The 89,561-nt window shown below is 68.9% G+C and carries 77 protein-coding genes, 4 tRNA genes, 1 other RNA gene and 1 pseudogene; 45 read left to right on the plus strand and 38 right to left on the minus strand.

The features are described 5' to 3' along the window. Window positions 1-11: 11 nt before the first annotated feature. Together nrdD and EBL85_RS04165 are read left to right on the plus strand one after the other, a co-directional pair. Window positions 12-197 carry an anaerobic ribonucleoside-triphosphate reductase gene (gene nrdD / locus EBL85_RS04160; protein WP_123139442.1) on the plus strand — a complete coding sequence of 62 codons (186 nt, stop codon included), beginning with the start codon at window positions 12-14 and terminating at the stop codon, window positions 195-197. Window positions 198-204: 7 nt separating this feature from the next. Beyond that, complete coding sequence (locus EBL85_RS04165; protein ID WP_123142248.1) at window positions 205-927, plus strand: anaerobic ribonucleoside-triphosphate reductase activating protein; 723 nt, start codon at window positions 205-207, stop codon at window positions 925-927. Window positions 928-973: 46 nt separating this feature from the next. Here EBL85_RS04165 and EBL85_RS04170 read toward each other — a convergent pair whose 3' ends face one another. From EBL85_RS04170 to zwf, 7 genes are all read right to left on the minus strand, one after another. Then, window positions 974-1,375: a septal ring lytic transglycosylase RlpA family protein gene (locus EBL85_RS04170; protein ID WP_223806060.1), complete on the minus strand. Its 402-nt coding sequence runs from the start codon at window positions 1,373-1,375 to the stop codon at window positions 974-976. A 213-nt stretch (window positions 1,376-1,588) separates the two neighbouring features. After that, a complete protein-coding gene (locus EBL85_RS04175; RefSeq protein ID WP_123142250.1) occupies window positions 1,589-3,214 on the minus strand; it encodes a murein L,D-transpeptidase in 1,626 nt (541 codons plus the stop codon). Window positions 3,215-3,289: 75 nt separating this feature from the next. Continuing rightward, window positions 3,290-4,783, minus strand: coding sequence for a SpoVR family protein (locus EBL85_RS04180; RefSeq protein WP_123142251.1), 1,494 nt, complete (start codon window positions 4,781-4,783; stop codon window positions 3,290-3,292). Further along, entirely contained in the window at window positions 4,780-6,051 is a 1,272-nt protein-coding gene (locus EBL85_RS04185) for a YeaH/YhbH family protein (RefSeq protein WP_123139447.1), read from the minus strand. The genes EBL85_RS04180 and EBL85_RS04185 overlap by 4 nt, the downstream gene beginning before the upstream one ends. 103 nt (window positions 6,052-6,154) lie before the next feature. Beyond that, window positions 6,155-8,077, minus strand: coding sequence for a PrkA family serine protein kinase (locus EBL85_RS04190; protein WP_123139448.1), 1,923 nt, complete (start codon window positions 8,075-8,077; stop codon window positions 6,155-6,157). A gap of 469 nt (window positions 8,078-8,546) precedes the next feature. After that, entirely contained in the window at window positions 8,547-10,208 is a 1,662-nt protein-coding gene (gene pgi / locus EBL85_RS04195; protein WP_123142252.1) for a glucose-6-phosphate isomerase, read from the minus strand. A 391-nt stretch (window positions 10,209-10,599) separates the two neighbouring features. Then, a complete protein-coding gene (zwf, locus tag EBL85_RS04200; RefSeq protein ID WP_123142253.1) occupies window positions 10,600-12,069 on the minus strand; it encodes a glucose-6-phosphate dehydrogenase in 1,470 nt (489 codons plus the stop codon). A 110-nt stretch (window positions 12,070-12,179) separates the two neighbouring features. On the opposite strand from zwf, the gene glgA reads away from it, so the two are divergent. Then, a complete protein-coding gene (glgA, locus tag EBL85_RS04205) occupies window positions 12,180-13,715 on the plus strand; it encodes a glycogen synthase GlgA (protein ID WP_123139451.1) in 1,536 nt (511 codons plus the stop codon). A gap of 15 nt (window positions 13,716-13,730) precedes the next feature. Here the strand turns inward: glgA and panD are convergent, their stop codons facing one another. The 4 genes from panD to pcnB all read right to left on the minus strand — a co-directional run bounded on the left by panD (window position 13,731) and on the right by pcnB (window position 17,675). Then, window positions 13,731-14,111 carry an aspartate 1-decarboxylase gene (panD, locus tag EBL85_RS04210; protein ID WP_062275550.1) on the minus strand — a complete coding sequence of 127 codons (381 nt, stop codon included), beginning with the start codon at window positions 14,109-14,111 and terminating at the stop codon, window positions 13,731-13,733. Between the two features lie 166 nt (window positions 14,112-14,277). Then, window positions 14,278-15,123, minus strand: coding sequence for a pantoate--beta-alanine ligase (gene panC / locus EBL85_RS04215; RefSeq protein ID WP_123139452.1), 846 nt, complete (start codon window positions 15,121-15,123; stop codon window positions 14,278-14,280). Window positions 15,124-15,440: 317 nt separating this feature from the next. After that, window positions 15,441-16,244, minus strand: a complete 804-nt coding sequence (gene panB, locus EBL85_RS04220) for a 3-methyl-2-oxobutanoate hydroxymethyltransferase (RefSeq protein ID WP_123142254.1) — start codon at window positions 16,242-16,244, stop codon at window positions 15,441-15,443. A gap of 54 nt (window positions 16,245-16,298) precedes the next feature. Continuing rightward, a complete protein-coding gene (pcnB, locus tag EBL85_RS04225; protein ID WP_123139454.1) occupies window positions 16,299-17,675 on the minus strand; it encodes a polynucleotide adenylyltransferase PcnB in 1,377 nt (458 codons plus the stop codon). 156 nt (window positions 17,676-17,831) lie between these two features. Between pcnB and EBL85_RS04230 the strand changes: the two genes are divergently transcribed. Further along, a tRNA-Glu gene (locus tag EBL85_RS04230) sits at window positions 17,832-17,906 on the plus strand. A 99-nt stretch (window positions 17,907-18,005) separates the two neighbouring features. Here EBL85_RS04230 and ffh read toward each other — a convergent pair. After that, window positions 18,006-19,418: a signal recognition particle protein gene (ffh, locus tag EBL85_RS04235; protein ID WP_123139455.1), complete on the minus strand. Its 1,413-nt coding sequence runs from the start codon at window positions 19,416-19,418 to the stop codon at window positions 18,006-18,008. A 466-nt stretch (window positions 19,419-19,884) separates the two neighbouring features. Between ffh and EBL85_RS04240 the strand changes: the two genes are divergently transcribed. The 7 genes from EBL85_RS04240 (at window position 19,885) to EBL85_RS04270 (ending at window position 28,131) form a co-directional block, all read left to right on the plus strand. After that, window positions 19,885-20,697, plus strand: coding sequence for an inner membrane protein YpjD (locus EBL85_RS04240; RefSeq protein WP_062275559.1), 813 nt, complete (start codon window positions 19,885-19,887; stop codon window positions 20,695-20,697). 116 nt (window positions 20,698-20,813) lie between these two features. Continuing rightward, a tRNA-Ala gene (locus EBL85_RS04245) sits at window positions 20,814-20,889 on the plus strand. Between the two features lie 306 nt (window positions 20,890-21,195). Then, the gene (locus tag EBL85_RS04250) at window positions 21,196-22,653 is read left to right on the plus strand and encodes a diguanylate cyclase (RefSeq protein ID WP_190288034.1); all 1,458 of its coding nucleotides are present in this window, start codon (window positions 21,196-21,198) and stop codon (window positions 22,651-22,653) included. Next, on the plus strand, window positions 22,650-24,146 hold the full coding sequence (locus EBL85_RS04255) for an avidin/streptavidin family protein (protein ID WP_123142256.1): 1,497 nt from the start codon (window positions 22,650-22,652) through the stop codon (window positions 24,144-24,146). The genes EBL85_RS04250 and EBL85_RS04255 overlap by 4 nt, the downstream gene beginning before the upstream one ends. 1,040 nt (window positions 24,147-25,186) lie before the next feature. After that, the gene (locus EBL85_RS04260) at window positions 25,187-26,665 is read left to right on the plus strand and encodes a SulP family inorganic anion transporter (protein ID WP_223806061.1); all 1,479 of its coding nucleotides are present in this window, start codon (window positions 25,187-25,189) and stop codon (window positions 26,663-26,665) included. 17 nt (window positions 26,666-26,682) lie between these two features. Next, window positions 26,683-27,546: a universal stress protein gene (locus EBL85_RS04265; RefSeq protein ID WP_062275565.1), complete on the plus strand. Its 864-nt coding sequence runs from the start codon at window positions 26,683-26,685 to the stop codon at window positions 27,544-27,546. 147 nt (window positions 27,547-27,693) lie between these two features. Then, window positions 27,694-28,131 carry a CoA-binding protein gene (locus tag EBL85_RS04270; RefSeq protein WP_123139458.1) on the plus strand — a complete coding sequence of 146 codons (438 nt, stop codon included), beginning with the start codon at window positions 27,694-27,696 and terminating at the stop codon, window positions 28,129-28,131. A 79-nt stretch (window positions 28,132-28,210) separates the two neighbouring features. Here EBL85_RS04270 and EBL85_RS04275 read toward each other — a convergent pair. The 8 genes from EBL85_RS04275 to pncC all read right to left on the minus strand — a co-directional run bounded on the left by EBL85_RS04275 (window position 28,211) and on the right by pncC (window position 35,823). Next, window positions 28,211-28,303, minus strand: a tRNA-Ser gene (locus EBL85_RS04275). Between the two features lie 156 nt (window positions 28,304-28,459). After that, a complete protein-coding gene (gene csrA, locus EBL85_RS04280; protein ID WP_005224038.1) occupies window positions 28,460-28,678 on the minus strand; it encodes a carbon storage regulator CsrA in 219 nt (72 codons plus the stop codon). A 471-nt stretch (window positions 28,679-29,149) separates the two neighbouring features. Then, the gene (locus EBL85_RS04285; protein ID WP_123142257.1) at window positions 29,150-30,379 is read right to left on the minus strand and encodes an aspartate kinase; all 1,230 of its coding nucleotides are present in this window, start codon (window positions 30,377-30,379) and stop codon (window positions 29,150-29,152) included. Window positions 30,380-30,500: 121 nt separating this feature from the next. After that, the gene (gene alaS, locus EBL85_RS04290) at window positions 30,501-33,110 is read right to left on the minus strand and encodes an alanine--tRNA ligase (protein ID WP_123139460.1); all 2,610 of its coding nucleotides are present in this window, start codon (window positions 33,108-33,110) and stop codon (window positions 30,501-30,503) included. A 36-nt stretch (window positions 33,111-33,146) separates the two neighbouring features. Further along, the gene (locus EBL85_RS04295; RefSeq protein WP_123139461.1) at window positions 33,147-33,545 is read right to left on the minus strand and encodes a regulatory protein RecX; all 399 of its coding nucleotides are present in this window, start codon (window positions 33,543-33,545) and stop codon (window positions 33,147-33,149) included. An 83-nt stretch (window positions 33,546-33,628) separates the two neighbouring features. Continuing rightward, the gene (recA, locus tag EBL85_RS04300; protein WP_062275572.1) at window positions 33,629-34,663 is read right to left on the minus strand and encodes a recombinase RecA; all 1,035 of its coding nucleotides are present in this window, start codon (window positions 34,661-34,663) and stop codon (window positions 33,629-33,631) included. 115 nt (window positions 34,664-34,778) lie between these two features. Beyond that, a complete protein-coding gene (thpR, locus tag EBL85_RS04305; protein WP_123142258.1) occupies window positions 34,779-35,321 on the minus strand; it encodes an RNA 2',3'-cyclic phosphodiesterase in 543 nt (180 codons plus the stop codon). Further along, window positions 35,314-35,823 (minus strand): nicotinamide-nucleotide amidase, encoded by a 510-nt coding sequence (gene pncC, locus EBL85_RS04310; RefSeq protein WP_123139463.1) that lies wholly within the window; start codon window positions 35,821-35,823, stop codon window positions 35,314-35,316. The genes thpR and pncC overlap by 8 nt, the downstream gene beginning before the upstream one ends. A 115-nt stretch (window positions 35,824-35,938) precedes the next feature. On the opposite strand from pncC, the gene EBL85_RS04315 reads away from it, so the two are divergent. Further along, on the plus strand, window positions 35,939-36,217 hold the full coding sequence (locus tag EBL85_RS04315) for a cupin domain-containing protein (protein WP_123139464.1): 279 nt from the start codon (window positions 35,939-35,941) through the stop codon (window positions 36,215-36,217). Window positions 36,218-36,244: 27 nt separating this feature from the next. Next, entirely contained in the window at window positions 36,245-37,705 is a 1,461-nt protein-coding gene (locus EBL85_RS04320) for a 2Fe-2S iron-sulfur cluster-binding protein (protein ID WP_123142259.1), read from the plus strand. Between the two features lie 2 nt (window positions 37,706-37,707). Here the strand turns inward: EBL85_RS04320 and EBL85_RS04325 are convergent, their stop codons facing one another. The 5 genes from EBL85_RS04325 to EBL85_RS04345 form a co-directional block, all read right to left on the minus strand. After that, the gene (locus EBL85_RS04325) at window positions 37,708-37,899 is read right to left on the minus strand and encodes a hypothetical protein (RefSeq protein WP_123139466.1); all 192 of its coding nucleotides are present in this window, start codon (window positions 37,897-37,899) and stop codon (window positions 37,708-37,710) included. 109 nt (window positions 37,900-38,008) lie between these two features. Beyond that, window positions 38,009-38,755: a bifunctional 2-polyprenyl-6-hydroxyphenol methylase/3-demethylubiquinol 3-O-methyltransferase UbiG gene (gene ubiG, locus EBL85_RS04330; protein WP_123142260.1), complete on the minus strand. Its 747-nt coding sequence runs from the start codon at window positions 38,753-38,755 to the stop codon at window positions 38,009-38,011. Between the two features lie 321 nt (window positions 38,756-39,076). Next, complete coding sequence (gene zapE / locus EBL85_RS04335) at window positions 39,077-40,192, minus strand: cell division protein ZapE (protein WP_123139468.1); 1,116 nt, start codon at window positions 40,190-40,192, stop codon at window positions 39,077-39,079. A gap of 72 nt (window positions 40,193-40,264) precedes the next feature. Then, window positions 40,265-41,455, minus strand: coding sequence for an aminotransferase class I/II-fold pyridoxal phosphate-dependent enzyme (locus tag EBL85_RS04340; RefSeq protein ID WP_123142261.1), 1,191 nt, complete (start codon window positions 41,453-41,455; stop codon window positions 40,265-40,267). 6 nt (window positions 41,456-41,461) lie between these two features. Beyond that, window positions 41,462-42,244, minus strand: a complete 783-nt coding sequence (locus tag EBL85_RS04345; protein ID WP_123142262.1) for an HAD-IA family hydrolase — start codon at window positions 42,242-42,244, stop codon at window positions 41,462-41,464. Between the two features lie 209 nt (window positions 42,245-42,453). On the opposite strand from EBL85_RS04345, the gene dksA reads away from it, so the two are divergent. Then, window positions 42,454-42,888: an RNA polymerase-binding protein DksA gene (dksA, locus tag EBL85_RS04350; RefSeq protein WP_005224024.1), complete on the plus strand. Its 435-nt coding sequence runs from the start codon at window positions 42,454-42,456 to the stop codon at window positions 42,886-42,888. Window positions 42,889-42,932: 44 nt separating this feature from the next. Next, entirely contained in the window at window positions 42,933-43,784 is an 852-nt protein-coding gene (gluQRS, locus tag EBL85_RS04355; RefSeq protein ID WP_369964115.1) for a tRNA glutamyl-Q(34) synthetase GluQRS, read from the plus strand. A 298-nt stretch (window positions 43,785-44,082) separates the two neighbouring features. On the opposite strand, the gene galU is transcribed toward gluQRS, so the two are convergent. From galU to lapB, 3 genes are all read right to left on the minus strand, one after another. Continuing rightward, window positions 44,083-44,961, minus strand: coding sequence for a UTP--glucose-1-phosphate uridylyltransferase GalU (gene galU, locus EBL85_RS04360; RefSeq protein WP_123139472.1), 879 nt, complete (start codon window positions 44,959-44,961; stop codon window positions 44,083-44,085). 125 nt (window positions 44,962-45,086) lie between these two features. Further along, the gene (pyrF, locus tag EBL85_RS04365) at window positions 45,087-45,785 is read right to left on the minus strand and encodes an orotidine-5'-phosphate decarboxylase (RefSeq protein ID WP_123139473.1); all 699 of its coding nucleotides are present in this window, start codon (window positions 45,783-45,785) and stop codon (window positions 45,087-45,089) included. Window positions 45,786-45,821: 36 nt separating this feature from the next. Next, window positions 45,822-47,018 carry a lipopolysaccharide assembly protein LapB gene (gene lapB, locus EBL85_RS04370; protein WP_123142264.1) on the minus strand — a complete coding sequence of 399 codons (1,197 nt, stop codon included), beginning with the start codon at window positions 47,016-47,018 and terminating at the stop codon, window positions 45,822-45,824. A 290-nt stretch (window positions 47,019-47,308) separates the two neighbouring features. On the opposite strand from lapB, the gene EBL85_RS04375 reads away from it, so the two are divergent. From EBL85_RS04375 to EBL85_RS04385, 3 genes are all read left to right on the plus strand, one after another. Beyond that, entirely contained in the window at window positions 47,309-48,025 is a 717-nt protein-coding gene (locus tag EBL85_RS04375; protein ID WP_123139475.1) for an SDR family NAD(P)-dependent oxidoreductase, read from the plus strand. A gap of 447 nt (window positions 48,026-48,472) precedes the next feature. Then, window positions 48,473-50,347, plus strand: a complete 1,875-nt coding sequence (locus EBL85_RS04380; RefSeq protein ID WP_123142284.1) for a methyl-accepting chemotaxis protein — start codon at window positions 48,473-48,475, stop codon at window positions 50,345-50,347. Further along, a complete protein-coding gene (locus EBL85_RS04385; RefSeq protein ID WP_123142265.1) occupies window positions 50,344-52,212 on the plus strand; it encodes a GGDEF domain-containing protein in 1,869 nt (622 codons plus the stop codon). Before EBL85_RS04380 ends, EBL85_RS04385 begins: the two co-directional genes overlap by 4 nt. Here EBL85_RS04385 and EBL85_RS04390 read toward each other — a convergent pair. After that, window positions 52,205-53,623: a HAMP domain-containing protein gene (locus EBL85_RS04390; protein WP_123142266.1), complete on the minus strand. Its 1,419-nt coding sequence runs from the start codon at window positions 53,621-53,623 to the stop codon at window positions 52,205-52,207. The two genes, EBL85_RS04385 and EBL85_RS04390, sit on opposite strands and share 8 nt — an antisense overlap. A gap of 306 nt (window positions 53,624-53,929) precedes the next feature. Between EBL85_RS04390 and EBL85_RS04395 the strand changes: the two genes are divergently transcribed. The 6 genes from EBL85_RS04395 (at window position 53,930) to EBL85_RS04420 (ending at window position 60,461) form a co-directional block, all read left to right on the plus strand. Continuing rightward, a complete protein-coding gene (locus EBL85_RS04395) occupies window positions 53,930-54,610 on the plus strand; it encodes a TIGR00153 family protein (protein WP_123139478.1) in 681 nt (226 codons plus the stop codon). Between the two features lie 45 nt (window positions 54,611-54,655). After that, on the plus strand, window positions 54,656-55,921 hold the full coding sequence (locus tag EBL85_RS04400) for an inorganic phosphate transporter (RefSeq protein WP_123139479.1): 1,266 nt from the start codon (window positions 54,656-54,658) through the stop codon (window positions 55,919-55,921). A gap of 24 nt (window positions 55,922-55,945) precedes the next feature. Next, window positions 55,946-56,605, plus strand: coding sequence for an ATP-binding protein (locus tag EBL85_RS04405; RefSeq protein WP_123139480.1), 660 nt, complete (start codon window positions 55,946-55,948; stop codon window positions 56,603-56,605). Beyond that, entirely contained in the window at window positions 56,580-58,040 is a 1,461-nt protein-coding gene (locus EBL85_RS04410; RefSeq protein WP_123142267.1) for a metallophosphoesterase, read from the plus strand. The genes EBL85_RS04405 and EBL85_RS04410 overlap by 26 nt, the downstream gene beginning before the upstream one ends. 145 nt (window positions 58,041-58,185) lie before the next feature. After that, entirely contained in the window at window positions 58,186-58,668 is a 483-nt protein-coding gene (locus tag EBL85_RS04415) for a universal stress protein (RefSeq protein ID WP_123139482.1), read from the plus strand. Next, the gene (locus EBL85_RS04420; protein WP_123142268.1) at window positions 58,665-60,461 is read left to right on the plus strand and encodes a Na/Pi cotransporter family protein; all 1,797 of its coding nucleotides are present in this window, start codon (window positions 58,665-58,667) and stop codon (window positions 60,459-60,461) included. The genes EBL85_RS04415 and EBL85_RS04420 overlap by 4 nt, the downstream gene beginning before the upstream one ends. Window positions 60,462-60,464: 3 nt before the next feature. Here EBL85_RS04420 and EBL85_RS04425 read toward each other — a convergent pair whose 3' ends face one another. Continuing rightward, the gene (locus EBL85_RS04425) at window positions 60,465-61,076 is read right to left on the minus strand and encodes an NUDIX hydrolase (RefSeq protein ID WP_123142269.1); all 612 of its coding nucleotides are present in this window, start codon (window positions 61,074-61,076) and stop codon (window positions 60,465-60,467) included. Window positions 61,077-61,080: 4 nt separating this feature from the next. Next, a complete protein-coding gene (locus tag EBL85_RS04430; RefSeq protein WP_132229027.1) occupies window positions 61,081-61,824 on the minus strand; it encodes an alpha/beta hydrolase in 744 nt (247 codons plus the stop codon). 200 nt (window positions 61,825-62,024) lie between these two features. On the opposite strand from EBL85_RS04430, the gene EBL85_RS04435 reads away from it, so the two are divergent. The 9 genes from EBL85_RS04435 to EBL85_RS04475 all read left to right on the plus strand — a co-directional run bounded on the left by EBL85_RS04435 (window position 62,025) and on the right by EBL85_RS04475 (window position 73,597). Next, window positions 62,025-63,533, plus strand: coding sequence for a DUF2867 domain-containing protein (locus EBL85_RS04435; RefSeq protein ID WP_123142271.1), 1,509 nt, complete (start codon window positions 62,025-62,027; stop codon window positions 63,531-63,533). Between the two features lie 7 nt (window positions 63,534-63,540). Continuing rightward, a complete protein-coding gene (locus tag EBL85_RS04440) occupies window positions 63,541-64,479 on the plus strand; it encodes an alpha/beta fold hydrolase (RefSeq protein ID WP_123142272.1) in 939 nt (312 codons plus the stop codon). A gap of 80 nt (window positions 64,480-64,559) precedes the next feature. Further along, the gene (locus EBL85_RS04445) at window positions 64,560-65,951 is read left to right on the plus strand and encodes an isochorismate synthase MenF (RefSeq protein WP_123139488.1); all 1,392 of its coding nucleotides are present in this window, start codon (window positions 64,560-64,562) and stop codon (window positions 65,949-65,951) included. 10 nt (window positions 65,952-65,961) lie between these two features. After that, window positions 65,962-67,668, plus strand: coding sequence for a 2-succinyl-5-enolpyruvyl-6-hydroxy-3-cyclohexene-1-carboxylic-acid synthase (menD, locus tag EBL85_RS04450; RefSeq protein WP_123142273.1), 1,707 nt, complete (start codon window positions 65,962-65,964; stop codon window positions 67,666-67,668). 167 nt (window positions 67,669-67,835) lie between these two features. Beyond that, entirely contained in the window at window positions 67,836-68,693 is an 858-nt protein-coding gene (gene menB / locus EBL85_RS04455) for a 1,4-dihydroxy-2-naphthoyl-CoA synthase (protein ID WP_043762868.1), read from the plus strand. 1 nt (window position 68,694) lies between these two features. Continuing rightward, window positions 68,695-69,576: a 1,4-dihydroxy-2-naphthoate polyprenyltransferase gene (locus EBL85_RS04460; RefSeq protein ID WP_190288035.1), complete on the plus strand. Its 882-nt coding sequence runs from the start codon at window positions 68,695-68,697 to the stop codon at window positions 69,574-69,576. Window positions 69,577-69,580: 4 nt separating this feature from the next. Further along, complete coding sequence (menC, locus tag EBL85_RS04465) at window positions 69,581-70,639, plus strand: o-succinylbenzoate synthase (RefSeq protein ID WP_123142274.1); 1,059 nt, start codon at window positions 69,581-69,583, stop codon at window positions 70,637-70,639. Window positions 70,640-70,643: 4 nt separating this feature from the next. Continuing rightward, the gene (locus tag EBL85_RS04470; protein ID WP_123142275.1) at window positions 70,644-72,230 is read left to right on the plus strand and encodes a penicillin-binding transpeptidase domain-containing protein; all 1,587 of its coding nucleotides are present in this window, start codon (window positions 70,644-70,646) and stop codon (window positions 72,228-72,230) included. Continuing rightward, window positions 72,227-73,597, plus strand: a complete 1,371-nt coding sequence (locus tag EBL85_RS04475; protein WP_123142276.1) for an FtsW/RodA/SpoVE family cell cycle protein — start codon at window positions 72,227-72,229, stop codon at window positions 73,595-73,597. The genes EBL85_RS04470 and EBL85_RS04475 overlap by 4 nt, the downstream gene beginning before the upstream one ends. Here the strand turns inward: EBL85_RS04475 and coq7 are convergent. Both coq7 and EBL85_RS04485 read right to left on the minus strand, forming a co-directional pair. Next, window positions 73,585-74,229, minus strand: a complete 645-nt coding sequence (gene coq7, locus EBL85_RS04480) for a 2-polyprenyl-3-methyl-6-methoxy-1,4-benzoquinone monooxygenase (RefSeq protein WP_123142277.1) — start codon at window positions 74,227-74,229, stop codon at window positions 73,585-73,587. The two genes, EBL85_RS04475 and coq7, sit on opposite strands and share 13 nt — an antisense overlap. Before the next feature lie 92 nt (window positions 74,230-74,321). Then, on the minus strand, window positions 74,322-75,557 hold the full coding sequence (locus EBL85_RS04485) for a (Fe-S)-binding protein (protein WP_123142278.1): 1,236 nt from the start codon (window positions 75,555-75,557) through the stop codon (window positions 74,322-74,324). A gap of 117 nt (window positions 75,558-75,674) precedes the next feature. On the opposite strand from EBL85_RS04485, the gene EBL85_RS04490 reads away from it, so the two are divergent. From EBL85_RS04490 to EBL85_RS04510, 5 genes are all read left to right on the plus strand, one after another. Next, entirely contained in the window at window positions 75,675-75,989 is a 315-nt protein-coding gene (locus EBL85_RS04490; RefSeq protein ID WP_123139495.1) for a ferredoxin, read from the plus strand. Window positions 75,990-76,142: 153 nt separating this feature from the next. Beyond that, the gene (rplM, locus tag EBL85_RS04495; RefSeq protein WP_005222322.1) at window positions 76,143-76,580 is read left to right on the plus strand and encodes a 50S ribosomal protein L13; all 438 of its coding nucleotides are present in this window, start codon (window positions 76,143-76,145) and stop codon (window positions 76,578-76,580) included. Between the two features lie 11 nt (window positions 76,581-76,591). Next, the gene (rpsI, locus tag EBL85_RS04500; protein ID WP_005222320.1) at window positions 76,592-76,981 is read left to right on the plus strand and encodes a 30S ribosomal protein S9; all 390 of its coding nucleotides are present in this window, start codon (window positions 76,592-76,594) and stop codon (window positions 76,979-76,981) included. 66 nt (window positions 76,982-77,047) lie between these two features. After that, window positions 77,048-77,121, plus strand: a tRNA-Gln gene (locus EBL85_RS04505). 430 nt (window positions 77,122-77,551) lie between these two features. After that, window positions 77,552-78,685, plus strand: a complete 1,134-nt coding sequence (locus tag EBL85_RS04510) for a porin (protein ID WP_123142279.1) — start codon at window positions 77,552-77,554, stop codon at window positions 78,683-78,685. 109 nt (window positions 78,686-78,794) lie between these two features. Here the strand turns inward: EBL85_RS04510 and rpiA are convergent, their stop codons facing one another. Further along, complete coding sequence (gene rpiA / locus EBL85_RS04515) at window positions 78,795-79,457, minus strand: ribose-5-phosphate isomerase RpiA (RefSeq protein ID WP_123142280.1); 663 nt, start codon at window positions 79,455-79,457, stop codon at window positions 78,795-78,797. Between the two features lie 145 nt (window positions 79,458-79,602). Between rpiA and ilvA the strand changes: the two are divergent. Beyond that, window positions 79,603-81,171: pseudogene (gene ilvA / locus EBL85_RS04520) on the plus strand (threonine ammonia-lyase, biosynthetic); the annotation flags it as partial. On the opposite strand, the gene EBL85_RS04525 reads toward ilvA, so the two are convergent. From EBL85_RS04525 to EBL85_RS04540, 4 genes are all read right to left on the minus strand, one after another. Next, the gene (locus EBL85_RS04525; protein WP_123139499.1) at window positions 81,134-81,745 is read right to left on the minus strand and encodes a 5-formyltetrahydrofolate cyclo-ligase; all 612 of its coding nucleotides are present in this window, start codon (window positions 81,743-81,745) and stop codon (window positions 81,134-81,136) included. The pseudogene ilvA and the gene EBL85_RS04525 overlap by 38 nt on opposite strands. 18 nt (window positions 81,746-81,763) lie before the next feature. Further along, window positions 81,764-81,949: non-coding RNA, 6S RNA (gene ssrS, locus EBL85_RS04530), on the minus strand. 13 nt (window positions 81,950-81,962) lie between these two features. Beyond that, window positions 81,963-82,298: a cell division protein ZapA gene (locus EBL85_RS04535; protein ID WP_005222309.1), complete on the minus strand. Its 336-nt coding sequence runs from the start codon at window positions 82,296-82,298 to the stop codon at window positions 81,963-81,965. After that, window positions 82,295-82,504: a TIGR02449 family protein gene (locus EBL85_RS04540; protein WP_223806062.1), complete on the minus strand. Its 210-nt coding sequence runs from the start codon at window positions 82,502-82,504 to the stop codon at window positions 82,295-82,297. Before EBL85_RS04540 ends, EBL85_RS04535 begins: the two co-directional genes overlap by 4 nt. Window positions 82,505-82,979: 475 nt before the next feature. Here EBL85_RS04540 and EBL85_RS04550 point away from each other — a divergent pair, with 475 nt between their 5' ends. The 6 genes from EBL85_RS04550 to EBL85_RS04575 all read left to right on the plus strand — a co-directional run. Then, window positions 82,980-83,654 (plus strand): UPF0149 family protein, encoded by a 675-nt coding sequence (locus EBL85_RS04550; RefSeq protein ID WP_223806063.1) that lies wholly within the window; start codon window positions 82,980-82,982, stop codon window positions 83,652-83,654. Further along, window positions 83,651-84,958: a Xaa-Pro aminopeptidase gene (pepP, locus tag EBL85_RS04555; RefSeq protein WP_123142281.1), complete on the plus strand. Its 1,308-nt coding sequence runs from the start codon at window positions 83,651-83,653 to the stop codon at window positions 84,956-84,958. Before EBL85_RS04550 ends, pepP begins: the two co-directional genes overlap by 4 nt. A gap of 48 nt (window positions 84,959-85,006) precedes the next feature. Continuing rightward, window positions 85,007-86,236: a 2-octaprenyl-6-methoxyphenyl hydroxylase gene (gene ubiH, locus EBL85_RS04560; protein ID WP_123142282.1), complete on the plus strand. Its 1,230-nt coding sequence runs from the start codon at window positions 85,007-85,009 to the stop codon at window positions 86,234-86,236. Continuing rightward, window positions 86,229-87,443, plus strand: a complete 1,215-nt coding sequence (locus tag EBL85_RS04565; protein WP_123139502.1) for a UbiH/UbiF/VisC/COQ6 family ubiquinone biosynthesis hydroxylase — start codon at window positions 86,229-86,231, stop codon at window positions 87,441-87,443. The genes ubiH and EBL85_RS04565 overlap by 8 nt, the downstream gene beginning before the upstream one ends. Before the next feature lie 52 nt (window positions 87,444-87,495). Continuing rightward, entirely contained in the window at window positions 87,496-88,752 is a 1,257-nt protein-coding gene (locus EBL85_RS04570) for a 6-phosphofructokinase (protein ID WP_123142283.1), read from the plus strand. Between the two features lie 391 nt (window positions 88,753-89,143). Next, window positions 89,144-89,561 (plus strand): transposase (locus tag EBL85_RS04575; RefSeq protein ID WP_190288036.1); only part of this gene is annotated, 418 nt, incomplete at its 3' end.

Below are 89,561 nucleotides of genomic sequence, written 5' to 3' on the forward strand. Positions count from 1 at the left end.
ATCTCCACGCAATGACCGACACCAACATCGAACTCAAGCCCGAAGAGCGCACTCAGTGCGAGGTCTGGACCCGCGTGATGGGCTATCACCGTCCGGTCTCGGCGTTCAACGGCGGCAAGCGCGCCGAGCACGCCCAGCGTCGCTACTTCACCGAGAACCCCACCGATCGCAAGGACAGTGAGCGCGCCGCGGCCTGACCCCGGCATGCACGACCGAGCCGAAGCCGACGCGCTGCGCGTCGGCGGCCTGACCCCGCTGACCACCATCGACTACCCGGGTGAGCTGGCTGCGGTGATCTACTGTCAGGGCTGCCCCTGGCGCTGTCGCTACTGTCACAACGGCCACCTGCTCGAGCAGGACGCGGGCGACGGGGAGACGATTGCCTGGGATCAGGTGATGGACTTCCTGGAGGATCGCCGAGGACTGCTCGACGCGGTGGTGTTCAGCGGCGGCGAGCCGACCGTGCAGGGCGCGCTCGGCGCGGCGATGCGCGCCGCACGCGCGCTCGGCTTCAAGGTCGGGCTGCACACCGGCGGCGCCTACCCGCAACGACTGCGGCGGATCCTGCCGCTGGTCGACTGGGTCGCGCTCGACATCAAGGCGCTCGCCGACGACTACCCGGCGCTCACCGGGGTGATCGGCTCGGGCGAACCGGCGTGGGAGAGTCTCGCACTGCTGCTCGCCTCCGAGGTGGCACTGGAGGTCCGCACCACGGTCCCGCCGGGCTGGGGGCTGGAGCAACTCGCCCCCCTGGTCACGGCACTCGCCGAGGCCGGCGTGCGCGACTACTGTCTGCAGCGCTGCGACGCGACCCTGAGCCTCGACCCGGGGCTGCGCGAACTGCCCGCCACCGCCCTGCGCCAGCTCGTCACCGAACTCCCCACCGAGCGCTTCGAGCGCTTCGAGCTGCGCGGCGCGGGATACTGATCGCGACGCCGCCCCGGCGCCGCCGGGAGGCGTCGCAGCGGCTCGATCAGAACAGCGCCATCAGCACCGCCTGCGCCTCGGCCACCGTCTGTCCCGAGGGCGTGACCGGTTCGTCGACATCGAGGATCCGCAGCTCGACCCGCGCCAGTCCGGTGTGCAGCATGCCGAGCGCCTTGGCCGCGCCCTTCGAGAGATCGATCGACCGCCCATCGATATAGGGTCCCCGATCATTGATGGTGACCACCACCGACCGACCATTGTCCTTGTTCTTGACCCGCACCCGGGTACCGAACGGCAGGGTCCGATGTGCCGCGGTCAAGGCATGCATGTCGAACCGCACCCCACTCGCGGTGAGCCGGCCGTTGAAACGATCGGCATAATAGGACGCAACCCCCTCGCTCACGCTCGCCTCGACCAGCGCCCCGGCGCACGCCAGGGACAGCGCCACCAACGCGCCAATCCATCTGCTGTTCAAAAGCCTTCCTCCGCCTGCTGTCTCGCCCCACCCGGACCATCGCGGACACGCACGGGCGCGCCGTGACCGACGACCATCGGGGTCGCGGCGATGAGCGGGGAGGCATGGATTCGAAATATGACCGGATTCTAACCGCGCACAGAGGAAAGACGAAGGGACCCCGGGGCGCAGCAGGGCTCTCCGGACTCAGCTCCCGTCTCCGGCCTGGCCGAGCCGCAGCGGGTCCTCGACACCCTCGAAGTCGATACGACTGCCACGCACCGGCGCAAAGAAGGCCTCGCGCAGCGCCGGGTCGCGATCATAGACATCGTCGCGAAAGACCAGCCGGCCTGCCGCATCGGCGCTTACCGTCAGGTAATAGAGCAGCACCGGCAGGGGGCGTTCGAGATGGATGTGACGGGTGCGACCGCGAGCGATCTGGCGCTCGATCCGCTCGCGGCTCCAGGCGCTCCCCTCGAGCAACGCCGTGGCCAGCTCGAGCGGCTCGTCGACCCGGATACAGCCGTGACTGAAGGTCCGCTGCCGTCGCGAGAACAGCCAGCGGCTCGGGGTGTCGTGGAGATAGATCGCATGGCGGTTGGGGAACATGAACTTGACCCGCCCCAGGGCATTGTCGGCGCCGGGTTTCTGCACCAGCTGATAGCGCCGATAGTTGCTGGCGTCGCCCCCCCGTCGTACCGCCCCGCTACGACGATCGACCAGCAGATAGTCCTGCGAGACCCAGCCCATCCCCTTCTGGATCGACACCGGCACCGTCCAGGTCGGGTTGATCACCAGATGGTCCATGCGATCGCGAAACATCGGCGTCTGATCCTCGACGCTGCCGACGATCGCCCGGGTCTGCCAGACGGCCTCGCCGCCGCGCACCAGCACCACCCGATAACCGGCCAGGTCGACGAACAGATGGTCCGGCGGCAGCTCGGCATACAACCAGCGCATCCGCTCCAGATTGATCAGCGCGCGCTCGATCCGCGCGGCATCGATCGGGCGGTTGAGGACCGCCAGGGTCCGGGGCCCCACCACACCGTCGTCGACCAGCCCGTAGCGCCGCTGCAACTCGCGCACCGCCTCGCGGAGCTCGGCATCGAAGCGTCGTGCCGTCTCGTCGCCCGCCGCCGGCAGCGACTCGCCGGCGATCAGACGGACCCGCTCGCGCACCCCGACGACCCGCTCGCCGCGGCTGCCGAGGCCGAGCGGCGGACCGGCGGGCAGTGGAGGCAGGTCGAGCAGGTGGTCCTGGGCGACATAGTCGCGCAAGGCGCGGCGCAGATCGCGATACCAGAAGGGCAGCGAGAAGCGTCCGGCCAGGGCCTCGGCCATGTCCTCGGCGGCGAGCGCCAGGCGCATGTCGGCGAGGATCTGCGCCGCCGCGACCGGCGCGCGATCATTGTGCCCGGGCGCGACCTGTACCGGGTCGAGCTTGCCGTAGCGGGTGTGATGGACATAGCGCAGCAGCGCATCGCTCAGCAACAGCTCCAGCCCGACCCGCGCCCGTTCGTCACGCGGCGGCGCAACGGTCAGACGGGCGAGCGTCGCGAGATGGAAGTCTTCCGGCGAGAAGCCCTCGCGCTCGACCCCGGCGAGCAGCCGGGCGAGCGAGCCGACCCGCGCCCGCGAGGTCCACACCGGACGATGGTCACGCGCGGCATAGAAGACGGCGAGCAGTCTGGGAGCATACATCCGGCGCCCCTCGGGCAGGGGCGAGGTCTCGGCCAGGGCGGCATCGAGCGCCGGCCAGGACCCAGCGGCCAGCGGCGAGGCGTGGAGGAGGAAGAGCAACAGCCCGAATGGGAGGATGCGCCAGCGCGCCATCGGATACCTGCGAAACGGATCGAACGTCCTTGCGCGGACGTCCATCCAGGCCGCCCGCCCCCAGTCATGCAGCGCTCAGGGGCACTCGCCGACGAGCTGTACCCGCCCCTGCTCGTCGACCGACTCGAGCCTGACCTTGAAGCCCCAGAGCCGATGCACGTGACGCAGCACCTCTTCGGCCGATTCGTCGAGCGGGCGACGGTTGTGCCGGAAGTGACGCAGGGTCAGCGAGCGATCACCGCGCCGGTCGACGTGATAGACCTGCACATTGGGTTCGCGACTGCCGAGGTTGTACTGCTCGGCGAGGGCCTGGCGCAGCGCCCGATAGCCCTGCTCCTCGTGGATCGCGGTGACCTCGAGCTGCTCCTCACGGTCGTCGTCACGCACCGCGAAGAGATGGAACTCGCGCATCAACCGCGGTGACAGGTACTGGGCGATGAAGCTCTCGTCCTTGAAGTTGCGCATGGCGAAGTCGAGCACCTGCAGCCAGTCGCCACCGGCGATGTCGGGGAACCACTCGCGGTCCTCGTCGGTCGGCGCCTCGCAGATGCGACGGATGTCGCGCATCATCGCGAAACCCAGCGCATAGGGGTTGATGCCGTTGAAGTAGGGCTTGTCGAACTCCGGCTGATAGATCACCCCGGTGTGCGACTGCAGGAACTCCATCATGAAGCCGTCGCCCACCAGCCCCTCGTCGTAGAGGTGGTTGATCAGGGTGTAGTGCCAGAAGGTCGCCCAGCCCTCGTTCATCACCTGGGTCTGGCGCTGCGGGTAGAAGTACTGGGCGATCCGGCGCACGATGCGCACGATCTCGCGCTGCCAGGGCTCGAGCAGCGGGGCGTTCTTCTCGATGAAATAGAGCAGGTTCTCCTGCGGCTCCTCCGGCCAGCGCTCTTCGCGTTGCTCATCACCGACCTCGGGACCCGGCGGCAGGGTGCGCCAGAGGTCGTTGACCTGCGACTGCAGATAGGCCGCGCGTTCCTCCTGACGCCGCTGCTCCTCGGCCAGGCTCAGCGGCGAGGGACGCTTGTAGCGGTCGACCCCCTGGTTCATCAGCGCGTGACAGGAGTCGAGCAGCAGCTCGACGGCCTCCTCGCCGTGGCGTTCCTCGCACTCGGCGATGAAGCGCCGCGCGAACACCAGATAGTCGATGATGGCATCGGCGCTGGTCCAGGTGCGGAACAGATAGTTGCCCTTGAAGAAGCTGTTGTGTCCGTAGCTGGCGTGGGCGATCACCAGCGCCTGCATCGGCAGGGTGTTCTCCTCCATCAGATAGGCGATGCAGGGATCGGAGTTGATCACGATCTCGTAGGCCAGTCCCATCTGACCACGCCGATAGGTCTGCTCGGTGGCGACGAACTGCTTGCCGAACGACCAGTGCTGATAGTTGATCGGCAGCCCCACCGAGGAGTAGGCGTCGATCATCTGCTCCGAGGTGATGACCTCGATCTGGTTGGCATAGGTGTCGAGCCCGTAGACGTCGTGGGCGATGCGCCCGATCTCGCGGTCGAAGCGTTCGAGTAGCGGGAAGGTCCATTCCAGCGACTCGGAGATGATGCGTGAGCTCATGCCGGCTCCCTCCTGAACAGCTCGCGGAACACCGGGAAGATGTCGTCGGCGCCGTCGATCTCCTGCATCGCGAAGTGCGGGTGCAGCGCCATCACCTCCTGATAGGCGTACCACAGGCTCTGGTGCTGGCGCGGGGTGATCTCGACATAGGCGAAGTAGCGCATCAGCGGCATCAGCTTGTCGACGAGGATGTCGCGACAGATGTTGGAGTCGGAGTCCCAGTTGTCGCCGTCCGAGGCCTGAGCGGCATAGATGTTCCAGACGCTCGGGTCGTAGCGCTCGCGGAGGATCTCGTGGGCGAGGTTGAGCGCACTCGAGACCACGGTGCCGCCGGTCTCGCGCGAGTAGAAGAAGTCCTGCTCGTCGACCTCTTGGGCGATGGTGTGATGACGGATGAACACCAGGTCGATCTGATCGTAGTTCCGCTGCAGGAACAGATAGAGCAGGATGAAGAAGCGCTTGGCGAGGTTCTTGCGCACCTGATCCATGGAGCCGGAGACATCCATGATGCAGAGCATCACCGCCTTGCTGGTGGGCTCGGGCTGCTTGGTGAAGCTCTGGTAGCGCAGATCGAAGCTGTCGATGAAGGGCAGCGCGGCGACCCGCGTCTTGAGCGCGTCGATCTCCTCGCGCAACGCCACCACCCGCGCGTCACGCTCGCCGGCGCCGCCGGCGAGCAATGCCGCCAGCTCCTCCTCGAGCTCGCGGATACGCGCCCGCGACGGTGCACCGAGCGCGGTACGCCGCGCGATCGCCCCCTTGAGCGAGCGCACCACGTCGATGTTCGAGGGCGAGCCGTCGGTGGCATAGCCGGCGCGCACGTTCTTGAACTCGGTGGTGCCCATGAGCTGGTTGCGCACCAGGTTGGGCAGCGCGAGGTCCTCGAACAGCAGGTCCATGAACTCCTCGCGCGAGAGCTCGAAGACGAAGTCGTCCTCGCCGCGACCGTCCTTGCTCGCCTTGCCCTGACCGCCGCCCTGACCGCCACCGCCCGGGGGCCGACGGATGCGATCGCCGGTCTCGAACTCGCGGTTGCCGGGATAGACCTGGTCGCGGGTACCGCCGCTGCCGTGGTGGAGCAGCGGCTCGGAGATGTCGCGCGCGGGGATGCCGACGCGCTCGCCCGAGTCGACGTCGGTGATGCTGCGCTTGTTGACCGCCTCGGCCACGGAGCGCTTGAGCTGACTCTTGTAGCGCCGGATGAAGCGCTGCCGATTGACCGCGCTCTTGTTCCTGCCGTTCAGACGGCGGTCGATGAAGTGTGACATAGGACCGCTTCGCTCACCGTTGCTGAGGACCACCCCGGGCACGCGGCCCGAGGCTGGTCGGGGTGCGCCCACACCGGGCGGGCGCCCGTCACCTGGACGCGGATCAGTGCGCCTTGCGTACCCGCAGATACCACTCCGAGAGCAACCGCACCTGCTTCGGGGTGTAGCCCTTCTCGGTCATGCGGTCGACGAACTGGTCGTGCTTCTTCTGCTCGTCGGCCGAGGCCTTGGCGTTGAAGGAGATCACCGGCAGCAGCTCCTCGGTGTTGGAGAACATCTTCTTCTCGATCACCAGGCGCAGCTTCTCGTAGCTGGTCCAGCGCGGGTTGGCTCCACCATTGTTGGCGCGCGCGCGCAGCACGAAGTTGACGATCTCGTTGCGGAAGTCCTTGGGGTTGGAGATCCCCGCCGGCTTCTCGATCTTCTCCAGCTCCTCGTTGAGCGAGGCGCGATCGAGCATCTCGCCGGTATCGGGATCGCGATACTCCTGATCCTGGATCCAGTAGTCGGCGAAGGTGACATAGCGGTCGAAGATGTTCTGGCCGTACTCGGCATAGGACTCGAGATAGGCCGTCTGCAGCTCCTTGCCGATGAACTCGGCGTAACGCGGCGACAGATACTGCTTGATGAAGCCGAGATAACGTTCCTGCACCTCGGGCGGGAGCTGCTCGCGAGCGATCTGGCGCTCGAGCACATAGAGCAGGTGCACCGGGTTGGCGGCCACCTCGGCATGATCGAAGTTGAACACCTGGGAGAGGATCTTGAAGGCGAAGCGGGTGGAGATCCCGCTCATCCCCTCATCGACCCCGGCATAGTCGTGATACTCCTGCACCGACTTGGCCTTGGGATCGGTGTCCTTGAGGTTCTCGCCGTTGTAGATCCGCATCTTCGAGTAGATGTTGGAGTTCTCCGGCTCCTTGAGCCGGGTCAGCACCGAGAACTGCGCCATCATCTCCAGGGTGCCCGGGGCGCAGGGCGCGTGCGACAGCGAGCTGTTGGCGAGCAGCTTGTCGTAGATGCAGACCTCCTCGTCGACGCGCAGGCAGTAGGGCACCTTGACGATATAGACGCGATCGAGGAAGGCCTCGTTGTTCTTGTTGTTGCGGAAGCTCTGCCACTCCGACTCGTTGGAGTGGGCGAGGATGATGCCCTGGAAAGGCAGCGCCGAAAGCCCCTCGGTGCCGTTGTAGTTACCCTCCTGGGTGGCGGTGAGCAGTGGGTGCAGCACCTTGATCGGTGCCTTGAACATCTCGACGAACTCCATGATGCCCTGGTTGGCGCGGCACAGCGCACCGGAATAGCTGTAGGCATCGGCATCGTGCTGGGCGAAGCGCTCGAGCTGACGGATGTCGACCTTGCCGACCAGCGAGGAGATGTCCTGGTTGTTCTCGTCGCCCGGCTCGGTCTTGGCGATGGCGATCTGCTCGAGTACCGAGGGATAGACCTTGACCACCCGGAAGCGGGTGATGTCGCCGTGATACTCCTGCAGCCGCTTCACCGCCCAGGGCGACATGATGGTGCGCAGATAGCGCCTGGGGATGCCGTAGTCGTCCTCGAGGATCTGACCGTCCTCATCGGGCGAGAACAGCCCCAGCGGCGACTCGAACACCGGCGAACCCTGGATGGCGTAGAAGGGCACCAGCTCCATCAGCTCCTTGAGCTTCTCGGCCAGCGAGGACTTGCCGCCGCCGACCGGGCCGAGCAGATAGAGGATCTGCTTCTTCTCCTCGAGCCCCTGGGCGGCGTGCTTGAGATAGGAGACCAGGTGCTCGATCGACTCCTCCATACCATAGAACTCGGAGAAGGCCGGGTAGCGCTTGATCACCTTGTTCTGGAAGATCCGGCTCAGCCGCGGGTCGTCGCTGGTGTTGACCAGCTCCGGCTCACCGATGGCCTGCAGCAGCCGTTCGGGCGCACTGGCATAGGCACTGGGGTCGGTCTTGCACAGTGCCAGGTATTCGTCCAGGGTGAGCACCTCCTCGCGGGAGGCCTCGTAGCGCGCCTGGTAGCGTTCGAAGATCGACATAGACTTACCTCTCCTCGGAACCTGAGTGTGCCTGCTCGATCCGGCTCCGGCTCTGCCGGAGGCTCGGGGCGGGCAGGACGGAACACAAGAGCCTCCAGGTGGAGCGCAAGATTCAGGCCATCAACCAGCGTCCGTTGCTGGAGCACCTGGGACGACCTGTGAGAACCGGGCCATCAATGACAGCGGCGATCAAGGCCTGAGACCCAGGTGATGGATCCGGGTTCGATCGCTGCATCTGTTCGGTGCATGGAGCGGAACATGCCCCGCGTCCGTCTCGACGGATACGCCACGCCAGTCAGGCGGCGACCGGGCCGGACACGACGGGCGCCGGTCGGGGTGATCGCAACCGGGGCGAAGGCCAAGGCCCCGCCACCGAACGCCCCGCGACCACCACCTCAGAGGAGAAGGTTGGGCGACACCCAGCGCGATTCAACGCGCCGGCGCCCGATCGCTCACCCCCGGCGATCCCTCAGCGCCCCCTCTCGACTGCACCGCGCAGGTGCAGATAGGTCTCGAGTAGTGCACGGGTCGAGGCGTCATGCCCCTCGCCCGCGCCCCCGTCCTTGAGCTCGCCGAGGATCACCCCGGCGAGCTGCTTGCCCAGCTCGACCCCCCACTGATCGAAGGAGTTGATCCCCCAGATCGCCCCCTGGGTGAAGATGCGGTGCTCGTAGAGGGCGATCAGCGCGCCCAGGGTGAAGGGCGTCAGCCGCTCCATCAGCAGGGTGTTGGTCGGGCGGTTGCCGGGGAAGACGCGATGCGGGGCGAGCGCCTCGACCCGCTCGTCGGAGAGCCCGGCGGCGCGCAGCTCGGCGCGCGCCTCATCCAGGGTCCGCCCGCGCATCAGCGCCTCGGTCTGGGCGAAGCAGTTGGCCATCAGCTTGTCGTGATGATCGCCGAGCTCGTGATGGCTGCGCGCGGCGCCGATGAAGTCGGCCGGGATCAGCTGGGTGCCCTGGTGGATGAGCTGGTAGAAGGCATGCTGGCCATCGGTGCCGGGCTCGCCCCAGACCACCGGACCGGTGGTGTACTCGAGGGTCTCGCCGTCGCGCCCGACCCGCTTGCCGTTGCTCTCCATGTCGCCCTGCTGGAGATAGGCCGGCAGCAGCCGCAGCGACTGATCGTAGGGCAGCACCGCGTGGGTGCGCGCCCCGGCGAAGTTGGCATACCACACCCCGATCAGTCCGAGCAGCACCGGCATGTTGCGCTCGAGCGGTGCGGTGCGATGGTGCTCGTCGATCGCGTGCGCGCCCTCGAGCAACTCGACGAAGCGCTCGAAGCCGACCGCCAGCGCGATCGGCAGCCCGATCGCCGACCACAGCGAATAGCGCCCGCCGACCCAGTCCCAGAACTCGAACATGTTGGCGGTATCGATGCCGAAGGCCGATACCCGCTCGGCGTTGGTGGAGACGGCGACGAAATGGCGCGCCACCGCACCCGAATCGCCGAGCGCCGCAAGCAACCAGTCGCGCGCGCTCGACGCGTTGGTCATGGTCTCCTGGGTGGAGAAGGTCTTGGAGGCGATCACGAACAGCGTCGTCTCCGGATCGAGCCCGCGCAGCGTCTCGACCAGATGGGTGGCATCGACGTTGGAGACGAAGTGCACCCGCAGCTGATCGCTGCAATAGGGCGAGAGCGCGGCGCACACCATCTTCGGCCCGAGGTTGGAGCCGCCGATGCCGATATTGACCACATCGCTGATGCGCCGCCCGGTGTGCCCGGTCCAGCCCCCCGAGCGCACCTCGCCGACGAAGCGCTCAATACGCGCGAGCACGCCGTTGACCAGCGGCATCACGTCCTCGCCATCGACCACCATCGGCCGGTTGCTGCGGTTGCGCAGCGCCATGTGCAGCACCGCGCGATGCTCGGTGACATTGATCGGCTCGCCGCCGTAGAGACGCGCCTGCCAGCCGGGCAGGTCGGCCGCGCGCGCCAGCTCCAGCAACAGACGCAGGGTCTCGTCGGTGAGCAGGTTCTTGGAATAGTCCAGGTGCAGGCCGGCGACCGACAGCCGCATCCGCTCGGCGCGGCCGGGATCGCGCGCGAACAGGGTGCGCAGATGGTGCTCGCGCATCTCCTCCCAGTGCTGCTGCAACGCCTGCCATTGCGGGGTGTGACTGATCATCGACATGCAGACTCTCCTTGCGAACGTGAGAATGGACGGTCGACCGCAGCGACACCACGCGCCCCGGCGACCACACCGCGACAGCATACTCGGATCACGATGACGACCCGATGTCGGGCGGCCAGCGGCCAGCGGCCAGCGGCCAGCGGCCAGCGGCCAGGAGATTGAACCGCAAAGCCGCGAAGGGCGCGAAGGGGGAGAAGCGTCCAGCGATCAGCCTCCAGCCTACCCTCAACCACGGGCGTCCAGAACGCAGGGGCGCCGGATGGGGGTGCGGACACCGCCGCGGCTGACCCCGCTGGCGACCGTTGGCCGATGGCTGGCGGCTGGCGGCTGGCGGCTGGCGGCTGGCGGCTGGCGGCTGGCGGCTGGCGGCTGGTAGCTGAGACCCCCGCCCTCAGCCAGCCAGGGCGTTGCGCCAGTCCTGGTCGTCGCGGTCGAACAGACGGCTGGCCTCGGGCGGGCCCCAGGAGCCGGCGGCATAGGTATGGATGAAGTCGCGCTCGACCGCCCAGCGCTTGAGCACCGGGTCGATCACCCGCCACGCCCACTCGACCTCGTCGGCGCGCAGGAAGTGGGTACGATCGCCGCTGATGGCATCGAGGATCAGCGCCTCGTAGGCGTCGATATGATCCGGCGGCAGGCCGCAGCTGCTGGCGTCGAGCCGCTCGGTCTGGGTACGCAGCTCCAGTCCCGGGCGCTTGACCTGCAGCTCGATGCGCATGCACTCGTGCGGCTGGATGCCGAGCAGCAGCCAGTTCGGCCGCAGCCGCTCGATCGCGGTGTGCTGGAAGAGCTGCTGGGGCGGGTGCTTGAAGCGGATGGCGATCAGCGACTCGCTGCTCCCCATCCGCTTGCCGGTACGCAGGAAGAAGGGCACGTTGCGCCAGCGCCAGTTGTCGATATAGAGCTTGAGCGCGGCATAGGTCTCGGTGGTGCTCTCAGCCGCTACCCCGGGCTCGTCGCGATAGCCCGGCACCGTCGTCTCGCCGACCCGTCCCGCGCCATACTGGGCGCGCAGCGCGTGGGCGTGGACGGCCTCGCGGGCGATCGGCCGGATCGAGCGCAGCACCTTCACCTTCTCGTCGCGCAGCGCATCGGCATCGAGGCTCGCCGGCGGCTCCATCGCCACCAGGGTGAGCAGCTGCAGCAGATGACTCTGGATCATGTCGCGCAGCGCGCCGACCCCGTCGTAGAAACCGGCGCGCGCGCCGATCCCCTGGGACTCGGCGTGGGAGATCTGCACATGGTCGATATAGTTGCGATTCCACAGCGGCTCGAGCAGCAGATTGGCGAAGCGGAACACGAGCACGTTCTGCACCGTGCTCTTGCCCAGGTAGTGATCGATGCGATAGATCTCCTCGCCCGGGAAGGCCTCGCGCAACCGCCGTTCGAGCAACCGCGCGCCCTCCAGATCGAGCCCGAAGGGCTTCTCCACCACCAACCGCGACCAGCCGCCGGCACGACTGGCGAGCCCGGCGGCGGCGAGCCGCGCGGCGACGCCGGCGTGGAACTCGGGGGCGATCGCCAGATAGCTCAGCAGATTGTCCGGGGCCTCGGGCAGGGCGCGCAACCGCTCGGCCAGCCGCTCGAAGTCCTCCGCGCGTTCGAGATCGCCGGTGACGAAATGCAGTCGCCCGAGCAGACGCTGCACCACCGGGTCCTCACAGACCCGACGCTCGGCCAGCGCGGCGCCGACCCGCTCGCGCCACGCCTGATCGCTCCAGGGACGACGACCGACGCCGACCACCCGGGTCGCCGGATGCAGCCGCCCGGCCGCCTCCAGCCCATAGAGCGCGGGCAACAGCTTGTGCTCGACCAGATTGCCGGTGGCCCCGAAGATCAACAGGATGCAGGGTTCGATCATGGGCAGATTATCTCGCTGGTGCACAAATATGATAATTTGAAGGCTGTCACCCTATTGCCAAGCCGGGCCCGGCACTTCCCGCCGCGACGCCCGTAGCCCAAGGACCGTTCATGGAACTCCCCGTTCCCCCGATCTCCCCTGCCCTGCCGGACCCGGACGGACTGCGCATCCTCGTGGCGAGCAGCGAGGCGCACCCGCTGATCAAGACCGGCGGCCTGGCCGACGTCGCTGCGAGCCTGCCGGCGGCGCTGCGCCAGCTCGGCCACGACGCGCGGCTGATCATGCCCGGCTATCCGAGCGCGCTGCGTCAGCTGCTCGAGCCGAAGACGCGTTGCGAGCTGCGCATCCCCGGCGCGCGCACCAGCGTGCGCATCGTCGAGGGTCTGCACCCGGACCACGGTCTGCCCGTCTATCTGGTCGACGCCCCGGACTACTTCCACCGCGAGGGCAGCCCCTATACCGATATCAGCGGTCGCGACTGGGGCGACAACCCCGAGCGCTTCCTGCTGTTCTGCCGCACCCTCGCACAACTGGCCATGGGGCTGCCGGCGGTGGGCTGGCGTCCCGAGGTGCTGCATGCCAACGACTGGCAAACCGGACTCACCCCGGCGCTGATGCACGACCTGCCCGAGCGCCCGGCCACCGTCTTCACCATCCACAACCTCGCCTACCAGGGGCTGTTCGATCGCGCCACCTTCGATCGCATCGGCCTGCCTGCGGCGCTGTGGAACGTCGCCGGGATCGAGTTCCATCAGCGCATGTCCTTCATCAAGGGCGGCATCGTCTTCTCCGACCGGGTCAACACCGTCAGCCCGACCTATGCCGACGAGATCCGCACGCCGCGCTTCGGCTGCGGCCTCGACGGGCTGCTGCGCCAGCTCGGCGGACGCTTCAGCGGCATCCTCAACGGCATCGACTATGGGGTGTGGGATCCGCAGACCGATCCGATGATCCTGCAACAGTTCGATGCCGAACACTTCGGGCTGAAGACCGAGAACAAGCTCGAACTACAGCGCGAGTTCGGCCTGCCGCGTCACGAGGAGGCCTTCCTGCTCGGCTATGTCGGGCGACTGGTCGAACAGAAGGGGGTGGACCTGATCCTCGCCATCCTGCCCGACCTGCTGCAGGACGCCAACGTGCAGGTGGTGCTGCAGGGCGTCGGCGATCGTCACACCGAACAGGCGCTGCACGAGGTCGCCAGGACCTATCCGCGCCAGGTCGGCGTGCTCATCGGTTATGACGAGATGCGCGCGCACCGCATCGAGGCCGGCTGCGACACCTTCCTGATGCCCTCGCGCTTCGAGCCGTGCGGGCTCAACCAGCTCTACAGCCTGCGCTACGGCACCCCGCCGATTGCCCACTGCACCGGCGGTCTGGCCGACACCATCACCCCGGTCGATGCCGAGACGCTCGCCGCGGGCACCGCCACCGGCTTCCTGTTCGAGCGCTCGCGACCCGAGGAGCTGCACGCCGCGGTCGATCAGGCCCGCCGTCTCTATCGCGAACAGCCGGAACAATGGCGCAGACTGGCCACCACCGGGATGATGCAGGACTTCAGCTGGGAGGCCAGCGCGCAGCACTATCTGCAACTCTACGAGGCGGCGCTGGAGGAGAGAGGGGTTCAGGCCGACGTGCTGTCGGCCTGAACCGGGCGTCCAGGCTCAGGCGGCCTGGGCGGGGATGGCATCGCCGGTGCGCAGCACCTGGTTGCGCTCGTCGAGATAGACCAGCGCCGGCTTGTGGGCGTCGGCCTCGGCCTCGGTCATGGTGGCGAAGGCACAGATGATCACCCGATCACCGGGCGCGGCCTTGTGCGCCGCCGCACCATTGACCGAGATCACCCGCGAACCGGCCTCGGCACGGATCGCATAGGTGGTGAAGCGCTCACCGTTGGTGACGTTGTAGATCTGGATCTGCTCGTACTCGCGGATCCCGGCCAGCGCCAGCAGCTCGTCGTCGATGGCGCAGGAGCCCTCGTAGTCCAACTCCGAGTGCGTCACGCAAGCGCGATGCAGCTTGCACTTCAGCAAGGTCAAATGCATGTATCCAATCCTCTGATGGGCCCCAGCGGGACCAGGTCGGCCGTCGTCCGACGGCGGACATTCGATGTGATGACCAGGCTAGTCTAGCGCGTCCCCTGCTGCGACGCAGCATCGGACACGCGCCGCGCCCGGAGACGGCCTGACCGAACGCCCCGGGCGCATTGAATCAGCGACGCACCCGGCGATTGTCGATCAGTCGCGCCCGTCCCAGCCGTGCGGCGGCGAGGATCACCAGGTCGCGCTCGTCGCTCTCCGGCGGCGCGAGATCGGCGGCACGACAGACCTTGAAGTACTCGGGCGCAAAGCCCTCGGCCTCGAGCGCCCGGCAGGCTGCCAGCTCGAGTTCGACGAACGGACGACCGGCGCGCACTGCCGCAGCGGCCTCGTCGAGCACCCGGTTGAGTGCCGGCGCGCGCTCACGCTCGGCGGCGGTGAGATAGGCATTGCGCGAGCTGCGCGCCAGCCCGTCGGGTTCGCGCACGGTCTCGACACCATGGATCGCCACCGGGATCGACAGGTCCTCGACCATGCGCCGGATCACCAGCAGCTGCTGGAAGTCCTTCTCGCCGAACACCGCCACGTCGGGCTGCACCATGTTGAACAGCTTGCAGACGATGGTCGCCACGCCGACGAAGTGACCGGGACGGCTGGCGCCACAAAACAGCGCCGAGATCCCAGGCACCTCGACCCGGGTCTGCCCCGTCTGGCCGTTGGGATAGATGGTCTCCACCGCCGGCGCGAAGAGCAGATCGCAGCCGCCCGCGGCGAGCTTGTCGCGATCGGCCTCCGGGGTACGCGGATAGGCATCGAGATCCTCGCCGGGACCGAACTGCAGCGGGTTGACGAAGATGCTCGCCACCACCCGGTCGGCACGCTCGGCCGCCGCGCGCACCAGGGTCAGATGGCCCTGGTGCAGATTGCCCATGGTCGGCACCAGGGCGATGCGCTCACCGGCGGCGCGCCACTCGGCCAGACGCGCGCGCAGATTGGGAAGATGCTCGATACGCTCCATTGATCTCTCGGTTGGTTCAGATCGGTGTACGGGACCCGGGATCGGGCCCGCGAGACGCCACGACACGCCGCCGCACCGATCGGGCAATGATCGGTCATCGACGCCGCGCTCGCCGCGACATTCGGCAATGTCCATTGGACGACACGGACACCGCGCGGAGCGATGTCCACCCGCAGCACTGAAGGCTGCCGGCCCCGACGCAGAGGTCGGGGTCAGGAAGCGACCGGGGCCGGCGCCGCTGCTCGGCGGCCGGACGACGGCGCGAGGGGCGAGCGGATCGGGTTCCGCCCGCGCCCCGGGTCCACGAGTACGTGGACCTAGTAGGCGATCTCGGGAGCGCTCGGGAAACTGCCCTCGCGCACCGCGGCGACATAGGCGTCGACGGCACCGCGCACCGAACCGCCGGCGACCGTGAAGTCGCGACTGAAGCGGGGCGCGCGCCCCGGGTTGAGCCCGAGCATGTCCTGCAGCACCAGCACCTGACCGTCGCACTCGGCCCCGGCGCCGATGCCGATCACCGGGATGCTCAGGGTGCGGGCGATCTCGCCGGCGAGCGCCTGGGGAACGCACTCGAGCACCAGCAGCGAGGCGCCGGCGTCCTGCATCGCCAGCGCGTCGTGGCGGATACGCTCGGCCGAGGCATGGTCGCGCCCCTGGAAGCGATAGCCTCCGAGCTGGTTGACCGATTGCGGCTGCAGCCCGAGATGGGCGCACACCGGCGCACCCTGCGCGACCAGTTGGCGCACGGTATCGAGATAGGGCTCACCGCCCTCGAGCTTGACCATCTGCGCCCCGCCCTCCTGCATCAGGCGCGAGGCGCTCTCGAGGGCGCGCTCCGGCGTGGCGTAGGACATGAACGGCAGGTCCGCGACCACCAGCGCACGACTCGATCCCCGGGTAACACAAGCGGTGTGATAGACCATCTGGTCGAGGGTCACGGGAACCGTGGTCGGGTGCCCCTGCAGCACCATCCCCAGCGAATCCCCCACCAGCATCACCTCGACCCCGGCCTCGTCGAGCAGACGGGCGAAGGTGGCGTCATAGCAGGTGAGGACGGCGATCCGCTCGCCGCGTGCCTTCATGGCGGCGAGGGAGGCGACAGTGGTCGGTGAAGCGGACATCGGCGACTCCGGGGTCTAGGTACTTCGGAATAAGGAAAGGCCGGGGCGGCGGCGTTACTGCGCGCCCTTGGCCGCACCGGCGCTCGACTCGCCCCCACCATTGCTGCTGGCGCCACCCGACTTGCGCCGACGCCGCCGCCGTGGCCGGCGACGGCGCGCGCCACCCTCGACCATGCTCGCCCGTTCCTGGCCACTGGCATCCTGGAAGCGGGTCCACCACTCGGCCAGCTCCCGATCGACCTCGCCGGCCTCGGCACGCAACAGCAGGAAATCGTAGGCGGCACGGAACCGCGGATGGGTCAGCAGCCGGAACGGGCGCTTGCCCTCGCGCTGCTCGAATCGCGGCTGCAGTGCCCAGATCTCGCGCATCGGCAACGAGAAGCGCTTGGGGACCGCCACCCGCGACTGCTGACGGACACAGACCTCGGCGCTGACCTGAACCATCGCCTCGTTGATCTGCATGCCCTCGGCGACCATCCGCTCGACCCCCGCGCGCACCGGCTCCCACAACAGGACGGCGAACAGGAAGGCCGGGGTGACCGGCTTGCCCGCTTGGATGCGCGCATCGGTGTTGGCGAGACCGCGGCTGACCAGGGTGATCGGGAAATCATGGTCCTCGCACGCGAGCGCCGCCTCGGTATCCGGGAAGAGCAGCGCGAAGAGGCCATAATGACGCAGCTTCTCGAAGACGTCGAGTCCATAGCCGGCGTGGAAGAGCTTGATCAGCTCGTCGAAGAGCCGCGCCGCCGGCACCCCGTCGAGCAGATGACCGAGTTCGAACAGCGGGCGCTCGGTGGCCTCCTCGATGCTGAAGCCGAGCTTGCAGGCAAAGCGCACCGCCCGCAGCATCCGCACCGGATCCTCGCGATAGCGCTGTTGCGGATCGCCGATCAGACGCAGCTTGCCGGCGCGCAGGTCGGCCAGGCCATCGGCATAGTCGATCAGCGAGAAGTCCTGGATGTTGTAGTAGAGCGCGTTGATGGTGAAGTCGCGCCGCAGTGCATCCTCGGCGATGGTGCCATAGGCGTTGTCGCGAACGATCATGCCGTTCTCGACACAGCGCTCGCCCTCCTCCGCCTCACCCTCACCGTTGCCGCGGAAGGTGGCGACCTCGATGATCTCGCGACCGAAGTGCACATGGGCGAGACGGAAGCGGCGCCCGATCAGCCGACAGTTGCGAAAGACCTGGCGGACCTGCTCGGGCGTGGCGTCGGTGGCCACGTCGAAGTCCTTGGGCTCGTGACCGAGCAACAGGTCGCGCACCCCGCCGCCGACGAGATGGGCCTGAAAGTTCTCCTGCTTGAGCCGGTACAGCACCTTGAGAGCATTGGCGCTGATGTTGGCGCGCGAGATCCCGTGCTCGGGACGCGGCACAATCAGGGGCGTCGTCGCGGACGGGGTCCGCGTGATGTCGTTATCGGATTCCTGCATCACCGTTATGGGCGCATTCCTTGGGCGCTGGGCGGGGTCCGCGTGACGGTCCCGGACGGGACTTCGGGGCGCGACGCCGCCGGTTGGAAGAAGAATGGTAACAGACGCTTGTACTCTTACCTGATCCCGGTATAATACGCGCTTCTTTGCTGCGCCGCTCCCTTCGTCTAGTGGTTAGGACGTCGGCCTCTCACGCCGGTAACAGGGGTTCGAATCCCCTAGGGAGCGCCACCTTTACGAAAAAGGGGTCTTGCCTTCGCAAGACCCCTTTTTTCATGCCCGCCTTCTGGCTCGAACCGGGGCAATGCCCATCGCCCCGGTCGACAGCGGCTACATCGGGAAACCGCCCCCCGGGGGCATGCCGCCGGGCGGGAAACCACCGCCGCCACCGGGGAAGCCGCCGGGCATCTTGCCCTGCATGGCGCGCATCATCTTGGCCATGCCGCCGCCCTTCATCTTCTTCATCATCTTCTGCATCTGGGTGAACTGCTTGAGCAGCTTGTTCACATCCTGCACCTGGGTCCCCGAACCGGCAGCGATGCGCCGCTTGCGCGAACCCTTGATCAGCGCCGGGAAACGACGCTCGTGCGGGGTCATCGAGTTGATGATGGCGATCAGCTTGCCCAACTCCTTGTCGCTGGCCTTGTCCTTGAGGTGATCGGGGACCTGGTTCATCCCCGGCAGCTTGTCCATCAGCCCCATCATGCCGCCCATCTTGACCATCTGGTCGAGCTGCTCCTTGAAGTCGGCGAGGTCGAAGTCCTTGCCCTTCTTGAGCTTGCGCACCAGCTTCTCGGCCTGATCCTGATCGACCTTGGACTGCACCTCCTCGACCAGCGAGACCACGTCGCCCATGCCGAGGATGCGCGAGGCGACGCGGTCGGGATGGAAGGGCTCGAGCGCGGTCGAGCGCTCGCCAGTGCCGAGGAACTTGATCGGCTTGCCGGTGATCTGGCGGATCGACAGCGCCGCGCCACCGCGCGCATCACCATCGGTCTTGGTCAGCACCACGCCGGTCAGCGGCAACGCCTCATCGAAGGCCTTGGCGGTATTGGCCGCGTCCTGACCGGTCATGGCGTCGACCACGAACAGGGTCTCGACCGGATCGAGCGCGGCGTGGACGGCCTTGATCTCGTCCATCATCGCCGGGTCGACGTGGAGTCGACCGGCGGTGTCGACGATCAGCACGTCCTTGAAACGCTTGCGCGCCTGGGCGAGCGCGGCAGTGGCGATCTCGACCGGATCCTGCTCGCCGCTGCTGGGGAAGAACTCGGCGCCGACCTCTCCGGCAACGGTCTCGAGCTGGTCGATGGCCGCCGGGCGGTAGACGTCACAGCTGACCACCATCACCGACTTCTTCTGCTTCTCCTGCAACCAGCGCGCGAGCTTGCCGACACTGGTGGTCTTGCCCGCGCCCTGCAGGCCGGCCATCAGCACCACCGCCGGCGGCTGCGCCGAGAGATCGAGCGACTCGTTGGCCTCGCCCATCAGCGAGACCAGCTCGTCGTTGACGATCTTGATCAGCACCTGACCAGGGGTCAGACTCTTTGATACGGTCTCGCCCAGCGCCTTCTCGCGCACCTCCTCGACGAAACGACGTACCACCGGCAGGGCCACGTCCGCCTCGAGCAGGGCCATGCGCACCTCGCGCACCGCGTCCTTGATGTTGTCCTCGGTCAGTCGCCCCTGACCACGCAGGTTATTCAGGACGCCGGCGAACCGGTCCTGGAGATTCTCGAACATGCTCTGCCTCGAAGTCTTTGCCGCGCCAGGCGCGGGTGATGAAAAGTCCCGTGCCACCACGGCTTACAGCTTAACCTGCGAGTATAATGCAGCGTTTGCAGCGGACTCTACAGCCCAGCGCCGCGACCGACCCGCCGCGCGCGGCGCCCCGCAAGGCTCGCCGCCCCCGTTGCTCGCGCCGCACCGGCGGCGGCCGAGGCGGTCCGCGTCGTTGTCAAGCGCCCCATCACGAGGGCATGATTGGGCCATGCAACACATCATCGTGCCGAAAGATTCGAGCGCCGATCGGCGCAACGGCGGCCCCGGCCTCCGTGACGCGCCACCCTCGCGCGCGCCGCGCCCGACAGGTTGCCGCCATGCCCAGGACCAGCGCCAGGCACCCCGGCAACCGCCCATCTAACAGGCCGGCAAGGATGTCACCAGCTGCGCCGTATTCGTCCCAACGCCTTCTGCGAATGTACCACCTATGAGCCATCCCCTTCTCTCCGTCGCCGCCACCCTCTGCTACCTGGTCGCCGCCGCCTTCATCGGGCTGCGTCTGTTCAAGTCGAAGGATGGCTGGATCCCGCAACGGGCGCTCGCGCTCGGCATCGGCTTCCTCGGCTCGGCACTGCATGCCTGGCTGCTGTGGGAGACCATCTTCAGCCATGCCGGACTCAACCTCGGTTTCTACAATGCCCTGGCGCTCACCTCCTGGACCGTGATCGCGCTGCTGCTGGTCTCGAGCCTGACCAAGCCGGTCGACAACCTGGGACTGATCCTGCTGCCGGTGGCCGCCCTGACCCTGATGCTCTCGGCAATCTTCACCGACGTCAGCTTCATGCACCCGACCGCCTCCTGGTCGTTGAAGATCCACGTGCTGCTGTCGATGCTCGCCTACAGCCTGCTGACCCTGGCCGCCGGCCAGGCGATCCTGCTCGCCATCCAGGACCGTCACCTGCACCGCCGTCAGCCCGGCGGCTTCGTCCGCACCCTGCCGCCGCTGCAGACCATGGAGAGCCTGCTGTTCGAGATGATCAGCGCCGGCTTCGTGCTGCTCACCCTGGCGCTGCTCAGCGGCTTCGCCTTCCTCGAGGACATGTTCGCCCAGCACCTGGTGCACAAGACGGTGCTCTCGGTGCTCGCCTGGTTGCTCTTCGGCGGCCTGCTGATCGGGCGCTTCCTCAAGGGCTGGCGGGGGCGTACCGCGATCGTCTGGACGCTGGGCGGTTTCGCCCTGCTGATCCTTGCCTACTTCGGCAGCAAGGCGGTCCTCGAGCTGATGGTCCTCCAGTCCTGAGGCTCTCCACTGTGACAGGCAGGCCCCACCCGCTGGGGCTTGCCTTGCCCCAGGATCGAGCGCACAATGAGTACGTTAGTCGGTCGTCCCGCGATGGTGCGATCGACGACCGTTCCGGGGCCGTAGCTCAGCTGGGAGAGCGTCGCGTTCGCAATGCGAAGGTCAGGGGTTCGATCCCCCTCGGCTCCACCATCCTCCTCTCGACGGCGCGACCCCTTTCCTGGGGACAGGCCAATCGCACAGCACTCATTCATTCCCCTCAGCTGTGCTGTCGTCCACACTTTGACTCTACAAACGCGGTAGCGCCGGCGCCCAGGATCCCGTTATCGTTAACGGATCGCCTTTATTGTGCAGGGAAACGGGATGGCACAACCGCAAGGGCCGGAGGCCGGATACTGCAAGGCATCCACAGCCGCGCTGCTCTATGCGATCGCCGGCGCGACTTGGATCCTTTGCTCGGACATGGCATTGGGAGCCTGGCTTGAGGACTCCGAACTGTTGCGTCACGCTCAGCTCGGCAAGGACTTGATCTTCGTCCTTGCCACCGCGCTCGCGCTCTTCATGCTGCTGCGCCACAATCACCAGCGCCACACCGAGTACCTCCTCCAGGACACCGCCCAGCGCACCGAGCTGCGCATGCTCAGCCAGTTCCGCGAAAGCATCATCGACACCGCACACGTCTGGATCAACGTGCTTGACGAACACGGTCGTGTGACCGTCTGGAACCAGGCCGCCGAACGCATCACCGGCTACGGTCGCGATGAGGTGCTGAACCACCACAAGATCTGGGAGTGGCTCTATCCCGACCCGGGCTATCGCGCCCAGGTCTACTCGAAGGTCGACGACATGCTGGCCCGCGACCAGGTGGTCAGCGGCTTCGAGAGTCGTATTCGCGCCAAGGATGGTACCTTCAAGATCATTACCTGGAACTCTGGGCGCCTGTACGACGAGCAGGGCAAGATCAATGGCCTGATCGCCATCGGTCGAGACATCACCGAACACAAGCGCGCCGAGAAGGCACTGGTCGAACGCGAGCGCCAGCTGGCCACCCTGATGGCGAACCTCCCCGGCATGGCCTATCGCTGTCATGACGAGCCACTCTGGACGATGGCGTTCGTCTCCCAAGGGTGTCGTCGACTCACCGGCTATGACCCCGAGGAATTCATCAACAACCGATGTCTCCCCTTCGCCGCCATCATCCACGACGATGATCGCGAGCAGGTTGCCAGCGAGGTCGCACTCGCGCAGGCCGAAGGCCGACCCTTCGCGATCGAGTACCGCATCCGTCACCAGGACGGGCACGATGTCTGGGTCTGGGAGCAAGGGCAGGCGGCCGAGATCGACGGCACCCACTTCCTCGAAGGTATCCTCATCGACATCAGCGAGCGCAAGCGCATGGAGCAGACGCTCGAGCAGATGGCTATCCGCGACCCGCTCACCGGGCTCTACAACAGACGCGAACTCGAGCAGCAGCTCGACGCCGAACTGGTTACCGCCCGCCGCTACCAACACACCGTCGGCCTGCTCTGGATCGATGTCGATCACTTCAAGTCGGTCAACGACCGTTTCGGACACCTTGCCGGCGACGCGGTGCTGCGCCAGCTCTCCAGCCTGCTCCAGGAGCAGGTGCGGACGGCCGACTATATCGCCCGGTACGGCGGCGAAGAGCTGGCGATCGTGCTACCCGAGAGCGATACCCAGGAGGCACTGCAGATGGCCGAGCGACTCTGCGACACGGTGGCCCGAACCCCGATGCAGATTCCCGAGCATACCCCGATCAATATCACCATCAGCGTCGGCGTGGCCACCTACCCCACTCATGCAGCCACGACCAAGGCGCTGTTCCAGGCGGTCGACCAGGCGATGTACGCCGCCAAGCAGCAGGGGCGCAATCGGGTCCTCCTGGCCACCCCCGCGCCGACCAATGATTGTCATCCCCCGGAGTCTCCCGCATGACCGAGCACCTCGAACTCACCCCGGCCACGGCGCCGGACTGGATGGACGCGCACGCCGCCCGACAGATGCCACATATCGACTTCGCACTGCGGCGCGGCACCCTGACCGACAATGGCGCGACCCCGTGGTACGCCACCCTCGGCCTCGGCACCCCGCCGCAACCACTGCGCTTCATGCTCGACACCGGCACCCTCAACACCTGGATCACCGCCAGCTGCTGCGCCAGCGACGCCTGCCAGGCCCATCGGTCCTTCGATCCCGAGCACTCGACCAGCTACCGCGCCTGCGCCGAGCCACCGGCCTCCGTGCCCTTCGGCCCCTGGGGATCGATGGGCGTGGTACTCGGCGAGGACATCTGCCACCTCGAGCGCACCTGCTCGGGTGAGACCCGGCTGTGCGCACTCGACGAGGCGATGCGGATTTATCTCAGCGTCAGCTACGACGGCGCACAGTTCGCCGGACTGGCCTGCGACGGCGGGCTCGGCATCCCTGCGGTACCCTGCGACACCCCGAGCGCGCTGCTCGAGCAGTTGCGCAAACAGGGATTGATTGACCACGCCATCGCTGCCTTCCGGTTCGACCCGGAGCGCGGCGAGGGACGCTGCCTGATGGGCGCGGTCGAACCCGATCGTTTCGATCCCGACACGCTTGAACTCCTGCCGGTGATCCCGATCAGTGGCGAGCTGCACTATCTCTGGACGGTACGTCTGGACCAGCTGCAGGTCGGCGGCGAGACCCTGGGCGGCGCACTGCCGCTGGCACTCGACACCGGCTCGTCCTGCATCAAGGGTGGACGGGCCATCATCGCGCGGATGCTCTCGGCGATCACCGATCGCGGTCGCCGCCCCTTGCGGGTCAGCGATCCGGCAGCGCTCGCCGACTATCCGGAGCTACGACTGCAGCTCGGCGACACCAACTACCGGCTCGCGCCCGCGGACTACTTCATGCCGCTCAACGGCGGCTGGGAGGTCGGGGTGCAGTACCTCGAAGGACTCCCCGACGAGCTGCTGGTGGCCGGATCGCTGTTCCTCGACCGCCTCTACAGCGTCTTCGTGTTCGATCCCAACCCCGCCGGTCAGCGCATGGTCGCACTCGCCCAGCCACGCCGCGCCTCGCTCAGCGCGAGCGGGATCTGGCGCAACGAGTTCGGCTCCACCCTGGAGATCGGCACCATCGCCGCCGACGGCACCTTTCGCGGCCAGTACCGCTCCGACACCGGCGCCAGCGGCGTCTATCCGGTAGTCGGGGTGGCCGACCCGGAGCCCACCGGCGACTCGATCAGCTGCGCCTTCTCGGTGAGCTGGCGCAGCCTCGAGGGCGAACCCGATCCGTCCTGGCACTGGGTCTCGGGCTTCGTCGGCACGGTCCAGCTGCGCGACGGTGTCGAGACCCTCGCCACCAGCTATCTGCTGCAGCGCGACATCACCCCGGAGATGCCGGAGTGGATGGCCACCGCCGTCTATCCCTCGACCTTCAAGCGCGTCAGCGACTAGCCGCCAGCCGCCAGCCGCCAGCCGCCAGGAAGTTTGAACCGCAAAGCCGCGAGATACCGTCTTGCCCGTCAACCGTCGATCATGCACACCAGCCTCCCCTGCTGGAGGCTGGAGGCTGATCGCTGGAAGCTGATTCGAACCGCAAAGCCGCGAAGAAGACGTGATGGAGACGAGGTCCCGGCAGCGGCACCACTCCCCACTGGCGGCTGGTAGCTGGCGGCTGATTCGCGGAAAAGGGCGATCAGCCGTCAGCCGTCAGCCGTCAGCCGTCAGCCGTCAGCCGTCAGCCGTCAGCCGCCAGTAGGCCGGCTTCTCCCGCCGTTACGGCAAGGTACAACCCACGGCTTCCGGGTCATGGGCGCAACCTCCACACTGGCGGCTGTCAGCTGGCCGCTGGAGGCGCATCCGCGGAAAAGAGTGATCAGCTTTCAGCCATCAGCCTCCAGTCCAGTAGGCCGGCTTCTCCCGCCGTTACGACAAGGTACAACTCGCGGCCTTCAGGTCATGGGCGCCAGCCCAGCCTTCAGCAAACGGGCTCAAGTCAGGCCAGCAAAACAGCGGCGGTACGAAACAAGCCAGCTCTCCGCACGCAAAGCCGTCCTTCTCTTCGCATTCTTCGCGTTCTTCGCGGCTTTGCGGTTCAATCCTCTTGGTAGCTGGTAGCTGGTAGCTGGTAGCTGGTAGCTTGGGCCTCGCCCGCTTGTTGCATCGCAACAGGCTCCGTATAATGCCCGCCCTTCGAGACGACCCGGCCTCCCGCGTCCGCGCCGAGGTCATCCACGCGGCCACCCTGTCCGCGGACTGTCCATTCATAATGCCACCAGACGAGACCTGATCGGCCCGATGCCCGCACCGGCGGCCGAGGTCGAGCCGGGCTTACTGATTCCGGCACCGGGCACTCGCCGTCCCCCAGACCTCGGCCGTCGCTGGCGACCGGGGCAAGCCGTCTCGATGCATCACAGTCACCGCCATGACGGCTGGACCGGCGGCCTCAGCTCCGCACCGGGTCCGGCCGTCGCGCACCAACCACGGAACCGCCGATGATGAACGCCATACGTCAGGACTGGCTGTCGAACGTCAAGAACGACCTGCTCGCCGGCCTGGTGGTCGCGCTGGCGCTGATCCCGGAGGCGATCGCCTTCTCGATCATCGCCGGTGTCGACCCCAAGGTCGGGCTCTATGCCTCCTTCTGCATCGCCACCGTGATCGCCTTCGCCGGCGGTCGACCGGGGATGATCTCGGCGGCCACCGGCGCCATGGCGTTGGTGATGGTCACCCTGGTGAAGGATCACGGGCTGCAGTACCTGCTCGCCGCCACCATCCTCACCGGCGTGCTGCAGATCCTTGCCGGCTGGTTGCGCCTGGGCTCACTGATGCGCTTCGTCTCGCGCTCGGTGATCACCGGCTTCGTCAACGCCCTGGCGATCCTGATCTTCATGGCCCAGCTCCCGGAGCTGATCGGCATGCCCTGGGAGGTCTATGCGATGGTCGCCGCCGGGCTGGGGATCATCTATCTCTTCCCCTACCTGACCCGCGCCGTGCCCTCACCGCTGATCACCATCGTGGTGCTCACCGCAGTCTCGATCGCCCTCGGGCTCGACATCCGTACCGTCGGCGACATGGGCGAGCTGCCCGACACCCTGCCGATCTTCCTGCTCCCCGAGGTGCCGCTCAACCTCGAGACCCTGGCGATCATCTTCCCGGTCTCGCTCACCCTGGCGGCGGTCGGTCTGCTCGAGTCGATGATGACCGCCTCGATCGTCGACGATCTCACCGACTCGTCGAGCAACAAGAATCGCGAGTGCGTCGGCCAGGGTACGGCCAACATCGCCTCGGGTTTTCTCGGCGGCATGGCCGGCTGTGCGATGATCGGTCAGTCGGTGATCAACGTGAAGTCGGGGGGGCGCGGCCGGCTCTCGACCCTGACGGCCGGCGTCGTGCTGCTGATGCTGGTGGTCTTCGCCGGCGACTGGGTGGCGCAGATCCCGATGGCCGCGCTGGTGGCGGTGATGATCATGGTCTCGATCGGCACCTTCAACTGGGCCTCGATCCGCAACCTGCGCGAACATCCCAAGAGTTCCAGCATCGAGATGATCGCCACCGTGGCGGTGGTCGTCGCCACCCATGACCTGGCTCAGGGCGTGCTGGTCGGGGTGCTGCTCTCGGGCTTCTTCTTCGCCCACAAGGTGGGCAAGGTGCTCTATGTCGGCTCGCACGCCGAGGACGAGGGTCGGGTCCGCGCCTATCGGGTGGTCGGTCAGGTGTTCTTCGCCTCGGCCGAACGCTTCGTCGCCTCGTTCGACTTCAAGGAGGTGATCGAGCGAGTGCGCATCGACGTCAGCCGCGCGCACTTCTGGGACATCACCGCGGTCAGCGCTCTCGATAAGGTGGTGTTGAAGTTCCGCCGCGAGGGCACCGAGGTCGAGGTGATCGGGCTCAACGAGGCGAGCGCGACCATGGTCGATCGCTTCGCGGAGCACGACAAGCCCGAGGCCGTCGAACAGCTCATGGGTCACTGAGGAAGGAAGACAGCAAGATGCATACTGACGAGAAGATCCTGGCCTGTGTCGACCAGTCGCGCTTCGCCGACTATGTCGCCGACTATGCCGCCTGGGCGGCGCAGCGCATGAATGCGCCGCTGGAGTTCCTCCACATCCTCAGCCGTCACCCCGAGATCGCCACCGGCGTCGACCACAGCGGCGCGATCGGCATCGGCGCCCAGGAGACGCTGCTCACCGAGCTGTCGAACCAGGACGAGACCCGCAGCCGCGACGCCCGCGAGCGCGGCCGGCTGTTTCTCAACCGGCTGCGCGAGCGCGCCACCGCTGCCGGAGTCCCCTCGCCCGACATCCGCCAGCGTCACGGCGCGCTCGAAGAGACCCTGGTCGAGCAGGAGGACGGGGTACGGCTGTTCGTGCTCGGGCGGCGCGGCACCGCTGCCGAGACCACCCAGCGCGATCTCGGGCGCAACGTCGAGCGCATGGTGCGCGCACTGCACCGCCCGATCCTCACCGTCACCGAGGGATTCAAGGAGCCGCAACGGGTGATGGTCGCCTTCGACGGCAGCGCCGCCACCCGTCAGGGCGTCGAGATGGTCGCCGCGAGCCCGCTGTTCCAGGGGCTCACCGTGCACCTGCTGATGTCGGGCAAGGCCCGTGGCGATGCGCGCAAGCAGCTCGACTGGGCACGCCAACGGCTCGAGTCCGCCGGCTTCGATGCCCCCGCCTGGCTGATCCCGGGCGACGCCGAGAGCGTCATCGCCCAGACCGTGATCGCCCAGGACATCGACCTGCTGATCATGGGCGCCTATGCCCATTCACCGCTGCGCACCCTGCTCTTCGGCAGCAAGACCACCGACCTGCTGCGCTCGGCGCGCATCCCCACTCTGCTGATGCGCTGAGTCCGGGTTGACGAGCCGCAAGGACGCGGCCCCACTCCACGCTCTAGAGTGCGCCCAACGATCTGCACGGAGAGATCGTCCCCAGGCACGCGCGACCCCACCGACCCACGGACGGCTCGCGCTCCCCCCAGGCATTGGAGCATCAGCATGGCATCGAATCACGAGACCTTCTTCCAGCTCGGCAGCTTCGCGCTCGTCGGGCGCTCGGCGAACAAACCCTTCCCCATCCTCAGTTATCGTCGACTCAAGAAGCTCGGCAAGACCGTCTATGCCGTCGACCCCAGCACCAGCGAGATCGACGGCGATCCGAGCTTCGCCGACCTGGCATCGTTGCCGGGCGCGGTCGAGGGCCTGATCATCGAGACCCCGAAACAGGAGTGCGCCGACTGGGTGGCGCGCGCCGCCGACGCCGGCATCAAGGATGTCTGGATCCATATGGCGCACGACACCCCCGAGGCCGTGGCAACGGCCAGGGAGCGCGGTATCAACCTGCGCACAGGGACCTGCGCGGTGATGTATCTCAAGCCCGGGCTGACCTATCACAGCATCCACAAGCTGATCATGAAGGCGCTCGGCAAGTACTGAGAACGGACGGTGTCCAACACCAAGGTGCGGACAACAAAAAACCCCGCGTGGTCGAGACCACGCGGGGTTTTTCGGTGTGTGGCGGAGAGAGAGGGATTCGAACCCTCGATGGAGCTATTAACCCCATACTCCCTTAGCAGGGGAGCGCCTTCAGCCACTCGGCCATCTCTCCATGCATGAGCAACGGTTTTGCATAACCGCCTCGTGCGATGACCCGGGATCTGGAAGATACACCGGGTCACAGGACCCCTTTAGCCATTCGACGCGTCGATCAGGGGCTATCGTGCTTGGGCGAGTGATTATAACCCACTCTTTACCCGGTTGCCAATCACTCGATCTGGCCACCCTGATCGACCACCGCGACACCCGGGGTGGTCTCGGCCTGTTCGCGCTTGATGCGCTCGTAGATCTCTTCACGGTGGACCGCGACGTCACGCGGAGCGTTGACACCGATGCGCACCTGATTGCCCTTGACGCCAAGGACTGTAACGGTGACTTCGTCACCAACCATGAGGGTTTCGCCGACCCGACGAGTCAAGATCAACATCGCTACGTTCTCCCTTTAGTTTCCCTTTCCAGCTTGATGGTAATACCCAAACCGGCGACTCAACCCGACTCCTGCGGCGTCATCCGGCGGGTGTTTACACCCGATTCCGCCCGGGACCCCATGCCCCATGACGGAAGCTTAGCAACTGCCACGGCGATTCCATGGCAATTTGCTCAGGTTCATTGACATTTGTCTCTTGTGCGTGAATCCAAGGCGAAATCCGTTGGGTTCCCGATGACTGGTAGCCACCGTCGCACGACCGCTCACGCTCTCGACCGCGCAGCGCCAGCATAGACGTCCCACGGCTGCAGCGACGAGACGCCGTTCATGGAGATCGACAAAAAGCGGAGAGGCGCGGTCGGCACGCCCCCGACCGGATTGCGATCGATCCATCACGTGCCGCCCTCTCCGACCTCGGAGACATGCCGCCCCGCCGAGACCCGGCGGTGCGGCAGCAGGATTGCCGCGAGCCTAGACCTCGCCGCCCTGATCCAGACCGAAGGCGTCGTGCAGCGCACGCACGCCGAGTTCGAGATAGCGCTCGTCGACCACCACCGAGATCTTGATCTCGGAGGTCGAGATCATGCGGATGTTGATCCCCTCGCGCGCCAGGGTCTCGAACATCCGACTGGCGATCCCGGCATGACTGCGCATGCCGACGCCGACCAGCGAGATCTTGACGATCTGCTCGTCGCCGAGCACCTGACGCGCGCCCAGCGCCTCGGCGCGCGCCTGCAGGATCTCCAGCGCCCGCGCATAGTCGCCGCGCTGGACGGTGAAGGTGAAGTCCGTCGTCGCCTCCTCGGCGGCGACGTTCTGGATGATCATGTCGACCTCGATGTTGGCCGCCGCGATCGCGCCGAGGATCTCGTGCGCCACACCGGGACGGTCGGGCACGCCGAGGATGGTCAGCTTGGCCTCGTCACGGCTGAAGGCGATGCCGGCGATCTTTGCGTCTTCCACTTCATCTTCCTCGAAGGTAATCAGCGTGCCCTCGCCCTCGCCGAAGCTGGAGAGCACGCGCAGGGGGACCTGGTACTTGCCGGCGAACTCCACCGAGCGGATCTGCAACACCTTGGAGCCGAGACTGGCCATCTCCAGCATCTCCTCGAAGGTGATGCGGTCGAGCTTGCGCGCCTTGGGTTCGACCCGCGGATCGGTGGTGTAGACACCGTCGACATCGGTATAGATCTGGCACTCGTCGGCCTTGAGCGCGGCGGCGATCGCCACCGCCGAGGTATCCGAGCCACCGCGTCCGAGGGTGGTGATGTCACCGCTCTCGTCGACCCCCTGGAACCCGGCGACCACCACCACGCGCCCGGCCTCCAGATCGGCGCCGACACGCGCCGCATCGATGTCGCGGATGCGCGCCTTGTTGTGCACGCTGTCGGTGAGGATGTGCACCTGAGCGCCGGTGTAGGAGCGCGCCGGACAGCCGCGCGCGGCCAGCGCCATGCTCAACAGCGCGATGGTGACCTGCTCACCGGTGGAGAGCAGCACATCGAGTTCGCGCGGCTCGGGCCGCATCTGGATCTGTCTGGCCAGGCCCATCAGTCGGTCGGTCTCGCCGGACATCGCCGAGACCACCACCACCACCTGATTACCCTGGTCGCGCCAGCGCTTGACCCGATCGGCCACCGCCTGGATACGCTCCACACTCCCGACCGACGTCCCGCCGTATTTCTGGACGATCAGCGCCATCGACTACTCCTGCCAAGCACGTCTTTCAGGTCTCCCCGATTGAAACGATGGGACCGTCGGCGACGCGATGCCGCCCGACGGTCCCCGGTGATGGGCCGGGGATCCCGGCCCGATTGCCGCATCAGGCGGCGCTGCGCTGCGCGACCCAGTCGCGCACCAGCGCCAGCGCCTCGGGCAATGCATCGGGGTCGCTGCCCCCGGCCTGCGCCATGTCGGGCCGACCGCCGCCCTTGCCGCCGACCTTGGCCGCGACCTCGCGGATCAGCTCACCGGCCTTGAACTGGCCGGTGAGATCCTTGGTGACGCCGGCGACCAGCGCGACCTTGCCCTCGGCGACGGTGGCGAGCACGATCACCGCCGAGCCGAGCTTGTCCTTGAGCTGGTCGACCGTCTCACGCAGCCCCTTGGGATCGGCGCCCTCGAGTTCGGCGGCGAGCACCCGCACCCCGGCGATCTCCTCGGCCTGGGCGGCGAGGTCCTGACCGGCGGCGCTGGCGAGCTTGGACTTGAGCTGCTCGAGCTCCTTCTCCAGCCGACGGCTGCGCTCGAGCAGCTGCTCGACACGCTCGTCGACGTCCTCGCGGGCACCCTTGAGCAGCCCGGCGATACGCAGCACCCGCGACTCGTCGGCCTCGACCCAGTCGAGCGCCCCGGCGCCGGTTACCGCCTCGATGCGGCGCACCCCGGAGGCGATGCCGGCCTCGGAGACGATCTTCATCAGACCGATGTCACCGACCGCCTTGACGTGCGTACCGCCACAGAGCTCGACCGAGAACTCGCCCATCCGCAGCACCCGCACCTGATCGGCATACTTCTCGCCGAACAGCGCCATCGCCCCGGAGGCCTTGGCGTCCTCCAGGCTCATGATGCGGGTCTCGACCAGGTGATTGGCGCGGATCTGGCTGTTGACCAGGCGCTCGATCTCGCGCAACTGCTCGCGCGAGACCGGCTCGAAGTGCGAGAAGTCGAAGCGCAGCCGCTCGGGACCGACCAGCGAGCCCTTCTGCTGCACGTGCTCGCCGAGCACCCGGCGCAGCGCCGCATGGAGCAGATGGGTGGCCGAGTGGTTGAGCGCGATGGCGCGACGCCGCTCGGCGTCGACCTCGGCGCGCACCGCGTCACCGACGTGCAGCTCGCCCTCGCGCAGCTCGCCGAGGTGGCAGACCAGGGCGCCGCCCTTCTTCAGGGTGTCGGTGACCTCGAAGCGCCCGCCGCTACTCGCGATCCAGCCACGGTCGCCGACCTGGCCGCCGGACTCGCCGTAGAAGGGGGTGAGGTCGAGGATCACCATGCCGCGCTCGCCGGCACCCAGCGAGTCGCAGGACTCGCCGTCGCGATAGAGCGCGACCACCGTGGCCTCGTCCTCGCAGCGTTCGTAGCCGCGGAACTCGGTCTCGCCCTGGAGATCGATCTCGACGTCCTGCCCACCGCTGAACTGACTGGCCGCACGGGCACGCGCCTTCTGGTCGGCCATCGCCGCCTCGAAGCCCTCGAGGTCGACGCCGAGCCCGCGCTCACGGGCGATGTCGGCGGTCAGGTCGGTGGGGAAGCCGTAGGTGTCATAAAGCTTGAACACCGTCTCGCCGGGGATGGTGCGCTCGCCTGCGAGCCCGGCGATCGCCTCGTCGAGGATGCGCATACCGTGCTCGAGGGTCTCGGCGAAGCGCTCCTCCTCGAGCAGCACGATCCGCTCGACGTGCGCCTGCGCCGCCACCAGCTCGGGATAGGCCGCACCCATCTCGGCGACCAGCGCCGCCACCAGACGATGGAAGAAGGGTTGCGACTGGCCGAGACGATAGCCGTGACGGATCGCGCGACGCATGATCCGACGCAGCACATAGCCGCGCCCCTCGTTGCCCGGGGTGACCCCGTCGACGATGAGGAAGGCGCTCGAGCGGATGTGATCGGCGATCACCCGCAGCGACTTGTCGCCGAGATCCTCGCAGCCGGTCGCCTCGGCGGCGGCGGCGATGAGATTGCGGAACAGATCGATGTCGTAGTTGCTGTGCACGCCCTGGAGCACCGCGGCGAGACGCTCGAGCCCCATGCCGGTATCGACCGAGGGACGCGGCAGCGGGGTCATGTTGCCCTCGGCGTCGCGGTTGAACTGCATGAACACCAGGTTCCAGATCTCGACGTAGCGGTCGCCGTCCTCGTCGGGCGAGCCAGGGGGACCGCCGGCGACCTCGGGACCGTGATCGTAGAAGATCTCCGAGCACGGACCGCAGGGGCCGGTGTCGCCCATCGACCAGAAGTTGTCCTTGGCGCCGCAGCGCGAGAAGCGCTCGGCCGAGACCCCGACCTCCTTGAGCCAGATGTCGGCGGCCTCGTCGTCGTCCTCGTAGACGGTCACCCACAGCCGCTCGGCGGGCAGCCCCAGCTCGCCGGTCAGATACTGCCAGGCGAAGCCGATCGCCTCGCGCTTGAAGTAGTCACCGAAGCTGAAGTTGCCGAGCATCTCGAAGAAAGTGTGATGCCGGGCGGTGTAGCCGACGTTCTCGAGGTCGTTGTGCTTGCCGCCGGCACGCACACAGCGCTGCGCGGTGACCGCCCGCGAATAGCCCCGCCGCTCGCGACCGAGGAAGACATCCTTGAACTGGACCATTCCGGCGTTGGTGAACAGCAGGGTCGGATCATTGGCGGGTACCAGCGGGCTGGAGGGCACCTGCTCATGCTGGCGTTGCGCGAAATAATCAAGGAAGCTCGCTCGAAGCTCTGCACTCGTAGTCATGTGGGAGTTCTCGAATGAACCGCGCGGGCGGTTCGGTCAGTCGTTCCAGCGCAGCAGGCGCCGGACCATGTCCGTGGGGAAACCGCGCCGCGTCAGAAAGCGTGCGCGCTTGGCATAGCTGGCACGATCGGCGGGAGGCGCATCACCGAAGCGGCGCGCATGGAGCGCGGCGAGATGCTCCGGCCACGCCTCGCGCAGGTGCCGTAACTGGGGCTCGATCAAGGTATCGGCCACACCCTTGTCGTTCAACTCGGCCTGGATGCGCAGCGGCCCGAAGCCCTTCTCCACCCGCTCGGCGACATAGCGCTCGACCAGACGCGACTCGTCGAGCGCGCCCTCGGCCTCGAGCCGATCGAGCACGGGGGCGAGGGCAGCGACCTCGAAGCCGCGCGAGACGAGCTTGCGCGAGAGCTCCAGCCGCGAGTGCTCGCGCATGGCGAGCAGACGTAGCGCCGCCCGCTCGATCTCGGCGAGCAGGTCGGCATCAAGGAGGGTGCTGGCAGGGTGATCGTCCAGGATCAGTCCTCCGCCGGGGCCACGGCCTCGGCCGTCGCCTCGCTCGGCTGGGGCAACAGCTTGGCGCGGATCTTCGCCTCGATCTCCTGGGCCAGCTCGGGGTTCTCGCAGAGGAAGGCGCGGACGTTGTCCTTGCCCTGGCCGATGCGATTGCCCTGGTAACTGTACCAGGCGCCGGATTTGTCGACGATGCCCTCGGCCACGCCCAGGCTGATGATCTCGCCCTCGCGCGAGATCCCCTGGCCGTAGAGGATATCGAACTCGACCTGCTTGAACGGCGGCGCGACCTTGTTCTTGACCACCTTGACCTTGGTCTCGCTGCCGACCACCTCGTCGCTCTTCTTGATGCTGCCGATACGACGGATGTCGAGCCGCACCGAGGAGTAGAACTTGAGCGCGTTGCCGCCGGTGGTGGTCTCGGGCGAGCCGAACATCACCCCGATCTTCATGCGGATCTGGTTGATGAAGACCACCAGACAGTTGGAGCGCTTGATGTTGCCGGTGAGCTTGCGCAGCGCCTGCGACATCAGCCGCGCCTGCAGACCGACGTGCGAGTCACCCATCTCGCCCTCGATCTCGGCCTTGGGGGTGAGCGCCGCGACCGAGTCGACGATCACCACGTCGACCGCACCCGAGCGCACCAGCATGTCGGTGATCTCGAGCGCCTGCTCGCCGGTGTCGGGCTGCGACACCAGCAGGTCCTCCATCTGCACCCCGAGCTTCTCGGCATAGACCGGGTCGAGCGCGTGCTCGGCATCGACGAAGGCCGCGGTGCCGCCGAGCTTCTGTACCTCGGCGACCACGTGCAGGGTGAGGGTGGTCTTGCCCGAGGACTCGGGGCCGTAGATCTCGACCACCCGCCCCTTGGGCAGGCCGCCGATGCCGAGGGCGATGTCCAGCCCCAGCGAACCGGTGGAGATCGCCTCGATGTTGCGCACCGCGCCGGCATCGCCCATGCGCATCACCGAGCCCTTGCCGAACTGCTTCTCGATCTGGGTCAGCGCGGCGGCCAACGCCTTCTTGCGATTGTCGTCCATTGGATCTCCGTCAACTCTTGAGCGCAGCCGCCCGCCGCGCGTCGCCCGGGGCGATCGCGTGTCGGTCGGTTCGTGTCTCGTGATCTTTCGAGCGGGCCGCGCGAATCATCGCTGATTATCGCATAGGCGGCATGCTCAAGTCATAGCCGGGACGCAGCGACCAGCGCCGCTCGACCCGATAGCGCGGCACACACCCCGGAACGCTGCGAGCGAGCACGAACTCGCGCACCGGCCAGCGCAGCGGCGCCCCGAACGCCGCCCGCGGCGCCGTGCTGCGACGCGCCAGCGTCAGGTGCGGCCGATAGGACCGCGGCTCCGGGGTCAAGCCACAGGCGCACTGCGCCTCGACCAGCGCCAACTGCAACGCCAGCAGCGACTCCGGCACCCGCTGCGGCGCGCACCAGGCCGCGCCGGCACGCGCGAAATGACCCAACCGATCGAGCACCAGCTCGAAGGGCGCCGCCGCGACCTGCTGTGCCGCCGCGCTCACCGCATCGAGCTGCGGCGGCGTCAACGCACCGAGAAAGACCAGCGTCAGGTGCAGATCCTCGCCGTGGGTCGCGCGCCCACCCGGCGGCAGCCAGCACGGCATGCGCCCGAGCAGCGCCTGACGCAGCGCCGGCTCCGGCCAGAGCGCGAAGAACCAGCGCTCAGCCATCGGCACCGAGGCCGCCGAGCAGGCCCAACAGCGCAGCGCGCACCGCCTGCTCGCGCACCGTCTCACGATCGCCCTCGAAACACAGACAGCGCGCCGTCGGGCCCTCGCCGGGAAAGCCCCAGGCGAACCACACGGTACCGACCGGCTTGTCGGCCGTACCGCCACCCGGCCCGGCGATGCCACTGACCGCCACCGCAACCTCGGCGCGACTGCGGGCGAGCGCGCCGCTCACCATCTCGGCGACCACCCGCTCGCTCACCGCGCCATAGCGCTCGAGCGCGTCGTCCGAGACCCCGAGCAGCTCGCGCTTGGCGTCATTGGAATAGGTGATGAAGCCGCGCTCGAACCAGGCGCTGCTGCCGGCGACATCGGTCATCACCTTGGCCACCCAGCCGCCGGTACAGGACTCGGCCGTCGCCAGCTGCCAGCCACGCGCGCGCAACGCCTCGCCCAGACGACGAGCGAGCACCTCCAGGGCGGGAGAATCATTTACATCGTCCATGGTACGGAGTGTCGCCCAGCTCGACTCGCCGGGCAATCCTTGTCGGGGTGGAAAGCATCGGCCGCCGACCTCAGACTCTATCCCCGACACCATGCGCAGCACGGACCCCAGACCAATGGACGACACCGAGATCCATCACGAACGCCCCTCCCCCGCCAAGCTCGAGGTCATGGGCGTGGAACACTGGCCGGTGTGGCGCCGCGAGGTGGCGACCTTTCCCTGGCACTACCGCCAGGAGGAGACCTGCTACATCGTGCGCGGACGCTTCCGCGTCACCCCCGAGGGCGGTGCGCCACGAGAGTACGGGCGCGGCGACCTGATCCGCTTTCCCGCCGGACTCAACTGCACCTGGGAGATCCTCGACCCGGTGGAGAAGCACTACCTGCTCACCTGAGACGCCGAGTCATCTGGAGGCGTATCCGTGACGACCTACCTGACGCTCTCGCGCGCCGCCCGGCTGGCCGGAGTCAGCCGCGGCGAGCTGCAACGACGCATCCGCCGCGCCGAGCTGACGACCTTCGAGGGTGAGGTGGCCGCGCACGAGCTGCTGCGCCTCTACCCCAGCCTGAGCCTCGAGCACGAGGGCGCGCTCGAACAGGTGCGCGAGATCGTCGACAACGCCCGCCCCCGGCTCGAACCCGAACCGGTCGCGCTGCCCGACGCCCGAGTGCTGCTCGAGCAGGCGCGTCGGCTGAGCGCGGCACTGGCGCACGAGATCGAGGCCGGAGAGGCCGCGCGCGGACTGATCGAGCAGGTCGCCGAGCGGATCGCGGCGCTCTCCGCCAGCGACCCCGCCACGCTGCCCACGGCACTCGCGGCCCTCGGCCACTGGCTCGCCGAGGCACGCGCCGCACTGCCCGTCAATGAGGCACCCGAGGAGCGGTCGGCACCGGCGCGCACCCTGGCCGCCCGGGTACGGCTGATCCCCAGTGGACACAGTTTCCTGGTGGAGGGAGAGGAGTCGCTGCTCGAGGCTGCGGTGCGCGCCGGCATCCATCTCGAGCACGGCTGCGCCAGCGGTAACTGCGGCGGCTGCAAGGCACGGCTGGTCAGCGGCGAGACCCGCCAGATCAGGCCCCACGACTACTCGATCGGCGCGCGCGAGCGCCGACTCGGCTATCTGCTCACCTGCGCCCATACCGCGCTCACCGATCTCACCCTGGAGATCGGCGAGGCACGTTCGAGCGCCGAGCTGCCGCTGCAGCGCATTCGCGTCAGCGTGCGCCGTGTCGAGACGATCGGAGCGACGCTGCGCGCGCTCCAGATCCAGACACCGCGCAATCAGCTGTTGCGCTTCATGGCCGGTCAGCGCGCGCGGCTCGCACGCCCGGGCGAGCCGCCGAGCGAACTGCCGATCGCCAGCTGCCCCTGCGACGGACGCAACCTGCGCTTCCTGATCCGCGCCGGTGACGACGCACTCGCCCGCGCACTCTTCGACGATCGGCTGGGACCGGGGCAACGGCTCGACCTGGAAGGGCCCTACGGCGACTTCGTGCTCGACGAGTCAGCGACCGACGAGGCGCTCTTCATCGCCTGCGGCGACGGCATCGCCCCGGTCCGCAGCCTCATCGAGCAGGCGGTCGCGATCGACGCCATCCCCCGCTATCACCTCTACTGGGAGACCGCAGCCCCCGAGGGGCATCACCTGGCGCACTGGGCGCGCGCGCTCGGTGACGCCCTGGACGACTTCACCTATACGCTGCTCGATGCCACACCCGCCGACCGGCTCGCCGCGCGCATCCTCGACGAACACCCGCCACACGACCACCAGCGTCTCTATCTCGCGGGGCCGGAGGTCACCGTCAGCACCCTGGAGCAGGCCCTGAGGACGGGCGGCGTGAGCACCGAGCGGATCCGTGTCGAGGCGCTGCGCGCCGACTGAATTCAGGCCGCGACCGGCGCACTCGCGCGCAACCGCTGCGCCGGCAGGAACACCGTGCCCTTGCCGTAGCGATTGACCGCCATGTCACGCACCCAGGTCGGGGCGTCCTGATAGAGACGGACATAGACATGACCGAGACCACCGCGGCTGATCGCCGCGACCCATCGATCGAATTCCCGCTTGTTTTCGCTCATGACATCCCTCGTTGCGACCGTTCGGTATCCGGAGCGACCTCCGTCGCCCCATGCATATGTCCCGGCAACCCGGGACCGTCATCGCAGCGACCCGAGCCGAGAAACCGGCTCAGCCGCGCTGAAACAGCATCATGTAGTTGACGCCCATCCAATCGGTAAAGGAAAAGGCGCGGGTGAAGGGGTTGACCCGCACACCGGTCTGGTGCAACAGATCGAAGCCCTCGCCGAGTCCGCCGCGCACCTCGTCGGGACGCACCAGCTTGCGATAGCGATGGGTACCGCGCGGCAGCCAGCGCAACACGTACTCGGCACCGATGATCGCCATCAGCCAGGCGATCGGGGTGCGATTGATGGTCGAGACCTGCATCACCCCGCCGGGGCGCACCAGCTCGGCACTGTCGGCGAGGAAGTCGGGCAGGCGTTCGACATGCTCGAGCACCTCCATGTTGAGCACCACGTCGAAGGTCGCGCCGGCCTCGCGCATCTCGGCGGCACTCGCCAACCGATAGTCGATCGCAAGCCCACCCGCCTCGGCATGCATGCGCGCAACCCTCAGGGTCTTCTCGGTGATGTCGATCCCGGTGACCTCGGCGCCGAGCGCGACCATCGACTCGCTGAGGATGCCCCCGCCACAGCCGATATCGAGCACCCGCAGTCCGGCGAACGGGCGTGCATCCCGCGCATCACGCCCGAACACCGCCGCCAGACGCTCGCGGAGATAGCCGACCCGAAAGGCATTGAGCCGGTGCAACGGCCAGAAGGGCCCCTCGGCATCCCACCAGCGATGCGCCAGTCGCTCGTAATAGGCGAGCTCCTCGGGATCGACGCTCGGAGCGGTGAGATGGGCGGTGGGCATCGGCGAACTCCCTGGAATACCGGTTAATTGACATCCAATGGAGTCGATCATGGCGGATTCAAGCCCGTGGAAGCAAGCCAACAGGGATTGAACCGCAAAGACGCCAAGGGCGCCAAGAGGGGAAGAGAGCCACCAGCCACCGTAGGTGGCGATGGCGTTACTCGACCGCAACCACGGCTGCCAGACTCACCGTAAACCTGGATGCCAAGGCGACCGAGGACCGAAAGACTCGAGCCCTCACCCTTCACGCTCTTGGTGTCTTTGCGGTTTAAGTCTTTCCTGCGTAACGGCTAGTAGCTGGCGGCTGGCGGCTGGCGCCAATCAGGCCGCGACGCTGTCCGGTTCGGACTCGGCGGCGGTCGCGGCGGCCAGGTACTCGACCGACTGCATCTCCTGCAGGCGACTGAGCAGGCGGGCGTGGGCGAAGTCGGTCATGCCGCCGGCATAGAGCCGATCGAGCGGCACCTCGACCGAGAGCACCAGCTTGACCCGGCGGTCGTAGAGTTCGTCGACCAGGTGCAGGAAGCGCCGCGCGGCGGCGTCGCAGCCGGGACCGAGCTGCGGCACCCCGGAGATCAGCAGGGTGAGGTAATCGCGGGCGATCTCGATATAGTCGGCGGTGGAGCGCGGGGTGGCGCAGAGCGCATCGAAATCGAACCAGGCGACGTTGCTGCCGAGCGCGCGCGCCTCGATCGTCCGGCCATTGACCTCGAGCCAGGAGGCGGCCACCCGATGCCCGCCGCTGAGCTCGTCGAAATCGGCCGCCAACCGCGCCTCACCGTCCTCGCCGGCGAGCACATAGACCCCCTCGCGCATCAACGTCTGCAGCCGGTAGTCCTGGCCGCCGTCGAGCTCGAAGACATCGGTATGACGCTTGATCAGCTCGATCGCCGGGAGGAAGGACTGGCGCTGCAGACCATTGCGATAGAGGTCGTCGGGCGGGGTGTTGGAGGTGGTCACCAGGGTCACGCCGCGGGCGAACATCGCCTTGAGCAGACCGTAGAGCAGCATGGCGTCGGTGATGTCGGTGACCAGGAACTCGTCGAGACAGAGCACTCGCAGATCGCGACACATCAGCTCGGCGACCCGATCGAGCGGATCGGTCTGGCGCGGCAGCTGCGCCAGGTGGCCATGCACCTCGCGCATGAAGTGATGGAAGTGCATGCGCCGCTTGCCCGGCAGCTCCAGCCCATCGACGAACCAGTCCATCAGGTGGGTCTTGCCGCGCCCCACGCCACCCCAGAAATAGAGCCCGGGCACCGGCGTCACCTCGCCGCCGAGACGACGACGCACCCGACCGAGCAGCCCGCCTCCGGGCGCCGGCGCGCGCTCGAGCGCCTGGTGCAGTGCGAGCAGGCGCGCGTGGGCCTCACGCTGGGCCGGGTCGCGTGGCTGGAAACTGGATCGGTCGGGGGATGATGAGGCTGAAGCGGTCAAGGCAGGTCTCTCGAAACTGACTGTGGATGAAGAAGGGTCACGCGGGACCATGGCCCCGCGTGGCACTGGTGCTCAGCGCGACCGGCACTGGGCGAGGAAGCGGTCGATGCGCCCGAGCGCCTCGTCGATCACCGGCAGATCGCAGGTGTAGGCGAAGCGCACGTGACGCTCGGCGCCATGGCAACCGAAGTCGTGCCCCGGGGTCGCGGCCACCCCGACCTCCTCCAACATGGTGGTGGCGAACTGCATCGAGTCCATCCCCACCTGCTCGGGCAGCCGGGCATAGAGATAGAAGGCCCCCTTGGGCTCGCCGTCGATACCGAAGCCGAGTCGACGCAACCCGTCGAGCAGGGCGTCGCGGCGCGCGCGGAAGCAGGCGCGACGCTGCTCGAGGATCTCCAGGGTGGCAGGCTCGAAGGCAGCGAGCGCGGCATGCTGCGCCGGGGTGTTGGGGGCGATGAACAGGTTCTGCGCCATCCGCTCCATCACCTCGACCGCCGCGCGCGGCGCGGCCAGCCAGCCGAGCCGCCAACCGGTCATACCGAAGTACTTGGAGAAGCTGTTGATGACGTAGACATCCTCGGCCAGCTCGAGCGCGGTATGGTCCGGGGCGTCGTAGACCAGCCCCTGATAGATCTCGTCGACGATCAGCGCCGCCCCCCTGGCACGGCAAAGCGCATGCAGCTCGGCGAGCTGCTCGCGCCCGAGCAGGGTGCCGCTCGGGTTGGCCGGAGAGGCGACGATCAGCGCGCGCACCCGCGACGACCAGGCCGCCTCGGCGCGCGCCGCGCTGAGCTGGAAGTCGTCGGCGGCGTCGACCGCCACCGCGCGCGGCTCCACCCCGAGCAATCGCAACACCTGGCGATAACAGGGATAGGAGGGGTCACAGATCAGCACCTCGTCACCCGGCTCGAGCAGTGCCTGGAACACCAGTTGGATGGCGCCCGAGGCGCCCGGCGTGACCAGGATGCGGTCGGCCGCGACGCTGGCACCATACCGCTCGGCGTAATAGCGCGACAGCCGCTCACGCAGCTGCGGCAGGCCCGCAGCCGGGGTGTAGTGCACGGCGCCGCCCTCCAGCGCGGCACGCGCCGCGGCGAGGATCGGCTCGGGAGTGGGGAAGTCGGGCTCGCCGACCTCGAGATGGATGATCGAGCGCCCTTCGGCCTCGAGCCTATTGGCCCGCTCGAGCAGGCGCATCACATGGAAGGGTTCGACCGCGCGGGCGCGCGGTGCCAGTCTGGGTTGTTCTGTGGATTGCATCTTGATCTATGAGGTTTCAGGGTGGCGCGCGCGGACAAGGTCCGCGAGCGCCGCGAGGTCGACATGGGAGCGTCCCCCGAGCCGTCCGTGCAGCACGCTGACCGGCGTCTCGGGCGCGCCGAGTCCGTCGACCACCAGGGCGGCGTCGTCGAACGCCTGCTCCCGCGTATAGTCGTTGACGGTGATCACCACCGTCCCGAGTCCGGCGGCGCGCGCCGCCCGCAGGCCCGGCGCCGAGTCCTCCACCGCCACGCAGGCGTCGGCGCCGAGACCGAGGCGCTCGAGCGCGAGCAGATAGACATCCGGCGCCGGCTTCTTGTTCGCCACCATGTCCCCGGCGGCGATCACCTCGAACCACTCGGCCAGCCCCGGTTCGCCGGCGTGCGCGAGCAGTGCATGCACGTTCTCCGGCGTCGAGGTGGTGGCGATCGCCAGACGGATGCCCGCCGTGCGCGCCGCGCGCAACAGTCGCAACACGCCTGGCCGCAGCCCGATCGCGCCGGCCGCGAGCAACCGGGCATAGTGGCGCGATTTGGCCCGGTGCAGACGCACGGCGAGCGTCTCGGGCTCGACACCCGCCGGCAGCGCCGGACGGTGCTCGACGATGAAGGCGGCGATACGCTCGCGCCCACCGGTCACCTCGAGCAGCTCACCATAGGTGGCGACATCCCAGCACCAGTCCAGACCGGCCTCGGCAAAGGCCGCGTTGAAGGCGCGACGATGGCCGTCACGCTCGGTATCGGCGAGGGTGCCGTCGACATCCCAGATGATCGCCTCGAAGGGATACATGCTCGATCTCCTGTTGCGCTTACGCAAGACGGCGGGCAGCGGCAAGCCTTCCAGATTAGCCGACCAGCGATGCCCGCGCACGGCCGAACGTCTCATCATGAGTTGCCCACCGCGCGGGGATCTGGTACTTAAGGGCGTTTTTCGCGAACAGGTCCGGATGGGCCCGGTCGCTAGGACACCCCACGAGAAGAGCCTTCGGGAGCACATCCATGGCCGAAGCAAGAGCACAAGACGCCAAGGCGTTCGGTTTCGAACCTTATGAAGCCGCGAGCGACGAGGACTACATGAGCCCCGAGCAGGAGGCGCACTTCCGCGCCATCCTCCAGGCCTGGAAACGGTCACTGATGGAAGAGGTCGACCGCACCGTACATCACATGCAGGACGAGGCGACCAACTTCCCCGACCCCAACGACCGCGCCACCCAGGAGTCGGAGTTCAGCCTCGAGCTGCGGACCCGCGACCGCGAGCGCAAGCTGATCAAGAAGATCGACGAGGCACTCGACCGCCTCGACGAGCACGAGTACGGCTACTGTGACGCCTGCGGCGTCGAGATCGGCATCCGTCGGCTTGAGGCCCGACCGACCGCCACGCTCTGCATCGACTGCAAGACGCTCGACGAGATCCGCGAGCGTCAGCGCGGCTGATCGCCGGCTATCGGGGGCGCTTCGCCCCCTCCCCCACCGGCCCCTTGCACTTCGGCTCGCTGGTCACCGCGGTGGCCAGCCATGCCGATGCGCGCGCGCACGGCGGCGAGTGGCTGGTGCGCATCGAGGACCTCGACCGTCCGCGCGAGGTCGCGGGCGCGGCGCGGGCCATCCTCGACACCCTCGCCGCCTTCGGCATGCGCCACGACGGCCCGGTGTGCTATCAGCACGACCGGCTCGCCGCCTATGACGCCGCACTCGCCCAGCTCGCCGCACGCGGGCTGACCTATCCCTGCGGCTGCAGTCGCGCCGAGATCGCCCGCCGCGCCAGGCGCGGCAACGAAGGACCGATCTATCCCGGCACCTGTCGCGCCGGGCTGCCGCGCGGGCGGGCGCCGCGCACCATCCGCATGCGCACCGACAGCACCCCCGTCGAGTTCGACGACCGGGTCTTCGGCCCACGCACGCAGGACCTCGAGCAGGCGGTCGGCGACTTCGTGCTGCGTCGCGCCGACGCCATCCATGCCTACCAGCTCGCGGTAGTGGTCGACGATGCCTGGCAGGGCATCGACCAGGTGGTGCGCGGCGCCGACCTGCTCGACTCCACCCCGCGCCAGATCCGGCTGCAGCGCGCGCTGGGCCTGCCCCAGCCCGACTACGCCCATGTCCCGCTGGTGCTCGACCCGGAGGGACGCAAGCTCAGCAAGCGCCTCGCCGCCGCCCCGGTCGATCCCGCCGACCCACTCCCGGCGCTGCGCCGCGCCTGGGCCTTCCTCGGCCAACCGCCCCCGCCGCCGCACTGCACCCTGCAACGCTTCTGGGAACACGCCATCACGCACTGGCGCATCGAACGCGTCCCGCGGACGCGCAGCGCGCCGCTGCCAGCGGATCGGTGACAGCGGCCAGCGGCCAGCGGCCAGCGGCCAGCGGCCAGCGGCCAGCGGCCAGCGGCCAGCGGCCAGCGGCCAGCAAGATTAAACCGCCCAGACACGAAGGCCGCAAAAGGACTCGACGCCCAGGCCTCGGCGCCCAGGCCTCGCCAGTAGCGACCGGTCGCTCATGAATCCGAGCAACGCACAGCATGTCCGGCGTGAAACGCCCTCCTCTGGTGAACGCTGGCGTCCAGCCGCGACGCTCGGAGCCGCGCCATCCCCGTCACTGGAGGCTGGCGGCTGATCGCTGGACGCCAGCCCCCTACTGCTGCGCGACGAAATCGCGCAGATAGGCGGCGAAGCGCTCGCCGAGTTCGGGGTGGTCGAGCCCGAACTCCACCGTCGCCTCCAGATAGCCGAGCTTGCTGCCGCAGTCGTAGCGCTTGCCCTCGAAGGGGTGAGCGATCACCGGCTCGTCGGCGAGCAGCGCCGAGATCGCATCGGTGAGCTGGATCTCGCCGCCGGCGCCGGTACCGGTGTTCTCGAGCTTGTCGAAGATCGTCGGGGTGAGCAGGTAGCGCCCGACCACGGCGAGGTTCGAGGGCGCATCCTCGGGCGCCGGTTTCTCGACGATCGAGACCACCCGCAGCTCACCGTCGGGACCGGGCTCGACCTCGACGATGCCATACTTGTGCGTCTCCTCGCGCGGCACCTCCTGGACGCTGAGCACGCTGCAGCCATAGCGCGCGTGCACCTCGGCCATCTGCTCGACCACCCCCTTGCCCTCGGCGCGGATCAGATCGTCGGCGAGCAGCACCGCGAAGGGTTCGCGACCGACCACCGGCTTGGCGCAGAGCACCGCATGGCCCAGCCCCAGGGCCTCGGCCTGACGCACATAGGCGCAGGTGGTGCCCTCGGTGAGCACGTTGCGCACGACCTTGAGCAGCTTGTCCTTGCCCGCCTCGGCCAGCTCCACCTCGAGCTCGAAGGCCTTGTCGAAGTGATCCTCGATCGAGCGCTTGTGACGTCCGGTGATGAACACCAGCTGCTCCACCCCGGCGGCCTCGGCCTCCTCGGCGGCGTACTGGATCAGCGGCTTGTCCACGATCGGCAGCATCTCCTTGGGGCTGGCCTTGGTCGCCGGCAGGAAGCGGGTACCGAGACCGGCCACCGGGAAGACCGCCTTGTGAATCTTTGCCATCGAGTCATCTCCTCTACGTCGATATTGATTGCTTGATACGGCGCACCCCGTCCGGGGCGAACGCATCCACGCGTCGCCGGCGGGAGGCACGATCGGCCTCGACCAGCGCCGGCGGGGCGCCGTGTTCAGCCCGCGAGTTCGCGCTCGATCTCGGCCAGCGCGGCCAGCGGATCGGGCGCGGCGGCGATCGGGCGGCCGATCACCAGGTGATCGGAGCCGGCGGCAACCGCCTCGCGCGGGGTCATCACCCGTTTCTGATCCCCCGTCGCCGCCCAGCTCGGGCGCACCCCCGGGGTGACCAGCAGGAAATCCTCGCCCAGCGCGGCGCGCACCGCCGCCGACTCGCGCGGCGAGCAGACGATGCCGTCGAGCCCGGCCTCGCGACCGAGTTCGGCGAGCGCGAGCACCCGCTCGGCCGGTTCGCCCGGACAGCCGACCTCGGCCAGATCGTCACCGTCGAGGCTGGTGAGCACCGTCACCCCGATCAGCAGCGGCGCCTTGGGCAGCGCATCGAGCCGCTCGCGGGTGGTCTCGATCATCCGCCGCCCGCCGGTGACATGGACGTTGACCATCCACACCCCAAGATCGGCCGCCGCGGCACAGGCCGCGGCGACGGTATTGGGGATGTCGTGGAACTTGAGGTCGAGAAAGACCTCGAAGCCGCGCGCCTGCAAGGTGGCGACGAAGTCCGGCCCGAGCCGGGTGAACAGCTCCTTGCCGACCTTGAGGCGACAGCGTGCCGGGTCGAGCTGATCGACCAGGGCGAGCGCCGGCTCGCGGGCGGGGAAATCGAGGGCCACGATGATGCGTGTCGACTGGGTCACGGGGGTTCCTTCAAGGGTTCGGATTGAGATCGGCGTCTAGGCCAGGCGTGGGCCGTCGAGCCCGGCGTCGATCACCAGCGGCTCGGGCTGCACCGGCACCACCGAGCCCCAGCGTTTGCAGCTCGGGCACTGCCAGTGCAGTGAGCGCGCCTGGAAGCCGCAATGATCGCATTGATAGGCCGGCTGGCGCGCGGCCAGATGGCGGATCACCGCCAGCGCGCGCTCGAGCCGATGGACATCGGCGGCGTCCGACAGCTCCGTCAGCGCGAGCGCGAGCAGGCGCTCGAGTCCCACCAGGTCGGCGAACCGGCGCAGGTGCGCGCAGAGCAGTTCGAGCGCCTCGGTGCGACCGCGCTCGGCGGCGACCCGCTCGGCCAGCGTCACCACCAACGCCGGACTGGGATGACGCGCCGCCAGCTCCTCGAGCACCGCCAGCGGGTCCTCCCCGGGGACGCGCTCGAGCGCCTCGATCAGCGCCGGCAGGATCTCCGGCAGATAGGCGCCGTGGCGCTCGACCAGCCCGCGAAACAGCGCCAGCGCCCGCTGCGGCTCACCCTCCTCGAGCGCCACCCGGGCCTCGAGCATGCTGGCGCGCACGCACTCCGGATCGGTCTCCAGCGCCCGCGCGAGTTGCGCGCGAACGCGCTCGTGCTCGCCGCGACGGCGCGCCTCCTCGGCCAGCTCGCAATGATAGTGGGCGATCTCGGCGTCGAGCATCGACTCGCCGCCGGGACGCAGCTGCTCGGCGACCTCCAGACAGCGCTCCCAGTCACGCTCCTGCTGATAGATCTCGCGCAGCCCGGCGAGTGCGCGCTGACGGTGCAGGCCGAGACCGGCCAGCTCCTGGAACAGCAGCTCGGCGCGATCGAGCAGCCCGGCGCTCATGTAGTCCTGCCCCAGCTCGAGCAGGGCATAGCCGCGCTGCTCGGCATCGAGGCTGGGACGCGCCATCAGGTTCTGGTGGACACGGATCGCGCGGTCGACCTCGCCGCGACGACGGAACAGGCTGCCGAGGGCGAGATGGGTCTCGACCGTCTCGTCGTCGACCTCGGCGAGCTCGATGAACATGTCGAGCGCCTTGTCGGGCTGCTCGTCGAGCAGATAGTTGAGTCCGCGCAGGAAGCTCGGATGGGCAGGGCGGCGAGACCGTCGGGACGCGGGACGCTCGTGTCGCGCCAGCCACCAACCGGAGGCCGCCGCAACCGGCAGCAGCAGGAACAGGATCTCGATCACGCGCGCACTCCATCGAGCCGGGCCGGGGCCGTACCTGAGGCTGCGCGGCACGACCACGGCAAGGGATCACGGCAAGCGTCACCGTGCGGCACGCGCATGACCGCCCGTGTACCTCGCACCCCAGGAGCGCAAGGACCGAAGAGTGGGCCGTCAAGTGATCCGGGTCGGTCGCTCACCGGCCCAATCATAACAGGCCGGCGCGACCGACCGCACGAGGCTTCCTGCCTTGAGTCCGTCCCGCGCCCACCCCAGATTGCTCGGCACGAGCCCCTCGGGCAGGAGGTCCGAACATGATCCGCGAACTCGACCAGCAACTGGTCCTCATCACCGGCGCCACCGGCAACCTCGGTCGCGCCACCGCCGCCGCCTTCGCCCGACGCGGCGCCCGGCTGGCATTGCTCGCGCGCGACCGCGAGGCACTCGAACGCACCCGCGACGAACTCGGCGCCGGAATCACCGTCGAGTGTCTCGCCTGCGACCTGCTCGCCCCCGACGCGCTCGGCGCCGAGCTTGCCCGGCTGGTCGAACGCCATGGCCGACTCGACACCCTGACCAACCTCGCCGGCGGCTTCGCCATGGGCGCGCCGCTGCACCAGACCAGTGACGCCGACTGGGAGCGGATGCTCGACATCAACGCCCGCACCCTGCTCCACGGCGCGCGCGCCGCCGTCCCTCACCTGGTCGCCGGCGGCGGCGGCGCCATGGTCAATGTCTCGGCCCGCGCCGCCCGCCCCGCCGGCGCCTACATGGGCCCCTACAGCGCCGCCAAGTCGGCGGTGATCGCACTCACCGAGACCCTCTCGGCCGAGCTGCGCGACCAGGGCGTCAACGTCAACTGTATCCTCCCCGGCACCGTCGACACCCCGGAGAACCGCGCCGCCATGCCCGACCAGGACCCCGGCGACTGGGTCGAGCCGGCCGCGATCGCCGAGGTCATCGTCTTCCTCGCCTCCCCCGCCGCACGCGCCGTCACCGGCGCGGCGATCCCGGTCTACGGGCGGAGTTAGCGACCAGTCGACAGCTGGGGGGGATGAACCGCCAAGGCGCCAAGAGCGCAAAGAAGTTCAAGTTGCAAGCGACCAGCCGCCAGCCTCCAGTGAGTGTGCGCCTTCGACCACGGCACGGCTGACCATCAGTCGTGGCGTACGTTTTTAGCGCCAGTGTTTGAGGGCAGGTAGCGGCTGGAGGCTGGAGGCTGACCACTGGGGGCTCTTCTCTCCTTTGCGCCCTTGGCGCCTTGGCGGTTCAATCTTCTGATCGCTGCCCCCCGTGCCCCCAAGGGTCCGTCATCGGATCTTCACCTTCGTCTGGTGTACTTGCGCCGCTGATCCGATCCACCGGGCTCCCCGGTCGATGATCGCGGCATCGCGAACATCCTGCGCCACGCCTGTCCCTCCAAAGACTTCGCGCCAGTCGATGTCCGCGCTCCCTTGGACGCACCCGACCTCGACACCATGACTATCAGACGCAGCGTCACCCTCGTTGCCATCCTCGTCACCCTGCTCGTCGCAGGCGCCCTGACCCTGATCGCGCAGTTCAACCAGACCCGGCTCGAGGCGCGCGTCGCCGACGCGGTCGACACCGGCAAGGGCATGGTCTGGCGAATGGTGAGCGAGCAACTGCTCGAGCACATGGCCGGCGGGGTCGACGCGATCGCGCGCGACTTCCCCCTGCGCCAGGCCCTCAGGTCCGGCGATCGCGAGGCGTTGCAGCGCGCACGCGACTCGCTGCTCAACCTGCTCGGCGATCTCGGGTATTTCGATCGGCTCTATCTGCTCGACGACGACGGCAAGCTGCTGCTCGGCCCGTCGCCGGAGACGCCGATACCGACCGCGGGCACCCTGCTGGCCCAGCGCGCGAGCAGCGCCGGCGAACCACGTCAGGGCATCGGCCTCGGCGCCGACGGTGTCCCGGTGGCCTTCCATGCGCTGCCGCTCGAATTCCGTCACACGCTGGTCGGGGTCGCACTGTTCGAGCGCACACTCGACGACGCCCTGGCACGCTTCAAGCGGATCGACGGCGCCGAGGTCTATCTCAGCGATGCCGAGGGCCGCATGCTCGCCGGCACCGACCCGGCGCTGTACGAGACGACAGCCCCCCCGGCGCAACCGCTCACCGAGCACGGCCTCACCCGCCGCGCCGCCGATGGCGGCATCTACGGCGTGCTCACCCGCCCGATCCTCGGCATCGACGACGCGCCGATCGCCCACCTGACGACCATCGCCGACCAGAGCGCCGCCTACTACGCCGAGCAGCGCCTGCAGCTCGCCGTCTATGGCGCCCTGGCGCTGGTGCTGGTGCTCGCCAGCGGCGGCATCTTTCTCTACGTCAAGCATGCGCTGCGCCCGCTCGGCGCGGCGCTGGAGACGGTCTCGGCGCTCGCCGAGGGCGATCTCAACGCGCGCTTCCCACACGCCCGCAACGACGAGGTCGGCCAGCTGATGACGGCGCTGCAGGCGATGACCGAGCGCATGCGCGACATCATCTCCCACCTCCACCAGGCCAGCCACGAGCTGCACGCCTCGGCCGGCGACATGGCCAACCTGTCGCAGCAGAGCAAGGGACAGTTCGACCGCCAGCGCGCCGAGACCCACCAGGTCGACGACGCCATCAACCAGCTGGCGCTCTCCGCTCATCAGGTCGCCGAGCACACCAGCGCGGCGGCCGCCGCGACCGGCGAGGCGCGGGCGCGGATCGACGCCGGCCGGCAGATCCTCGAGCAGACCACGGCGGTGGTCGAGCGGCTCACCGAGGAGATCGGTCACGCCGCCGAGGTCGTCGACGGACTGGCCGGACACAGCCAGTCGGTCGGCAACGTGCTCGAGGTGATCCGCACCATCTCGGCGCAGACCAACCTGCTCGCGCTCAACGCCTCGATCGAGGCCGCGCGCGCCGGCGAGCACGGTCGCGGCTTCGCGGTGGTCGCCGACGAGGTGCGCCAGCTCGCGCAGCGCACCGAGCAGTCGATCGGCGAGATCGAGGGGCTGATCGGCTCGCTGCAGTCGAGCGCCGAGGAGGCAGTGAGCGTGATCCACGACAACCGCAGCCGCGCCTGCGAGAGCATCGCCCGCTACCGCAGCGCGGCCGAGGAGTTCGACGGCTTCTACGGCTCGATCGAGCAGCTGACCGGGATGACCGAGCAGATCTCCCAGGCCGCCGACGAGCAGAGCCGGATGGCCGAGGAGGTCACCCGCGCCCTCGAGCGCATCACCCTGCTCGCGCGCGAGAGCGCCGAGGCGGCCAACGACGGCTTCGCCCACAGCCACCATCTCAGCAACCTGTCGCAGGGGCTCACCGAGCGCGTCACCTTCTTCCGGGTCCAGGGATGACTCAGCGCACCCATCGCCAGCCCGACACCATGACTCCAGAGACCTGGCTCGCGCAGGCCCGCGATGGACTGCGCTACGCGCTGCAGCCGATCGTCAACATCCACACCGGCTGTGTCTACGGCTACGAGGCGCTGCTGCGCGGGGTCGACCGGCTCGGTTTCGACACCGTCCCGGCGCTGCTCGAACATGCCTGGCGGCTCGGCTGCGCCGCAGAACTCGACTGCGAGCTGCGGACCCTGGCGATCGCCAGCTTCGCCGCGTTGCCCGAGGCGGCGCGCTACCGGTTGTTCTTCAACCTCGACCCCCAGCTGATCGAGCTCGAGGACCCGGGCCACACCCTGCGCCTGCTCGAGCAGCACGGCCTGCCGCCCGAGACGGTCTGCTTCGAGCTCTCCGAGCGCGCCGACCTCACCGCCAGCCCGCGAGTGGCCGAGGTGATCGCCGCCTATCGCCGTCATCGCTTCCATCTCGCCATCGACGATTTCGGCAGTGGTTACGCCGGGCTGCGACTGCTCTACGAGCACCCGCCCGAGCTGCTCAAGATCGACCGTTTCTTCGTCAGCGGCATCGCCGACGATCACAAGAAGCGACTGTTCGTCGCCAGCACCGTGCAGCTGGCCCACGTGATGGGCATCGCGGTGATCGCCGAGGGGGTGGAGACCGAGCGCGAGCTGCTCGCCTGTCGCGAGGTCGGCTGCGATCTGGTGCAGGGCTATCTGGTCGCCCGCCCGCAGACCGATCACCGCGCGCTGCGCACCCGCTACCGGGAGATCGCCAGGGTCAACGCCAGCGACCGGCGACGCACCGATGACGATCGCAGCCTGATCGCCGCCTGTATCGAACCGATCCGGCCACTACCGATCGATGCCGAGGTCGGCGCGATGATCGAGACCTTCCGTCACGACCGCGTACATCACGTGCTGCCGGTGATCGACCATGCCGGGCGCCCGCTCGGGCTGATCCACGAGGCCGACATCAAGGATGTGCTCTATTCGAACTATGGTCGCGAGCTGCTGCTCAACCGCGCCTTCGGGCGCAACCTGCACGACTTCCTGCGCCCCTGCCCGACGGTCGACATCCACGACTCGGCCGAGCGGCTGCTCGGCGCCTACTGCGCCGACATCAACCCCGCGGGGCTGATCCTCACCCGCGACGCCCGCTATCACGGCTTCATCTCGGCGACCGCGCTGCTCCAGCTGGTCGAGCAGAAGAACCTCGCCGCCGCCCGCGAGCAGAACCCGCTGACCCGGCTACCGGGCAACAACCCGGTCTATGCCTATGTCTCGGGCGCGCTCGGCGAGCGTCACCGCATCTGGCACCTGGTCTATCTCGACTTCGACAACTTCAAGGCCTTCAACGACCATTACGGCTTTCGCCGCGGCGACCGCGCGATCCTGATGTTCGCCGAGCTGCTGCGCAAGCTGCTCGGTCCCGAGCAGTGGTTCATCGGTCATATCGGCGGCGACGACTTCTTCGCCGGCATCGCCGATGTCGAGTCCGGCGCCGTGGTCCACCGCATCGAGCAGCTGCTCGCCAAGTTCCGCTCCGACGTGCAGAGCCTCTACGACCCCGAGGACCGCGCTCGCGGCTGTATCCTCGCCCACCACCGCGACGGCACCCCGCGTCGCGCCGGGCTGATGCGCTGCAGCGCCGCGCTGCTGACCATCCGCCCCGGCGACGACCACGGCAGCGTCGAGCAGCTCGGCCAGACCATCGCCGAACTCAAGCACCGCGCCAAGGCCAGCGCGTCAGGGCTGTTCGTCGGTCCGCACGGATCGCGCCACCTCCGCGCCAGACATGGCAAGCATCCCGAGAGACGGCGCATCGGGCTGCTCCCCAACCCCTACCTGCCGGCGCTCAACTAGACCGCTCGTCGCCGCTCGGGAGGCGCCCCGCCTCGTCGCGAACCGGATCGGGCAGCGGCTCGTCGAGCAACTGCAACAGGGTCGCCAGCGACTCGCTGGCATGCTGCAGCGTCGCCCGCTCGCGCGCACGCTCGGTGCGGCTCCCCGCCACCGGGGCGCGCGCCAGGGTGCGGATACGCTCGAGCTGCTGCATGCAGCGCGCACGCACCGTCCGCAACCGCCGGGCACGCTCGCGGATGGCACGGCGCAACCGGGCCCGCGCCGTACCCTCGGACTCCGGGGTCGCGGCCAGCTGCAGGTCGCGCAGCGCGACCGCCTCGGCCATGGCGTTGCGCCACCAATGCGTGAAGGTGGCACGATGATCGGCCAGGGCATTGAGCGAACGGGCCATGGCGTCGATCTCGTCGCGTGCGCCGGGGCGCGTGGGGATGCGCTGGTGCGGGTTCTCGTAGGTCAGGCGATCGAGCAGCCCGGCCATCTCGCGCACCGGTCGCACCAGACGGGCGGTGAAGACCAGCGCCAGCAGGGTCCCGACGAGGGTGGCGACGAGCGCCAGATAGAGGCTGCGCCGCGCCCGCTCGGTGGAGGCCGCATCGATCCCCCGCACCGTCTCATCGAGCCGGGCACGGGCCTCGGCGAGCGCGGTCTCGACCAATGGCGTGACCGCGGCCGCGGCCTGATCCATCTGTGCGCGCAACACGGCGATCCGCCGATCCTGTTCGAGCAGCGCGCGGAAATCGCGCAGATAGTCGCCGAGCAGTTGCTCGAGGCTGCTACGCGCCCCGCGCTCCAGGTCAGCGGCGGCGAGACCCTGTGCGAGCGTCTCGGCGATGCGCTCGACCATCACCGCATAACCCGCCTCGCCGCGCAGCAGATAGTCCTTCTCGCGTCGACGCAGCTGCAGCAGCTCACGCTCGAGCGCCGGGGCCCATTGCGCCAGACGCGCCTCCAGCGCGTGGGCGCTGGCGCGGAAGTCACCCTGGAGACCGCTGTCGTGATCGAGTCCGCGCCGGCGCCAGCCCGCCTCGACCTCGCCGAAACGCGCCAGATAGTCGGAGAGCGCCGCGCGGATCCGTGCGGCGGCGGCCGCGGCCGCGGCGTCGGTCGCCGCCAGCCGCGCGCCCCAGTCGAGCAGCGCCGCGCCCTCGCGCCGCACCCGTTCGGCCTGTGCCGGCTCGCGCGCGGCGAGGAACCGCGCCTCGGCGTCGCGCAGCGCGATCAGGTGACGCTCGATGGCGAAGGCCGCCTCCTGGCGCGCCGCAGCGAGCGCGTGCAGGTCGCGGTGTTGCTCGAGCACCGCGCGCAGGTCGCGCTGATCGTGCCAGATCACCGCGAGGAAGATCAGGGCCACCGCCCCGAAGCCGAGGACGAGCTTCTCGCCGATACGCAACCGGCCCGCAATCTGGTTCAATGCACCGCCTCCATCATCTACCGTGTGACCTGGAGAACGCGGACCATGTCCACGCGGCCCGCTATCATGCGCGACCTTGTACCAAAAAGATGGCGACCCGATTGCCGTTTTTTGCCACTATGTCGCCGGCCGCAACCTGAATGTCATCCAATGCTCGACGCGTCCTGGTCGCGACGTCCAGTCGCCGTCCGGCGCGATCGCCGTTCATCGGCAGGATAGCGTCGATCGATTCAGCACCACCCGACCCATGATCAATCCCAGCCCATACCGGTCGCTCCCGTCGCATCCGCCGAGGAGGATGAAACCATGAAACCCAGCAACCCGATCGCCGATCTGTTCGGTCGCTCGCCGTTCAAACCGATGCAGGAGCACATGCATCTGGTCGATGCTTGCGTCGCCCTGCTCCCGGAGCTGTTCACCGCCCTGTTCGAGGGTGACCGCGAGCGCCTCGAGCGCGCCCAGCAGGCGATCGTCGACCAGGAGCACGCCGCCGACCAGGCCAAGAACCGGATCCGCCTGCGCCTGCCGCGCAGCCTGTTCATGCCGGTCGATCGTCGCGACCTGCTGGCGGTCCTCGAGACCCAGGATGCGATCGCCGACACCGCCCAGGAGATCGCCGGGGTGCTGGTGCAGCGCGAGATGCCCCTGCCCGGGGTGATGCAGCCGGAGCTGATGACGCTGGTACGCCGCTGTATCGACGCCTGCATCCAGGCCACCCGGGTGGTCGACGAGCTCGACGAGCTGCTCGAGACCGGCTTTCGTGGCCGCGAGGCGGCGCGGGTCGAGGAGATGGTCGAGACCCTCTGCAACATCGAGAGCGAGACCGACGCCCTGGTCGCGTCGCTCAACCGCACCCTGTTCGCCCACGAGGACCGGCTCGACCCGGTCTCGGTGGTGTTCTGGTATCGCCTGATCGAGCGCATCGGCGACCTCGCCGACCACGCCGAGAAGGTCGGCGAACGCCTGCTACTGCTTATCGCGCGTTGACGCGCATCGACCCGCCGCCACATCCGGCATCGTTTTGGAGGAAGCGTGGAAATCATCAGTGAGTGGGGATCGGTCTTCCTGATCCTAGCCATCGTATTCGGTCTCTACATGACCTGGGGCATCGGCGCCAACGACGTCGCCAATGCCATGGGGACATCGGTCGGCTCCGGGGCCATCACCGTCAAGCAGGCGATCGTGATCGCCGCCATCTTCGAGTTCGCCGGCGCCTTCATCGCCGGCGGTAACGTCACCTCGACCATCCGCAGCGGCATCATCGACGCCGGCGCGGTGGCCAACCAGCCGGAGCTGCTGGTCTTCGGCATGCTCGCGGCACTGCTCGCCGCCGCGATCTGGCTGATGATCGCCTCGACCCGTGGCTGGCCGGTCTCGACCACCCACTCGATCGTCGGCGCCATCGTCGGCTTCGCCGTCGCCGGCATCGGCATCCATGCGGTGCACTGGGACAAGATCGGCCAGATCGTCGCCAGCTGGGTGATCTCGCCGGTGCTCGGCGGCGCCGTGGCGCTGTTGCTGATGCTGAGCATCCGCACCCTGATCCTCAACACCGAGGACCCCTTCCGTCAGGCCAAGCGCTGGGGACCGGTCTATGTCTTCCTGGTCGGCTGGATCGTCAGTCTGGTGACCCTGTTCAAGGGACTCAAGCACCTCGATTTCCATCTCTCGCTGCCGGCCACACTGCTCACCGCCACCCTGATCGGGCTGGCCACCGCCGCCGTCGGCAAGCTGCTCATCGACCGCGTCGAGGTCGACCCCAACGCCGATCGCAGCTTCCACTTCGCCAGCGTCGAGCGGGTGTTCACCCCGATGATGCTGTTCACCGCCTGTGCCATGGCCTTCGCCCACGGTTCCAACGATGTCGCCAACGGCATCGGCCCGCTGGCGGCGATCGTGGCGATCATCAACAGTGGCGGCGAGGTGATGGCCAAGGCCCCGCTGCCGCTGTGGATCCTCGCCCTCGGCGGCGTCGGCATCGTCGTCGGCCTGGCGACCATGGGCTATCGGGTGATGCAGACCATCGGGACCAAGATCACCGAGCTCACCCCGACACGCGGCTTCAGCGCCACCCTGGCCGCGGCCAGCGTGGTGGTGCTCGCCTCCAAGACCGGCCTGCCGGTCTCGACCACCCACATCGCCGTCGGCGCGGTGATGGGCGTGGGCCTGTCGCGCGGGATCGCCGCACTCGACCTGCGGGTGATCGGCAACATCGTGCTCTCCTGGATCATCACCCTGCCCGCCGGCGCCATCCTCGCCGCGATCTTCTTCTATGTGCTGGCAGGCATCTTCGGCTAGAGGCCGGGCCCGGGGGCGGGCGCGATGAGCGACACGACCGGCCGTCTGGTGCTGCCACTGCGCCCGGTCGAGTCGCCGGTGTACATCCGTGGCGTGCCGCTCTCGCCCGAGGTCCGCTTCGGCCAGCTGCTGGTGACCGGCCCGCCGGGTTCGGGCAAGACCACCCTGGTCGAGCGCCTCGGCGGCTGGCCCGGCGAGGGCTATGTCGATCTCTCGCACAAGGGCTGGTGGCGCGACCGGGTGCTCGCCCTGCGCCCGCGCGAGATCCATCTCGGGCTACCCTTCGTCGATCAGAGCGAGGCGCTCGCGCTGTTCGATGCCGCCTGGCTCGAGGGCTGGGCGCGACTGCGCCTCGATCCGACACGGCTGCGCATCCCGCCGCCGCGACGCTCGCTGCTCGGCATCGACTGGCGCCGCCGCTTCGCCTTCGAGTTCCTGCTCCCCGACGCCGAGACCATCGTCGCCGACCGGCTCGCGCGCGCACGTCGCGGCACCCACCCGATCGACCGACACATCGAGCCCGAGCAGATCCACGCCCAGGTCGAGACCTGTGCGCAACTGGCGATGATCCTGCATCGCGCCGGCATGATCGTGCATGTCCGTACCCGCGCCCTGGCGATCCCGGAGCGGATCGCGATCACCCCCGAGGCTCAGTGCCATGGCGACAAAACGCAACGCCCGTAAGACCTTCCTCCAGCAGTTCCACGGCCTGGTCCAGGAGCTGGAGGGTTGCGAGGACGTCGATCTCAGCGGCTCGCTGCGGCTCGGTACCGAGAAGGTGCGCATCCCCGCACCGACCCTGCCGCTGCAGATCCAGCTCGGCAGCGAACCCGGCTACCGCCTGCACCTCTACCCGGAACTGTGTTTCGACGCCAACGCCCAGCTCCAACCCAGCGGCGACTATCTGCTGCTCGACCCCGAGGAGTACTTCAGCGACATCAGCGGGTTCCTCCGTCTCTATCACGGCGAGGCGCTCACCCTCGGGCGACGCGATCAACTGCAGCGTCGTCTGCTGCGCTACCCCAAGCTGGTCGAGGAGCGTCACCTGCGGCTCAAGCTCTCGCCCAAGGGGCTGGCGCTCAAGCGCAAGTCGACCCGCGCCCCGGCCTGTATCGCCCCGCTCACCGCGCGCAGCGCGCGCGAGCGCATGGCCCGCTGGCGACGGCGCCAGCTCGGCCAGCTGCACGGCCTGTTGCGCGGCCCGCTGGAACCGCTGCCCGGCGCCGAGGCGCTGACGCTGCTCGAGCAGGTCAACGCCCTGCTCGCCACCGAGCCCTACCGGGTGCGCACCGCGGACGATCGGCCCGGCGGGCTGCTGGCGCTGCCCGAGCGCGCGCGCCCGATCTTCGTCGGCGATCTCCACGCCCGCATCGACAACCTGCTGGTGGTGCTCACCCAGGGCGGTTTCCTCGATGCGCTCGCCGAGGGCAGCGCGGTGCTGATCCTGCTCGGCGATGCGGTCCAACCCGACGCCCCGGGACGCGAGGCGGAGATGGAGGACTCGGTGCTGATGATGGAGCTGATCTTCCGCCTCAAGGTGCGCTTTCCCGACCGGGTGTTCTATCTGCGCGGCAACCACGACAGCTTCTCCGACGAGATCAGCAAGGCCGGCATCCCCCAGGGGCTGGTCTGGGAGCAGCACCTGATCACCACTCGGGGCCAGGCCTATCGCGACGCCATGCAGCGTTTCTACGACCTGCTGCCCTATGTCGCCGTGGCCCCCAGCTATATCGCCTGTCACGCCGGCCCGCCGACCGGCTATTGCACCTGGCAGATGCTGGTCGAAATCGACCGCCATCCGCGCCTCGCCCATCAGCTCACCCATGTGCGGCTGCGCCGCAACAACTCGCCCAAGGGCTATGGCGCGAGCGATCTGGCACGGCTGCGCCGCTGTCTCGGGGTGCGCGAGCAGACCCCCTGCATCGTCGGCCATACCCCGCTGTCGCGCGACGAGACCTGCTGGATCGACGCCGGCGGCATCGCCAATCACCACGTGCTCTACGGCGCCCACCCCGACTGGATCGGGGTGATCACCCGCGGGCGCAAGCACCTGCTGCCGCTGCGCTACCCGAGCGAGCCGCTGCTGGCCGCCTACAACCACTTCTCCGCCAACGCCTGAGATCGACCCGGCGTCGTCACGATTCCGTCAGACAGGTGTCATAATGCGGGGACCGCCAGGCCGCGCGGCCTGGTGTTCGCCGGTGTCCGCCCCGACCCTGACCCCATGACCGGCATGGACAACCCGCAGGCGACCAGGAGCATCGATGACCAAGCCGACCGCCCCCAGCCCGATCCTGGTACCGGTGGACTTCTCGCCGCACTCGGAGGCCGCGCTGACGTTCGCCGCCGAGCTGGCCACCTGTCGCGAGCGACCACTGCTGATCCTTCACGTCGTCCACGATCCCTTCAGCATGCCCGGCTACTACGGTCGCGCACTGAAGAAGAAGCAGCTCCACCGCATCGAGGACGGCGCCGCCGAGATGTTCGATGAGTTCGTCGCCGCGGTGAGCGCGCGCCACCCCGACCTCGGGCCACTGCAGGGCGCCGAGACCCTGCTGGTCAAGGGCCTGCCGAGCACCCGTATCCTCGAGATCGCCGAGCGCCGAACGGCGCAGCAGATCGTGATGGGCAGCAAGGGGCTGACCGGACTCAGACACCTGCTGATCGGCTCGGTGGCCGAACGCGTGGTCCACCGCGCGACGATCCCGGTGACCATCGTCAAATCTCCCCGCAACCGTACTCCATGAAGCCGACCCCTCCGCCGCCCCCACACCACCATCCCGCCCAGCGTCTGTGGCCACTGCTGATCTGCGCCCTGGGCGCGTTCGCCCTGCCCACCCTCGCCCTGGCCGACGAGGCCGCCGAGACGATCGACTGGACCACCATGGGCATGGGACTGTTCGGCGGTCTGGCGCTGTTCCTCTTCGGCATGGAGCAGATGGCCAACGCGCTCAAGGCGGTCGCCGGCGAGCGCATGAAGGACATCCTCGCCAAGCTCACCGTCAACCGCTTCATGGGCGCGCTCACCGGCGCCTTCGTCACCGCGGTGATCAACTCCTCCTCGGTGACCACGGTGCTGGTGGTCGGCTTCATCAGCGCCGGGCTGATGACCCTGTCGCAGTCGGTCGGGGTGATCATGGGCGCCAACATCGGTTCGACCGTCACCGCCCAGCTGATCGCCTTCCAGGTCACCGAGGCGGCGCTGTTGATGATCGGCGTCGGCTTCACCCTGCAGTTCTTCGCCAAGGGCGAGCGCGCGCGTCACTACGGCGGGATGCTGATGGGGCTGGGGATGGTGTTCTTCGGCATGGGGGTGATGAGCGAGGCGATGGCGCCGCTGCGCAGCTATCAGCCCTTCCTCGATTTCATGACCCGGCTGGAGAACCCGCTGCTCGGCATCCTGGTGGCGGCGGTCTTCACCGGCTTGATCCAGTCCTCGGCGGCGACCACCGGCATCGCCATCGTCATGGCCAGCCAGGGCTTCATCACCCTGCCGACCGGCATCGCCCTGGCCTTCGGCGCCAACATCGGCACCTGTGTCACCGCGCTGCTGGCGGCGATCGGCAAGTCACGCGAGGCGCTGCGCGCGGCGCTGGTGCACGTCATCTTCAATGTCGCCGGGGTGGTGCTCTGGATCGGTTTCATCGGCGAGCTGTCGCTCCTGGTGCAGGAGATCTCGCCGCGTCACCCCGAGCTCGCCGGCGCCGAGCGTCTCGCCGCCGAGGTGCCCCGCCAGCTGGCCAACGCCCACACCCTGTTCAACATCGCCAACACCCTGATCTTCATCGGCTTCGCCGGTCAGTTCGCACGTCTGGTGGAATGGCTGGTACCGGAGCGCCCGCTCGGCGAGGCGGCGGTGGCGGTGCGCGCCAAGTATCTCGACGACGAGCTGCTCACCACCCCGTCGCTCGCGCTCGACCGGGTACGGCTGGAGATCCTGCACATGGGCGAGTACGTCCAGCGCATGCTCGATCGCAGCATGCCGGCAATCCTCAGCGGCGACAAACAGATGCTGCGCGAGGTCGAGCTGATGGACAACGACGTCGACACCCTGCACGCGCAGATCCTCACCTATCTCGGCAAGATCAGTCGACTGAGTCTCACCGAGCGTCAGACCGGCGAGTTGATGGGGCTGATGGAGGCGGTCAACGACCTCGAGAACATCGGCGACGTGGTCGAGACCAACCTGGTGATGCTCGGCCACCAGCGCATCGACGCCGGGGTCTCGATCAGCACGCCGACCCGTCAGGTCCTCAACGGCTTCCACCACAGCGTCACCCGCGCGGTGACCGCGGCGATCCAGGCGGTGGCGCAGAACAACGAGCTGGCCGCGCGCAGCGTCACCACCATGAAGCAGGAGATCTCGCGCATCGCCGACTCGGCGGCGGTGCACCAGGCACAGCGCCTGGTCGCGCAGGAACCCAAGCGCATCCCCGCCTACACCATCGAGGTCGACATCATCGAGAAGCTCAAGCGCATCTACTACTTCGCCAAGCGCATGGCCAAGACCGTCGAGCAACCGCTCGACGAGGCCGCCTGAGCGTCAACCAGCCAGCCTCGGACAGAGCCGCGGCAGATCCTCGCGGAGGAAGCGGGCGTCGGGCGAGAACAGGTCGTAGTCGGCGAGCGCCGGCAGCGCCACCATCCGCACCGCGGTGATCTCGGGCGAGCGCGGCGCCGCGGCGGCCTCGCGCAGCGTCGCGAAACCCGCCACCGGACGGCAGCGAAAATAGAAGTCGAGGCGGTAGGGACCGGGCTCCTCGGGGATGAAAGGCACGGCATCGACGCGCAGCAGTTCGATCCCCTCGATGGCGAGACCCAGCTCCTCCTCGACCTCGCGCGCCAGGGTCGCCTCGAGCACGTCGTCCGGCGAGGCCGGCCCACCCGGCGCGGTGGGGCTGCCCGGGATCGACTCCACCGAACCGCCCGGCAGCCCCCAGGCGCCGCGACGCCGATAGCTGTGCTCGACCAGCAGCACCTCGGGCGGCGTCACCGTCTCGTCGATCATCACCGCCACCGCGCCCACCACCCAGCGGCGCGCGAACACCCCCTTGAGGAATCCGGCCAGGCGCGCCGGGAACAACCGCCACACCCGCAGCGCCAGACGATGCAGCGACGGGTGTCGTTCGATCCAGTGTGCGAGTCGGGAAAGCATCGGGTCACTCCGCCGAGGTGGAATCCACAGGCTCCAGCAACGCCAGCACCGCGGCGCTGGCACGCGCGCGTACCAACGCGCCGAGGGCCGGATCGGCCTCGCCGCAAAGCATCTCGCACAGCAGGTCGGTCGGCGACTCGAAGTCGCAGTGACCAGCGCCGGCGATGCGTTCGAGCCGCCCCCGAGGGGCCTGGGCATGGACCAGCCCTGCCCCATTGTGTGCATTGCAGCGCCCCGGCTCGCCCTCCAGCCCGACCAGCGGCACGCGCAGCGCCGCGGCCGTGACGCGCCCGAGCCCGGCGGCGTCGACCAGATCCAGGGTGACCACACCACGGGCGCGCGGATCATTGCGCGCGGCCACCAACGCCGCCAGCCCACCGGCCGAGAAGCCGACATAGACCACCCGGCGCGCACCGAGCCGATCGGCGACGCCGATCATCGCCAGACCGTTGCGCAGATGGGCGCCGTCCCAGGGGCGTTGCGCGGTGAAGTCGAGGGTCGCGCAATCGACCCCGGCCGCAGCCAGGGTCCGCGCCAGCCCGGCCAGGGTCGACTGCTTGCGCAGGAAACCGTGCCCGAGCACCACCAGATCGCCCGCCCGTGCGCCCGTGCCCGGATAGAGTCGCACCACGGCGTCATCGCCGGCGGCCGTGTCACGAACCGCGCCGGTCCCGGCACAGCCCGCGCTCAACAACGCCGCCAGACAGCACCACAGGAGCAACAATGGAGTACGGGCGAACGTGCGCAAGCGGCGTCCTCGGGATGGGCTCGATGCGGTCAGTTGAACCACAAAGGCATCGGGGACGCAAACCCCGCTCACGCCCTGTCGACGACCGCCGCCTCGAGGCGACGACAGGCCGCGCCATTGCAGCGCACCACTGCGACCCGCAAGTGCGCTAGAAGATGACGGCAATGTCGCCCCCAGGATCGCCGAGCGGAGCCCCGACGATGAACGACCAGCCCCACCCCAGCCCCGATACCGAACGCAGCACGCACTGTCTGGTCTTCGGCGCCAGCGGCTATATCGGCGGCCACCTGGTGCCACTGCTGCGCGCACGCGGCCACCGGGTACGCGCCAGCGCGCGCAACCCGGCGGTGCTCGCGGCGCGCGGCTGGGAGGGCGTCGAGCTGGTCGCGGCCGACGCCCTCGACCCCGCCACCCTGCCCGCCGCGCTCGCCGGGATCGAGGTCGCCTACTATCTGGTGCACTCGATGGCCGCCGGGCGCGGCTTCGCCCGGCTCGACCTGGAGGCGGCGCGCAACTTCGCCGCCGCCGCGGCCGCCGCAGGGGTCGGGCGCATCGTCTATCTCGGCGGGCTGGCGCCGGCGACGGCCACCAGCGAGCACATCGTCTCGCGCCGGCGCACCGGCGAGGTGCTGCGCGAGGGCCCGGTCCCGGTCACCGAGCTGCGCGCCGGGATCATCGTCGGGCCGGGCTCGGCGGCGTTCGAGGTGATGCGCGATTTGGTTTATCATCTGCCGGTGATGATCACCCCGCGCTGGGTGCAGTCCCTGTCGCCACCGATCGCGCTCGATAACCTGCTGTACTATCTCGCGCGCATCCCCTGGGTCGACGCCAGCGCGGGTCGCAGCTTCGATGCCGCGGGCCCACAACAGCTGACCTATGCCGAGATGATGCGCATCCTGGCCGAGACCGCCGGGCGTCGTCCCCCCTGGATCCTGCCGGTCCCGGTCCTCACCCCGGGGCTGTCGGCCTATTGGCTGCGGCTGGTCACCGCGGTGCCGACCGACATCGCCCGCGCCCTCATCGGCGGGCTGCGCCACGACTTCCACGCCGACGACGCCGAGCTGCGCCGCCTGTTGCCGCAACGGCTGCTCGATTTCCGCGAGGCGGTCGCCGCCGCGCTCGACGCCGAACGCCGCACCGCCGTGATCAGCCGCTGGACCGAGGGCGCGCTGGGCGCGCGCCAGCAGCGCCCGGACTACGCCTATTACGCCAAGCGGCTGCGGGTGAGCGCGGAGACCAGCGCCGACCCCGCCGCGCTGTGGCGGCTGCTCGCGGCCATCGGCGGCGACAACCGCTACTACTGCTGCAATGCCCTGTGGTCGCTCCGCGAGTGGTTCGATTGGGCCATCGGCGGCCCCGGGCGCAGCCGAGGCCGGCGTCATCCGCAGCAGCTGCGCGCCGGCGATCGCATCGACCACTGGACGGTGATCGGACTCGAACCGGAGCGACGCCTGACCCTCGGGTTCGGCATGCGCGCCCCCGGGGCGGGTATGATGGAGTTCGAGATCGAGCCGCGCGGCCCCGGTCGCGCCCGGCTCACCACCAGCGGCTACTGGCATCCGGCCGGGGTCTGGGGGTTGCTCTACTGGTACGCGCTGGAACCCATCCACCGTCTGGTATTCAAACGGCTGACCCGCGAGATCTGCCGCCGCGCCGAGCGCGAGACGCCCGGCATCGACGCACTCGCGTCCACTCAAGACAAGAGGTGACAATCACATGGACTCAGGTATCGACTCCTCCATCGCCCGTCCCGAGCAACACAGCACAGGCGGCGGTGTCGAGCTGGCACCGGCGCTCGAGGCGCCCGCACACGACCTCGTCACCGAGCACGGTGGCCGCATCCACTACTATGTCGACGGCCCCAGCGGGACGCGCCCGCTGGTGCTGGTGCACAGCGTCAACGCCGCGCCCAGCGCCTTCGAGATGAAGCCGCTGTTCGAGCGCTATCGCGGCGAGCGCCGGGTCTATGCCCTCGACCTGCCCGGCTTCGGTCGCTCCGATCGCGGCAACCGCCGCTACTCGCCCGAACTCTACGCCAACGCCCTGGTCGACTTCCTCGACCGGGTGGTCGAGGACGAGGGTGAGATCGACCTGGTCGCCTTCTCGCTCGGCTGCGAGTTCGCCGCCCGCGCCACCGCGCTGCGCCCGCAGCGCATCGGCTCGTTGGTACTGCTCTCGCCCACCGGCTTCAACGCCCGCGCCATGCCCACCGGGGTCGCCGCCGAGCGTGTCCATCGCGCGCTCAGCATCCCCGGACTCAACGACGGCCTGTTCCGGCTGCTGACCTCGCGCCCGAGCATCAAGTACTTCTATCGTCAGGCCTTCGCCGGTCCGACCCCGCCCGAGATGGTCGACTACGCCTACGCCACCTCCCACCAGCCGGGGGCCAAGTACGCGCCGCTCTACTTCCTCTCCGGGCAGCTGTTCACCCCCGAGGCCGGCGAGCGTCTCTACGACTCGCTCACCCAGCCGGTGCTGGTGCTCTACGATCGCGACCCCAATATCGACTTCCACGAGTTGCCCGACTTCCTCTGCCGTCATGACAATTGGCGCGCCGAGCGCATCGCGCCGACCCGTGGCATGCCGCAGTGGGACCGGCCCGCCGAGACCACCGCGGCCATCGACCGCTTCTGGTCCGAGCGGTCCGCCGGCTGACGGCCCCGACACCGCCCTGACACCAACGCCGGCGCGCCCGCGCGCGCCGTGCACTCAATCCCGGTCCATCGATCTATCCCATGCTTGCACCGCTCCAACGCCTCGAGCAGCTCAAGGCTCGCGTTCGCGAGGCGATCGCCACTCCTGCATTCACCCGTGCGCACGGACTCGTCTCGCTCGCCCTCGAGCTGCCCCAGCCGCTCCATGCCGCTCCCGAGCTCTCCGGCCCGCGCTTCCAGTTCGCCCACAACCATCGCGGCGAGCTGCGCGCCGGCTACGGCATCGCCGCCGAGTGGCGGGCCGAGGGCGAGCAGCGGTTGCAGCAACTGCGCCAACGGGCGCGCGCCACCGCCCCCGACTGGCACCAGCTCGACCCCGACGAGACCGGACTCGGCGGCTTCGCCATGCTCGGCTTCGCCGCCACCCCCGAGCCGACCACCACGCCCGGCGCCTCCGACCTGCCCAACGCCGTCTACTGGATCCCCGAGGTCGCACTCAACACCACCAACGAGCAATCGGCGCTGATCCTCACCGCCCGCCTGCCGGTCGAGCCCGAGGCCCTGCTGGCGCGCTGGGATGACTGGCTGGAGCGACTGGTCCCGCTGCTCGCGCAACCGGCACGCACCCCGCAGACCCCGGCCACGCTCGAACGCGGTCCCAGCGAGCCGGCGCTCGAGCCCTGGCGCGACCTGGTGCTCGCCGCGCTCGACGCCATCGAGCGTGACGGCCCGCTGGAGAAACTGGTGCTGTGCCGGCGCCAGCGGCTGCAGGGGCACCGCCGCTTCGACCTCGACCGGCTCAACGACGCCCTGGCCTATCTCTTCCCCTCCTGTCAGGTGATCAACGTCCGTCACCGCGAGAGCTGTTTCGTCGCCGCCACCCCCGAGCGGCTGTTCACCCTGCGCGGTCGCCGGGTCGAGGCCGACGCCATCGCTGGCACCGCCTGCCGCGCCGCCGACGCCGCGCGCGACGCGGCACTCACCGTCGAGCTGCTCGGCTGCGCCAAGAACCTGCACGAGCACCAGGTGGTGGTCGAGGCGGTGCGCGCCGCGCTCGAGCGCTGCTGCGAGCGGATCGAGCCGATCGATGGTCCGCAGGTGATGCAGCTCAACAACGCTCAGCACCTGTGGAGCCTGGTGCGCGGCGAGATCGATGCCGAGGGCGATGTCTTCAGCCTCGCCGAACTGCTCCATCCCACCCCGGCGACCAACGGCCAGCCGCGGCGCGACGCCCACGACTGGCTGCGGCGCAACGAACCCTTCGAGCGCGATTGGTACACCGGCGCGGCCGGCATCGTCGAGCCCGATCTCAGCGGCGAGCTGTGGGTGCTGCTGCGCTGTGCCCGCGTCGCCGGTGACACCGCCGAGCTCTATGCCGGGGCCGGCATCGTCCCCGGTTCCGACCCGGTCAGCGAGTGGGAGGAGATCGACCACAAGCTCGCGGCCATGTCCACCGCGCTGCAGTTCGCCTGAGGTGTCCGTGATGACCGATCAGGGAACGCGCAACCTGAACTGGTGCGCGGCACTGCTCGACGGGCTGATCGCCGGCGGCGTCGCCACCCTGGTGCTGTCGCCGGGCTCGCGCTCGACCCCGGTGATCCTCGCCGCGCAGCGCCGTGCCGAACTCGCCATCGAGCCGATCCTCGACGAGCGCAGCGCCGCCTTCTACGCCCTCGGCCTGGCCACTGCGGCGAACCGTCCGGTGGCGCTGCTCGCCACCTCGGGGAGCGCACCGGCGCACTGGCTGCCGGCGGTGATCGAGGCCGCCCAGTCCGGCCGACCGCTGGTGCTGATCTCGGCCGACCGTCCGCCCGAGCTGCGCGGCTGGGGGGCCAACCAGACCATCGAGCAGGGGGAGCTGTTCGTGCCCTTCGCGCGCGAGTGCCACGACCCCGGCCCGGCCACCGACGACCCGGCGGCGCTGAAGATGATGCGCGCGCTCGGCGCACGCGCCGCCGCCGTCGCGCGCGGCCCGCACCCCGGTCCGGTACACATCAACCTGCCGCTGCGCGAGCCATTGGTACCCGAGGAGACGCTGGCGCCACCGGCCGCGCAACACAGACCAACGCCGCCGCCACCACCGGCGGCCTGGCACGGCGGCGCCCCCGACCCGCACCGCGCCGAGCAGGCGCGCGCGCTGCTGCGCGGACGCGGGCTGATCTGCTGCGGCCCCGACGCCGCCCGGCCGGGGCTCGCGCCGCGACTCTGGCAACTCGCCGAGCACCTCGGCGTCCCGGTGCTCTGCGACCCGCTCTCCGGACTGCGCTTCGGACCCGGCAGCCCCGCGCGCATCGCCCGCTACGACGGCTTCCTGCGCAACCCCGGGGCGCGCGCGCAGCTGCGCCCGGACTGGGTGATCGCACTCGGTCGCGCGCCGGTCTCCAAGACCCTGCTCGGCTGGCTCGCCGACGTCCCCACCCTGCGCATCGACCCGGCAGCGCGCTGGAGCGACCCCAACCACGACGTCGCCCTGCTGCTCGACGCCGACCCGGCGGCCTGCTGCGACTGGCTCGCCGAGCGGCTCGACCCCGCCCCACGCGACTGGCTGGCGCACTGGCAACAGGCCGAGCGTCGGGTCGAGGCGATCGCCGCCGAGCATCTGGCCGAGTCGCCCTGGTGCGAACCACAGCTGCTCGCCACCCTGCTCGCGCACATCGACCCCGGCGCCGGGCTGTTCAGCGCCAACTCGATGCCGATCCGCCAGCTCGACACCTGGGCCGGGGCGCGCGCCACCCCGCTGCGCCTGTTCTGCAACCGCGGCGCCAGCGGCATCGACGGCCAGGCCTCGACGCTCGCCGGACTCAACGCCGCCGGGGTGCCCTGTCACGGCCTGCTCGGCGACCTGTCGCTGCTCCACGACCTCTCCGGACTGCAACTGCTGCAGCGACTCGACCGTCCCTGCGTGGTGCTCAATAATGGTGGCGGTCGCATCTTCGACTATCTCCCGCAGCAGGGCGTCGAGGGCTTCGAGCGGCTCTGGCGCACCCCGCCACCGCTCGACATCGGCGCCGTGGCGCGCGCTCACGGGCTCGCCCATCACGCCGTCACCGGCGCGGCCGAGTTCGCCGCCAGCCTCGCCCGCGAGGACGCCGCCGGGATCATCGAGGTGCGGATCGACGCCGAGCGCAGCCGCGCCGTGCACCAGACCTTCTGGAGCCGGTTGCACGAGGACACCCGCTTGTTCGAGTGACGCCCACGGGCGTCCGTCGGCACGGGCGGGAGGCGCCGGCCCTGGGCCGGCGCCACCGGCCCCGTTTCGCGGTGTCGCGACGACCAGGAGGCCGTCCCGACACCCTGTACAGTCACATCAGAGGTCCTACACAGGTGGAGCCAGACAACCCCAACCAGTCCGTCCAACTGCCCGCCCCGAGCGCGGCCGACCCGAGCCGTCCGATCGCCTGGGAGACCCCGGCCGGCGCGCCCGAGTACCAGGACATCCTCTACCATCAGGCCGAGCGTATCGCGCGCATCACCATCAACCGCCCCGAGGTGCGCAACGCCTTCCGTCCGCAGACGGTGCGCGAGCTGATCGACGCCTTCCGCCGCGCCCATCTCGACCCCAAGGTCGGGGTGATCGTGCTCACCGGCGCCGGCGATCTTGCCTTCTGCTCCGGCGGCGATCAGCGCATCCGTGGCCACGAGGGCTATCGCGACGAGGCCGGGGTCGAGCACCTCAACGTACTCGAGCTGCAGCGCCAGATCCGCACCCTGCCCAAGCCGGTGGTGGCCATGGTCGCCGGCTACGCGATCGGCGGCGGTCACGTGCTGCACCTGATCTGCGATCTCAGCATCGCCGCCGACAACGCCCGTTTCGGCCAGACCGGACCACGTGTGGGCAGCTTCGACGGCGGCTTCGGCGCCGGCATCATGGCGCGCACCGTGGGGCTGAAGAAGGCCAAGGAGATCTGGTTCCTGTGTCGTCAGTACGACGCCGCCGAGGCGCTCGACATGGGCCTGGTCAACACCGTGGTGCCGCTCGCCGAGCTCGAACGCACCACCGTCGAGTGGTGCCGACGCATGCTCCAGCTCTCGCCCACCGCGCTGCGCATCCTCAAGGCCTCGTTCAACGCCGACACCGACGGCATGGCCGGTATCCAGGAGCTGGCGGGCAACGCCACCGCGCTCTTCTACACCACCGAGGAGGGGCAGGAGGGCCGCAACGCCTTCCTCGACAAGCGCGACCCCGACTTCAGCCGCTTCCCCTGGCGCCCCTGACGTGAGCGCCACGCACTCGCCCCTGGTGCGCTGGATCCTCGCGGCCCGGCCCAAGACCCTACCGATGGCCTTGGCGCCGGTGATCGCGGGCATCGCCCTGGCGGTGGCACAGACCGGGCGGCTCGCGCCGTTCACCGCGCTCTGTACCCTGCTCGCGGCGATGGCCATCCAGATCGGCACCAACCTGCACAACGACGCGGTCGACTTCGAGCGCGGCACCGACGGTCCCGACCGACTCGGACCGGCGCGCGCCAGCGCCGAGGGCTGGTTCAGCGCGCGTCAGGTGCGCCTGGCCGCGCACCTGGCCTTCGCCCTTGCATTCGTCCTCGGCATCGCCCTGCTGTGGCGCGGCGGCTGGCCGATCCTGGTGATCGGCCTGGCCTCGCTGGTCGCCGGCTACGCCTATACCAGCGGCCCGCGACCGATCGCCTACGGCCCCTTCGGCGAACTCTACGTGCTGCTGTTCTTCGGCCTCGCGGCGGTCGGCGGCACCTACTACCTGCAGACCCTGAGCTTCGGCTGGACGCCGCTGCTGGTGGGGCTGGCGCTGGGGCTGCCGGCGGCGGCGGTGCTGGTGATCAACAACTATCGCGACCTCGACAGCGATCGGCGCGCCGGGCGGCGCACCCTCTGTCACTATCTCGGTCGGCCCCGGGCGCGGCTGCTCTACACCCTGCTGCTGGTGCTGCCGGTGCCCATCCTGCTGCTCGCCGGGATACCGGCCAACCCCTGGCCGCTGCTCGCCGCGCTGCCGCTGGCGCTGGCGCTGGCGGCAAACCTGCTGCGCGGTGCCGAGGGACGTGCGCTCAACCAGCAGCTGGCACGCACCGCGCTCTACCAGAGCGCGCTGACCCTGCTGCTGGTGGTGGCGCTGGCGCTCTAGGGCGATGAGGGTCGCGCTGCGCATCACCCCCTACGCCCTGGCGCTGGCGCGCGACTGGAGCAGCGCCCGCGGCGGCTTCGCCCAACGCCGCGGCTGGCTGGTCAGGGCCAGCGCCGGCGGCGTCAGCGGCTGGGGCGACTGCGCGCCGCTGCCGGCGGCCGGGACCGAGTCACCGGACGTCGCCGAGACCGCGCTCGCGCGGGTGCTCGGGGCGGCCGGCGCACTCGGCGCCGAGGCGCTGCTCGACCGACTCGAGGCCCTGACCCTCGCCGCCCCGGCGGCGCGACACGGGGTCGAGAGCGCCCTGCTCGATCTGATCGCACGGCGGCGCGGGCTGACGCTGCGCGCCCTGCTCGCCCCCGAGGCCCCGGCACGGGTCGCGGTCAACGCCGTGCTCGGCGCACTCGGCGACGATCCGGCCAGCGCACTCAGCGCGGCCGCGGCGCGCGGCGCGCGGGTGTTCAAGCTCAAGCTCGGGGTCGCGGAACCGCGTACCGAGCGCGCGCGACTCCGCGTGCTCGCCCGCCACCTGCCGCCAGAGACACGGCTGCGGCTCGACGCCAACGGCGCCTGGGACGCGGCCACCGCCGCGACCATGATCGAGACCTGTCGCGCGCTGCCGGTCGAGTCGCTCGAAGAACCGCTGCGCGAGCCCGACACCGCGACCCTCGCCGCACTGCAGGCGCGCGCGCCCTTCGCCCTGGCGCTCGACGAGTCGCTCGCCGGGCCGCTCGCCGGGCTCGCCCCGGAGCGGCTCGGGGTGCGCCGAGTGGTGCTCAAGCCCGCCGTCCTCGGCGGCCCGCGCGCCACCCGGGCGCTCGCCGATCGGGCCCGCGCCGCCGGGCTCGAGGTGGTGCTCACCAGCGTGGTCGAGAGCGCCGCCGGGCTGTGGGTCGACGCCCAGCTCGCCGCCGCGCTGGCGCCGACGCAGACCCACGGGCTCGATACCGCCGCCTGGCTCGCCGAAGACCTCGGGGTCGCGCCCTCTCCGCGCGAGGGCGTCATCGCCCTCCCCGACACGCCGGGCTCGGGCTTCACCCCCTTCCCCGCCCAGGCACCCTGAGCCGATGGCGCTGGAGTCGCTGACCGACCCGACGCGCTGGCCGGTGGTGCGGGTCGCGCTGCATGCTGGGCTGCTGCTCGCCCTCGCCTATCTGCTCCAACGCATCCGCGACCTCCACCCGCAGTTGCCGATGCGCCAGCTGGCACGCGGCAAGGGCGGCGAGCGGCGCGCGCTGCTGGTGCTGATCCTGCTCTTCGCGGTGGTGCTGCTGCACCAGGCGAGCTGGCAGCTCACCGGGATGCTGCGCCCGCAGTTCATGGCCTTCATGCAGCTCTACGACCGCCGCGACTTCAACCCGGCGCACCGGCTGCGCCGCGGACGTATCCTCGATCGCAACGGCGAGGTGCTGGTCTACAGCGAGGAGCAGGCCGGCCAGGTCCGGCGTCACTACCGCGACGGACCGGTGTTCGGCCATGTCGTCGGCTACCGTCACCCGCGCTTCGGCGCCACCGGGCTGGAGGCGGTGGCCAGCGTCCATCTCGACGGCGGCACCCCGTTGCGGCTCGCCGACTGGGGCCGGGTCGGGCGTCAGGTGCTGACCCAGGACGAGCACCCGCGCGGCCACGATCTCTGGCTCACCCTCGATGCCGAGCTGCAACGCCACGCCGTCGCCCTGCTCGGCGCGCGCCGCGGCGCGGTGGTGATGCTGCGCCCGCAGGACGGCGCGCTGCAGGTGCTGGCGAGCACCCCGGGGTTCGACCCCGAGCGCATCGCCGCCACCCTCGGCGGCGCCGAGGACGCCGCCGCGCCCCTGCTCAACCGCGCCACCCAGGGGCTCTATCCACCGGGCTCGACCTTCAAGGTGGTGATGGCCGCGCTCGCGCTCGAGCACGGCTTCAACACCACCATCGACTGTCCGCCCGAGGGCTTCACCACCTCGGCGCGCTATCCCCGCATCCGCGACCACGAGTACTACGAGGCGCGCGAGCACGGCACGCAGTGGCGCGGTCACGGCGCGATCGGGCTCGGCACGGCGCTGGCGCGCTCCTCCAACGTGTTCTTCGCCAAGCTCGGCGTCGGCTATGGTCACGCCGCCTTCTACGCCCTCGCCGACCGGCTCCATGCCAACCGACCGATCGTGCTCCACCACAGCGCCCACGGACGCTACACCATGCAGACCCTGCGACTGCCCCGACTCGACCCCGACGACCGCTACGGGCTGGCGCAGATGTCGCTCGGCCAGGGCGCGCTGCTGATGAGCCCGGCGCAGCTCGCGCTGATCGGCGCGGCGGTGGGCAACCAGGGGGTGGCGATGCGCCCCCGGCTGCTGCGCGACCAGCCGCCCGAGGCGCTCGGCCAGTTCTTCTCGCCGACGACCAGCGCGGCGCTGCTACCGCTGCTGCGCGCGGTGGTCACCGAGGGTACGGCGCGCGCGATCGACGACCCGGCGCTGCGCATCGCCGGCAAGACCGGCACCGCGCAGCACGCCCAGGGCCGGGCGCACAGCTGGTTTCTCGGTCTCGCACCGGCCGAGCGCCCGACCCTGGCCGTCGCCGTGCTGGTCGAGCGCGGCGGCTATGGCGCGGTGGCCGCCGCGCCGATCGCCCGCGCGCTCATCGAGCAGGCCGCCCGCCGGGGGTTGCTGCGATGAGCGCGCCGCCACCCGATCTGCGCGCGGCCTGGGCGCTGCGGGCCCCGGAGCGCGAACTGCTCGCCTGGGGGCTGCTGTGCGTCGGGCTCGGTTTCGCCATGGCGATCGGCAGCGCACAGGCCGCCGGCGCACGGCTCGGCGCCGAGGTGCTGGTCGCCCCGGCGCTGCTGCTCGGCTGCGTGGTGGTGATCCATCTCGGTCTGGTGGCGCTGCGCTGTCGCGGCGATCAGCTGCTCACCGCCTGTATCGCCCTGCTCGCCGGCTTCGGGCTGCTGGTGCGCTATCGCATGGGCGCCTTCGATCCGGGCGATCCGACCGACCCCGGGCTCTACGCCCTGCCGCTCGGCGTGACGGCGATGCTCGTCACCTGCGCGCTGGCGATGCGCGGGCGCCATGTCCGGCTCGCCACCGCCGGCTGGCTGTGGGCGGCGCTGTCGCTGGCGCTGGTCGTCGTGGTGCTGGCGCTCGGGCAGCGCTTTCGCGGCGCGGTCTACGGTGTCGGGCTGGTGACGCCGACGGAACTCCTGAAGATCACCGCGGTGGTGTTCATGGCCTGGTTCGTCGACCGGCACGCCAAGGCGCTCGGCGAGTGGCGCGGACCCGGGTCGATCTGGCCGCCGCTGCGCACGCTCTGGCCGTTGGTGGGGTTCTGGGCGGTGCTCGCGGCGCTGCTGCTGTGGCAGCGCGATCTCGGCATGCTCGCGGTGCTGGCGACGGTGCAGCTGGTGGTGCTGGTCGCCGGCAGCGGGCGACGCGGCTATCTGTGGTGGGGGCTGGGGCTCGGGGGCACGCTCGGCGCGGCGGCGCTGGGGCTGTTCGCCCACGGTCAGCGCCGACTGGCCGCCTGGCTCGATCCCTTCGCCGATCCCACCGGGGCGAGCTGGCAGATCCTCCAGGGGCTCTCGGGGATGTATTCGGGCGGGCTGTGGGGCGAGGGGCTGGGCGCGGGCAATCCGGAGTACACCCCGATCGCCCAGTCGGACTTCATCTATGCGGTGATCGGCGAGGAGTTCGGCTTCGTCGGCTGCGTGCTGCTGGTGGTCTTCGTGCTGATCCTGCTGTGGCGCGGGTTGCTCGTCGCCGAGCGCACCCGCGACCGCTTCGGTCGTCTGCTCGGACTCGGGCTGGTCAGCGCCCTGGCCTGCCAGACCCTGCTCAATCTCGGCGGCGTGACCAAGCTCATCCCGCTGACCGGCATCACCCTGCCGCTGATCAGCCAGGGCGGCACCAGCCTGGTGACCGTGCTGGTGATGCTGGGGCTGGTGCTGGCGCTCTCCGACGGCCCGGCGCCGCGCGCATCCGGCGCGCGGCGGCAGCCGAGACGATCAGTGCAACGGGGCACTCAGCGCCCGGATCAGACCCAGTAGACGCTGCGGGTCATCAGCCGCGAGCCCCAACGCATCATCCGCCGCACCGGAGCGGGCAGCTCGGCGCCGCCGGCGGCGCGCGCGACCTGGGCGTGATGGATCTCGTCGGCGCGCATCTGCTCGAGGATGGCGCGACTCTTCTCGTCCTGTAGCGGGATCTGTTCGAGATGATCGTCGAGATGGTGTTCGACCTGACGCTCGGTCTCGACCACGAAGCCGAGACTCCACTTGTCGCCGACGATCCCGGCGGCCGCGCCGAGCCCGAAGGCGCCGGCATACCACAGCGGATTGAGCAGGCTCTTGCGGTCGTCGAGTTCGCGCAGCCGGGTCTCGCACCAGGCGAGGTGGTCGTTCTCCTCCTGCGCCGAACGCTCCAGCCGGTGGCGGGTCTCGGGCAACCGCGCGGTGAGCGCCTGGCCCTGGTAGAGGGCCTGGGCGCAGACCTCGCCGGTATGGTTGATGCGCATCAACCGGGCGACATGGCGGCGCTGATCGCTGCCGAGATCGCCCTCGCCGAGACCGGCCGCGGGGTTGGGGCGCTCGGTCTGCGGTGGCCGACCGAACAGGGTGCGCAGGGCGCGATCGCCCTGGATCAGCAAGGCATCGAGCGGGGTGTAGTGACGAGTGCTCATGGTCTCCTGGGTCCGTGTTGACAGGGCGCGGCGCGCGCGACGGCGTCCACGCCATCGGTGATGGGGCGATATCGGGTCGTGTACGGCGGATTTCATGTGTCCGGCAGGGGCTCGAGCTGGCGCGCGAGCAGCTCGACCGGATGCTCGACGGCGATCTCCAGCCCCGCCTCGCGCAGCGAGGCGGCGAGCTGCAGGGCACAGCCGAGGTTGGTGGTGACGATCAGCTCGGGGGCGGCGGCGCGGATCGCCGCGAGCTGATCGGCGAACAGCGCCTGCGCCATCCCCGGGCGTTCGAGCATGTAGGTGCCGGCGGCGCCGCAACAGCTCGCCTGTTCACCGAGCCCGATCAACACCACCCCGGGGATGCGCCCGAGCAACCGGTGCACCGCGGCGTTGCCGCCGAGCAGGGTGCGATGGGTGCAGGGCTCGTGGACCAGCACCCGCAGCGGCGTCGGGCGCAGACGCAGCGCCTCGGGCCAGGCCAGGCCATCGAGATAGGCGCACAGCTCGGTGGTCCCGGCGAGCCCCGGGTGCTCGCGCAGCTCGCCGACACAGGCGCTGGAGAAGCCGACCAGGGTGCGCCCGGCGTGCACCTCGGCGACCCGCTCGCGGCGTCGGTCGGCGGCCTCGGGGTGACCGGCGTGACGCAGCAGCGCCCCGCAGCACAGCGATTCGTCGGCGATCCGGGTCTGCACCCCGAGCCGGGCGAGCAGCGCCCGCGCGGCCATCACCGCACCGCCCTGCAACCCCTCCTGGGTACAGCCGACAAACAGCTCGACCGCGTCACCGGCCAGCGTGACCGATGGCACGGCAGAGGCCGGCGACGGCGTCCCGATCACCCGAGCGAGGCGCAGATAGACGGCCAGTCGCGACGGGGCGAGCCGACCCAGCCAGGCCAGCGCCCCGGCCCCGCGCAGCCGCGCGAGCAGTCCGACGAGCCGACGCACCTGCACGGCATCCGAGACCGTCTCCAGGCGCCGGCGCGACCACCAGCGCCGCCAGCGCGGGCGCTGCGCCTGATGGCGCGCGCGGGCGCCATCGATCAGCCGACCGTAGGCGACCAGCGAGGGACAGGCGCGCTCGCAGGCGCGACATCCCAGACAACCGTCGAGATGGGCGGCCAGCGCCGTGTCCCACACCAGCTGGCCGCTCGCCCAACCCTGGATCAGGGCGATGCGCCCGCGCGGCGAGTCGCCCTCGTCACGGGTCTGGGCATAGGTCGGGCAGTGCGGCAGACAGAGCCCGCACTTGACGCATTGATCGGCGAGCCGGAGCAACTCCAGGGCCGTCGGGTCGGAAGAAGAAGTCTGGCTGAGGGCGGTATTCAAGGCATTCGAACTCTGAGCGGGCTGGGGCGGTCCGGGCGCGAACGGTCGGGAGCCTTCGCTCCGTGCTACCCTGGGCAACCGGGCCAAGCATTGGATCAGGACCTTCTGACAGCGACGATGACCTACTATCGCCATCATGTCTTCTTCTGCACCAACGCCCGCAGCGACGGACGCCAGAGCTGCGATCAGTGTGGCGCCCTGGAGATGCGCAACCATCTCAAGCAGCGCGCCAAGGCACTGGGGCTGACCGGACCGGGCGGGGTGCAGATCAGCACCGCCGGCTGCCTGGGGCGTTGCGAGCTGGGTCCGGTGATCGTGGTCTATCCAGAGGGAGTCTGGTACACTTTCGTGGATCAGGAGGATATCGAGGAGATCCTCCAGTCTCATCTGCTCGCCGGCAAGCACGTTGACCGCTTGAAGTTGCCCGGCTGAACGGACCCGCAGCACAGATCGCACCCGATGATACAACGGGGGGTTGCGCTCGCGAAACCGATCGCGTACCATCCCCGGTCTTTCTCGACGCAGATAACGAATTCACGGACCGCGCGCCGTTCTGTTGCGCGTGGACTTCCCGGAGCGAAGGACATGACAACGACTGTTAGCGCCAAACCCGCAGAGGTTCGCCGCGCCTGGTACCTGATCGACGCCGAAGGCAAGACACTCGGCCGGCTCGCCAGCGAACTGGCGTTGCGCCTTCGCGGCAAGCACAAACCGCAATACACCCCGCACGTCGATACCGGTGATTATCTGGTGGTCGTCAACGCGGACAAGATTCGCGTGACCGGCAACAAGATGCAGGACAAGATGTACTACCGTCACACGGGGTATGTCGGTAACCTGAAGTCGACCAGCCTCGAAAAGCTGCTCGAGACCGCCCCTGAGCGTGCCATCCAGCTCGCAGTCAAGGGGATGCTGCCGCGCGGTCCGCTGGGACGCGCCATGTTCCGCAAGCTGCGTGTCTACGCCGGTCCGAATCACGAACACCAGGCGCAGCAGCCTCAGCCCCTCGAGCTCAACGTTTAGGAATCAGACGCATGTCGGAGACGCAACACGCTATTGGTCGCCGCAAGACGTCCGCCGCACGAGTTTTCTTGACGGCAGGCGCTGGCAACATCACGATCAACGGTCGTCCGATCGACCAGTTCTTCGGTCGCGAGACTGCCCGTATGGTGGTCCGTCAGCCGCTCGAGACCGCCGAGCTGGCCGACAAGATCGATGTCAACGTCACCGTCAAGGGTGGCGGCAACACTGGGCAGGCCGGCGCCATCCGCCTCGGCATCGCCCGCGCACTGACCGAGTACGACGAGACCCTGCGTTCTCCGATGCGTCGCGCTGGCTTCCTGACCCGCGATGCCCGTGAGGTCGAGCGCAAGAAGGTCGGTCTGCACAAGGCGCGCAAGCGTCCGCAGTTCTCGAAGCGTTAAAACTTCGGGGTTGTCACGGTATGTCGGAGTCGCTATAATTCTCCGACATATCGCGGCAAGCGATATTGGGGGATCGTCTAGCGGCAGGACTACGGACTCTGACTCCGTCAACCTAGGTTCGAATCCTAGTCCCCCAGCCATACTCCAGGAAAAGGTCCGAGCCCTCAGGGTTCGGGCCTTTTTCTTTATCCCCCTCCCCGCCTCATCCTTGTCCCGATATCGGGTCTTGACACAGATGTACCCTTTTCACAACAAGCGATGCCCGATCGCTCCCAGGGTGCTCGAATTACAGCCGATACGCGACCGGCTCGAAACGCCCCGCTCGATGCATTCGTAAAAACCGCACCGACAGCAGGGCCGTGCAATCATCCGATAAACTTTTGGGGGATGCACTCAGCCGTCCGGCCAAGCGCTAGCGATGCAAAAAAGAGACACTTTTTAATGGGTGTGTCTTTTTCCCGTCCAATCTGTTGCAAAACACCATGCCCTCCTCTATAGTTCACTTCGCAAAGCATGATTGCGCTCGGTTTCTGCAGTCTGTCTGACAAATTCACAACAGCGGAGAACATCATGAACAAGAAACTCATCACCCTGGCGGTCGCCACCGCCATGGCCGCTCCGGCCGCTGCGATGGCTGAGGCTGTCCTCTACGGCAAGCTGCACATGTCGATCGACTATGCAGACGTCGAGGCAACCGCCATCGATCCCGTCACCGGCGAGAGCGTCGGCTTCAAGGGCTGGGGCCTGAACGGCGGCGGCGATCTGCCTGGTGCTGGCCGCGCCAACCGCATCGGCGTGAAGGGCTCGGAGGATCTGGGTAACGGTCTGAAGGCCATCTACCAGGTCGAGTTCGGCGTGCGCATGACCGAGGAAGGCTACGGCAACGCCGCTTCCGGCGCCAACGACACCATCACCATGCGTAACAGCTTCGTCGGTCTCGCCGGCAACTGGGGTACCTTCCTCGTCGGTCGTCACGACAGCCCGATGAAGATCTCCACCGGCAAGCTCGACCTGTTCGCCGACACCATGGCTGACTACAACGGCACCATCGGCTTCGACGATAACCGTTTCGACAACGCCATCGCCTACATCAGCCCGAGCTTCAGCGGCTTCCAGCTGGCCGCCGCGACCCACGCTGGTGGCGGCTCGACCCTGGGCTTCGGTGAGAACGTCAACGCCGACAGCCTCGCCGAGGGTTACTCGCTGGCCGGTATCTACTCCAACGGCCCGTTCTACGCCGCTCTCTCCTACGAGTCGATCGGCAACGAGCTGTTCATGGACTCCGCTGACAGCCTGACCGGCAAGAACATCGTCCTGCCCAACGGCCGCGTCGTCGCCAACCCGGGCTACGTCGAGGACGACTACACCAAGTGGCGTGCCGGCCTCGGTCTCCTCGACTGGAACGGCTTCACCCTGACCGCCGTCTACGAGAACCAGGACTTCGGCGATCCGTCGGCTGACCTGTGGCAGATCCAGGCCGGTTATGCCTTCGGCAACAACCAGGTCAAGGCCATGTACGGCGCCAACTCCTATGACCTCGGCGTGAACAACGTCGACGACATCGACGCCGACGCCTGGGCCATCGCCTTCGACCACAACTTCAGCAAGCGCACCAAGGCGTACGTGCTGTACACCCAGGTCGACAGCGATCTCGACGTCGAGGACTGGGACGGCTTCTCGGTCGGCATGATCCACAGCTTCTAAGCCTCGCGCTCTAGAACCGTGGAACGAAAAACGGGGCCAGCGGCCCCGTTTTTCTTTGCCCGGAAAAAAGACGACCGGCGTCCGCTCCAGGCGTGCGACCGACCGAGGATCAACCCGCCACGGTCAACGTCCGTGCACCCTCGGCAGAGCCGAGGATCAGCACATCGGCCGGACGCTGGGCGAAGATCCCCACCGTCACCACCCCGGCGATGGCATTGATCTGTTGCTCCAGCGCCACCGGATCCTGGATCTCGAGATGATGGACGTCGAGGATCAGGTTACCGTTGTCGGTGACGAAGCCATCACGCCACACCGGCGTCCCGCCCAGCTCGACCAGCGCACGCGCGACATGGCTGCGCGCCATCGGGATCACCTCCACCGGCAGCGGAAAGGCGCCCAGCACATCGACCAGCTTGCTCTCGTCGGCGATGCAGACGAAGCGCTTGCTCGCCGCGGCGACGATCTTCTCGCGCGTCAGCGCGCCACCGCCACCCTTGATCAGCTGCAGGCGCGCGTTCGACTCGTCGGCGCCATCGACATAGAGCGTCAGCTCGCCGGTGGCATTGAGGACGAACACCGGGATACCGTGCGCCTTCAGCCGCTCGGTCGAGGCCTCGGAGCTCGACACCGCCCCCTCGATCTGCCCCTTGATGCCGGCCAGCGCATCGATGAAATGGTTGACGGTCGAGCCCGTCCCCACCCCGATCACACCGCCCTCGACATAGGCCAACGCGGCCTCGGCCGCCTGGCGCTTCATCGCGTCCTGGTCCATCTCACTCCTCCGCATGGGACTCTCTGGCTGACGAACACGCCGAGGGACTCGGCGTGATGACACGGCCGGCACGGCCGCGGGCGGCCATCATAGCAACCGCGCCGGGGCGTCGCTGCGCTAACATGGAGCAGCAACGCTATCCCCGGAGTCCTCCATGCCCACACACTACATCGAGCGCATCCTCCGCGCCCGCGTCTACGACGTCGCCTGCGAAACCCCGCTGACCAAGGCACCGCTGCTCTCCGCCCGACTCGACAACGCCGTCTATCTCAAGCGCGAGGACCTGCAGCCGGTGTTCTCGTTCAAGCTGCGCGGGGCCTACAACAAGCTCGTCGGACTCGACGCCGAGGCGCGTGCGCGCGGGGTGATCGCCGCCAGCGCCGGCAACCACGCCCAGGGCGTCGCCCTCGGCGCCAAGCGCCTGGGGATCACCGCCACCATCGTGATGCCGCGCACCACCCCGGCGATCAAGGTCGGCGCGGTGCGCCGCCTCGGCGCCAAGGCGGTGCTCCACGGCGACTCCTATGACGAGGCCTATGCCCATGCCATGGCGCTGGTCGAGGCGCAGGGGCTGACCTTCATCCATCCCTTCGACGACCCCGAGGTGATCGCCGGCCAGGGCACCATCGGCATGGAGATCCTGCGCCAGCACCCGACCCCACCCGACGCCATCTTCGTCCCGGTCGGCGGCGGTGGGCTGATCGCCGGGATCGCCGCCTATGTGAAGTGGCTCTATCCTCAGGTGCGGATCATCGGCGTCGAGCCCGAGGAAGCGCCGACCCTGTACCAGGCACTCGCCGCCGGCGCCCCGGTCGAGCTCGAACGGGTCGGGCTGTTCGCCGACGGGGTCGCGGTCAGGCGCATCGGCGAGGAGACCTTCCGCATCGCCCGCGAATACGTCGACGAGGTGGTGCTGGTGAGCACCGACGAACTCTGCGCCGCGGTCAAGGACATCTTCGACGACACCCGCGGCATCGCCGAGCCGGCCGGGGCACTCGCGGTGGCGGGGATGAAGCGCTATGTCGCCACCCACGACATCCGCGACCAGCAGCTGGTGGCCATCGAGAGCGGCGCCAACGTCAACTTCGACCGCCTGCGCCATGTCGCCGAGCGTGCCGAACTCGGCGAGCGTCGCGAGGCCCTGCTCGCCGTCGCCATCCCCGAGCGGCCGGGCAGCTTCCTCGCCTTCTGCAAGCTGCTCGGCAGGCGCCAGATCACCGAGTTCAACTACCGCTATGCCGATGCCCGTCAGGCCCAGGTCTTCGTCGGGGTCGAGCTGAGTCGGGGCCAGTCCGAGCGCGAGGAGCTGACCGCCAAGCTCGCCGCCAAGGGCCTCGAGGTCGTCGACATGAGCGACAACGAGACGGCCAAGCTGCACATCCGCTTCATGGTCGGCGGACACGCGCCGGGGATCGCCGACGAGGTGCTGGTGCGCTTCGAGTTCCCCGAGCGCCCCGGCGCCCTGCTCAACTTCCTCACCGCCATCGGCAAGCGCTGGAACATCAGCCTGTTCCACTACCGCAACCACGGCGCCGCCTATGGCCGGGTGCTGCTCGGCGCCCAGGTGCCGGCGGGCGAACGCGCCAACTTCCGCGCATCGCTCGACGCGCTCGGTTACAGCTATTGGGAGGAGACCGACAACCTCGCCTACCGACTGTTCGCCGGCGCCGGGCCGCTCAGCACGGCGGACGCCGATAACGCCGACGCTCGGTGAAGACCGCATCGAGCGCCACGTCCCAGGGGCGTGGCGCGATACGCTCGAGACGCTGACACTCGTGGGCGATGCCGAACAGCCGTGGCCGGCGCCAGCGACGATGACGGCGCAGGTGCGCCAGGGCGCGGTCGTAGAAACCGCCGCCCATGCCGATGCGATGACAATCGGCATCGAACCCCACCAGCGGCACCAGCACCAGATCGAGCTGCCTCACCGGGCGGATCGCACGACCGCGCGCACAGGGTTCGGGAATGCGGTAGCGATTGGGACACATCCGCCGTCCCGGCTGGTGGCGCACGAACCACAGCGTCGAGCCACGGGCCGGCGCCGGGCGACGCAGCACCGGCAGATAGAAGTCATGCCCGCGTCCGCGCAGGGTCTCGATCAGCGCACGCAGATCGGGCTCACCGTCGCTCGGCCAGTAGAGCGCGATGCGGCGGGCGCGCAACAGCGCGAGTTCGCGCCCCAGCCGTCGCGCGAGCGCGCGGGCATGCAGACGCTGGGTCCTCGCCCCGAGCGCGCGACGACGCTGGCGCAGGGTACGGCGCAATGATGGGAGAGAGGGATCGGACATCAAGGGATGGGGTAAAGGACACCCCCCACGGGTGCCGTCGCAGGCCTTCGTTCTTGAACCAGAGGGTTCAAGTGGGAACAGTCAGCAATGGCATCAGGCTTTCCGCTCGGGGCGGACATGCACAACAGCCTTGCGGTCATGCTCCCAGGGTCGAGATTAGGCTCAAGAAAATACCCAGACCGCTGTCGAACACTACAGGGGGTGTCGCAGTGACAGGCTAACCCTTTTCGGGCGATGCGTCCAGGGGGGGGACGGCGTGCGCGAGCGCCTCGGCGAGCTGCCCCTGAAGATGCCCCAGACGCTCCACCAACACATCGTCGCGGGGCACCCCGCCGGCGCGCTGGAGCTGGATCAGCTCATGGGCGATGTTGAGCGCCGCGATCACCGCGATGCGGTCGGTACCGATCACCCGCCCGGTCTGGCGGATCTCGCGCATCCGGCCATCGAGCAGCCGCGCCGAATCGCGCAGGCCCTCTTCCTCGTGCGGCTCGCAGGCGACCCGGTAGTCCTTGTCGAGGATACGGATGCTGACCTGCAGCGGTTCATCGCTCACAAGCTCTCCTCCATCGCACGCAGCCGCGAGAGCATCGCCTCGACCCGGCTACGCGCCTGTTCGGTCTTCTCGATCAACTCGCCGCGCTCGGCCACCAGCGTCTCCTGACGCACGCGCAGCGAGGCGTTCTCCTCGCGCAGCCGCTGATTGAGCCGGATCAACGCAGCGACCTGCCGTTCCAGTTGGTCTAGATCGAAATCGGCCAAGGTGCGTGACTCCATTGCAGTTCAGCGCACTATAGAAGGGGCTCGGAAGAGGGTCAATCGGGCGCCGGCTACCGGGAGATTGCCTTAACCTCAAGGGCGCAGCGACCAGCTGCCAGCCTCCAGTGTCGGTTTGCAGCCAACTGCAACGCCACCAGACAGGCCTGAGGAGGCTGACAGCTGGAAGCTCAGACAGCTGACTCCTCCCGGCCACCAGGGCGCCCGTCGGCGAGCGCGCGGCTGACAGCCGCAGGCTGGTCGCTCTGCCCCTTCGCGGCTTTGCGGTTCAATCCTCCCAGCGACCGGCGACCGGCGACTGGCGACTGGCGACTGGCGACTGGCGACTGATGGCTGATGGCTGATGGCTGGCGGCTGGCGGCTGGCGGCTGGCGGCTGGCGGCTGGCGGCTGGCGGCTGGCGGCTGGCGGCTGGCGGCTGGCGGCTGGCGGCTGGCGGCTGGAACCCATGCTATGATCGATTGTCGATTCACCGCGACGAGCGCGCCCCATGCGCCACGGAGGTTGCCACGGACATCGACGACACCCGGCTCGACCAACTCCTTGAGGCGAGCCCACTCACCCCGACCGCGAGCGAGGCGCACGGCATGCTGTGCGGCTTGATCTGCGCCGGTATCACCGACCCCGAGCAACGCTGGCTCGACCAGCTGCTGCCCGCCAGCTCGCCCCAGGCCGACGCCGAGCAGTCCGAGGCGGCCCCGCCCGAGGCTGAGACCGCCCCCGTCGACAGCGAGGAGGCCGAGGCCGCACGCGAGGAGACCCGCGCCGCACTCGGCGAACTCGCGCGCGCGACCCGCGCCGCACTCGCCGACGAGGACTACGGCTTCAGCCCGCTGCTGCCCGACGAGGGCGCACCGCTCGCCCAGCGCGCCACCGCGCTCTACGACTGGGTACGCGGCTTCCTCTACGCCTTCGGCATGCTCGGCATCTCCGAGCAGGGACTCTCCGAGCAGGGGCGCGAGATCCTGCGCGACTTCGCCGACATCACCCGCATGGACCTCAACGACCTCGACGACAACGAGGAGAACGAGGCCGCGCTGACCGAGATCATCGAGTTCACCCGCGCCGCCGCACTGCTGATCCATGACGAGGCCCCGGCACGCCAGGACAGCGACCAGGGACAGGGCACGGCATGAGCGCCACCGAGTATCAACGCCGACGCGCCGCGCTGGCCGAGCGCATCGGCCCGGAGGCGATCGCCATCGTCCCCGCCGCGCGCGAGACCGAGCGCAACGCCGGGGTCAACCACCCCTTCCGCCAAGACAGCGACTTCCGCTATCTCACCGGCTTTCCCGAACCCGATGCGATCGCGGTGATCGTCCCCGGGCGCGCCGAGGGCGAATTCGTGCTGTTCTGCCGCGAGCGCGACCCCGAGCGCGAGCAGTGGGACGGTCGACGCATCGGCGCCGAGGGCGCGGTGACCGACCACGGGGTCGACCAGGCCCATACCCTCGCGGAGCTCGATCAGCGGATGCCCGAGCTGCTCGCCGGACGTACCCGGCTGCATTGCCCGATCGGCGCCGACGCGGCCTTCGAGGCGCGCATCCAGGACTGGCTCGGGCGCGCCCGCGCCGCCACCCGCGGCAGCACCTCGGTGCCCGAGACCCTGACCCGGATCGGTGTCGCCCTGCACGAGCTGCGGTTGCGCAAGGATCCCGCCGAGATCGCGCTGATGCGCCGCGCGGCCGAGATCTCGGCCGCGGCCCATCGTGCGCTGATGCGTCGTTGCCGACCGGGCCTGCCCGAACTCTCGCTCGAGGCCGAATTCCAGTATCGCTGCGCCGATGCCGGCGCGCGCCTCCAGGCCTACCCGCCGATCGTCGCCGGTGGCGCCAATGCCTGCATCCTTCACTACACCGAGAACGATGCCCTGCTGCGCGACGGCGAACTGGTGCTGATCGACGCCGGCGGCGAGTTCGAGGGCTATGCCGCCGACATCACCCGCACCTTCCCGGTCAACGGCCGCTTCAGCACCCCGCAGCGCGAACTCTACGACCTGGTGCTCGAGGCCCAGCGCGCGGCGATCGCCGTCGCCCGCCCCGGCGCCAGCGTCGATGCCCCGCACCAGGCCGCGCTCGGCGTGCTCACCCGCGGGCTGGTCCGTCTCGGCATCCTCGAGGGCGACCCCGAGACGCTGTTGCAGGAGGGCGCCTATCGCCCCTATTACATGCACCGCACCGGCCACTGGCTGGGCATGGACGTGCACGACGTCGGCCGCTATCGCGATCAGGACGGCGCCTGGCGGGCGCTCGAACCGGGCATGGTGATCACCGTCGAACCCGGGCTCTACATGCCCGATGATGCCCAAGTCCCGATCGCCTATCGCGGCATCGGCATCCGCATCGAGGACGATGTGCTGATCACCGCCGACGGCCACGAGGTCCTCACCGAGGGCGCGCCCAAGGACCCCGAGGAGATCGAGGCGTTGATGGCGAGCTGAGAACGCCCGGACACCCTCAACAGATGTAGACAGACCCGCGAGAGAGCTATGCACGAGTACGATGTGGTGATCGTCGGCGGCGGGCTGGTCGGGGGCGCCCTGGCCTGCGCCCTCGCCCCGACCGGACTCAGGATCGCGCTGGTCGAGGCCGTCGCCCCCGAAACCATGCGCCAGCCGAGCTATGACGAGCGGGTGATCGCCCTCTCGCTCGGTAGCCAGCGCATCCTCCAGGGCATCGGGCTGTGGCCGCGCATCGCCGCCGAGGCCGAACCCATCCGCAGGGTCCACGTCTCCGATCGCGGACACTGCGGCTTCACCCGCCTCGATCATGCCGAGCTCGGCGTCGAGGCGCTCGGCCAGGTGGCCCCGGCGCGGGTCATGGGGCATGCCATCCGCACCCGGCTCGCCACCCTCAACACCCTCACCACCCTGTGTCCGGCGCGGCTCTGCAACCATCGACTCGAGGGCGACCGGGTCACGCTCGACCTGCACTGTCAGGGACGCGACCTCCAGCTCGGCACCCGGCTGCTGGTGGCCGCCGACGGCGGCGACTCGGCCATCCGCGCCCGGCTCGGGCTCGGCACCCAGGGCCACGCCTACGGCCAGGACGCCATCATCACCACGGTCACCGCCGATCACGCCAGCCCCGGCACCGCCTACGAGCGTTTCACCGAGAGCGGTCCGCTGGCGCTGCTGCCGATGACCGAGGGGCGCTACTCGGTGGTCTGGACCTGCCGCGAGGACGAGACCGCCGAGCTGCTCGCGCTCTCCGACGCCGACTTCATCGCGCTGCTGCAGGCGCGCTTCGGCCACCGGCTCGGCCGGCTCGAACGCCCCTCGGCGCGCCAGGCCTATCCGCTGCGACTCGCGCTCACCCGCGAGCCGGTACAGCAGCGCGTGGTGCTGATCGGCAACGCCGCCCACACCCTCCACCCGGTCGCCGGTCAGGGCTTCAACCTCGGGCTGCGTGACGTCGCCGCGCTCGCCGAGGTGCTCGCCGAGCCGGCCGGGCGCGCCGATCCCGGCGACCCCGAGACCCTCGCCGCCTATCGTCGCTGGCGCGGCGGCGACCAGCTCGTCACCGGGCTGGTCACCGACCTGCTGGCGCGGGTCTTCGTCAACCCGCTGCGCCCGGTGCTCGGGTTGCGCGCCGCGGCGATGCTCGGCATCGACCTGCTCCCCGGCGCCCGCCAGCGGGTCGCGCGACGCTTCATGGGGCTGGAAGGAACCCAGCCCCGCCTTGCCTGTGGTCTACCCCTGAGGACGAGCCATGTCTGATCCGGACGCGACCCACGACCTGCTGATCGTCGGCGGTGGCATGGTCGGCGCGCTCTGCGCCGCCGCCTGTGCCGACAAGGGACTGCGCATCGCGGTGATCGAGCCGCGTGCCCCGATGCTCGACTGGGCGGAGGGCACGCGCGATCTTCGCGTCTGCGCGCTCAGCCGTGCCAGCCAACGCATCCTGCAACGGCTCGGGGTGTGGGAGCGCATCCTCGCGCTCGGCGCCAGCCCCTATCGCGAGATGCGGGTGTGGAGCGGCAAGGGCGGCGGCGTGCACTTCGACAGCCGCGCGCTCGGCGAGCCCGATCTCGGCCATATCGTCGAGAACCGGGTCATCCAGCGCGCGCTCTGGGAGCATCTGTCGGCACACACCGAGGTCGAGCTGATCACCCCGGCGCGGATCACCGAGTTCACCCACGACGCCGACCTCACCCGACTTGGCCTCGATGACGGCCGGCGGCTGCAGGGTCGACTGCTGGTCGGCTCCGACGGGCGCGACTCCCAGGTCCGCGCCCTCGCCGGGATCGAGACCTATGGCTGGGACTACGACCAGCGCGCCATCGTCGCCACCGTGCGTCCCGAGCACGGTCACCAGGAGACGGCCTGGCAGCGTTTCCTGCCAAGCGGGCCGCTGGCCCTGCTGCCGCTGCGCGACGGCGCCTGCTCGCTGGTCTGGTCGGCCACCGAGCAACGCGCCGAGACGCTGCTCGGGCTCGCCCCGGCCGCCTTCTCCGAGGCGCTCACCGAGGCCAGCGAGGGGCGGCTCGGCAGGCTGGTGCTCGAGGGCGAGCGCGCCGCCTTCCCGCTGCGCCTGCAACACGCCAAGCGCTACGTACAACCGGGGCTTGCGCTGATCGGCGATGCCGCCCACGCCATCCATCCGCTCGCCGGTCAGGGGGTCAACCTCGGCTTCCTCGACGCCGCCGAACTGGCCGCCGCGCTCGACCTGGCACGCGCCCGCGGACGCGCGATCAACGGCTGCTGGACGCTGCGTCACTACGAGCGCGCGCGCCGCGGCGACAACCTGGCGATGCTCGCCGCCATGGACGGCTTCAAGCGGCTGTTCGGCAACACCAACCCGTTACTGGCGCGACTGCGCGGTCTGGGGCTCAGCGCCACCGATCGCCTGCCCGCGCTCAAGCGCGCCTTCATCGCGCGTGCCCTGGGCCTCGGCGACGACCTGCCGCCACTGGCGCGCCCCTGAGCCCGGCCACGCCACACCCGAATCGGAAAAGCATCCAAGGGGGACCACCGACATGTCCGCGAAGAACGCCTTCTACGCCCAATCCGGCGGCGTCACCGCCGTCATCAACGCCTCGGCCTGCGGCGTGCTCGAGACCGCGCGCCAGCATCCCGACCGGATCGGCAAGGTCTATGCCGGGCGCAACGGCATCATCGGCGCGCTCACCGAGGACCTGATCGACACCTCGGCCGAGTCCGACGAGGCGATCGCCGCGCTGCGCTACACCCCGTCCGGCGCCTTCGGCTCCTGTCGCTACAAGCTCAAGAGCCTGGAGGCCAACCGCCGCGAGTACGAGCGCCTGATCGAGGTCTTCCGCGCCCACGACATCGGCTACTTCTTCTACAACGGCGGCGGCGACTCGGCCGACACCTGCTACAAGGTCTCCCAGCTCTCGGCCAGCCTCGGCTACCCGGTGCAGGCGATCCACATCCCCAAGACCGTCGACAACGACCTGCCGATCACCGACAACTGCCCCGGCTTCGGCTCGGTGGCCAAGTACATCGCCACCTCCACCCTCGAGGCCTCGTTCGACGTGCGCTCGATGGCCAAGACCTCGACCAAGGTCTTCGTGCTCGAGGTGATGGGCCGTCACGCCGGCTGGATCGCCGCCGCCGGGGCGCTCGCCGAGGACCACGGCATCCCGGTGCTGGTGCTCTTCCCCGAGGTCGAGTTCGACCAGACCCGTTTCCTCGCCGCGGTGCAGGAGAAGGTCGAGCGTCACGGTTTCTGCACCGTGGTGGTCTCCGAGGGCGCGCATCACCCCGATGGCCGCTTCCTCGCCGAGCAGGGTACCCGCGACGCCTTCGGCCACGCCCAGCTCGGCGGCGCCGCGCCGGTGGTGGCGAACATGGTCAAGGAGGCCTTCGGCTACAAGTTCCACTGGGCGGTGGCCGACTATCTGCAGCGCGCCGCACGTCATCTCGCATCCAAGACCGACGTCGAGCAGGCCTACGCCATGGGCCGCGCCGGGGTCGAGTTCGCCCTCGCCGGGCACAACGCGGTGATGCCGACGGTGCGCCGTCTGAGCAACGATCCCTACGCCTGGGAGGTCGGCGAGGCCCCGCTCGCCGAGGTCGCCAACGTCGAGAAGTTCATGCCCAAGGAATTCATCTCCGCCGACGGCTACGGCATCACCCAGGCCTGCAAGGACTACCTGATCCCGCTGATCCAGGGCGAGGACTACCCGCCCTTCGAGCGCGGCCTGCCCAAATACGTCACCCTCCAGAACCGCGCCGTCGAGCGCAGGCTCGGACTGTTCGAGGTCGAGTAGGTGAAACGCTGAACCACAAAGACGCGAAGCACGCAAAGAAGCATGCCGTTGCCGTCAGCCCACATCTGGGCTGGCGGACATCCATCGATCACACCACGGCTCCACCTGTCGTCTGTCAGCGCACGCACCGAAGCGCATCGAGACAACCTGGACAATGACGCCTTGATCACCTTCGCGCCTTGTATCTTGCCACCCCGTGGTGGTTAGCTCCCACCGCGCGAGATTGAGGCAGCTCGATTGCGACTGAAGGCCTGGACCTTGTCGCTAAGATTAAGCCCTCGATCTCTCTTCTCATGCCAGTCTCGACACTGAACGGTATCCAAGGGGCGAACCCTGCATGGACAAGGCGAGTGGGTATGAGGACTGGCCCAGGATCAAGGAGTGGACGACGATGATGTCTCTCGGAATCGATGTCTCGAAGGCGAAACTGCACACCGCGCTAGAGCTGAGCGAGCAGGAGCGGGTCAAGCTCAAGACCAAGACGGTACCCAATACCGCCGCGGGGGTGGAGGCGCTGATCGACTGGCTGGGGCGTCAGGGGGCGAGGCCGGAGGCGGTCCATGTGGTGCTGGAGGCCACCGGCCCTTACCACGAGACGGCCGCCGAACTGCTCCACGGGCGTGGCCTGACGGTCTCGATCGTCAACCCGGCCCAGGCCCGGGACTTTGCGCGCGGCCTGGCGGTGCGCACCAAGACCGACGCGGTCGATGCCAAGGTGTTGGCGCGCTTCGGCGCGCTCCTCAAGCCCGCGCCCTGGACGCCGCCCTCGCCCGAGGTGCGCTTCCTGCGGGCGCTGCTGGCCCGTCAGC

It is taken from the genome of Marichromatium sp. AB32 (assembly GCF_003718675.1).
In the GTDB taxonomy this organism is placed as follows: Bacteria; Pseudomonadota; Gammaproteobacteria; order Chromatiales; family Chromatiaceae; genus Marichromatium; species Marichromatium gracile.

Excerpts from the sequence above, each read along its gene's own strand:
- nrdD (WP_123139442.1), top strand. The coding sequence starts at position 12 with ATGACCGACACCAACATCGAACTCAAGCCCGAAGAGCGCACTCAGTGC.
- EBL85_RS04165 (WP_123142248.1), top strand. The coding sequence starts at position 205 with ATGCACGACCGAGCCGAAGCCGACGCGCTGCGCGTCGGCGGCCTGACC.
- EBL85_RS04175 (WP_123142250.1), bottom strand. The coding sequence starts at position 3,214 with ATGGCGCGCTGGCGCATCCTCCCATTCGGGCTGTTGCTCTTCCTCCTC.
- EBL85_RS04180 (WP_123142251.1), bottom strand. The coding sequence starts at position 4,783 with ATGAGCTCACGCATCATCTCCGAGTCGCTGGAATGGACCTTCCCGCTA.
- EBL85_RS04185 (WP_123139447.1), bottom strand. The coding sequence starts at position 6,051 with ATGTCACACTTCATCGACCGCCGTCTGAACGGCAGGAACAAGAGCGCG.
- EBL85_RS04190 (WP_123139448.1), bottom strand. The coding sequence starts at position 8,077 with ATGTCGATCTTCGAACGCTACCAGGCGCGCTACGAGGCCTCCCGCGAG.
- pgi (WP_123142252.1), bottom strand. The coding sequence starts at position 10,208 with ATGTCGATGATCAGTCACACCCCGCAATGGCAGGCGTTGCAGCAGCAC.
- zwf (WP_123142253.1), bottom strand. The coding sequence starts at position 12,069 with ATGATCGAACCCTGCATCCTGTTGATCTTCGGGGCCACCGGCAATCTG.
- glgA (WP_123139451.1), top strand. The coding sequence starts at position 12,180 with ATGGAACTCCCCGTTCCCCCGATCTCCCCTGCCCTGCCGGACCCGGAC.
- panD (WP_062275550.1), bottom strand. The coding sequence starts at position 14,111 with ATGCATTTGACCTTGCTGAAGTGCAAGCTGCATCGCGCTTGCGTGACG.
- panC (WP_123139452.1), bottom strand. The coding sequence starts at position 15,123 with ATGGAGCGTATCGAGCATCTTCCCAATCTGCGCGCGCGTCTGGCCGAG.
- panB (WP_123142254.1), bottom strand. The coding sequence starts at position 16,244 with ATGTCCGCTTCACCGACCACTGTCGCCTCCCTCGCCGCCATGAAGGCA.
- pcnB (WP_123139454.1), bottom strand. The coding sequence starts at position 17,675 with ATGCAGGAATCCGATAACGACATCACGCGGACCCCGTCCGCGACGACG.
- ffh (WP_123139455.1), bottom strand. The coding sequence starts at position 19,418 with ATGTTCGAGAATCTCCAGGACCGGTTCGCCGGCGTCCTGAATAACCTG.
- EBL85_RS04240 (WP_062275559.1), top strand. The coding sequence starts at position 19,885 with ATGAGCCATCCCCTTCTCTCCGTCGCCGCCACCCTCTGCTACCTGGTC.
- EBL85_RS04255 (WP_123142256.1), top strand. The coding sequence starts at position 22,650 with ATGACCGAGCACCTCGAACTCACCCCGGCCACGGCGCCGGACTGGATG.
- EBL85_RS04260 (WP_223806061.1), top strand. The coding sequence starts at position 25,187 with ATGATGAACGCCATACGTCAGGACTGGCTGTCGAACGTCAAGAACGAC.
- EBL85_RS04265 (WP_062275565.1), top strand. The coding sequence starts at position 26,683 with ATGCATACTGACGAGAAGATCCTGGCCTGTGTCGACCAGTCGCGCTTC.
- EBL85_RS04270 (WP_123139458.1), top strand. The coding sequence starts at position 27,694 with ATGGCATCGAATCACGAGACCTTCTTCCAGCTCGGCAGCTTCGCGCTC.
- csrA (WP_005224038.1), bottom strand. The coding sequence starts at position 28,678 with ATGTTGATCTTGACTCGTCGGGTCGGCGAAACCCTCATGGTTGGTGAC.
- EBL85_RS04285 (WP_123142257.1), bottom strand. The coding sequence starts at position 30,379 with ATGGCGCTGATCGTCCAGAAATACGGCGGGACGTCGGTCGGGAGTGTG.
- alaS (WP_123139460.1), bottom strand. The coding sequence starts at position 33,110 with ATGACTACGAGTGCAGAGCTTCGAGCGAGCTTCCTTGATTATTTCGCG.
- EBL85_RS04295 (WP_123139461.1), bottom strand. The coding sequence starts at position 33,545 with ATGCGCGAGCACTCGCGGCTGGAGCTCTCGCGCAAGCTCGTCTCGCGC.
- recA (WP_062275572.1), bottom strand. The coding sequence starts at position 34,663 with ATGGACGACAATCGCAAGAAGGCGTTGGCCGCCGCGCTGACCCAGATC.
- thpR (WP_123142258.1), bottom strand. The coding sequence starts at position 35,321 with ATGGCTGAGCGCTGGTTCTTCGCGCTCTGGCCGGAGCCGGCGCTGCGT.
- pncC (WP_123139463.1), bottom strand. The coding sequence starts at position 35,823 with ATGGACGATGTAAATGATTCTCCCGCCCTGGAGGTGCTCGCTCGTCGT.
- EBL85_RS04315 (WP_123139464.1), top strand. The coding sequence starts at position 35,939 with ATGGACGACACCGAGATCCATCACGAACGCCCCTCCCCCGCCAAGCTC.
- EBL85_RS04325 (WP_123139466.1), bottom strand. The coding sequence starts at position 37,899 with ATGAGCGAAAACAAGCGGGAATTCGATCGATGGGTCGCGGCGATCAGC.
- ubiG (WP_123142260.1), bottom strand. The coding sequence starts at position 38,755 with ATGCCCACCGCCCATCTCACCGCTCCGAGCGTCGATCCCGAGGAGCTC.
- EBL85_RS04340 (WP_123142261.1), bottom strand. The coding sequence starts at position 41,455 with ATGCAATCCACAGAACAACCCAGACTGGCACCGCGCGCCCGCGCGGTC.
- EBL85_RS04345 (WP_123142262.1), bottom strand. The coding sequence starts at position 42,244 with ATGTATCCCTTCGAGGCGATCATCTGGGATGTCGACGGCACCCTCGCC.
- dksA (WP_005224024.1), top strand. The coding sequence starts at position 42,454 with ATGGCCGAAGCAAGAGCACAAGACGCCAAGGCGTTCGGTTTCGAACCT.
- galU (WP_123139472.1), bottom strand. The coding sequence starts at position 44,961 with ATGGCAAAGATTCACAAGGCGGTCTTCCCGGTGGCCGGTCTCGGTACC.
- EBL85_RS04375 (WP_123139475.1), top strand. The coding sequence starts at position 47,309 with ATGATCCGCGAACTCGACCAGCAACTGGTCCTCATCACCGGCGCCACC.
- EBL85_RS04380 (WP_123142284.1), top strand. The coding sequence starts at position 48,473 with ATGACTATCAGACGCAGCGTCACCCTCGTTGCCATCCTCGTCACCCTG.
- EBL85_RS04385 (WP_123142265.1), top strand. The coding sequence starts at position 50,344 with ATGACTCAGCGCACCCATCGCCAGCCCGACACCATGACTCCAGAGACC.
- EBL85_RS04395 (WP_123139478.1), top strand. The coding sequence starts at position 53,930 with ATGAAACCCAGCAACCCGATCGCCGATCTGTTCGGTCGCTCGCCGTTC.
- EBL85_RS04405 (WP_123139480.1), top strand. The coding sequence starts at position 55,946 with ATGAGCGACACGACCGGCCGTCTGGTGCTGCCACTGCGCCCGGTCGAG.
- EBL85_RS04410 (WP_123142267.1), top strand. The coding sequence starts at position 56,580 with ATGGCGACAAAACGCAACGCCCGTAAGACCTTCCTCCAGCAGTTCCAC.
- EBL85_RS04415 (WP_123139482.1), top strand. The coding sequence starts at position 58,186 with ATGACCAAGCCGACCGCCCCCAGCCCGATCCTGGTACCGGTGGACTTC.
- EBL85_RS04420 (WP_123142268.1), top strand. The coding sequence starts at position 58,665 with ATGAAGCCGACCCCTCCGCCGCCCCCACACCACCATCCCGCCCAGCGT.
- EBL85_RS04425 (WP_123142269.1), bottom strand. The coding sequence starts at position 61,076 with ATGCTTTCCCGACTCGCACACTGGATCGAACGACACCCGTCGCTGCAT.
- EBL85_RS04435 (WP_123142271.1), top strand. The coding sequence starts at position 62,025 with ATGAACGACCAGCCCCACCCCAGCCCCGATACCGAACGCAGCACGCAC.
- EBL85_RS04440 (WP_123142272.1), top strand. The coding sequence starts at position 63,541 with ATGGACTCAGGTATCGACTCCTCCATCGCCCGTCCCGAGCAACACAGC.
- EBL85_RS04445 (WP_123139488.1), top strand. The coding sequence starts at position 64,560 with ATGCTTGCACCGCTCCAACGCCTCGAGCAGCTCAAGGCTCGCGTTCGC.
- menD (WP_123142273.1), top strand. The coding sequence starts at position 65,962 with ATGACCGATCAGGGAACGCGCAACCTGAACTGGTGCGCGGCACTGCTC.
- menC (WP_123142274.1), top strand. The coding sequence starts at position 69,581 with ATGAGGGTCGCGCTGCGCATCACCCCCTACGCCCTGGCGCTGGCGCGC.
- EBL85_RS04470 (WP_123142275.1), top strand. The coding sequence starts at position 70,644 with ATGGCGCTGGAGTCGCTGACCGACCCGACGCGCTGGCCGGTGGTGCGG.
- EBL85_RS04475 (WP_123142276.1), top strand. The coding sequence starts at position 72,227 with ATGAGCGCGCCGCCACCCGATCTGCGCGCGGCCTGGGCGCTGCGGGCC.
- coq7 (WP_123142277.1), bottom strand. The coding sequence starts at position 74,229 with ATGAGCACTCGTCACTACACCCCGCTCGATGCCTTGCTGATCCAGGGC.
- EBL85_RS04490 (WP_123139495.1), top strand. The coding sequence starts at position 75,675 with ATGACCTACTATCGCCATCATGTCTTCTTCTGCACCAACGCCCGCAGC.
- rplM (WP_005222322.1), top strand. The coding sequence starts at position 76,143 with ATGACAACGACTGTTAGCGCCAAACCCGCAGAGGTTCGCCGCGCCTGG.
- rpsI (WP_005222320.1), top strand. The coding sequence starts at position 76,592 with ATGTCGGAGACGCAACACGCTATTGGTCGCCGCAAGACGTCCGCCGCA.
- EBL85_RS04510 (WP_123142279.1), top strand. The coding sequence starts at position 77,552 with ATGAACAAGAAACTCATCACCCTGGCGGTCGCCACCGCCATGGCCGCT.
- rpiA (WP_123142280.1), bottom strand. The coding sequence starts at position 79,457 with ATGGACCAGGACGCGATGAAGCGCCAGGCGGCCGAGGCCGCGTTGGCC.
- EBL85_RS04525 (WP_123139499.1), bottom strand. The coding sequence starts at position 81,745 with ATGTCCGATCCCTCTCTCCCATCATTGCGCCGTACCCTGCGCCAGCGT.
- pepP (WP_123142281.1), top strand. The coding sequence starts at position 83,651 with ATGAGCGCCACCGAGTATCAACGCCGACGCGCCGCGCTGGCCGAGCGC.
- ubiH (WP_123142282.1), top strand. The coding sequence starts at position 85,007 with ATGCACGAGTACGATGTGGTGATCGTCGGCGGCGGGCTGGTCGGGGGC.
- EBL85_RS04565 (WP_123139502.1), top strand. The coding sequence starts at position 86,229 with ATGTCTGATCCGGACGCGACCCACGACCTGCTGATCGTCGGCGGTGGC.
- EBL85_RS04570 (WP_123142283.1), top strand. The coding sequence starts at position 87,496 with ATGTCCGCGAAGAACGCCTTCTACGCCCAATCCGGCGGCGTCACCGCC.